Source organism: Natrinema gelatinilyticum, assembly GCF_024266705.1.
Taxonomy (GTDB): Archaea; Halobacteriota; Halobacteria; order Halobacteriales; family Natrialbaceae; genus Natrinema; species Natrinema gelatinilyticum.
The window spans coordinates 2,217,017-2,327,757 of the sequence record NZ_CP100756.1; the positions used below are offsets into that span (position 1 = coordinate 2,217,017).

Annotated in this window: 115 protein-coding genes, 3 tRNA genes and 2 pseudogenes (1 of these 120 cut by a window edge); 60 read left to right on the forward strand and 60 right to left on the reverse strand. The window is 62.0% G+C overall.

Going from position 1 to position 110,741, the window contains the following annotated elements; translation table 11 throughout:
- Positions 1 to 59: 59 nt before the first annotated feature.
- Entirely contained in the window at positions 60 to 1,409 is a 1,350-nt protein-coding gene (locus NJU76_RS10765; RefSeq protein ID WP_254528377.1) for an NAD(P)/FAD-dependent oxidoreductase, read from the forward strand.
- Positions 1,410 to 1,536: 127 nt separating this feature from the next.
- Here the strand turns inward: NJU76_RS10765 and NJU76_RS10770 are convergent, their stop codons facing one another.
- The 5 genes from NJU76_RS10770 to artA all read right to left on the reverse strand — a co-directional run bounded on the left by NJU76_RS10770 (position 1,537) and on the right by artA (position 5,856).
- Positions 1,537 to 2,730 (reverse strand): MFS transporter, encoded by a 1,194-nt coding sequence (locus NJU76_RS10770; RefSeq protein ID WP_254528379.1) that lies wholly within the window; start codon positions 2,728 to 2,730, stop codon positions 1,537 to 1,539.
- 103 nt (positions 2,731 to 2,833) lie between these two features.
- Entirely contained in the window at positions 2,834 to 3,022 is a 189-nt protein-coding gene (locus NJU76_RS10775; protein ID WP_254528381.1) for a hypothetical protein, read from the reverse strand.
- 82 nt (positions 3,023 to 3,104) lie between these two features.
- Positions 3,105 to 3,863, reverse strand: coding sequence for a helix-turn-helix domain-containing protein (locus NJU76_RS10780; RefSeq protein ID WP_254528383.1), 759 nt, complete (start codon positions 3,861 to 3,863; stop codon positions 3,105 to 3,107).
- A 185-nt stretch (positions 3,864 to 4,048) separates the two neighbouring features.
- Positions 4,049 to 4,762, reverse strand: a complete 714-nt coding sequence (locus NJU76_RS10785) for a metallophosphoesterase (RefSeq protein ID WP_254528385.1) — start codon at positions 4,760 to 4,762, stop codon at positions 4,049 to 4,051.
- A complete protein-coding gene (gene artA, locus NJU76_RS10790; RefSeq protein ID WP_254528393.1) occupies positions 4,759 to 5,856 on the reverse strand; it encodes an archaeosortase A in 1,098 nt (365 codons plus the stop codon). Before artA ends, NJU76_RS10785 begins: the two co-directional genes overlap by 4 nt.
- A gap of 126 nt (positions 5,857 to 5,982) precedes the next feature.
- On the opposite strand from artA, the gene NJU76_RS10795 reads away from it, so the two are divergent.
- A complete protein-coding gene (locus tag NJU76_RS10795) occupies positions 5,983 to 6,762 on the forward strand; it encodes a DUF7839 domain-containing protein (RefSeq protein ID WP_254528394.1) in 780 nt (259 codons plus the stop codon).
- 83 nt (positions 6,763 to 6,845) lie between these two features.
- Positions 6,846 to 7,208 carry a DUF7344 domain-containing protein gene (locus NJU76_RS10800; protein ID WP_254528395.1) on the forward strand — a complete coding sequence of 121 codons (363 nt, stop codon included), beginning with the start codon at positions 6,846 to 6,848 and terminating at the stop codon, positions 7,206 to 7,208.
- Positions 7,209 to 7,323: 115 nt separating this feature from the next.
- Here NJU76_RS10800 and NJU76_RS10805 read toward each other — a convergent pair whose 3' ends face one another.
- The 5 genes from NJU76_RS10805 to NJU76_RS10825 are packed head-to-tail and all read right to left on the reverse strand — an operon-like array spanning position 7,324 to position 9,541.
- On the reverse strand, positions 7,324 to 8,091 hold the full coding sequence (locus tag NJU76_RS10805; RefSeq protein ID WP_254528396.1) for a proteasome assembly chaperone family protein: 768 nt from the start codon (positions 8,089 to 8,091) through the stop codon (positions 7,324 to 7,326).
- Between the two features lie 6 nt (positions 8,092 to 8,097).
- Entirely contained in the window at positions 8,098 to 8,277 is a 180-nt protein-coding gene (locus NJU76_RS10810) for an RNA-protein complex protein Nop10 (protein WP_254528397.1), read from the reverse strand.
- Positions 8,278 to 8,283: 6 nt separating this feature from the next.
- Entirely contained in the window at positions 8,284 to 9,084 is an 801-nt protein-coding gene (locus NJU76_RS10815) for a translation initiation factor IF-2 subunit alpha (protein ID WP_254528398.1), read from the reverse strand.
- Positions 9,081 to 9,254, reverse strand: a complete 174-nt coding sequence (locus tag NJU76_RS10820) for a 30S ribosomal protein S27e (protein ID WP_254528400.1) — start codon at positions 9,252 to 9,254, stop codon at positions 9,081 to 9,083. The genes NJU76_RS10815 and NJU76_RS10820 overlap by 4 nt, the downstream gene beginning before the upstream one ends.
- A gap of 5 nt (positions 9,255 to 9,259) precedes the next feature.
- Entirely contained in the window at positions 9,260 to 9,541 is a 282-nt protein-coding gene (locus NJU76_RS10825) for a 50S ribosomal protein L44e (protein ID WP_254522528.1), read from the reverse strand.
- Positions 9,542 to 9,695: 154 nt separating this feature from the next.
- Here NJU76_RS10825 and NJU76_RS10830 point away from each other — a divergent pair, with 154 nt between their 5' ends.
- The 3 genes from NJU76_RS10830 (at position 9,696) to NJU76_RS10840 (ending at position 10,794) form a co-directional block, all read left to right on the forward strand.
- On the forward strand, positions 9,696 to 9,962 hold the full coding sequence (locus tag NJU76_RS10830) for an HAH_0734 family protein (protein ID WP_254528402.1): 267 nt from the start codon (positions 9,696 to 9,698) through the stop codon (positions 9,960 to 9,962).
- Positions 9,963 to 10,206: 244 nt separating this feature from the next.
- Positions 10,207 to 10,653, forward strand: coding sequence for a GtrA family protein (locus tag NJU76_RS10835; protein ID WP_254528404.1), 447 nt, complete (start codon positions 10,207 to 10,209; stop codon positions 10,651 to 10,653).
- A gap of 66 nt (positions 10,654 to 10,719) precedes the next feature.
- Positions 10,720 to 10,794 (forward strand) — tRNA-Met (locus NJU76_RS10840).
- A 304-nt stretch (positions 10,795 to 11,098) separates the two neighbouring features.
- Here NJU76_RS10840 and NJU76_RS10845 read toward each other — a convergent pair.
- The 11 genes from NJU76_RS10845 to NJU76_RS10895 form a co-directional block, all read right to left on the reverse strand.
- On the reverse strand, positions 11,099 to 11,629 hold the full coding sequence (locus NJU76_RS10845) for a DUF7974 family protein (protein ID WP_254528405.1): 531 nt from the start codon (positions 11,627 to 11,629) through the stop codon (positions 11,099 to 11,101).
- Positions 11,630 to 11,739: 110 nt separating this feature from the next.
- Complete coding sequence (locus NJU76_RS10850; protein ID WP_254528407.1) at positions 11,740 to 13,053, reverse strand: ABC transporter ATP-binding protein; 1,314 nt, start codon at positions 13,051 to 13,053, stop codon at positions 11,740 to 11,742.
- The gene (locus NJU76_RS10855; RefSeq protein ID WP_254528409.1) at positions 13,050 to 14,180 is read right to left on the reverse strand and encodes an ABC transporter ATP-binding protein; all 1,131 of its coding nucleotides are present in this window, start codon (positions 14,178 to 14,180) and stop codon (positions 13,050 to 13,052) included. The genes NJU76_RS10850 and NJU76_RS10855 overlap by 4 nt, the downstream gene beginning before the upstream one ends.
- Positions 14,180 to 15,298: an ABC transporter permease gene (locus tag NJU76_RS10860; RefSeq protein WP_254528411.1), complete on the reverse strand. Its 1,119-nt coding sequence runs from the start codon at positions 15,296 to 15,298 to the stop codon at positions 14,180 to 14,182. The genes NJU76_RS10855 and NJU76_RS10860 overlap by 1 nt, the downstream gene beginning before the upstream one ends.
- 3 nt (positions 15,299 to 15,301) lie before the next feature.
- On the reverse strand, positions 15,302 to 16,249 hold the full coding sequence (locus NJU76_RS10865) for an ABC transporter permease (RefSeq protein ID WP_254528413.1): 948 nt from the start codon (positions 16,247 to 16,249) through the stop codon (positions 15,302 to 15,304).
- A 21-nt stretch (positions 16,250 to 16,270) separates the two neighbouring features.
- Positions 16,271 to 17,917, reverse strand: coding sequence for an ABC transporter substrate-binding protein (locus tag NJU76_RS10870; RefSeq protein WP_254528415.1), 1,647 nt, complete (start codon positions 17,915 to 17,917; stop codon positions 16,271 to 16,273).
- A 184-nt stretch (positions 17,918 to 18,101) separates the two neighbouring features.
- Positions 18,102 to 18,671: a hypoxanthine/guanine phosphoribosyltransferase gene (gene hpt, locus NJU76_RS10875; protein ID WP_254528417.1), complete on the reverse strand. Its 570-nt coding sequence runs from the start codon at positions 18,669 to 18,671 to the stop codon at positions 18,102 to 18,104.
- A 131-nt stretch (positions 18,672 to 18,802) separates the two neighbouring features.
- Positions 18,803 to 19,975, reverse strand: coding sequence for a bifunctional phosphopantothenoylcysteine decarboxylase/phosphopantothenate--cysteine ligase CoaBC (gene coaBC, locus NJU76_RS10880; protein ID WP_254528419.1), 1,173 nt, complete (start codon positions 19,973 to 19,975; stop codon positions 18,803 to 18,805).
- A 124-nt stretch (positions 19,976 to 20,099) separates the two neighbouring features.
- Positions 20,100 to 20,834, reverse strand: a complete 735-nt coding sequence (locus tag NJU76_RS10885; RefSeq protein WP_254528420.1) for a competence/damage-inducible protein A — start codon at positions 20,832 to 20,834, stop codon at positions 20,100 to 20,102.
- Positions 20,835 to 20,844: 10 nt separating this feature from the next.
- Complete coding sequence (locus tag NJU76_RS10890; protein ID WP_254528421.1) at positions 20,845 to 21,582, reverse strand: NAD(P)/FAD-dependent oxidoreductase; 738 nt, start codon at positions 21,580 to 21,582, stop codon at positions 20,845 to 20,847.
- Positions 21,583 to 21,771: 189 nt separating this feature from the next.
- A complete protein-coding gene (locus NJU76_RS10895) occupies positions 21,772 to 22,524 on the reverse strand; it encodes a helix-turn-helix domain-containing protein (protein ID WP_254528422.1) in 753 nt (250 codons plus the stop codon).
- Between the two features lie 776 nt (positions 22,525 to 23,300).
- Here NJU76_RS10895 and NJU76_RS10900 point away from each other — a divergent pair.
- The 3 genes from NJU76_RS10900 (at position 23,301) to NJU76_RS10910 (ending at position 25,778) form a co-directional block, all read left to right on the forward strand.
- A complete protein-coding gene (locus NJU76_RS10900; RefSeq protein WP_254528423.1) occupies positions 23,301 to 23,765 on the forward strand; it encodes a plastocyanin/azurin family copper-binding protein in 465 nt (154 codons plus the stop codon).
- A 139-nt stretch (positions 23,766 to 23,904) separates the two neighbouring features.
- A complete protein-coding gene (locus NJU76_RS10905; protein WP_254528424.1) occupies positions 23,905 to 25,254 on the forward strand; it encodes a sulfite oxidase in 1,350 nt (449 codons plus the stop codon).
- Positions 25,255 to 25,256: 2 nt separating this feature from the next.
- Positions 25,257 to 25,778, forward strand: coding sequence for an FKBP-type peptidyl-prolyl cis-trans isomerase (locus tag NJU76_RS10910; protein WP_254528426.1), 522 nt, complete (start codon positions 25,257 to 25,259; stop codon positions 25,776 to 25,778).
- 365 nt (positions 25,779 to 26,143) lie between these two features.
- On the opposite strand, the gene NJU76_RS10915 is transcribed toward NJU76_RS10910, so the two are convergent.
- Together NJU76_RS10915 and NJU76_RS10920 are read right to left on the reverse strand one after the other, a co-directional pair.
- Positions 26,144 to 26,959 (reverse strand): CbtA family protein, encoded by an 816-nt coding sequence (locus NJU76_RS10915; protein WP_254528428.1) that lies wholly within the window; start codon positions 26,957 to 26,959, stop codon positions 26,144 to 26,146.
- Positions 26,960 to 26,961: 2 nt separating this feature from the next.
- The gene (locus NJU76_RS10920) at positions 26,962 to 27,150 is read right to left on the reverse strand and encodes a CbtB domain-containing protein (RefSeq protein WP_254528429.1); all 189 of its coding nucleotides are present in this window, start codon (positions 27,148 to 27,150) and stop codon (positions 26,962 to 26,964) included.
- A 244-nt stretch (positions 27,151 to 27,394) separates the two neighbouring features.
- Here NJU76_RS10920 and NJU76_RS10925 point away from each other — a divergent pair, with 244 nt between their 5' ends.
- From NJU76_RS10925 to trkA, 3 genes are all read left to right on the forward strand, one after another.
- Positions 27,395 to 27,595, forward strand: a complete 201-nt coding sequence (locus tag NJU76_RS10925) for a hypothetical protein (RefSeq protein WP_254528430.1) — start codon at positions 27,395 to 27,397, stop codon at positions 27,593 to 27,595.
- 243 nt (positions 27,596 to 27,838) lie between these two features.
- Positions 27,839 to 28,360 (forward strand): SRPBCC family protein, encoded by a 522-nt coding sequence (locus NJU76_RS10930; RefSeq protein ID WP_254528431.1) that lies wholly within the window; start codon positions 27,839 to 27,841, stop codon positions 28,358 to 28,360.
- 258 nt (positions 28,361 to 28,618) lie between these two features.
- Positions 28,619 to 29,956, forward strand: a complete 1,338-nt coding sequence (gene trkA, locus NJU76_RS10935) for a Trk system potassium transporter TrkA (protein WP_254528432.1) — start codon at positions 28,619 to 28,621, stop codon at positions 29,954 to 29,956.
- 127 nt (positions 29,957 to 30,083) lie between these two features.
- Here the strand turns inward: trkA and NJU76_RS10940 are convergent, their stop codons facing one another.
- Together NJU76_RS10940 and NJU76_RS10945 are read right to left on the reverse strand one after the other, a co-directional pair.
- Complete coding sequence (locus tag NJU76_RS10940; RefSeq protein ID WP_254528433.1) at positions 30,084 to 31,133, reverse strand: NAD(P)/FAD-dependent oxidoreductase; 1,050 nt, start codon at positions 31,131 to 31,133, stop codon at positions 30,084 to 30,086.
- Between the two features lie 99 nt (positions 31,134 to 31,232).
- Complete coding sequence (locus NJU76_RS10945) at positions 31,233 to 31,829, reverse strand: heme NO-binding domain-containing protein (RefSeq protein WP_254528435.1); 597 nt, start codon at positions 31,827 to 31,829, stop codon at positions 31,233 to 31,235.
- Positions 31,830 to 32,182: 353 nt separating this feature from the next.
- On the opposite strand from NJU76_RS10945, the gene NJU76_RS10950 reads away from it, so the two are divergent.
- The 7 genes from NJU76_RS10950 (at position 32,183) to NJU76_RS10975 (ending at position 40,293) form a co-directional block, all read left to right on the forward strand.
- Entirely contained in the window at positions 32,183 to 32,998 is an 816-nt protein-coding gene (locus NJU76_RS10950) for a prephenate dehydrogenase/arogenate dehydrogenase family protein (protein ID WP_254528437.1), read from the forward strand.
- A complete protein-coding gene (locus tag NJU76_RS10955; protein ID WP_254528438.1) occupies positions 32,995 to 34,569 on the forward strand; it encodes a small ribosomal subunit Rsm22 family protein in 1,575 nt (524 codons plus the stop codon). Before NJU76_RS10950 ends, NJU76_RS10955 begins: the two co-directional genes overlap by 4 nt.
- An 88-nt stretch (positions 34,570 to 34,657) precedes the next feature.
- Positions 34,658 to 35,464, forward strand: a complete 807-nt coding sequence (surE, locus tag NJU76_RS10960; protein WP_254528441.1) for a 5'/3'-nucleotidase SurE — start codon at positions 34,658 to 34,660, stop codon at positions 35,462 to 35,464.
- A 376-nt stretch (positions 35,465 to 35,840) separates the two neighbouring features.
- Positions 35,841 to 36,236 (forward strand): helix-turn-helix transcriptional regulator, encoded by a 396-nt coding sequence (locus NJU76_RS10965; protein WP_254528443.1) that lies wholly within the window; start codon positions 35,841 to 35,843, stop codon positions 36,234 to 36,236.
- A 206-nt stretch (positions 36,237 to 36,442) separates the two neighbouring features.
- On the forward strand, positions 36,443 to 36,571 hold the full coding sequence (locus NJU76_RS26550) for a hypothetical protein (protein WP_256566002.1): 129 nt from the start codon (positions 36,443 to 36,445) through the stop codon (positions 36,569 to 36,571).
- A 2,498-nt stretch (positions 36,572 to 39,069) separates the two neighbouring features.
- Complete coding sequence (locus NJU76_RS10970; RefSeq protein ID WP_254528445.1) at positions 39,070 to 39,537, forward strand: cupin domain-containing protein; 468 nt, start codon at positions 39,070 to 39,072, stop codon at positions 39,535 to 39,537.
- Positions 39,538 to 39,678: 141 nt separating this feature from the next.
- The gene (locus tag NJU76_RS10975; protein WP_256566003.1) at positions 39,679 to 40,293 is read left to right on the forward strand and encodes a cupredoxin domain-containing protein; all 615 of its coding nucleotides are present in this window, start codon (positions 39,679 to 39,681) and stop codon (positions 40,291 to 40,293) included.
- Between the two features lie 803 nt (positions 40,294 to 41,096).
- Here NJU76_RS10975 and NJU76_RS10980 read toward each other — a convergent pair.
- Positions 41,097 to 41,642 (reverse strand): hypothetical protein, encoded by a 546-nt coding sequence (locus tag NJU76_RS10980; RefSeq protein WP_254528449.1) that lies wholly within the window; start codon positions 41,640 to 41,642, stop codon positions 41,097 to 41,099.
- 513 nt (positions 41,643 to 42,155) lie between these two features.
- On the opposite strand from NJU76_RS10980, the gene NJU76_RS10985 reads away from it, so the two are divergent.
- Both NJU76_RS10985 and NJU76_RS10990 read left to right on the forward strand, forming a co-directional pair.
- Entirely contained in the window at positions 42,156 to 42,968 is an 813-nt protein-coding gene (locus NJU76_RS10985; RefSeq protein WP_254528451.1) for a helix-turn-helix transcriptional regulator, read from the forward strand.
- An 87-nt stretch (positions 42,969 to 43,055) separates the two neighbouring features.
- Positions 43,056 to 44,135: a flavin-containing monooxygenase gene (locus NJU76_RS10990; RefSeq protein ID WP_254528453.1), complete on the forward strand. Its 1,080-nt coding sequence runs from the start codon at positions 43,056 to 43,058 to the stop codon at positions 44,133 to 44,135.
- A gap of 34 nt (positions 44,136 to 44,169) precedes the next feature.
- Here NJU76_RS10990 and NJU76_RS10995 read toward each other — a convergent pair.
- Positions 44,170 to 44,373 (reverse strand): annotated as a pseudogene (locus NJU76_RS10995) (hypothetical protein); the annotation flags it as partial.
- A gap of 312 nt (positions 44,374 to 44,685) precedes the next feature.
- On the opposite strand from NJU76_RS10995, the gene NJU76_RS11000 reads away from it, so the two are divergent.
- The gene (locus NJU76_RS11000) at positions 44,686 to 45,126 is read left to right on the forward strand and encodes an ester cyclase (RefSeq protein WP_254528457.1); all 441 of its coding nucleotides are present in this window, start codon (positions 44,686 to 44,688) and stop codon (positions 45,124 to 45,126) included.
- 328 nt (positions 45,127 to 45,454) lie between these two features.
- On the forward strand, positions 45,455 to 46,546 hold the full coding sequence (locus NJU76_RS11005) for a molybdopterin-dependent oxidoreductase (protein ID WP_345781928.1): 1,092 nt from the start codon (positions 45,455 to 45,457) through the stop codon (positions 46,544 to 46,546).
- Between the two features lie 338 nt (positions 46,547 to 46,884).
- Here NJU76_RS11005 and NJU76_RS11010 read toward each other — a convergent pair whose 3' ends face one another.
- From NJU76_RS11010 to NJU76_RS11020, 3 genes are all read right to left on the reverse strand, one after another.
- Complete coding sequence (locus tag NJU76_RS11010; protein WP_254528461.1) at positions 46,885 to 47,514, reverse strand: class I SAM-dependent methyltransferase; 630 nt, start codon at positions 47,512 to 47,514, stop codon at positions 46,885 to 46,887.
- A 377-nt stretch (positions 47,515 to 47,891) separates the two neighbouring features.
- Entirely contained in the window at positions 47,892 to 48,110 is a 219-nt protein-coding gene (locus NJU76_RS11015) for a hypothetical protein (protein ID WP_254528463.1), read from the reverse strand.
- Positions 48,111 to 48,243: 133 nt separating this feature from the next.
- Positions 48,244 to 48,465, reverse strand: coding sequence for a hypothetical protein (locus tag NJU76_RS11020; protein WP_254528465.1), 222 nt, complete (start codon positions 48,463 to 48,465; stop codon positions 48,244 to 48,246).
- A gap of 363 nt (positions 48,466 to 48,828) precedes the next feature.
- Here NJU76_RS11020 and NJU76_RS11025 point away from each other — a divergent pair, with 363 nt between their 5' ends.
- The 6 genes and pseudogenes from NJU76_RS11025 to NJU76_RS11050 all read left to right on the forward strand — a co-directional run bounded on the left by NJU76_RS11025 (position 48,829) and on the right by NJU76_RS11050 (position 56,414).
- Complete coding sequence (locus NJU76_RS11025) at positions 48,829 to 50,205, forward strand: S8 family serine peptidase (protein ID WP_254528467.1); 1,377 nt, start codon at positions 48,829 to 48,831, stop codon at positions 50,203 to 50,205.
- A gap of 206 nt (positions 50,206 to 50,411) precedes the next feature.
- Entirely contained in the window at positions 50,412 to 51,374 is a 963-nt protein-coding gene (locus tag NJU76_RS11030) for a DUF7983 family protein (protein WP_254528468.1), read from the forward strand.
- 169 nt (positions 51,375 to 51,543) lie between these two features.
- Positions 51,544 to 51,966: pseudogene (locus tag NJU76_RS11035) on the forward strand (IS4 family transposase); the annotation flags it as partial.
- A gap of 75 nt (positions 51,967 to 52,041) precedes the next feature.
- On the forward strand, positions 52,042 to 53,001 hold the full coding sequence (locus NJU76_RS11040; protein WP_254532454.1) for a TAXI family TRAP transporter solute-binding subunit: 960 nt from the start codon (positions 52,042 to 52,044) through the stop codon (positions 52,999 to 53,001).
- Between the two features lie 171 nt (positions 53,002 to 53,172).
- Positions 53,173 to 53,670 carry a DUF1850 domain-containing protein gene (locus NJU76_RS11045; RefSeq protein WP_254528469.1) on the forward strand — a complete coding sequence of 166 codons (498 nt, stop codon included), beginning with the start codon at positions 53,173 to 53,175 and terminating at the stop codon, positions 53,668 to 53,670.
- Complete coding sequence (locus NJU76_RS11050) at positions 53,667 to 56,414, forward strand: TRAP transporter permease (RefSeq protein WP_254528470.1); 2,748 nt, start codon at positions 53,667 to 53,669, stop codon at positions 56,412 to 56,414. Before NJU76_RS11045 ends, NJU76_RS11050 begins: the two co-directional genes overlap by 4 nt.
- A gap of 72 nt (positions 56,415 to 56,486) precedes the next feature.
- Here NJU76_RS11050 and ggt read toward each other — a convergent pair whose 3' ends face one another.
- Positions 56,487 to 58,292 carry a gamma-glutamyltransferase gene (ggt, locus tag NJU76_RS11055; protein WP_254528471.1) on the reverse strand — a complete coding sequence of 602 codons (1,806 nt, stop codon included), beginning with the start codon at positions 58,290 to 58,292 and terminating at the stop codon, positions 56,487 to 56,489.
- Positions 58,293 to 58,747: 455 nt separating this feature from the next.
- Here ggt and NJU76_RS11060 point away from each other — a divergent pair, with 455 nt between their 5' ends.
- From NJU76_RS11060 to NJU76_RS11070, 3 genes are all read left to right on the forward strand, one after another.
- Entirely contained in the window at positions 58,748 to 59,872 is a 1,125-nt protein-coding gene (locus NJU76_RS11060; RefSeq protein ID WP_254528472.1) for a M14 family zinc carboxypeptidase, read from the forward strand.
- Between the two features lie 389 nt (positions 59,873 to 60,261).
- Positions 60,262 to 60,690: a hypothetical protein gene (locus NJU76_RS11065; RefSeq protein ID WP_254528474.1), complete on the forward strand. Its 429-nt coding sequence runs from the start codon at positions 60,262 to 60,264 to the stop codon at positions 60,688 to 60,690.
- Positions 60,691 to 60,841: 151 nt separating this feature from the next.
- Positions 60,842 to 62,911: an alkaline phosphatase PhoX gene (locus NJU76_RS11070; RefSeq protein ID WP_340681213.1), complete on the forward strand. Its 2,070-nt coding sequence runs from the start codon at positions 60,842 to 60,844 to the stop codon at positions 62,909 to 62,911.
- Positions 62,912 to 62,975: 64 nt separating this feature from the next.
- Here NJU76_RS11070 and NJU76_RS11075 read toward each other — a convergent pair whose 3' ends face one another.
- The 3 genes from NJU76_RS11075 to NJU76_RS11085 form a co-directional block, all read right to left on the reverse strand.
- Positions 62,976 to 64,994: a hypothetical protein gene (locus NJU76_RS11075; protein ID WP_254528476.1), complete on the reverse strand. Its 2,019-nt coding sequence runs from the start codon at positions 64,992 to 64,994 to the stop codon at positions 62,976 to 62,978.
- Positions 64,939 to 65,550 carry a hypothetical protein gene (locus NJU76_RS11080; protein ID WP_254528477.1) on the reverse strand — a complete coding sequence of 204 codons (612 nt, stop codon included), beginning with the start codon at positions 65,548 to 65,550 and terminating at the stop codon, positions 64,939 to 64,941. Before NJU76_RS11080 ends, NJU76_RS11075 begins: the two co-directional genes overlap by 56 nt.
- A 280-nt stretch (positions 65,551 to 65,830) precedes the next feature.
- Positions 65,831 to 65,902 (reverse strand) — tRNA-Ala (locus tag NJU76_RS11085).
- A gap of 428 nt (positions 65,903 to 66,330) precedes the next feature.
- Between NJU76_RS11085 and NJU76_RS11090 the strand changes: the two genes are divergently transcribed.
- The 3 genes from NJU76_RS11090 to NJU76_RS11100 all read left to right on the forward strand — a co-directional run bounded on the left by NJU76_RS11090 (position 66,331) and on the right by NJU76_RS11100 (position 67,653).
- Positions 66,331 to 66,546 carry a hypothetical protein gene (locus NJU76_RS11090; RefSeq protein WP_254528478.1) on the forward strand — a complete coding sequence of 72 codons (216 nt, stop codon included), beginning with the start codon at positions 66,331 to 66,333 and terminating at the stop codon, positions 66,544 to 66,546.
- 103 nt (positions 66,547 to 66,649) lie between these two features.
- Complete coding sequence (locus NJU76_RS11095) at positions 66,650 to 67,489, forward strand: class I SAM-dependent methyltransferase (protein WP_254528479.1); 840 nt, start codon at positions 66,650 to 66,652, stop codon at positions 67,487 to 67,489.
- Between the two features lie 93 nt (positions 67,490 to 67,582).
- Positions 67,583 to 67,653: transfer RNA gene (locus tag NJU76_RS11100), tRNA-Gly, on the forward strand.
- 220 nt (positions 67,654 to 67,873) lie between these two features.
- Here NJU76_RS11100 and NJU76_RS11105 read toward each other — a convergent pair.
- The 4 genes from NJU76_RS11105 to NJU76_RS11120 form a co-directional block, all read right to left on the reverse strand.
- On the reverse strand, positions 67,874 to 68,980 hold the full coding sequence (locus tag NJU76_RS11105; RefSeq protein WP_254528480.1) for an actin-like salactin: 1,107 nt from the start codon (positions 68,978 to 68,980) through the stop codon (positions 67,874 to 67,876).
- A 161-nt stretch (positions 68,981 to 69,141) separates the two neighbouring features.
- Entirely contained in the window at positions 69,142 to 69,636 is a 495-nt protein-coding gene (locus NJU76_RS11110; protein ID WP_254528482.1) for a FlaD/FlaE family flagellar protein, read from the reverse strand.
- A 669-nt stretch (positions 69,637 to 70,305) separates the two neighbouring features.
- Positions 70,306 to 70,452: a DUF7512 family protein gene (locus NJU76_RS11115; RefSeq protein ID WP_254528484.1), complete on the reverse strand. Its 147-nt coding sequence runs from the start codon at positions 70,450 to 70,452 to the stop codon at positions 70,306 to 70,308.
- Between the two features lie 23 nt (positions 70,453 to 70,475).
- Positions 70,476 to 71,651 (reverse strand): MBL fold metallo-hydrolase, encoded by a 1,176-nt coding sequence (locus tag NJU76_RS11120; RefSeq protein WP_254528486.1) that lies wholly within the window; start codon positions 71,649 to 71,651, stop codon positions 70,476 to 70,478.
- Positions 71,652 to 71,878: 227 nt separating this feature from the next.
- Here NJU76_RS11120 and NJU76_RS11125 point away from each other — a divergent pair, with 227 nt between their 5' ends.
- From NJU76_RS11125 to NJU76_RS11140, 4 genes are all read left to right on the forward strand, one after another.
- Complete coding sequence (locus NJU76_RS11125) at positions 71,879 to 72,967, forward strand: rhodanese-like domain-containing protein (RefSeq protein WP_254528488.1); 1,089 nt, start codon at positions 71,879 to 71,881, stop codon at positions 72,965 to 72,967.
- On the forward strand, positions 72,964 to 73,242 hold the full coding sequence (locus NJU76_RS11130; protein ID WP_254528490.1) for a hypothetical protein: 279 nt from the start codon (positions 72,964 to 72,966) through the stop codon (positions 73,240 to 73,242). Before NJU76_RS11125 ends, NJU76_RS11130 begins: the two co-directional genes overlap by 4 nt.
- 210 nt (positions 73,243 to 73,452) lie before the next feature.
- Complete coding sequence (locus NJU76_RS11135) at positions 73,453 to 74,631, forward strand: NAD(P)/FAD-dependent oxidoreductase (RefSeq protein WP_254528492.1); 1,179 nt, start codon at positions 73,453 to 73,455, stop codon at positions 74,629 to 74,631.
- Positions 74,632 to 74,633: 2 nt separating this feature from the next.
- On the forward strand, positions 74,634 to 75,479 hold the full coding sequence (locus NJU76_RS11140; RefSeq protein WP_254528494.1) for a helical membrane plugin domain-containing protein: 846 nt from the start codon (positions 74,634 to 74,636) through the stop codon (positions 75,477 to 75,479).
- A 532-nt stretch (positions 75,480 to 76,011) separates the two neighbouring features.
- Here NJU76_RS11140 and NJU76_RS11145 read toward each other — a convergent pair.
- Positions 76,012 to 76,809: an ABC transporter ATP-binding protein gene (locus NJU76_RS11145; protein ID WP_254528496.1), complete on the reverse strand. Its 798-nt coding sequence runs from the start codon at positions 76,807 to 76,809 to the stop codon at positions 76,012 to 76,014.
- A gap of 108 nt (positions 76,810 to 76,917) precedes the next feature.
- Positions 76,918 to 77,475, reverse strand: a complete 558-nt coding sequence (locus NJU76_RS11150; RefSeq protein ID WP_254528498.1) for a hypothetical protein — start codon at positions 77,473 to 77,475, stop codon at positions 76,918 to 76,920.
- A gap of 120 nt (positions 77,476 to 77,595) precedes the next feature.
- Here NJU76_RS11150 and NJU76_RS11155 point away from each other — a divergent pair, with 120 nt between their 5' ends.
- Together NJU76_RS11155 and NJU76_RS11160 are read left to right on the forward strand one after the other, a co-directional pair.
- On the forward strand, positions 77,596 to 78,153 hold the full coding sequence (locus NJU76_RS11155) for a GNAT family N-acetyltransferase (RefSeq protein WP_254528500.1): 558 nt from the start codon (positions 77,596 to 77,598) through the stop codon (positions 78,151 to 78,153).
- Positions 78,154 to 78,471: 318 nt separating this feature from the next.
- Complete coding sequence (locus tag NJU76_RS11160; RefSeq protein ID WP_254528502.1) at positions 78,472 to 80,229, forward strand: alkaline phosphatase D family protein; 1,758 nt, start codon at positions 78,472 to 78,474, stop codon at positions 80,227 to 80,229.
- A gap of 264 nt (positions 80,230 to 80,493) precedes the next feature.
- Here the strand turns inward: NJU76_RS11160 and NJU76_RS11165 are convergent, their stop codons facing one another.
- Positions 80,494 to 80,889 carry a winged helix-turn-helix domain-containing protein gene (locus NJU76_RS11165; protein WP_254528504.1) on the reverse strand — a complete coding sequence of 132 codons (396 nt, stop codon included), beginning with the start codon at positions 80,887 to 80,889 and terminating at the stop codon, positions 80,494 to 80,496.
- A gap of 243 nt (positions 80,890 to 81,132) precedes the next feature.
- On the opposite strand from NJU76_RS11165, the gene NJU76_RS11170 reads away from it, so the two are divergent.
- Positions 81,133 to 81,792, forward strand: a complete 660-nt coding sequence (locus NJU76_RS11170) for a helix-turn-helix domain-containing protein (protein ID WP_254528507.1) — start codon at positions 81,133 to 81,135, stop codon at positions 81,790 to 81,792.
- A gap of 149 nt (positions 81,793 to 81,941) precedes the next feature.
- Here the strand turns inward: NJU76_RS11170 and NJU76_RS11175 are convergent, their stop codons facing one another.
- A complete protein-coding gene (locus NJU76_RS11175) occupies positions 81,942 to 82,220 on the reverse strand; it encodes a hypothetical protein (RefSeq protein WP_254528509.1) in 279 nt (92 codons plus the stop codon).
- Between the two features lie 386 nt (positions 82,221 to 82,606).
- Between NJU76_RS11175 and NJU76_RS11180 the strand changes: the two genes are divergently transcribed.
- Positions 82,607 to 82,759, forward strand: a complete 153-nt coding sequence (locus tag NJU76_RS11180) for a DUF7560 family zinc ribbon protein (protein WP_254522458.1) — start codon at positions 82,607 to 82,609, stop codon at positions 82,757 to 82,759.
- Between the two features lie 38 nt (positions 82,760 to 82,797).
- Here the strand turns inward: NJU76_RS11180 and NJU76_RS11185 are convergent, their stop codons facing one another.
- From NJU76_RS11185 to NJU76_RS11210, 6 genes are all read right to left on the reverse strand, one after another.
- On the reverse strand, positions 82,798 to 83,250 hold the full coding sequence (locus tag NJU76_RS11185) for a pyridoxamine 5'-phosphate oxidase family protein (protein ID WP_254528511.1): 453 nt from the start codon (positions 83,248 to 83,250) through the stop codon (positions 82,798 to 82,800).
- 120 nt (positions 83,251 to 83,370) lie between these two features.
- Positions 83,371 to 83,748, reverse strand: a complete 378-nt coding sequence (locus tag NJU76_RS11190; RefSeq protein WP_254528513.1) for a DUF8048 family protein — start codon at positions 83,746 to 83,748, stop codon at positions 83,371 to 83,373.
- On the reverse strand, positions 83,749 to 84,009 hold the full coding sequence (locus tag NJU76_RS11195; protein ID WP_254528515.1) for a MoaD-like domain-containing protein: 261 nt from the start codon (positions 84,007 to 84,009) through the stop codon (positions 83,749 to 83,751).
- A 217-nt stretch (positions 84,010 to 84,226) separates the two neighbouring features.
- Positions 84,227 to 84,373 carry a hypothetical protein gene (locus NJU76_RS11200; RefSeq protein WP_254528517.1) on the reverse strand — a complete coding sequence of 49 codons (147 nt, stop codon included), beginning with the start codon at positions 84,371 to 84,373 and terminating at the stop codon, positions 84,227 to 84,229.
- 75 nt (positions 84,374 to 84,448) lie between these two features.
- Entirely contained in the window at positions 84,449 to 84,727 is a 279-nt protein-coding gene (locus NJU76_RS11205; RefSeq protein ID WP_254528519.1) for a ubiquitin-like small modifier protein 1, read from the reverse strand.
- 186 nt (positions 84,728 to 84,913) lie between these two features.
- Positions 84,914 to 85,264, reverse strand: coding sequence for a hypothetical protein (locus tag NJU76_RS11210; protein ID WP_254528521.1), 351 nt, complete (start codon positions 85,262 to 85,264; stop codon positions 84,914 to 84,916).
- 221 nt (positions 85,265 to 85,485) lie between these two features.
- Between NJU76_RS11210 and NJU76_RS26715 the strand changes: the two genes are divergently transcribed.
- Complete coding sequence (locus tag NJU76_RS26715; RefSeq protein ID WP_340681214.1) at positions 85,486 to 85,845, forward strand: hypothetical protein; 360 nt, start codon at positions 85,486 to 85,488, stop codon at positions 85,843 to 85,845.
- 175 nt (positions 85,846 to 86,020) lie between these two features.
- Here NJU76_RS26715 and NJU76_RS11220 read toward each other — a convergent pair whose 3' ends face one another.
- A complete protein-coding gene (locus NJU76_RS11220; protein ID WP_254528523.1) occupies positions 86,021 to 86,407 on the reverse strand; it encodes a DUF7971 family protein in 387 nt (128 codons plus the stop codon).
- A 238-nt stretch (positions 86,408 to 86,645) separates the two neighbouring features.
- On the reverse strand, positions 86,646 to 87,128 hold the full coding sequence (locus NJU76_RS11225) for a DUF6789 family protein (RefSeq protein WP_254528525.1): 483 nt from the start codon (positions 87,126 to 87,128) through the stop codon (positions 86,646 to 86,648).
- 1,891 nt (positions 87,129 to 89,019) lie between these two features.
- Here NJU76_RS11225 and NJU76_RS11230 point away from each other — a divergent pair.
- Positions 89,020 to 90,075, forward strand: coding sequence for a Cdc6/Cdc18 family protein (locus tag NJU76_RS11230; RefSeq protein WP_254528527.1), 1,056 nt, complete (start codon positions 89,020 to 89,022; stop codon positions 90,073 to 90,075).
- Positions 90,076 to 90,125: 50 nt separating this feature from the next.
- Here the strand turns inward: NJU76_RS11230 and NJU76_RS11235 are convergent, their stop codons facing one another.
- Positions 90,126 to 90,449, reverse strand: coding sequence for a hypothetical protein (locus NJU76_RS11235; protein WP_254528529.1), 324 nt, complete (start codon positions 90,447 to 90,449; stop codon positions 90,126 to 90,128).
- Positions 90,450 to 90,563: 114 nt separating this feature from the next.
- On the opposite strand from NJU76_RS11235, the gene NJU76_RS11240 reads away from it, so the two are divergent.
- The 5 genes from NJU76_RS11240 (at position 90,564) to NJU76_RS11260 (ending at position 96,379) form a co-directional block, all read left to right on the forward strand.
- A complete protein-coding gene (locus tag NJU76_RS11240) occupies positions 90,564 to 91,265 on the forward strand; it encodes a hypothetical protein (RefSeq protein ID WP_254528530.1) in 702 nt (233 codons plus the stop codon).
- On the forward strand, positions 91,265 to 91,600 hold the full coding sequence (locus NJU76_RS11245) for a DUF8156 family protein (RefSeq protein ID WP_254528532.1): 336 nt from the start codon (positions 91,265 to 91,267) through the stop codon (positions 91,598 to 91,600). Before NJU76_RS11240 ends, NJU76_RS11245 begins: the two co-directional genes overlap by 1 nt.
- A complete protein-coding gene (locus NJU76_RS11250; RefSeq protein ID WP_254528534.1) occupies positions 91,597 to 93,840 on the forward strand; it encodes a DNA polymerase domain-containing protein in 2,244 nt (747 codons plus the stop codon). Before NJU76_RS11245 ends, NJU76_RS11250 begins: the two co-directional genes overlap by 4 nt.
- 383 nt (positions 93,841 to 94,223) lie before the next feature.
- Positions 94,224 to 94,688, forward strand: a complete 465-nt coding sequence (locus NJU76_RS11255; RefSeq protein WP_254528536.1) for a response regulator — start codon at positions 94,224 to 94,226, stop codon at positions 94,686 to 94,688.
- A complete protein-coding gene (locus NJU76_RS11260; protein WP_254528538.1) occupies positions 94,685 to 96,379 on the forward strand; it encodes a bacterio-opsin activator domain-containing protein in 1,695 nt (564 codons plus the stop codon). The genes NJU76_RS11255 and NJU76_RS11260 overlap by 4 nt, the downstream gene beginning before the upstream one ends.
- A gap of 31 nt (positions 96,380 to 96,410) precedes the next feature.
- On the opposite strand, the gene NJU76_RS11265 is transcribed toward NJU76_RS11260, so the two are convergent.
- Both NJU76_RS11265 and NJU76_RS11270 read right to left on the reverse strand, forming a co-directional pair.
- Complete coding sequence (locus NJU76_RS11265) at positions 96,411 to 97,430, reverse strand: LLM class flavin-dependent oxidoreductase (protein ID WP_254528540.1); 1,020 nt, start codon at positions 97,428 to 97,430, stop codon at positions 96,411 to 96,413.
- Between the two features lie 128 nt (positions 97,431 to 97,558).
- Positions 97,559 to 98,158 (reverse strand): HdeD family acid-resistance protein, encoded by a 600-nt coding sequence (locus NJU76_RS11270; protein ID WP_254528542.1) that lies wholly within the window; start codon positions 98,156 to 98,158, stop codon positions 97,559 to 97,561.
- Positions 98,159 to 98,553: 395 nt separating this feature from the next.
- Here NJU76_RS11270 and NJU76_RS11275 point away from each other — a divergent pair, with 395 nt between their 5' ends.
- The 3 genes from NJU76_RS11275 (at position 98,554) to NJU76_RS11285 (ending at position 100,833) form a co-directional block, all read left to right on the forward strand.
- Entirely contained in the window at positions 98,554 to 98,889 is a 336-nt protein-coding gene (locus NJU76_RS11275) for a DUF7471 family protein (protein ID WP_425604269.1), read from the forward strand.
- 157 nt (positions 98,890 to 99,046) lie between these two features.
- Positions 99,047 to 100,300 carry a tRNA (N(6)-L-threonylcarbamoyladenosine(37)-C(2))-methylthiotransferase gene (locus NJU76_RS11280; RefSeq protein WP_254528546.1) on the forward strand — a complete coding sequence of 418 codons (1,254 nt, stop codon included), beginning with the start codon at positions 99,047 to 99,049 and terminating at the stop codon, positions 100,298 to 100,300.
- A gap of 167 nt (positions 100,301 to 100,467) precedes the next feature.
- Entirely contained in the window at positions 100,468 to 100,833 is a 366-nt protein-coding gene (locus NJU76_RS11285) for a helix-turn-helix domain-containing protein (protein WP_254528548.1), read from the forward strand.
- Between the two features lie 64 nt (positions 100,834 to 100,897).
- On the opposite strand, the gene NJU76_RS11290 is transcribed toward NJU76_RS11285, so the two are convergent.
- A complete protein-coding gene (locus NJU76_RS11290) occupies positions 100,898 to 101,377 on the reverse strand; it encodes a redoxin domain-containing protein (protein ID WP_254528550.1) in 480 nt (159 codons plus the stop codon).
- A gap of 120 nt (positions 101,378 to 101,497) precedes the next feature.
- On the reverse strand, positions 101,498 to 102,319 hold the full coding sequence (locus tag NJU76_RS11295; protein WP_254528552.1) for an IS5 family transposase: 822 nt from the start codon (positions 102,317 to 102,319) through the stop codon (positions 101,498 to 101,500).
- A gap of 644 nt (positions 102,320 to 102,963) precedes the next feature.
- Here NJU76_RS11295 and NJU76_RS11300 point away from each other — a divergent pair.
- On the forward strand, positions 102,964 to 103,200 hold the full coding sequence (locus NJU76_RS11300; RefSeq protein WP_254528554.1) for a glutaredoxin family protein: 237 nt from the start codon (positions 102,964 to 102,966) through the stop codon (positions 103,198 to 103,200).
- Positions 103,201 to 103,242: 42 nt separating this feature from the next.
- On the opposite strand, the gene NJU76_RS11305 is transcribed toward NJU76_RS11300, so the two are convergent.
- Positions 103,243 to 103,656: a cupin domain-containing protein gene (locus NJU76_RS11305; protein ID WP_254528556.1), complete on the reverse strand. Its 414-nt coding sequence runs from the start codon at positions 103,654 to 103,656 to the stop codon at positions 103,243 to 103,245.
- A 172-nt stretch (positions 103,657 to 103,828) separates the two neighbouring features.
- Positions 103,829 to 104,368, reverse strand: a complete 540-nt coding sequence (locus NJU76_RS11310; protein ID WP_254528558.1) for an HIT family protein — start codon at positions 104,366 to 104,368, stop codon at positions 103,829 to 103,831.
- Positions 104,369 to 104,620: 252 nt separating this feature from the next.
- Here NJU76_RS11310 and NJU76_RS11315 point away from each other — a divergent pair, with 252 nt between their 5' ends.
- A complete protein-coding gene (locus tag NJU76_RS11315) occupies positions 104,621 to 104,821 on the forward strand; it encodes a DUF7835 family putative zinc beta-ribbon protein (protein WP_254528560.1) in 201 nt (66 codons plus the stop codon).
- Positions 104,822 to 104,937: 116 nt separating this feature from the next.
- On the opposite strand, the gene map is transcribed toward NJU76_RS11315, so the two are convergent.
- On the reverse strand, positions 104,938 to 105,834 hold the full coding sequence (map, locus tag NJU76_RS11320) for a type II methionyl aminopeptidase (protein ID WP_254528562.1): 897 nt from the start codon (positions 105,832 to 105,834) through the stop codon (positions 104,938 to 104,940).
- Between the two features lie 820 nt (positions 105,835 to 106,654).
- Here map and icd point away from each other — a divergent pair.
- The 3 genes from icd (at position 106,655) to NJU76_RS11335 (ending at position 108,832) form a co-directional block, all read left to right on the forward strand.
- Positions 106,655 to 107,917 carry an isocitrate dehydrogenase (NADP(+)) gene (gene icd, locus NJU76_RS11325; RefSeq protein WP_254528564.1) on the forward strand — a complete coding sequence of 421 codons (1,263 nt, stop codon included), beginning with the start codon at positions 106,655 to 106,657 and terminating at the stop codon, positions 107,915 to 107,917.
- Positions 107,918 to 108,061: 144 nt separating this feature from the next.
- Complete coding sequence (locus NJU76_RS11330) at positions 108,062 to 108,499, forward strand: GNAT family N-acetyltransferase (protein WP_254528566.1); 438 nt, start codon at positions 108,062 to 108,064, stop codon at positions 108,497 to 108,499.
- 174 nt (positions 108,500 to 108,673) lie between these two features.
- The gene (locus NJU76_RS11335; protein WP_254528568.1) at positions 108,674 to 108,832 is read left to right on the forward strand and encodes a hypothetical protein; all 159 of its coding nucleotides are present in this window, start codon (positions 108,674 to 108,676) and stop codon (positions 108,830 to 108,832) included.
- An 87-nt stretch (positions 108,833 to 108,919) separates the two neighbouring features.
- On the opposite strand, the gene NJU76_RS11340 is transcribed toward NJU76_RS11335, so the two are convergent.
- Positions 108,920 to 109,261 (reverse strand): cupin domain-containing protein, encoded by a 342-nt coding sequence (locus NJU76_RS11340; RefSeq protein WP_254528570.1) that lies wholly within the window; start codon positions 109,259 to 109,261, stop codon positions 108,920 to 108,922.
- 252 nt (positions 109,262 to 109,513) lie between these two features.
- Here NJU76_RS11340 and NJU76_RS11345 point away from each other — a divergent pair, with 252 nt between their 5' ends.
- Both NJU76_RS11345 and NJU76_RS11350 read left to right on the forward strand, forming a co-directional pair.
- A complete protein-coding gene (locus tag NJU76_RS11345; protein ID WP_254528572.1) occupies positions 109,514 to 109,846 on the forward strand; it encodes a DMT family transporter in 333 nt (110 codons plus the stop codon).
- 110 nt (positions 109,847 to 109,956) lie between these two features.
- Positions 109,957 to 110,481, forward strand: a complete 525-nt coding sequence (locus NJU76_RS11350; protein WP_254528574.1) for a DUF5817 domain-containing protein — start codon at positions 109,957 to 109,959, stop codon at positions 110,479 to 110,481.
- 38 nt (positions 110,482 to 110,519) lie between these two features.
- Here the strand turns inward: NJU76_RS11350 and hmgA are convergent, their stop codons facing one another.
- Positions 110,520 to 110,741 carry the 3' portion of a hydroxymethylglutaryl-CoA reductase (NADPH) gene (gene hmgA, locus NJU76_RS11355; protein WP_254528576.1) on the reverse strand. Its footprint extends 1,005 nt past the window's final position, so only the last 222 of its 1,227 coding nucleotides appear in the window; its start codon lies off the right edge, out of view; it ends in the stop codon at positions 110,520 to 110,522.

The window sequence follows — 110,741 nt, forward strand, 5'->3', positions numbered from 1 at the left end:
CGGTCACGACCTGCATCGGTAGGTCCACGATTTTACTGGCGGTCGTCCGACAATTGCGTATGGTTCCGACCCCAGATGTAATCGTCGTCGGTGGTGGCCTCGCCGGGCTCGTCGCCGCGCGACACCTCGGCGGCGGTGGTGTCGATGCGACGCTCTACGAGCGTCGCGAAACGGTCGGTGGCCGCGTCCAAACCCGAGAGCGCGACGGCTACCGATTCGACCGCGGTTTCCAGGTACTCTTTACCGCCTACCCCGCAGTCCAGCGAGAACTCGACCTCGAGGCGCTCTCGTTGCGTCGGTTCGACCCGGGTGCCACCCTGGCCGGCCCGAACGGCCGCACGACGCTTGCGGACCCGCTTCGGGAGCCGGAAACGATCCCAGCGACGCTGTCCAATCCGTTCGTCTCCATCGGCGACGCATTTCGCGTTGCCCGTCTCTGGTGGGATCTTCGGCGAACCGAGCCGGACGCGATACTCGACGGCGCGTCCGAGACGACTATCGGGACGTACCTTCGCGAGCGTGGGTTTTCGGACCGATTCATCGAGGGATTCATTGCACCGTTCTACGGCGGAATCACTCTCGACCGGTCGCTTTCGACCTCGAGTCGCGTCTTCGAATACACCTTCCGGGCTCTCGCGACGGGCGATATTACCGTACCGGCCGGTGGAATGGGTGCGATCCCGGCCCAGCTCGCTGACCGCGTGCGTGAACTCGGCGGGACGATCGAAACCGACGTCACGGTCGAGTCGGTCTCCGCGGCTGTCGACGATTCGAACGGCGTCGATACTCGCGAATCGGCGGGGACCGTCACCGTCGATATCGGCGATCGGACTGCCGAAGCCGATGCGGTCGTCGTCGCGACGGATCCGCCGACCGCACGCGAACTGACGGCCGTGTCCTCGGTCCCCACCGACGCCCGCGCCTGCGTCACCCAGTACTACGCGCTGCCGGCCGACACCGATCTCGCGACCAGCCGACGGCTCCTGTTGAACGCGACAGAAGCGGGGCCGAACCACGTCGTCCCGCACAGCGCCATCGCACCGGAGTACGCCCCTGACGACGAGAGCCTCATCAGCGCGACCTACCTCGGCGAGCAGCGCGGGATCTCTACGACCACGAAGCACAACGGTGTCCAGACCGACGCGTCCCTCGCCGAGCGGACGCGGTCGACTCTCGAGTCGTGGTACCCGGACCGGCGATTCGACGGACTCGAACCGCTCCACACCGAACGTATCCCGTTCGCCCAGTTCGCCCAGCCACCAGGGTTCCGCGACCGCCTGCCGGACGTGCGCGAACCTGCCGGTCCTGTGTACCTCGCTGGTGACTACACGCGGTGGTCGTCGATTCAGGGTGCGATGGAAAGCGGCCGTCGGGCGGCGAAATCGGTGATCGACGATCTGTCTCGGTGACCAGTTTTGGGTCCGATTCGGCGCTCGACCTCGAGGGCCACGTCGGTACTCGGTCGTGTCGATCGGGTGGCCGAGTACCGACGGACGAATCGGTTTTCGTTTCCCGACGCGAACTCCGGGTTGGAATTCACGACCGATCGATCGACAGGAAGAACACGAAACAGACGGTCACACCCGCACACCCGGCCAGGAGGAAGAACGCCTCGTCGAATAGATTTCGGTCCGCCAGAAGTCCGATAACGGTCGGTGAAACCGCGGCCAACAGGAGGTACGTCGTCCGGAGGAACCCGAAGCCCGTTCCCTGTATCTCGGATGGAAGTGCCTCTGCGACCGCCGCCTGCGCGATCGGCCAGAAGCCCAGTTGCGTACTGATTAGCATCGAGATTACGAGTAACGTCCAAAAGCCGTTCGCTGCCGTGAGGAGTACTAACGCGACAGCGGTCAACCCCGTGAAGGAAATGAGGGTCGTTCGGTCGCTGAACGAGTCACCGATGGCGCCGCCGATCGGCTGAATCACGACCCCCGTTGCGAAGAAGACGCTATAGAGCGTGGCCGCCGACCCCTTCGAGAGGCCCTTCACGTCAATGAGGTACGTCGGGTAGAAACTCGTGAATCCCTGATAGATGAACGACATCAAGAACATCGACGTTATGAAGACGACGATCTGGCGCTGGCTGATCGCGCTCGAGAGGTCTCTGGCAGTTGCGAGGGAGAGTTCGTCGACAGCGCTCTCGTTTCCGGACGTTCGCGGTGGCACGATCAGCCAGAGCGAGAGGGCCGCGACCCCGACTATCGGCGTTACCGCCGCGAAGCCTGCCCACCAGCTGAATTCGGCTGCCAGGAACCCCATCGCGACCGGCAGCGTGACCGTCCCGACGTTTCCCGCCGCCGAACTGATTCCGATGGCCGTCGCCCCGCGGTCCGGAAAGATATCCGTGAGAATGGTGAACCTGGTCGTCGCAAAGAGACCGGTCGCGATTCCGATCAGTCCGATTCCGACGAAGAGGATCGCAATCGTCGGAGCGAGAATGGAGACTACGAGGCCGAGGATCACGAGCACGACACCGCCGGTGAGGATATTTCGTTCACCGATTCGGTCTCCGAGGATGCCCCCCGGGAGTTGAAATAAGGCGTAACAAACCCAGAGGACGCTCAATAGCATGCCGGCGGTCGTGAGGCCGATTTCGAAATCGCTGCGAATGTACGGTACCAACGCCGGCACCGCGAGTCGAATACCTAGCGCGAGAAACCAGCCGAACGCGACGGCACCGAGAATCTGGCCCCGTTTTTCTCCACCGAGTTCACCGAAGAGCGCTCGCACAGTTGCGGGTACAGTGACGATACCGAAAAGACCCATCACTGGGATATTGCGACGGGCAACCGCCTTACGTATTAGCCTCGAGGAAATCGACGGCGGCGGACAGTCACTCGTTTACGCCATCCAGAACGGTATCTTCTGACCGTTCGACGACCTGAAACTCGGTCGCTCCGCACTGACAGCCGTCTCTCGTTCCGATCGGCTGGATCGTCCCGTCGGGCCATTTTTCGGCGGCATAGGCGGACCCGCAGGAAATGCATTTCGCGATCGTTCGTTGCCCCTCCCCGTCAGGCATTCTCCATCGACGGCCCCTATTAGTCCTGTCTCAAAGAACTGAATCGTTGACCAGTAAACTCACTTAAATAGTACCGTCCAGATCAGCCGAAGTCCGTCACCGACGAGAGGAGCACCGTTTGCAGGATTTTCTCGTTTCCTCTCCGAATACGGGTCGAGAGCGCCTGGCGTGAGATGCCGAGCTCGGACGCGAGTTCGCTCAGATTAGCTTCGCTCGGCGTGGCGAAATAGCCTCTTCGGAGCGCCAACACGAGCGCTTCGCGTTGATCCTGAGAGAGACCGAACTGACGCCGCTGTCCGACCCGCTCACGGAGTGTGTACGTTCGTTCGATGTGGATCGTGATGTCTTGGTCCGTACAGTAGTTGTGGAACTGTGAGAGCGCATCGTGGTCGTTGAAGCGAAGGCGGAACAACCAGTTCTCGTTCCCCTCCGCTTCGAGGATGACCGCTTCCGACTCGGCGATACCGTGGACGAGGTCACGCTGTGGTTCCTCCCATTGGATCCGATACAATCCGCTATCGCCGACCTTGTCGAGAGCGAGGAGTTCCGTGACGATCGGACTGTTTCGCACCGACTCCTCGAACGCTTCGTGGGTATTCCCGGTCACCCACACGAACGGCAGCACCTCCCCTCCCGTCGGGACGATGCGTTCGATCTCGAGGTGCATACCGGGTACTCCCGAGAGGACAGCTCCGAGCGAAAACTCGTCGCTTCCGATCGTGAATTCTAAGATGACGCTCATGCGGACACGAATGCGTAACGCCAGCCACGACTGTAGGAGTTGGCCCTGACTCGCGTTCTGATCGAGAGGATGCTGTGCATCGTCGACGCTCCGTTCCACACTTCCCTCCCTCTCAGAGCGGACCTCCACGTCGTTCGGGCCCGAGAACGCGTCCGGCTGGTTCGAATAACAGCGCCAGCGTCGGACGATCCTCAGCAACGGCCATTTCCCACGGGCACCGACGATTACGGGGACCTCTCGCTGGCCTCGCAACCGTCAGCCGATCCCAGCGGCCGACGGGTCGCTCACAACAGTCGGCGGAGGTCCCCCAGCGGTGGGAACCAGAGCGTCTCGCCGCTCGAGCGGTCCCAGACCGCCGGATGGAACACGTCGGCGGTTTGGACCAGCGGCGACTGGAAGTCACTGCCGGACATCCCGTTGACGGTCGCCCCTGCGGCGAGGCGCGTAAACGCCGGGAGGACGAGGACGGCGGCTCCCTCGTACGCGTCGGGACCATAGAGAACGCAGGGGAGCTTGCGCCCGTCAACGGACAATGTCGGGTGATCGTGGCCAATGACGTACCGTTCGGCCGCCGCGTCGGGGCGGTCGTGACCGTGGCAGACGACGGTTTCCCCGTCCGCCAACCGATACTCCGCTGCCGTCTCGCCGTCGAAGGGTCCCTCAAGCATCGCGTCGTGGTTGCCGGGCGTGACGATGATGTCGGCACCGGCCGCGTCGACGGCGGCGACGAGTCGGTCGAGGTCGCGCTCGACGCCGCGTGGAATCCGCGAAAACGAGTGTAACAGGTCCCCCGCGACGACGACGGTGGCCGGTTCGGTCGCCTCGAGGAGGCCGCGGACACGCTCTATGGAATCGGACCCGTCGTCGATTGGCGCCTCGACGCTCGAGGCGGCCGCTTTGCCGAGGTGGACGTCCGCCAGGACGAGCGTTTCGGCGGCGGGAACGGAGACGGCGCGGTCGTGAACCGAAAACGGAACGTCGACGTCGACGGCGGTCATGACTCGGTCTCCGGCGCGGACGCAGGCCCGGAGTTATCGATCGGACCATCGTCGGCGTTCGTGTTCGATCCGGCCGATTCCGTCGCGGCCGTCCGCCCGCCGTTTGCCTGCACGTCCCGACCGAGCGCGTCCGTGAGGTCGTACTCGTCGCCGGTCAGGATGTAGAGGACGTCCTCGAGCGGCTCGAGGATCTCCGGGAGAATGCGGACGACGAGGGAGGTGATCCCCAGCAGGGCGACGATCGACAGCGATTGTGCGATGAAGTTGTGGGCGACGATGTAGGAGGTTCGGTCGGCGGGAGCACCCATGAACTCCGTGACGACGTAGACGAGGACATCCTGCTGGAACCAGCCCCACGGTGAGGCCAGGCCGATGAACACGTTTCTGACGAGGTTGAGGAACCAGATGACGCCGATCGCGAGCGCGAAGGCTGTGGCCTTCCGCTTGAGGGGCGCCTTCACCGCGGCGATGAGTCCGCCGAAGATGGCCATGCTGCCGATCCCAGTACAGGAGGTGATGATGTAGGTCGTCCGGCCGGTCACGGTCTCGTTGGGATCGAACGCGAACCGACTCTGGTACCCGTTCGCACCCTCTTCGATGCCGGGACTGTGGCCCAGCAACTCCATCCCGAAGTGGGTCTGTGTGGCAGTCGTTTCGATCAGCCAGGTCCGAACGAACGGAATCGTCTCGACCGGCAGGTAGATCAGACCCATGAACGCGATGGCCTTCGAGAGCAGGAGCAGCGATTCTCGGCCCTGGACGAGCAGATACCCGGTGTAGGCACACAGCGGCAGTGCGGCGAGTGTCAGCAGCGTCTGGATCGGGCTCTTGACCTCGAGGTAGTAGTGTGGTATCATCGTCACCCAGAAGAGGCCGAAGACGACCCAGGCGCCAGCGGCGAGATACCGGGCCGGATCGACGGCACCGCGCCACTCGAGGAGCATTGCCGCGACGAACGCGCCGATCGCGATCCACGCGAGCGAATCCGAAAGCGGGATCGATCCGACGCTCACGGCGGCGAGCGTCGCTGGTCCCGTCGTCACGAATTCGACGGCAGCACTGGCGACGACGGGCGCCGCTGGGAGGGCCGACATAGTCAGGCTAACCCGAAGGACTCTCTCGGCATCAACTTGACGCCTCGAGACAGTCGGCTCGCTCGCGACACGGCACGGTCGATCGATCGGGTACCTTTTTGCCACCCTGAGGAAAAGGGTAGCCGTATGGTCGACGTCCTCGATACCAAGCGGGCCGCGACGCGATTTCGCATTCTCGTCCAGATCGCCGAGCGCCAGCCTGCGGTCAGTCAGGGGGAAATCGCCGAGGAGGTTGGCGTGACGAGCCAGGCCGTCAGTGAGTACATTCGCGAACTCGTCGACGATGGTCTCGTCGAGATGGAGGGTCGATCGCGTTATCGAGTGACCCGCGAGGGCGTAGACTGGCTCTTCCGCACTGCCGACGACGTCCGTCGGTTCGCCGACCACGTCACGGGCGACGTGCTGGGCGCGATGAGCGAAGACGCCTACATCGCCACCGACGACATCGAGGAAGGCGACACGGTCACTCTGACGGTCGAAGACGGTCTCCTTCACGCGACTCCCGAAAGCGACGGGCCTGCGACCGGCATCGCGACCACCGACGCCGAGGCCGGCACCGACGTCGGCGTCACCAGCTTCGAAGGCGTCATGGAACTCGAACCAGGGTCCGTTACCGTCCTGCAGGTTCCCTCGATCCGCACTGGCGGGAGCCGCGCTATCGCGGACGAGACCGTCACCAACGCGTGCGACGAGGCGGACCTCGTCGCCGCCACCGGTGTCGAGGCCATCGTCGCCTGTCGGCAAGCAGGCACCGACCCGGCCGTCACGTTCGCCGTCGGCGAAGTCGTAGCGGACGCCGCCAATCACGGCCTCAGTGTCACCGCCGTCGCGACGACCGATGCCGTCGGTCGGGTCACCGACGCGCTGCGAGACGCAGACGTCTCCTACGAAGTACTCGAAGGGTAACCACGCCGACACGAACGGGTCGGCCCAAAGATTTTGGGTACAGATGCTTTGACGGTGAAGCTGTTTTAAACCCGTAGAGAGCCATGGACCAGTCGGACGCTTTCCGAGTACTTGCCAGCGCTGACCGGCAGTATCTCTTTCACGAACTCGTGGAACGCGGCGGAGCGAGCACAGTGGATACGTTATCACGGCAAATCTCCGTCCGACGACATCGAACCTCGCCTGAAAAGGTCACCGACGCTGAAATCGACCGCACTCGCGTCCGACTGATTCATATCCACCTCCCCCAGTTACTCGAACGAGACATCGTCGACGTCGACTGGACCGACGGGGAGATCAGATTCACCGAGGACGCCGACATCGACCTGTTGCTCGATGCCGCCGCGGAACTGAAGCAGTGGCCTCCGGAGCCGCGGATAGATCGCGTACACGCGTGCCGCCCGTGAGCCGGACACGCCGACCGAACGTCAGCAGTACCGACGCGAAAGCTTACGGCTTCGCCCGAAGAGGATGTCAACCGGCGATCGGCCGTTCGAAAAGCGCTCCCCGGATACGTCGGTGCTAGCCGATGTACCGCAGGTCGTCGTCGGTCGGGACATCCATCTGCTGTTGCTGTTCCATCTCTTGGATCTTGCCGATGACATCCTCCATCTCGTCGGCCCGCTCGTCCAGGGACTCGTAATCGAGTTCGAACCCAAGGACGGCCTCGAGCACCTCAAGCACCGCACGGGCGCTTTTCGGATCGACGAGATAGCCGCTGGTTTCGCCCATCAGACAGACGGCTTCGAAGCCGCGCCGTTCCCCCAGGCCGAGCAACAGCCCGGAGACGCCGACGATACCGCCGGCGGGTTCGTCCTCCCGGAATTCCACCCCCGCGTCCTCGTGCTCCGCGAGGAGCGATTCGTCGCTGACGGCGCCGACGACGGCGTATTCCTCGATCAGTTCGCCGGTCGGAACGCCGCCGAGTGCGTAGACCTCCGTCGCGCTGAACTCCTCGGCGATGTCGAGGAAGGCATCCGTGAGTACGTAGTGCCCCTCGTTCGTCTGGGCCTGGTGGTCGCCGGTCAACAAGAGCAGGTCGCGCCCATCGGGAACGGAAACGGCGTACAGTTCCGCACAGGTCAACTCCGAGACGCCATCCTCGACGCTCACCTGGGGCGGGAATTCCTGGGAATAAATCCGGCGTACGAGCGTGCTCTCGCCCTCGAGTTCCTCGAGCAGGTGTTCGACGGCGAGCGTGCCGACGTGTCCAACTCCCGGCAGCCCCTCGACGAGGACGGGATCGTCTAGTTCGACCTCGGCGATTGCGTCGATCTCGAGTTCGTCCATACCGTATCAGCGGCGGCGACGTTTAAGAGCGCGTCGGTACTCGCCGTACGGATCCTCGGGATTGAACGGTGCCGGTGCACTGTTTTCTGTCGCGGCTCCGCAGTCCGGACACGTGTCGGAAAGGGTATACACCGGGCGTTCGTGGGTCTCGCGCCACGCCGAACACACCCGGATATCGGATTTCATACGCGCTTATTCGTCGTCGGTCCGGCGTTCGCGGTGGTATTTGCCGCTACCGCCGTGGCCTTCGATCGCGGCGATCGCCCGCTTTGCGCTGTCTTCGAGGTGTGATTCGGCGGTCTTGTAGTTGGGTGCTTGTACTTTGATCCGGTACTCGGGAGCACCGACGTAGCTCACGTCGAGTTCGACTTCGTCGGGAATCTCTCCGTTGCCGCCCGCAGCGTGCAGGGCTTCGCGGATCCCATCGACGCCGGTCGCGGAGGGGTTCTCGAGGTCGACGTAGCCGGTGACGTTGACGTACGGCACCGAGACGTTCTCGCGCGCCGTCTCCACGATCGCGTCGATCTCGTCGTCGTCGAGGTCGGTATCCTCGAGGGCTTCCTCGCCGTGGATCGCCGCCTGCTTGAAGCCGTCGTAGAGGCTGCCGTGGATGGCGATCAGTTCGTTCGCGATCGACGTGTAGGCCTCGTCGTCGATCTCGTCGCCGAAGGCGAGTTCCATCCAGTTATCTGCCTTTTGCTCGTTTTTCCACTCCTGGATTTTGTCCGAGCGCTGGTGGTCGTTGACGTCCTTCAGCGAGAGGTCGATCTGCTGGGACCCCTCGTCGACGTCCAGGACCTTGCAGACGACAATTTGACCCTCGCGGACGTGATCGCGGACGTTCTTGATCCAGCCGCTCGCGACCTCCGAGATGTGAATCAGTCCGCGTTTGTCTTCGTACTCTTCGAGATCGACGAAAACGCCGAAGTCCTCGATTTCGTCGATCTTGCCGACGACGAGTTCGCCGGGATCGGGCCAGCCGCTGTACTTCATCGTGACTCGACGGTTTCGATTATTTCGTGATCGATCTCGGCTTTGCCGCCCGTCGGTCGAACGAGCGTCGTTCCACAGACGGCACAGGCGACTTCCGTCGCGGCTTTGCCGAAGACGATCTGTTCGTTCTCACAGTCACCGCATCGGACGCTGTAGAAATTTCCTGCCATCGAAATCACTCCTGGAACTCGAGTCGACCGGCGCGCCATCCCTCGCGGAGGTGAGCCTTGCCGCACTCGCTGCAGCGGTATTTGAGGTCGGTCTTCTTGGTGGGTTTTTCACCGCCGGGCACTTTCGAGAAGCGTCCAGAATTCCCGATCGAGGCGGTGTTTCGTCGGGTTCGGCGAGCGTCCCATTTCATCCCCGACGAGCGACCGGTTCGGGACTTTTCGACCTCGTGTTCGTGGTGTTCGTTACAGAACGGGCAGTAAGTATTGAATCGGCGTGGCATCTGCATGGTTATCTCACTTGCCGTGGGCTATGGCTGCGCCGTTTAAAACGCGTTTGGTTCGTCGATGCGCCGTGTCCGACTGCCGATCGGCTCTTCGTCGGATTCGGCCCCGTATCCGTCCTCCGAAGCGTTTAATCCGCTCTCCTGTGAATCAGCGACTATGAAGCAACTCATCATTCACGGTGATCCCGGCATCCGAAATGGGGCGATCATTCGGTACGATGGGGACGAAGTGGTTTGTTTCGGGATCAATCGGAACGGCGAGTACCACGGCCCCGACCGGGTTCAACTCTGGTGCACCGTCGGTGCCGAAGACGAGTACGAGGACTACGAAACGCGAAACTATACGCCCCACTTCCTCGACGTCGACCGGGTCGACGCCGAAGCAGTCGACGTCGTTCGGGCGAAAGGCGACCTCGCGGTATAACCCAGTTTCCGTGGACTGGATGGCGGCGTGGTCGATGCTGTACGGCGGACCGCTCCACGGCCTCCGTTCTGATCCCGATCGTCCGCCCTCTTGCAGGGCCCGTCCGTTTTCTCCGATGGATCGAGTTGCGGTATCAGGAGCGATGTCATTGATCTGACGCCCGACTGATAATTCCACTCGGCGACCGCAAAACGGAAATCTGTGCCGCCGACAGTGGTGGATAGGCTCGAGATCGAGTACGACGATGAGTGATTCCCTTTCAGAGGCGATCCGCATGCGGGTCCGTGCGCTGCTCTCGACGACCCGGTTCAGTCAGTTCGTCAGGGTCGGCTTCGTCGGCGCAGCCGTGGATAACGCCGTTCTCTTTTTACTGATCGAGGGAACGGGTCTCGGACTCCAGGGTGCGAAGCTCGTCTCGTGGGAACTCGGTATCGCGGTCATTTTCGTAATCAACGAGCAGTGGACGTTCGCGAGCCACGGCGATCTCGGACTCGGCGCACTGGGACGGCGATTCGTGCGCTCGAACGCGGTTCGAATCGGCGGATTGGTGGTCACACTGGCGGTGCTGACGGGGCTGGTTCGGTGGTTCGACGTCTGGTTCCTGGCAGCGAACGTGATCGGGATCGGCGCCGGATTCTTCGTCAACTATACCTGTGAGAGCCTCTACACGTGGAAGGTTCACAGGGAGTAGCGATAGAAATCCGCATACGGCAGTCGAATCACAACCCTTAACTAGCATACTCGGTTACGAGATGGTAGCGGGATGGGATAGCCAGGAGATTCCGGCGGGCTCATAACCCGCAGACCGGTAGTTCAAATCTACCTCCCGCTACTTTTGACGAATACGACGTCGGACGACGAACGACGAGTGTAGCGCGCAGCACGCAGCGAGTCCGGGGTTCGTCCGAGTACGACGAGTCGGTTGGACGGTAGCCACGAGCGACCACCGGGAGCGACGCGGACGTCATTCGAACCCGACCTCCCGCTGTACTGTTGCCGCGAGCACGTTCAGGGGCGGCGACCGTGGGCCGTGGACGTGCTGACGATCACCGTCTCATACGGACTACTGTACGTCATTGCCGGTGCAACCGCAGGACGGTCGCGGTTGCACCGGTACATCGGTACAGCAGACCGTCTCAGTCCATGATTTCGATTTCGGTCCGATCGACGAGTCCTCGATCAGTCGCATCCGATCGGGAAATCCTCGCCTCGAGCATGTAGGTTCCGGTATCGACGGGCGTCCACCGATCGTCGGCGACCTGGATCCGCTGGGGCCACCGCCGCCGAAAGCGTTTGCGCTCGCGCCGGTCGAACGAGAATACCGCGGGGCGATCGGGCACCGTTCGAGGCACCTGCGACGCCTCGCGGAGCCCGTCGACGGCCCACGTCCACCGGTTCGGCGAATCGGTCCGAATCCGGATCGGGAACGGGAGTCGGTTGCGAAACGTGACGGTTAGTTCGACCGGTTCGCCGAGATCGTATCGCCGGTCGTCAGTCGAAACGCTGACGCTGATCGCTCGGTGGCGAAGCCTCGTCGGCGTAAACGCGTGGCTGAACGCTGCCCAGTCGATCGCACGTCCGCCGTGTTCGGCGTCCACGCGGCGGCCCGGCACGAACGGGTCGTCGTCCGTACGATCGGACGGGCTCGATTCGTCGATTCGTTTCATCGTCGAACTCCTCGCGTACGGTGGTCGACGTACCCGGTCCAGATAGTGATGTCGGGTCCCGTTACCGGTGTGCAGTGATGGACCCGGGCATGTCGTCGATGTCGCGCTCGTTAGTCGTCGCTCGGCCCGCAGGAGGACTCTGGATCGCCTTCGAACTGGTCGTCGAACCGGTGGCACGCTATCGGATGAGCGGCTCGACCGGGTTCGAGCACTGGTTCGGTCGTTTCGCACGGCGTTTCGAACGCCGTCGCGAGGCCGTTCCGGGCAGCTTCGAGATCTCCAGCTTCGGCGGCCACGAGCGCGTCCTCGAGCGCGGTTTCGGCGGCGGGATCGGCAAGCTGCCGAGGGATCCCGTGTTCGTCACGAAGTGCTGTCGGAACGTCCACGTCGTCCCGGGATCCTGGGAGCAGCGCTTCGAGTTCCGTACCCCTCGACACCGCGTCCTCGAATCGGATTCGCAGCGCCATGATCGCCCGGAACGTGTTCGTCTCGAGGTCGTACTCGGCGGGTGGGATGACCTTCGGACAGCGTGTGTGGAACCGGCAACCGGGCGGCGGCGCCGTCGGAGCGGGGATGGGGCCCTCGAGGACGATCCGGTCCCCGTCCCAGCACGGGTCGGGTTCGGGGATCGCCGACAGGAGCGCTTCGGTGTAGGGGTGTGAGGGTTCGCGGAATACTTCGGCGGTGGACCCCGTTTCGACGAGTGTCCCGAGATACATTACGGCGACCCGGTCGGCGATGTGTTCGACGACCGAGAGGTCGTGGCTGATAAAGAGGTACGACAGATCGAACTGGTCCTGAAGGTCGGCGAGTAGGTTGAGGATTCCGGCCTGGACGGAGACGTCGAGCTCGGAGACGGGTTCGTCACAGACGACGAGTTCGGGTTCGACGGCAAGCGCCCGGGCGATACCGATCCGCTGGCGCTGGCCTCCCGAAAATGCTCGCGGATAGCGGGTCGCGTGCCTGGCCTGGAGTCCGACCGTCTCGAGCAACTCCCGAACCCGCTCGTCGCGCCGTGGTTCGGGAACGATGTCGTGAACCGCCAGGGCTTCACCGATGCTGTCCCCGACCGTCAACTGGGGATTCAGGCTGGTGACTGGGTCCTGAAAGACGTACTGAATATCGGCTCGCAGTTCCCGGAGTTCGGATCGGGGACAGTCGGTAATCTCCCTGCCGCGATAGGTGATCGAACCGGCGCTGGGCTCGAGTAGCCTGACGAGCGTCCGGCCGAGCGTCGTCTTGCCGCAGCCGCTTTCGCCGACCAGCCCGAGCGTTTCGCCGTCGCGAATCTCGAGGTCGACGCCGTCGACCGCCCGGACCGTTTCACTCCCGCCGAGGAGCCGGTCTACGAACCCCTCGGAGCTGGTGTAGTACTTCTCGATGCCCTCGGCCCGGAGGATCGCCTCGTCATCGGCCGCCGTCATTGCGACTCACCCCGTCGGCCGCGTTCCCGACGGCCGTCTCCGTCTCGTTCGGTCTCGTCACCGCCTCGGTCGCCTTTCTCGTTGCCGTCGCCATCCGCATCGTGGACGACTACCTCGTAGTCCAACCCGTCACTCAGGTCGCCGGTGTACTCGAGGCAGGCGGCGACGTGGGTCTCCGGATCGCTATCGTCGGTGGACCCGCCTTCGGTCTCCACGAGCGGTGGGTCGCGACGGGCGCAGACGTTCTCGGCGTACGGACAGCGTGGGTGGAACCGACAGCCGGTCGGCGGGTCGACGAGGTCGGGGGCCATCCCCGGGACGGTCGTGAGACGCTCGCGGTCGTCACCCAATCGGGGGGTCGAGGCCAGCAGCCCGACGGTGTAAGGGTGTCCGGGATCGTAGAATAACTCTTCGACCGGTGCCCGTTCGACGATCTGGCCGGCGTACTGGACCAGTACCCGGTCGCAGAGCTCCGCGACGACGCCGAGGTCGTGTGTGACGAGCTGAACCGCCGTTTCGGATTCTCGCGTGAGATCCGCAAGCAGTTCGATGAGCCCCGCCTGAATCGTGACGTCGAGACCGGTCGTCGGCTCGTCGCAGACGAGCAGGCTTGGGTCACACGACAGCGCCATTGCGATAACGGCCCGTTGTTGCATTCCTCCGGAGAGTTCGTGGGGATAATCGGAGTACCGCACGCCGGGATCCGGGATCCCGACCTGCTCGAGGAGGCCGATCGCCCGGTCGCGGGCGTCACCGTCGGTGACGGCTTCGTGGGCGCGGATCGTCTCCGCGATCTGTTCGCCGACGGTGTAGACAGGGTTAAGCGCCGCTCCGGCGTCCTGAAACACCATCGCGATCTCGTTTCCTCGAAGCGCCCTGAGTTCGTCGGCCGGCAGCTCGAGGAGATTCCGGCCCCGAAAGCGGATTTCGCCGCTGACGATTTCGCCGGCGTCTTCGAGCAATCGAAGTAGCGCGAGGCTGGCGACGCTCTTGCCGGCACCGCTCTCGCCGACCAGCCCGACCGTTTCGCCGTCGTGAATCTCGTAACTGATGTCGTCGACCGGGCGGACGACGCCGTCGTCGGTATAGAACTGGACGACGAGATCTTCGACCTCGAGCAGCGCCATCAGCGGAGTCGCCTCCGTTCGTCGGTGACGTCGCGGTGTGGATCGATCGCGTCGTTGATCCCATCACCGACGAGGTTGATCGCCAGGACGAACAGGAAAATCGCGAGTCCGGGGAAGACCGTCACGTGCCAGTCGCCCCTGATGAGTGAACTCCGACCCTCCGAGAGCATTGCCCCCCACTCCGCGCTGCCGGGCTCGAGACCCAGGCCGAGAAAGCCGAGCGCGGCCGCGGTGAGCACGACCGTTCCGACGTTGAGCGTCGCCTGAACGACGACGGGTGCGATCGCGTTCGGCACGACGTGTCTGGCGATGACGGTCCGATCGGGGACGCCGAGGCCCCTGGCCGCGGTGACGTACTCGCGTTCGCGGACCGAAAGCACCTCGCCGCGCAACAGCCTGGCGTAGCCGATCCAGCCGGTGACGACGAGGGCGAGTACGACCGTCCAGAATCCGCCGCCGAGAATCGGCAGCGGCTCGAGGATCGGAACGATCGCAATCGCCAGCACCAGAAACGGGAACGCGTACAGCACGTCGACGATTCGCATGATGGTTTCGTCGATCCAGCCGCCGAAATAGCCCGCGATCGCTCCGAGGGGAACGCCGACGCCGAGTGCCAGCACGACGGCAATAAAGCCAATGCTCAGCGTGTACCGTCCGCCGACGAGCACCCGCGAGAGTTGGTCGCGGCCCGCCCAGTCGGTCCCGAACGGATGCGCTGGGGACGGCGGCGCGTTTTGCGGCCCGACCAGCGTCGCGGACGGATCGTACGGGGCGAGGGAAAACGGCTGGAGCGAAATCGTTACCTCCGCCGTCGACACCTCGATCGGGCGGGCGAAGACCGCGAGCACCGCCATGACTACGATGATCCCGACACCGAACGTGGCCGACCGGTTCCGCCGGAAGCGCCGCCACGCGTCCTCGAGGCGACGTCCCGATCGCTCGGCCTCGACAGAGGCCTGCGTCTCCGTCGTCGGCACGTCGCTTGCTCGCGTCGCTGTCGCGTCGTCGACGGGCTCCTCGCCGCTCTCGTGACGGCGCCGCTGCCGATCCGAGACGGCATCGTCGAAGTCGACGATGCGAATTCGGCCGCGTTCGGCGGTGGAGTGTCGATCGCTCATCGTTCAGTATCGAATGCGTGGATCCAGCACCGCGTAGACGATATCGACGAGCAGATTCGCGAGAACGATCGCGACGCCGATACCGAGAACGGTCGCCTGGATGACGGGGTAGTCACGCTCGAGGATCGACCGAACCAGGAGTCGCCCCATGCCCGGCCAGGAGAAGATCTGTTCGACCACGACAGCGCCGTCCACCAGGAACGCGAGCTGAAGACCGGCGACGGTTACGACCGGGAGCAACGAGTTTCGAAGGACGTGTTTCAGGATCACCGTTCGCCCTCGAAGGCCTTTCGCGCGTGCGGTCCGGACGTACGCTTCGTCGAGTTCCCCGAGCATGGACGATCGGAGCAGCCGCGTGACGAGCGCGGCCGAGGCCGTGCCGAGCGTAATCGTCGGCAACACCATGAACTTCACCATCGCGAGGCTGGCGAGCGGTTCGTCCGGCGGAAGTACGCGAAACCACTCTAGCCGGACGCTGAAGACGAGCAGGAGGATGAGACCGAGCCAGAAGTTCGGCGTCGCGATCCCGGCGAGCGCGGCGAGTCGACTGAGTTCGTCGGCCGGCTCACCCCGTTTGACCGCGGCGATGATCCCCGCTGGCACCCCGATTGCGAGTGCGAGCAGCCACGCGGCACCACCGAGCGCGATCGTCGCCGGGAGTCTGTGGGCGATCGAGGTCGTCACGTCGCGACCGGTGACTGGCGACTGGCCGAAATCGAGGGTGACTGCGTCCCACAGCCACAGCAAGTACTGTTTCCACAGCGGTTGATCGAGGTGGTACTCGGATCGGATCGACGCCTTGACCGCGGGGCTGACGTCCCGAAAGCCACTGATCGCATCGACCGCATCGCCCGGCAACAGGTGGACGAACGAGAAGGTCAACGCGGTGACGCCGAGCAGGACTGGGCCCGTGACCAACAGCCGCTTGCAGGCGTATCGTCCGATCGACATTGTAGATTGTAGGAACCAGTGTTAGTTCGGGCGAACGTACTCGTCGGCGATCGCTTCCTGGAACGATTCGTCGGCGTAGTTCTCGAGTAGCGGCGAAATCGGTGTATAACCCAGTTGGCCTACGCCGTTGTAGACGGTTTCGAGTGTTTCCTCACGCGGGAGCAACATGTTGACGCCGCGTCGGACCGATCGCTCGGAGAACGGCGCCTGGTAGGCGGGATAGAGGATCATGTCGAACCCACCGCTTACGTGGCGACCGACGCCGTAGGCGTCGTCCTTTTCGAGCTCGGCGAGGCTCGCCGACGGAACGCCGGAACTGAAGTCGATATCTCCCCGTTCGAGCGCGCCCTGTCTGGCCGACCTTTCGGTGATTATCTCGAGGGTGACGGTTTCGATCGGTGCCGTCTCCGGGACCGTTTTGCTTCCCTCGAACCAGTGGTCGTCGAAGCGCCGCATCCGCCAGTGGTTGCCGCTGTCGTGTTCGACGAACCGGTAGGGGCCGGTCCCCATCGGTTCGGAGGCGAGTTCGTGGGTTCCGTCGATCGCCGCCTTCGGAACGATCGGCACGTTGAAGAGCGCGTTCTCGAAGGGACCGTACTCCCGCGAGCACTCGATGTCGATCGTGTGGTCGTCGACGATTTCGGAGTCCTCGTACCAGTCGTAGACGTCCCCTTCCCGAATCGCTCCCTCGTAGCGTTCGAACGAGCCCGAGACGTGTTCGGCCGTAAGCTCCTCGCCGTTGTGGAACTCGACGTCTTCGCGGAGCATAAACCGGTAGGTCGTGGCGTCGAGTTGCTCCCAGTCGGTGGCGAGCATCGGTCGAACGTCGCCATCGAAATCGACGCCGACGAGTTCCTCGTAGATGAGTGCCGTCGCCTGACTGGAGACGGTCCCGTTTATCGAGACGGGATCGTAGTTGTTGACGTCGCTGCCGAGGTCGCCGATGAACTCGCTACCATCCTCGAGGTCGGTGTACGCGTCGGCCCAGGGGGCGTACACTGCGTAGTACGCCCCTGTACGGAGCGGATACGTCTGCCAATCGGTAACGACGGCGTCGTCCCAGACGTGCGTCGTTTCGCGAAAGCGGAGGAACGACGCCGGCGAGTCCGCGACCAGTTCCTCCTGGAGACGTCGATAGATGTCGACCCGCTCGTCCGGATCGGTTTCCGTGAGGCCCGCGTCGATGTACTCGTCGACCGCCTCGCTCTCGTAGTGGCCGACGTTGAACCCGTTTGGCGTCCAGTTGTCCGAGTGAAATAACATGTCGACGTAGTCGCTGGGGTCCCACCCTCCGGTCCAGCTCGCGACGAACATGGCGTTTGCCTCCTTCTCGGCGGCGCTCAACATCAGATCAACTTGTGAGCCGAAGTCCCGCCGTTCGATCGAGATATCGAAAAATCCGGTGTCGTTGAGTTCGTCCCTGAGAAGTTGGGCGAACCGCTCTCGTTCCTCATCCTGTGTAATCGCGATCGCGGTCTGGAACGGCGGTTCGATACCCACGGCCTCGAACCCATCTTGGATCAGCTCTTCTGCCGGGCCGTCAGCTGTAACAGTGTTAAACCTGACACATCCTGCGAGTGCGACGACACCTGCAGTCCCCGTTCGCTTCAGGAATGAGCGCCGCCGCAACCGACTGCGCTCATCCGTCCCGACACTATTCCCGTCCATGATCAATTGGTTCATATCCTGACAACATATTCCTTGTGATGGGGGGCATAGACTGGCTTGGGACGCCAAATAATGGTGTTACGTGCATTCGAATGCTGGTTGTCTCGATCCTCGTTTGGCGTTGGTCCGGTGTTGGTTCGTGCGTTCGACCCGGCTTCAGCGAGACGGTTGCCGTACCGTTCGCCTACTGATCGCCTTCCTCGTCGACGATGACGACCTCGCCGTCGACGACGTCGACGTTGATCAACGTCTTGACGCTGTAGTTCGCATCCTCTACTTTGTTCTCTCCCCCGACCTTCTTGATAACTGCGACCGTGTCGACGACCTCCGCACCGATCTCGTCGAGCGCCGCGAGCACCGACGCGAGCGTGCCACCGGTGGAGAGGACGTCGTCGAGTACGAGTACACGGTCGCCTTCGCGCACGTCGTTGATATACATCTCGGTCTCCGAGTAGCCAGTTTGCTGTGAGATTTGGACTTCGCCTTCGAGGCCGTACTGACGCTTGCGAATGACCGTCAGCGGAATGTCCGTCATCAGCGAGACGGCCGTGGAGATGTGGATACCCATCGCCGCAGGCGTGACGATCTGATCGACGTCTTCGAGTTCAGCTTTCCGAATGATCCGGATGACGATCTCTCGAAGCAGCGTCGGATCGAGTTTCGGAACGCCATCGCTGATCGGGTGAACGAAGTAGTGATAGCCGTTTTTCTCGATGATCGGGGCCTCGAGGAGCGACCGCTTCAACTGATCCATGCCGTCGGTCGGACCGAAGCGGAGTAAAAGTTGACGATACGCTCGAGTGTTTCGCGGCCGACGACGAACGGGGGTGGGTGTGTCTGCTGGAGCGTCGTGGAGACTCGCTCTCGTTGCTCGGGCTCCCTCGATCAATCGGACCCCGAATCGTCGGTCAGCACCGTCGCGATCGATTCGGCGATCTCACTGCCCAGTTCCGCCTTCGTCCCCTCGTATCTGGCTGCGTCGGTCGCGTGGACCAGCAGGGCCGTCGTCGTCTCCGCGCCCATGACGCGTGCGTCGTTCGCAACGACGAACACGAGATCGGCACGTTCGAGGGTCTGACGGGCTTTTTCGATCATCGCCTCCTCGTCGCCGGAGGTTTCGGTCTTGAAGCCGACGATCGGGAGGTCGGGATACTCGTCGCGAACCTCGTCGATGAGCTTCGGCGTCTGCTCGAGTTCGAGCGTCAGTTCCCGACCCGACCGAATCTTCTCGTCTTCGCTCTCGACGGTGTAGTCGCCGATGGCGGCCGCCGAGACGAGCACGTCGGCGTTCTCGCAGGCCGCGGTCGTGGCCGCGAGCATCTCTTCGGCGCTCTCGACTCGACGAACCTCGGCGTACGGGACGTCTTCTCCGTCCTGAACGAGGGTCACGTCCGCACCGCGCACGTAACAGGCCTTCGCGACGGCTCGGCCCATCTTGCCCGACGAGCGGTTCGTGAGGAGACGGACCGGGTCGATCGGCTCGCTGGTCGCACCGCTGGTGATGACGACGTGCTCGCCCTCGAGCGGGTGATCACCCGCCGCGCGGGCGACGTCGCAGACGATCGCCTCCTCGCTCGCGATCTTTGCTTTCCCTTCCTCGATCCGCGGGGAGACGAAGTCGATACCCCACTCGGAAACGGTGTCGATCGCCTCGAGAACGCCGGGATGGTCGTACATCGGTTCGTGCATCGCGGGCGCGACGACGACCGGCATTCCGGCGCCGAGCGCGGTCGTCGCACACGTCGTTACGGGCGTGTCGTCCACCGCGCCGGCGATCTTTCCGACGGTGTTCGCCGTCGCGGGCGCGATCAGAAAGACGTCGGCCCACCCGTCGTAGCCACAGAGTTCGACGTGTTCGACGCGTCCGGTGATTTCGGTGACGACATCGTTCTCGGTGGCGAACTCGACGGCCCAGGGGTGGATGATCCCCCGTGAGCTGTCGGTCATCACCCCGCGAACCGCAGCACCCTGTCGTCGCAACTCGTGGGCCAGTTCGACCGTCTTGACGGCAGCGATCGACCCTGTTATCCCGAGCGCGACGTTGACTCCCTCGAGCATTCGTCTTGAGTTTCCACCGGGAGCGCTTCAAGCTTGCTGAGATGGGCGGACGCCGAGAGCGCGAACGCACGCCACGGCGTCCGCGAACCGAGGCTCTTCGGCCGCCGTTCGTCCCCGCGAGCGCTCACTCGTCCGTCTCGAGTTCGATTCGATCGGAGAGCCACGCGACCGCCGCGTCGACAGTTTCGGGGTCCGTCCCGGTCACTTTCAGCCTGTTTCGCCCCTTCGTGTCGGGATAGCTGCCGATCGTCACGTCGAAGCGGTCGCGCACGCCCGCGATCGCGTCGATCATCGATCCTTCCGGTTGCGGCGTATATACCGTTCGTGCGATCGCATCGCCGCGAAATTCCCCGGTGACGTCCTCGAACAACGCTCGCATCTCCGCGGGGACGCCCGGGAACGCGTAGACGTTCTCAAGGACGCAGCCTGGACAGAGTCCCTCGGGGTTCAGGAGCGGCCGACTGCCGGCCGGCAGCGCCGCCCACGCGTCCACGTCGATGTCGAGGTCGTGGGCCGTGACCTGTTCGGGGTTCGCGTCCCGGTACGCCGCCACAGTCTGGACGACGTCACGCCGAACCGAGTCGTAGACCACGAGGTCGCGGTCGAACGCGTCGGCGATCGCATCGACGGTGACGTCGTCGTGCGTCCCGCCGAGTCCGCCGGTGACGATCGCAGCATCGAACGCGTCCGTCCACGTTCGAACTTCCGTTTCGATGAGCTCTCGATCGTCCGGCACGGTGAGAATCCGGGCGACGGTCGCACCGCTGTCCGTCAATCGAGTCGCGAGCCACTGTGCGTTCGCGTTCGAGATATCACCGGCGAGCACCTCGTCGCCGACGGTCAGGATGGCTACCTCCATCGTCGTCGGCTCACTCCTCCGCGACGCTCGGGTGCATTGTCGGCACCTCGTCGAGCGGCTCCTCGAAAGCATCGAGTAGCCGCCCTCGAGCCCGATCGTCGCGTGCCTGCCGTTCCACGTCGTCGATCTCCTCGCAACACGGCGGCACCTCGCGGCCGCGGCCGGTGAAGTACCCCTCGGGGGCGACCCAGTCGTGGTAGAAGTTGGCGTCCGAATCGTGAATCACCGCGAGTCCGACTTTCGCCCCGTGACCGGCCGCGACGATCGCCTGGTGTGGTTCGTCCGCGAGCCGACCCGCGGCGTAGACACCGTCGACGGCCGTTCGACCCGCGTCGTCGACCGAGACGAAGTGCTTGCTCCCGCGCTGAATTCGGCCCACGTCCAGCGGGACCAGGTAGTCGCTATCGGACCACGAGGCCGCGATGACGCGTCGCGCCTCGAGCGGTTCGCCACCCTCTGTCTCGAGGACGAATCCGTCTTCGAGGATACGCTCGTTGACCGGCTCGGTGCTCGTCACACGAGCGAGTTCGAACTCGACGCCGGCGTTTTCGGCCTGTTCGCGACTCAGGCGCAGGTACCGTCGGGCGTCGATCCCGTCGGGGAAGCCGGGGTAGTTCTCGAGGCTGGCGTTGCGCGCGAGGATGGACTCGCCGCCGTCGACGACGAGCGTGTCCAGGCCCGCGCGAGCGGTGAAGATCGAAGCGGCGAGGCCGGAGACGCCCCCGCCGACGATACAGACGTCGTGCATGGTCCGCGGTTGTTCGGCCCGAGTATAGAAGATATCGTCTCCCACTGATACGGTCTGCTGTACCGATGTCCCGGTGCAACCGCAGGACGGTCGCGGTTGCACCGGCAATGACGTACAGTAGTCCGTATGAAGGTTCTCGAGTGGGAATCGAGGCCGCACCCACCGGACGGTCCGTGAATACGTCTCGGATTACGTGTGGTAGCTAACTTGCGTTTGGAACTTCTCGTCGGTCCGATGCAGGTATCCTTTCGCGAGTTGTGCTTCCGCCTGGCGGAGACGATAGGATACCGTCGACTGCGGAACGTCGAGGACTTCCGCGAGTTCACTGACCGTGATCTCTCGCGGCGTCTCGTAGTATCCGTGTTGGATGGCGGCCCGGATCGTGTTCCGCTGTTCTTGGGGTATCGAAACCGTTGCTAACGAATCGTAGTTCAATTGTTCGGCATCACAGAGTCGCCCGAGAGTAAATTGAATCCCCTCTTCGAGGCTTTTTTCCACCTGTTCGTGAAACACGTCGACGTTCTCGTCGGTCGGCATGAGCAAGCGCCACTTGTAGCAGTTGTCACGTCGCTGTGACTGGAATAGGCCACCGAGGTCGAGGTGACGGGCCGCAAGCGCCATCACGGAATCACAGGTGTGAAGCCGTTTTACAACTGAATAGAGCGCGAGCGTCGTCGGCGATCGCTCGAGTTTGTTGTGCTGGCGAACCGCTTTACAGTTCCTCTTCGTCATCTCTTCTCTCGGTGTCTCGTCGTTCAATCGGATGCGCTCGACGCTATCGAGTGCTGATGCTGACCCGAAGAACCGCTCGATAGACCATAACCGATCCCGTCGGACACAACTGGCGATAGACTCCGACGACAGCGTCGGATTCTCGATGAACGTGTCCATCAATGGATCGACACCGTCTTCGTACTCGAGTTTGAAAGTCAGCTCACGCATATGTTTGGTGTTAACAGTCAAGGTTTATAGACGTGCGTATACATAAATGTGCGTTATTAACACTTTGGGATAGCATATATTAAAATAGAAGTTACATGTCGGTACCTCTCGATTGGGCCCGAACAGCCTTTTAAATGTGATATCGTTGTTAGCTGTAATTGAGGGCGCTAAGCTCCCTTCTGCTCATGGCGACGCCGTTCGCATGGTCAGCGGGACCGACGGTCCCGCGCTATCCTCAGTGAGCGAAGCGAGCAGGGAGGGGATACAACGCCCGCACGTCTTGGTTTCGTGTGAATCGGCACCCTTATTATCTCTTTGGTCGAAGGTGAAAGTAAGATGCTCACCACGCTTTCGGCGTGGTTCACACGCGACAACAAGCGTGCATCGTCGGTTGTGGTCGAGTGTCCAACCGGTAGGAGTGGGACACTCCGAACCACCTGTAACGGGAAGTCGCCTGCGGAGTCTGGAACCGTCCGCAGAACGCCGTACGGCGTTCTGCCGGGCCGCACGAGACGCTCCGCGTCTTGTGGACGCTGTGGGATCTGTTCCTGCACGTTCCGACACAGAAACAGGACGCTCCGTCCGCACCAAGCGAGGGCCGGGGAGGCCCGAGCGCGGGAGGGCGGAGTAGTTCACCAAGCCGCCATTGATTCGCGGAGACGAATTGGTCTCGAAATCGTGTATGGTGAATGTCTTACTGGTATCAGAGTGTCGATCGGGTTGGTCTGTGCCAATTCAGGTTATTTGAACGCCGAAGACTTGCGATGGTGTGCAAGATGAACGAACGACGTACGTTCCTTCGGTCGGTCGGCGTAGTCACGATCGGGTCTGCCCTCGCTGGTTGTTCCGGGGGGCAAAACGACGGCCAACAGGATGACGAAGACGACTCAAACGGCGGTTCCGACGGCTCTTCCGGCAGCGGTGGTACGGAAATCGATGTCGGTCCAGAGGGCCGACTTCGGTTCGACCCCGAGGAAGTAGAAATCGCGACGGGCGATACAGTCAGGTGGATCGCGAAGAGCGAAGGTCACAACGTGACGAGTCACCCGGACGCATCGCCGAAGTGCAAAAACCCGGACGGTGCCGACCCCTTCACTTCGTACGAGGGCGACGATCACTTTGCCATCATGGAAGTCGATGAGACCTTCGAATACGAATTCACCGTCCCGGGTGAGTACGTCTACGTCTGTACTCCTCACGAGGGACAAGGAATGGTCGGAACGGTTATCGTTTCTGAATAACAGTTGGTGTACACCAGACGATGTTTGATATTGTCTACCACTCACAATAGAGAGCATGTCTGGCCAACAACCGGGCGATAAACACAGTTCTGACCGATGTTCGCTACGCGATCGATTCATCGAACGACGACGCTTCCTGATGGCAACGGGGTCCATGGCCGGAGTCGGCGTTCTCGCCGGCTGTGGAGCGAATTCCGACGGCAACGGAAATGGCGACGGAAGCGGAAACGGCGATGGCAACGGGAACGGCGATTCGCAACCCCCGCTCGCAGAACGGTATCCAGGGCTGCGAATTCTCTCGCCGGAACCCGAAAACGGGGAGGCCGCTGCCAGAGCGACGTACGCGGATTACATCACCCCGCGTGAAGAACACTACATTAGAAACCACTACCCGACTCCCGACATCGAAGAGTCCGAGTGGACCGTTTCGTTGACAGGCCTCGTCGACAGCGAAATCGATCTCTCGATGGAGGAGATAAAACACTCGTTCGGCACGGAGTCGGTTACCCACACGATGCAGTGTGCCGGCAACGGGCGGTCGTACTTCGACCCGCAGGTCGGCGGAAATCAGTGGAGTTTCGGTGCAGTCGGGAACACCGTCTGGACAGGAACCCCGGTCTCCGAAATCCTCGATGAGTACGGGGCAGAGACGAGTGACGGGTCCTTCCTCACCGTGATGGGTGGCGAACATCCGGAGGGTGAAGACGTTTTCTGTCGGTCGATTCCGATGGAGAAAGTGATGGACGACACCCTGTTGGCGTACAATATGAATGGCTCGCCGGTCTCCCCCGATCACGGATTCCCGGTGCGATTGCTCGTGCCCGGCTGGTTCGGCTGCAACAACGTCAAGTGGCTCAACCGGATGCACGTTATGGAGACGATGGTCATCGGCAACGAGTGGGAAGAAGAAGGTGCGCCAGAAGACGGACAGCGGACGTATACCCACTGGCAACAGTACTCATATCGTATCATCCCCGAAGAAGATTCGGGTGCAGAACACTACGAGGATATTCCTGTCTACGACACACGCGAACAGATGGAACAGACCGACGCGATCAACAACGCCTACATGTACGATCAAGTAGAGAAATCATTGATCGGGTATCCAGGGGATGGACAGACGGTATCCCCGTCACCTGCTGGAACGGTTGAAGTCATCGGCGTCGCGTGGGCCGGAGACGACGCTGTCCAGACAGTCGAAGTTTCCACGGACGGTGGCGACTCGTGGGGCGAAGCCGAATTCTTCGGTCCGGTCGACGGCGCCTCTGGCTGGCGGCAGTTCCGCTACGTCTGGGAGAATCCGTCTTCGGGTGATCACACGCTCGTCTCGCGAGCCACCGACGAACGCGGGTACACCCAGCCTGCGACGATTTCCGCCCCCGACGAACAACTCCGCTCTATCGCGGACGATACGTATCCGTGGAATCAGAAGGGGTACGGAAACAATGCATACATGCCCCATGCTGTTTCCTGCACCATCGAGGAGTGACCATGATCAGACCAGGCCAGATTGCAATCGTCCACCTGACCGGTCGTCTGATTGATGGCCCAGAGTCGGGACACGTGTTCGAGACGACCGACGTCGACATTGCGCTCGAGGAAGGCATCTATCACGATCACCGTGATTTCAAACCACTCGAGTTCCGCGTCGGGGAGGGCCACGTCCTCCCAGGAATCGACGACGCAATCCTGGGTATGACCGAAGGCGAAACGAAAACGTTCGTCCTCGAACCCGAAGCGGCCTACGGAACGGTAGATAAAAACGCGATCGTAACGGTCCCTCGAGACGAACTCGAGGATCGTAGCGATACGGTCGCCGAAGTCGACGAATTCGTCGAGAGCAAATCAGGTGACGTCGGCTGGATATCCGACGTCTCCGGCGACGAGGTGACTATCGATTTCAATCACGAACTCGCCGGTGAACGCGTGGAATTCGAAATCGACGTTCTGGAAACGCACGGGACTGATAGCGATCACGAAGGCGATCCCGTGGACGGCGTCGAAACCACCTGAACGTCGCCGTCTTCGACACCGTAGGCTTCGGAGAGCAGCGGCTCGGACTGACGACGGTCGAGGGGGTTATTCGGCTCAATCAATTTCTTCCCGCCGTTCGTAGCCTTCTACGGTGTATATCTCGACGTCTCGCTCGGCAGGCTCGATTTACACCTCGCAACTGCTCACAACGCGCCCGAAAACTGGCCGCTGTCGCCGTGCAAAAACCGCTCGCACCTCTCCGCTCTCGAGGATCGTTGGATCGGTCGTCCGTATTTGGCGGCCGCGGACCGGTCGGTGGGTAGTACCCGGCGTCCCGGCCGCGCGTACAGCCCAGTTCGGTACCGGTGAGCTCGGTTTCGCGGACCAGCTCGATTCGGGCCACGTCAGTCCCCCACGACGGCCGAATCGGGATTCGAGGTCGCGAACTCGGCGCTCGAGTCGTCCGCCGATCGGAATTGCGCGTGTGTCGTCGCGAGCACCAGCCACACCAGTACCTGTCCGAACACGAACAGCCCGGTCAGACCGGCCCGCAGGTCCGGTGACAGCGCGCCCTCCACGGCGTTCGTCGGCGCCAGGACGGTCGGAATCGCGAGCAGCGCGAACGGGACCGCTGCGCCGACGGCGGCGATTGTACCGCCGTTCGATTCGCGCAATCGATTGTAGACGCCGCCAGCGAGCAGACAGGTGAGACCGCCGGCCACGATCATCCCGCCGTACAGCAGGAGACGGGTCTCTGTCGGTAACGACTGCTGGGCACCCGGTGATACCGGCGGAAGCACAAGCCACGGTGCACCTGAGGTGGTGACGAAACCGGCGATCCCCAGCACGTAGCTCTTGGTCGCTCCGGTACCCGGTATCGCCGGCTCGAGGAAATAGAACCCGATGCCGAACACGATTCCGCCGAGCAGGACGGCCCACAGGCCACCGGAGACGACGCTCACCGTCTTGTTTACTCCCATCGAAACGGCGGTATTCTGGTGGTTCGCTTCCCCGCTGCCGTCGTGAGTATCGTGCCCGTGACCGTGTTCAGCGTTCTGTTCGGAGCTGTGGCTGGTGTCGAGTCCGTCTTCTGTGGCGGCGTGATTCAGCTCGTCGGCGTAGGCGACGAGCGGGTTGGCGACGATCGCCATGAACAGGCCGAACACGAGACCGGCGACGAGCCCCGCTTTCACTCCTCGCGTGAGGTACTCGGCGAGCATGTTCAGTGACAGGTGATGCCAGCAGCGTGTCGGAAATTGTGCAGCGAGTCGTGGACCAGTGGTTCCTGTACGAACAGGAGCGTAAAGCCCAGTGCGGCGACCAGAAGGAAGCCGGCGGCCAATTGCGCCGGAGTGAGATGCGTCTGTGCGTATTCGATTCGCCCGTGAACGGTATCGGATGCCGTGGCCATACTCAATCTGAATTGTACAAGATCAATATTGGTTGTAAAAGTTTCGAAGAACAGTCGCCAGACCGACCGGTGACTACGCGGTCCCGCGAGATTCCGAGACGACGGCAGGGTATTGCACTTCGATCCTCGGGACGATGGGGTCGGCGATCATTCCGGACCACGGTGGACAGTAATCAGCAATCGGGCCGATCGATCGACGCGAACAGTCCCAATCGCTAAACGGTCGGATTCCGAGTTCGGCCGTATGGACGAACCGAACGGAGACGTCTCGAGTCGACGGAAGTGGCTCAAACTCGGGCTGGTCATCGCGTTCCTTCACTACGTCTCTCTTCTCCTCGTGATACTCCTCCTGCAGTTCAACGTGGCCCTCGCAGTGATCGTCGCCGTCAGTATAAGCATTGTCGGCGGCATCGCGCTCGTCGTGTTCGTCTTGTACATCTACTGATGGACTGGTGTTCTATTGCGTGTCTTACGTCGCGAGACGGGCTTGCTCTCCAGCCTCGCGACCCACCACCTGCCGATAGCGAATCGCATCGAGTCGGCGGCCCGACGCTCGAGGGTGTGTGCTGGCCCGTTCGAGTAGCATCGACGATTCCCCACGTGACGGTATGCGCCGTCGATCCGGACCCGAGTCGATGGCGATCGGCCGGAGAGTAATCCTTACGTTCGAACCCGCCCTACGACGGCCGTGGACAGAATTCTTCTCAGCACGCTCGCCCATCGGTCGCCCGAGGAGGTCTTTCCCTACGTGCGATCCTTTGCCGACTATACGCGATATACGGATCACCTGACGGACGTTCGGGTTCGTGGAAACGGCACAGTTGGCTCCGTGTACGACCTCGAACTTTCCTGGTGGAAACTCAGCTACACCGCTCGCTCGAAGGTGATCGACGTGTCCGCGCCGGAGTCGCTCGAATGGCGACTCGTCAGGGACATCGACGCCCACGGGGAGTGGCGAGTCGAACCGGAACCGGAGTCGGCACCGCCGACCGAAGAAACGGCCAGTCGGATCTACTTCGAGGCCCGTTACGATCCGCACTCGGCGAATAAAAACGCGATTTCGCTGCCGCGGTTCGTCTCCCTGGACTGGGTCGTCAAAAAAGTCGAGCCGAAACTCCTCACCGAGGCCGAGCAGGTCGTACAACGGCTGGTCGCAGACATCGAGGGCCGTCCGCGCGAAGTCGAGTTGACGGTTCACGAAATGCCGTAGCCGATGACGGCTGACGAAACGCCCTCGACAGGAGCACGGTTCTCCGCTCGAGTGCCCTCCCTCGTCACCATTTCACGACAATCGCGTCGATAACACTCCCGAACCACAGTCGTGATCGGTGAGCGGACGAACGAGAACTCCTGCGGTGCCTGCGGGGTGCGACTCATGGCTAACCGACTTACCGCTCGGAGTACTCCACGCTAGTATGGGTCGAATCTTCGCCGACTCGAGTTCGCGACATTCGCGGGTGAGACGCCGGTGCGCGTGATCGTCGTCGGCGCTGGACAGGTCGGCTCGAATATCGCCGAGAGCCTGGACGACGAACACGACGTCGTCGTGATCGACACCAACCCCGAGAAGGTGGAGTCGATCACCTACTCTCACGACGTACTGGCAATCGAAGGCGACGGGACGTCGATCGAGACGCTCGAGCAGGCCGGAATCGAGAACGCCGGCCTGGTCATCGCGAGTACCGACGTCGACGAGACGAACGTCGTCATCTGCGGCGCGGCCAAAGCCGTCGGCACGCCGTTTACGATCGCTCGGGTAAAGAAGACGAACCTCCTGCGGACCTGGGAACACTCGTCGGGGGCGTTCGGCGTCGATTTCATGGTCTGTACGAATCTCCAGACCGCAGAGACGATCGTCCGTATCGCGGGCTTGCCCGGCGCCCACGACGTCGATACATTCGCCAGGGGACTCGTCAGTATGGCCGAGTTCGAGGTCGCGACGGGGAGCCCGATCGCCGGCGAAACGGTCTCGGAGGCCGACCGCTACGCGTCGCTGACGTTCGCCGCCCTCTTGCGCGGTGACGACGTCATCGTCCCGACGGGCGATACGGTTATCGATGAAGGTGACGCCGTCGTCGTGATCGGATCCGAGGAGAGCGTCCGCGCGTTCGCGGACTCTCTAACGCCGGAACCGTCTCTCGAGGACGTCAACGAGATCGTCATCGTCGGCGGTGGTGAGATCGGTTACCAGACGGCCCGTCTCTTCGAAGAAGAGCGGCTCAAACTACGTCTCGTCGAACGCGATCCCGAACGAGCGCGCAAGTTAGCCGAGATGCTGCCGGAGACGCTGGTCTTGCAGAGCGATGCCACGGACATCGACTTTCTCGTTCGAGAGCACGTGGACGAGTCAGATCTCGTCGTCGCCACCCTCGAGAGCGACGAGAAGAACCTGCTCGTTTCGTTGCTCGCCAAGCAGATCGGCGCCGAGCGCACTATCGGTGTCGTCGAGGCCGGCGAGTACGTCGATCTCTTCGAGACGGTCGGGATCGACGTCGGGGTCAATCCGCGGCTCGTGACCGCCGAGGAGATCACTCGCTTCACTCGCGAGCAACAGACCGAAAACGTCGCCATGCTCGAGTCCGACCGCGCGGAGGTCCTCGAGATCGAGGTCGACCGCGACAGTCTATTGTTCGAGCGTCGGATCGACGACGTGATGGCCCAACTCCCGAGCGGAATCGTCATCGGGGCGATCACCCGAGACGAAGAACTGATCACGCCGCGGGGCGAGACTGTCGTCGAACTCGGGGATCACGTCGTCCTGTTCGTCGATACCAACGTGCTCAACGAGGTTACCGCGTCGCTGTGAACCGCCTCGGCCTGTTAGCTTACAGCCGCCCGTCGATTGCGCTACTGCAGCCCCCCATCTCTCGTGATCGCTACTCCACGCCCGTTTCCTCGTGATCGCCACCAGGCTATCTACTCTGCTAGTCTCACTACCCGGCTAGCGGACCGACGACACGCCGGCCGACCTCGAGGCCGTTGCGGAGCGCCGCGTGGACGCGTGCCTGACCGGCAACCCAGTCGCCGAGACAGTACAGCCCCTCACGTTCGGCGCGCCGGACGGGGTCGCCGTCGACGCCGTCGTCGGGTAACGCGTACCGCCAGCCCTGGTGATCGGTCCAGTCGGGGTCGCGTAGTCGCCGGTCGTCCAGCAGATCGGCGGTCAGTTTCGCGAGGCGCTTCTCGTTCGCCGTCGCCGGTTCGTCGTAGTGGTCGGCCGACCACTCGGGGTTGGCCTGGACGACTAGCAGCGACTCGCCGTCTGGGACGTGTCCGGGCTTACATTCTTCACGGCTGACCCAACCAACCTCGTGGTCCCTGTCCGTGTTGACGAGGGCGTAGTACGGCCGCTCGAGCGCGAACGGGTAGTGGAAGATTCCGCTCCAGATCGTGCGGTAGGGGACCCGCTCCGCGGCAGCCGCGAGCGAGTCGCGAGTTTCTGACTTCCAGTCGGCCGACCGGAGCAATTCGGCGGTCTGCGGTGCCGGCGGGTTCAGAAGGAGACGGTCAAACGGACCCCACGACCGTCCATCGTCGTCCTCGAGTCGCCAGCGTTCGGTTTCCGGCTCCCTGAGCAGGCCCGTAACCCGCGTCTCGCGGTGGACGGTCGCGTCGGTGCGAGCGAACAGTCGCTTCGCGATCTGGGTCAGTCCGCGACGGTACGTCCACTTGTGGTCGTCGCGGCCGTCTCCCTCCGAAATATCGCCGGCGCTGTCGAACGTCCAGACCGGTTCGGTGACGTCGACCAATCCGTCTGTGTCGAGCGTCTCCGTCAGTAGCGCTGTGACCTGCTCGTCGTCGGATTTGACGTAGTTCGCCCCGTAATCGTAGACGACACCGTCGCGACGCCTGGTCGCGGCCCGCCCGGAGAGTCCACGCGATTTCTCGAGAACCGTGAGTTCCGTCTCGGTCGCTGCGATCTCGAGCGCATAGGTTGCCGCTGCGGCCGCCGCTCCCGCGCCGACGATTCCGATTCGGATCATGGTCGTGGTTCGAACGCGAACGGGAAAGTACCCGTGCCAAACGGTGGACGACCGTCTATCCGTGGGCCAGTGTAACGTTTTCGAGACCCGCAGACGCCCTCACGTCGCCTCGAGGTGATCGTGGACCAGCCTGTTCGCCTGCAACGGATTCGTACCGTCGCCAACGGCGACGAGTTCGCACGACGATGCGCCCTCGTGGCGACAGCGGTGCTCGAAGACCTCGAGCGGTTCGTCGTAGTAGTCGCCGATTCCTTCGAGCAGTCCCAACGCGACCGCACAGAGGCCCCGTCGCGATCCGTACGTGACGAGGACGATGTCCGTGTCGACCCGCGTCGCCGAAATCTCCGGCGGCTCGTACTTGAGGGAGTCGCTGTTTCGGAGTACGTGGTGGATCGCACCTTCGACGTTTTCGATGAGGTCCAGCCCGGTCCACGCGTCGTCGATGAAGATGCCGTACATATCCACGAGCGTTGGGACGACGTAGCGACCGAACGTTCGGAGGAGTTCCGACTGTTCGATGCCGGTGTGATCGACGGCGACTTCGACGAGCGCGACCAGTTCTTCGTCTGGGTACGCGGAAACTGGGACGTACCGTCTCCCTCCGACTCCGGCGGCTTCCTGGAGTTGTCGCCAGGTCGCTCGGTCGTACGTCTCGACGACGAAATCTTTCAATCCCTTGAATAGTATACCGTGCATGTGTGGTCTTCTCGGTCAGAACCCGTTGTATCGCGGTTCGGCGCCGCGAGTCGTCCCCCCTTCCCGAGAAGCGCCTCTTGTCCCCCTCGCCGACAGGTCTCGTCGTAAATCGAGCATGTTTACGCCCTCCCACTCATCTCATATAATTATTTCCGTTAGATACCAAATCTTGCCGCAACCTCCCGGCACCGTCGTCAATCGGTGTCCGATCCGCGTCGCACCTCGAGTGGTCTCCCGATCGGGAGGCCCGTTCGCCTGACCGAACGGGTGACTGCGTTCTCCGTACATCTCGAACACTCACGCGAGCCGATCGATCGAACGGCTTTTGCAACGTCGGAAGGTAGAGTCGGCCGATGGAAGTACTGATCGTCGGCGCGGGGTCGATGGGAACGTGGTTCGGGGAAGCGGTAGACGCCCGGATCGCATTCGCCGACGTCGACGAGGCCACCGCGACCGCCGCGGCCGAGGCGGTCGGCGGCGAGGTCGCCGCCCTCAAGGGCGATGAGACGTACGACGTCGTCTGTCTCGCCGTGCCGATGACACACGTCACCGAGTCGATCCGCCAGCAGGCGGGACGAGCACGGCAGGCGGTCGTCGACGTCTCGGGCGTGATGGAGCCCGCGCTCGTGGCGATGGCAAATCACGCTCCCGACCTGGAACGTGTGAGTCTGCACCCCCTCTTTGCGCCCGCTCGCGCCCCCGGCTCGATTGCCGTCGTTCGCGACCGATCGGGTCCGGCGACCGACGAGGTCCTCGCCGCCCTCGAAGGGCGCGGGAACGTCTTACTCGAGACGACGGCGGCGGACCACGATCGGGCCATGGGGACCGTCCAGGCGGCGACCCACGCGGCGGTCCTCTCGTTCGCACTCGCCGCGGAAACGGTTCCGGACGGATTCGAAACGCCAATATACGAGGACCTTCGGCGACTCGCCCGGCAGGTGACCGCGGGAACGCCGCGCGTCTACGCCGACATTCAGGACACGTTCGACGGAGCGGGCGCGGTCGCCGACGCCGCCGCTGCGATCGCCGACGCTGACTCGGACGAACTCGAGTCGCTGTACCGAGAGGCGGCCACTCGATGGCACGACGGGAACGATGGCGAGGCAGACGAGATCAACGGTGAATCAGACGCCGGCAGACGCGGCGGTGGCCGCGGTGGTGACGGGTGACCGACCAACGTGAGGCCATCCGATCGAACGCGAAATACCTGCGAAATGTCCGGCCGATCGATCCTGACGAGATCTGTGAATACGTCGAGGGGACCCCCCACCCGGCTGTCGTCCGACAACACCTCCGAGAGGACGCGGCCGCCCTCGGCATCATCGAGCGCGAGGACGGCACCTTCGTTCCGGTCGGCGACGCCCCGGTTCGGCCCCGTCGAGAACCAGTGACGCGCGTCCCTGCCGAATACGAACGTCAGCTCGAGGAGGTGCTGGTCGACCGCTATGGGCCGAACTGGTACGATGGGGCGTCCGGGGACCTGCTGCGGTCGACGATCCGCCGGTTCAAGGCCGACTACCTCGACGGCCGCGCGGTCGAGTACGACGAAGACGTCGCGGCAGGATACGCGATTTACCACCTGCCGGGTTACTACGCGGCGGTCCAGTACGCGCTCGACGACCTCGCCGATCGGAGTCTGCTGGGTCGGAACCTCCGGGTGCTGGACGTCGGTGCGGGCATCGGCGGCCCCGCACTCGGACTCTGTGACTACTTGCCGGACGACGCCTTGCTCGAGTACCACGCGATCGAACCGAGCGCCGCGGCGGACGTCCTCGAAGACATGTTCGCGTCGACGAGTCGAAACGTCCACGCGACGATTCACCGGACGACGGCGGAAGCGTTCGATCCGAGCGCGACCGTCGGCGGCGCTGACGGGTCGGGCGATGGATTCGATCCCGCGGCGCCCGACGACGGCTTCGACCTCGTCCTCGCCTGTAACGTCCTGAGCGAACTCGACGATCCTGTGGCGGTCACGCGGTCCGTCCTCGAGACGCTCGCGCCGGATGGGACGCTGCTGGCGATGTCACCCGCCGACAAGAACACCAGTATCGGGCTGCGAGCGGTGGAACGCGAACTCGAGGGCGAACGGATCTGGGACCCCGCGGAGAGCGGTGTTGACGTCGACTGCGATACCGTCGACGGGTCGGCCACCCACCGTCTCGGCGCGGTGACCGTCTACGGCCCCACGGTTAGGCTCTGGCCCGGTGAAACCCCCTCGGACCGCGGCTGGTCGTTCGACGTTCGGCCGGACGTGGACGTCCCGAGGTTCCAGCGGCGACTCGATGACGCCGCATCGGCCGACGAGGACCACGCGCCCGGCGAATTCGTCAACGTGGACGTTCAGTTTTCCTACTCGCTGCTCCGACTCGATGGCCGACGCCGGATCGATATGGCGCTCGAGACGGCCAAGTGGGCGAAGATGGCCGAGATGGGCCACCACGTCCCCAATCGGATCGATCTCGTCGCGGCCAAACTCAGCCGGTCACTGAGCGGAACCGACGGCCGCGGTCGTGACGCCACCCGCGGCAGATCGAACCCGCTGTTCAAGATCAGCGACGGGAGCGAGGCACTCGAACACTACGCCGTTCTCACGAACGAGACCTCGCTGAACCGGCCGCTACTCGAGGCCGATTACGGCGAGGTCTGCTCGTTCGAAGGTGCCCTGGCACTCTGGAACGACGACGAGGAAGCCTACAACCTGGTCGTCGACGAGGAAACGATAGTCGACCGGATCGCCTGATCAACGAGGCGATGGTCGACTGGACCGCCTCGAACCGCAGACTGACAAAAACGGTGGGCTTTTCGCATTGCCGTTCGACCGACGTGATATGAGCGACGACCTCGAGATCCTGTTGACCAACGACGACGGGATCGGAAGCACCGGTATCAGGGCGCTGTACGATGCCCTCTCCGAATACGCCAACGTGACCGTCGTCGCCCCCGCCGGAGATCGAAGCGCAAGTGGTCGATCGCTCTCGCACGAGGTCGAAGTCGACGACCACGAACTGGGCTACGCAGTCTACGGGACACCCGCGGACTGCGTCGTTGCCGGCCTCGCCGAACTCGGCCCCTTTCCGGACCTCGTCGTCGCCGGCTGTAACAGGGGTGCAAACCTCGGCGAGTACGTCCTCGGCCGGTCCGGAACGATCAGTGCCGCCGTCGAAGCGGCGTTCTTCGATGTCCCTTCGATCGCGACGTCGTTGTACGTGCCGGTCGACGACACGCCGTTCACAGCGGTCGACGTGACGGCCGACGACTACACCGAAGCGACCCGGGTGACGACCTACCTCGCGGATCGCGCACTCGAGGCTGGCGTGTTCGATCACGCCGCGTATCTCAACGTCAACGTGCCGCTACCGGACAGCGAACCCGCGCCTATCGAGATCACGCGTCCCTCGAAACGCTACGATATGGACGCCGAACGCGATGGCGGCCACGTCTCGCTCCACGATCGGGTCTGGGACGATATGGATCCGGATTCGATTCCCGACCCGGTCGGCACCGACCGCCGGGCTATCGTCGAAGGTCGCATCAGCGTTTCGCCGTTGACGGCCCCCCATTCGACGAACCACCACGAAGCGCTCGACTCGCTCGCGGAAACCTACCGGGAATTCGTCGGGGCGACCGGCAGATGACGGCCGTGACGATCGGACAGCATGCACCGAACGATACGTTCGGTATCAGACGCGTCGATCGCGACCCCCGGTCGTCGCCGCTCGAACGCTCGCGAGCGGCCTCGGTGAACCCGATCGACGGAAGGCGGTGGCCCCTGTCGATTACAGACCGAGGGGGCGTCGGGCCGACCGTTCGCGATCGCGTCAGTCTGCGAGCCTGTCGGTCGCCGAAAGTGATAACTAACTTGCGACCTGCAAGGACGGTTCTAATCGCCGGCGGAACCGTCAAAATAGTCGCAACGTAACCAAGGGAAACTAAGTGTATAATATATGGATCACAAAATCAAGGTAGGTGGGCGTTCAAGCTGTGGTAGTTCCAACGGAGCGTGATACACGAATGGTATTCAGTGCACTCTGGGCGCGCCTCTCGTCTTTCTGGAGCAGTTCGACTGACGAATCCACATCGAACGAGTCTGCGACATCGTCGACCGAGGACCAGGATGTTGACGACGAGGACGAAACGTTAAGCTATGCAGAACAGATCGAATACGGTGTCGACGAACGCGAACTACCCGACGAAGATAAAATTCTCAGGCTACTTGTCAAACGCGGCGGACGGGTCGATCAAACCACGATCCGTGACGAAACCGAGTGGTCACAAGACCGACTCGAGGCCGTCATCGATCGGATGGAGGACGACAACCAGATCAGCGCAATTACGGTCGGCCGCAAGCGCGTGATCTGCCGGCGTGGCTTCGAGCCGAAGGGGTACCGGGGCCACCTCAACGAATAGCATTGCGCACCCGTACACGAGTCCCGCAAAGACATCCACTGCTCAGGAGTACGCTCTGGCTCGAACGACGGCCGTACCTGCGACGTGCCGCAGACGCTCTACTCGAAGCGCCGACGTCTTCACGTCGTGGATCGGTAGCGACCCCTGCGACGCGGACCACGTCCGCTGACCAATACGTTTAAGCGAACCGCTCGAGACCATCGGGCATGGTCTCGGACGAGTTCCTCGACGGAGAATCGCTTACCGGCCGGCAAGCAGCGCTCGTCTTCGCCGGCTTCCTCAGCCTCATAATCCTCTCCGGAGTTCTACTGGTGCTTCTGCGAGGCGTGTTCTGACGGCGCTACAAGTTCCCGCGTTTTTGGAGTACGGCTCTCGACCCGGCTCGACCGGCTGGATCCGTCGGTAGAGCGCTCGTCGAATAGATGACGATTCCGAGGGCGATGCCACCGAGAGGCCCGACGGCGGACTCGACGGTCCCATCTCGAGTTCGCCACGTCTACCACGACGGAAGTGGCCCACCTCGAGGGCCCGTCGTTCGACCGACCAAAGACCACGGCCGACTATCGAAACCACCACTTCCGCCGCTTCTGCGGGAGTCGTTCCATCGGCCGAGACTGACTGATGGCCGATCTTCAAGCCGTGCGAACTGAACCAGCAACAGGAGATTCAATATACTTATTAATAATTCTAATAACTACGCGCCCGTAAGATACACACGGAGGGAGTGACCGATGGGTGCATTCAAAGTACTGCGAAAGAGAACCTGCAGAACGGGGTCAGCTCGCATCACGGCGCTTCACGAGTGTCGAAACTGCGGCAAAAAGCTCTCGCCGGACGTCGACACGTGTTCCACCTGTGGATCACAGGAGATTGCACATTACGAATTCTGAACGGCCAACCCGGCCAGTTCGGGAGAGTGTCCGTCCGCGCCCTCGCCGCCGTGATCGTCCTTTTGAGTGTTCGCCTTCTCGAGCGGACTCGGACTGTGAGTCCGCTCGGTGAAGCGCTCGTCGAATACTACGCCACCTGTCGGGGGCTATCGGTAGTACCCCTCTTCTGCCAGGACTCGAGTGCGAGGCGTCGCTGGAGACCCCTCCGAATCTGACGACTCGATTTCGCCCGACGACCTCCCCGCGTTTCCACTGGAGGACTGCTCTTACGCCGCTCGTTGTCGCGGATCGAATAAGGCGCAGTTGGGACACCACACGGACCCGTCGGTCCGCACGATCCGTTTGCCACTACAGTTGGCACAGCGCTCTTCGGCATAATCTGCCATACTGCCGGGGATGAGGGATTGATCATTATGGGTATTTCGGTAATCCCGGATTCGGTGTCGTCTGACCGTCTCGCGTTCCGATACGTCTCATACGGACTACTGTAAGTCATTGCCGGTGCAACCGCGACCGTCCTGTGGGTGCACCGGTACATCGGTACAGCAGACCGTATCAGACATCGTCCGTCTCCTGCTCCGGTTCCCGGTGGTACCTCCCCGACGGACGCCAATCTCGGTCGGTCGGCGGCATTCACAGCCGCGAACGCGATTCGAATACTCGCAGACAGGACCGTGATGATACCGTTGGTATCTGATTCCAACCGGCAGAGATACTGGACGGGGTTGATATCGTCTACGTCGAAATACGCAGTCGTCGCGCGGCCCGCTGCGCGACGCTGGCTAAATCGTTGAAGGCTCGTGAGGTGCGACTCCGTCGATTCGTCGGCACCCGATTCCAACTGATTGGGAATCGGGGTGGCGTTGATATCACTCGATCCGAAACACACGGTTGTCGCGTGACATGCGACGCGCGACAGTGACCCAACATCGCACACCTACCCACCCACCTGCACACCAGTCTCCCCACCAATCCACCACTTTCCCCGCTTTCTTCCCGTCTCCCACTGTTCGTCATCCGTCTTTGAACCCGGCGTTCGCCTCCTCCCATGGGTTTTCGACCGCGCCTTCGACTGCGGATTATAGAGATACGAGGAGAATATCCGCGCGTTTAGGCGCGGGATGAATTCGACAACTCGGGCGGAATCCACGCTTCGATGACCAGTCCGAGATTTCTTTTCCATACATTGAAGTGGGAAGCAACCCTCTGAGAGCGGAGGAATCAGGCAGGGAATAGAGTGATTCCCGCCAGTCCGACGATGGCGGCCTGGCCGCCCCAAGCAATCAGACAATAATCGGAACCAGTCGATGACCGCCCATCCCTCACAGGGGTGACGCGGAGTTGACTGCTGGAAGCACCACGGAAGTAACTCCGAGTCTGTCGAAGCCCACTCGAGCCTCGCCGGGCACAACCAACCACGAGGGTCGAACACGGCCGAGGATAGGAGTACCGGGGGCTTGGCACTCCCAGCAGTCCCACCCGCCACAGTCCGTGACCCCCGCACGGATTCCCACCGTGTCGGGGGTCGGTGGAACTGCACACCTGAAATCTCCACCGCTCAGGATTCCTCCGCGTGAACGCGGAGGAGGATGTCAACCGTGCCTCTCTCGAGACCGATAGCAATTAGCACTCGCGCTGGTTGAGAGGGAGACGACGAGAACGATGCCGCCGATCACGTTCACGAGGGTTTCGGGTCGCCACTCACAACGGTTGTAGATTCCGATTTTCGGACGGACGTTCTCGAGTCGAAACTGCGAGTGACGAATCTTCGAAACGACGGAACCCTGTCTACGAATCCCATCTTCGAGAACGATTCGACGAAGACGGACATTTACAAGCGGTCGAGGCGAATGCCACGGGGCTTGACCCCGAGGCATTTCACCGATACACTTCGTCGATTCCCAGCCGACAGTTTATTTATCTCCACTGAACGATCGCTGCGTATGGAGCAGGTGACCCTCGACGAGGTCGATCGGTGGATGAGTCCGGCACGGAGCAAACGTTCGCTCTCGAACGCACTCGGAGCCGAGCACCTCGCAGTGAACCACTACGTGCTCGAGCCCGGCGAGAGCTTCGGATTCGGGTATCACCGCCACCCCAATCAGGAAGAACTCTTCTACGTGCTCGAGGGGACGGCAACGTTCGAAACGGAGGACGGCGACGTGACCGTCAGCGCGGAGGGCGCGATCCGTTTTGCGCCCGGCGAATGGCAACTCGGCCGCAACGAAACTGACGAGCGGGTCGTGGCGCTCGCACTCGGCGCACCCGCCGACGCCGACGATGCGGACATTCTCCGGACGTGTCCCGACTGTGGCGAGCGCCGGCCGGTCCGCATCGAACCGACCGCTGACCGCGATGCCCTCGTTGCCATCTGTGAAGAGTGCGGTGCAGAGACGGTGCGCCACTCCTAACGGTCACTCTCGTACCCCTGTGTCCGCGAACCCTGTATCCTCGCGGACATCCAGTTTGCGGTACGTACAGGCACCGACCGTGACAGTCGGGTAAATGGATAGCTCCGAATAGCTATTGCAAGCGCCAGCTATCTTACTCGTATGAAGCGTCGAACATTCCTTGCGACCGTAGGGAGCACGTCGACGCTGGTAGTGACGGGGTGTGCGGGCAGTGGCAATTCGGCCGTCGAAGAAACCGCCGATGTCGTGATGAGCGATTCCCAGTTCGATCCGCGGAATATCCACGCTGACGCAGGCTCAACGGTCACCTGGACGAACGAGGACGAGACCCGCCATACAGTCACAGCAGCCTCGGATAACTGGACCAAAGACAGCGATGTCGACGGTGGTGAGGAGACGACGCACACGTTCGAGGAAAGCGGCGTGTACGACGTGTACTGCACCGTCCACGGCGACGCCGACCTTTCGGGAATGAGTATGAAGGTGGGCATCGGTGACGCCACCATCGGAAGTCCGCTCGGAAGCGACTCCGACGAAGATGGCTATTACTGGGGAACGGCAGGTCCACTCCCGAGGCTTCTTTTCCCCTCCGTAGCATGCACTGCGATGAAGCTAGTGGCTGCGAATTGCGGGAGAGTTGGACGGGCAACCGAGAGCAGTGTTCCTCCTACGGAGCGACCAGCAGCCAGTGAGAAACGAGATATTTATTCACTATCGTTCCCTTTTGAAAGATTCACACCGTTCAACGTGATCTGATCGATTGGATCGGACGCATCCTCGTCGTGGCGGTACTCGTCTCCGTAACCACAGTCGCTATTGGATTCCTGCTGAATGTATTCCGGATGGCTCTGCATCCAGTACTTACGGTGCTCCTCGGCGAGGTCATCGTCTGCGGACGTTTGGGTATGCTACTATCGTCATACGGAGGAATCCTTCCGGCAACAGCGATAGGAGCACGCTCATTTCTTCGAAGTCACTCGTGGAATCATCGTTCAGTTCACATCAGTACGTATCGTCGTGTCCGAGAACCGGTCCTCGAGGCCGTTTTCACTTGGACAGCGACTGGTCTGTCTGTGGACTGTCCGATCGTTCGTGTTCTGTAGCGTCGAAACTGCGACTCGAGGACACTCGATTCGGTACGTACAGGTGATGTACGTATCGCTCATGCACGGACTGTCGTCGACGCGACCGAGTTGGACACCACGTCACGAGAGTCGTTTCGACAGAAAGCGACACGTCGGGTCATCGCCGCCCGATTTCAGGGAGGTTGGGAAACGGCCCTGTCTTTGTAAGTACTATAGCCATAGCTGTTGACGACGTACGCCTTCCGCCGGGGCACAATGGCAACCCGCTGCCACCATCGTCTCGTGTCGTCATAGCCTGCCCCGGCCCTGTTGACGGCACCGGCGATCCAGTACCACAGCGCTCACCGGCAACTGGTATCACGGCCTCGCCGTCGGGAGTAACGGGTTCCACTCGCACGGAGGCGAACGCGATAAACGGTTCTCCTGTTGCACCTTCACCGCGACAACCGCCAAAATCTGTCGAAATAGCGGTCGTTAGCCGGTCATGTTCCCGCCGGTCTGATTGCCAGTCTCGTTTCCGCCGGTCTCGTTTCCGCCGGTCTCGTTTCCGCCGCCACCGCCGCCGCCTCCGACCTGAATATCGCCAACCATCGTCGTCGGGTGGACCTGGCAGATGTACGTGGTCATCTCGCTGCTGGCCTCGAACTCGAGCCACTGGTCTTCGGGTTCGGTGACGACTTCCGTCGCGAGGTCGTCGACGACCTCGTCGTTTTCGCCGCGGATTTCGATGTTGTGCCGGGCGCCGTCGCCGGTCGTCCAGCCGATCTCGTAGGTTTCTCCCTCCTGGAGGATGAGCGTCGGGTTCTCCGCGTCCGCGATCGAGTCGGGTGCGATCCCGAGCCAGCCGGATGTCTGCCCGTCGAACTCGATCTGCGTGCCGGGTTCGATCTCCACGCCGCCGGCACCACCGTTACCGCCGTTGCCGCCGTTGCCGCCGTTGCCGCCGTTGCCGTTACCGCCGCCGCCACCGCAGCCAGCGACTAACGCCGTCGACGTCGCGACACCTGTTAGCTTGAGCATTCGCCGTCGAGATACGGACTCATCGTGTGCCATCATTCCTGTTTAGAACGCAACACGAATAGTCAGATACCCGTCTATTGCATGGGTATCAAGTTCGAACCGGTAGTTACCTCGCTGAGCTTGACCGATATCCGATCGCAATTTTAGATCTAGAGATGCTGTCCAGTGCGCGTCTGTACGTAGCGTGCGTTCCATGTCCAAGAATTCGATGAGAGTCGGACGGAATCGCCCTGATTTTCCCCTCGAGCACCACCGACAGAACGAGATTTCCGGCGGTTCGTGTCCGGGATGCAGGCAACCCTGCCGTCCTCAATTTGAAACGGCACGAGCACCGAGACGACGTGATGTCTGCCTGAGTCAGGTCGACGGAGAACAGATGCTCGAGGCTTCCGAACCCGATGCTATGGCAGCGCGCTACTACCAGTTTCTTCTCGTTCGCTCAAACGGTCCGTCCACCAACTCGACCGCCGCTCTCTGTAGAAGGACTAAGCTGGTTGCCACCCTAGCTAGCACATGGCACCCGGGATCGAAACCATCGAGTTCGTGGCCCGATCGCCCCACCGGGTCGGTGTTCTCGAATCGCTACACGACGGACCGACCGACCGAGGGAGCCTTCGCGAGGCGACCGGCGCCTCCTCCCCCACCGTCGGGCGCATCCTCGGTGATTTTCTAGACCGCCGGTGGGTAGAGCGGGACGGCGCGGTCTATGCGTTGACGCCCCTCGGTGAGTTCGTCGCTGATCGGTTTCTCGCGCTTCGCGACGCGATGGAGACCGAGGCGAAGCTCCGGGACGTTTGGCGGTGGCTGCCGCTCGACATGCCCGGATTCAGCGTCGACTTGTTCACCGATGCGGTGGTCTCCTACCCGGGGCCAGCGTATCCCTATGAACCCGTCGAACGGCTCAGCCACCTCATCGAATCGACGTCGACGATGCGCGGCTTCGACCGCATCGTGTACAAATCGTCCAACCTCGAGACGGCCTGCGGGGCGGTCCTCGACGGAATGACGTTCGAGTACGTGTTCACGCCTGAATCGCTCCGAGGGACGTTCGCCTGGGATCCCGAACGGATACGCGAAGTCACCGCCTGCGACCACGCGAGCGTCTTCGTTCACGATCACCTCCCCGGCAGCGACCGGTGTGGCCTCGGGATCGTCGACGACCGGGCTGGCATCTGCTGTCACGATCCCGAGACCGGCGCACTGGTGGCCGTCGTCGATACCGACGCACCCGAAGCCCGCGATTGGGCCGTCTCGACCTTCGAGGAGGTGAAAGCGGAGGCGACGCCGGTTGACCCCTCCATCGTCGACACGTTCCGGACGCCGTAATTGCATCGCGCGGTTTCACGACGTGAAATTCTGCACGCGACATCACGACGGTCCCAGCGGGCCTCCGTTCAGGTGAGGGCCGAGACTATGACCGAGTGTTACGACACCGTCGTCATCGGCGGCGGTCAGGCCGGTCTCGTGACCGGGTACTACCTTCGACAGCACGAGCAGGACTTCGTCATTCTCGACGCCGGCGAACGGATCGGCGACGTGTGGCGGAATCGATGGGACTCGCTCCGCGTGTTCACGCCCGCTCGCTATAGCAGTCTGCCAGGAATGGCGTACCCGACGTCGCCGTATCACTTCCCCGGGAAAGACGAGGTCGCCGACTATCTCGAGACGTACGCTGACCGGTTCGACCTTCCCGTCGACTTCGGCGTCCGCGTCAGGAAGCTCGAACGAGACGGCGATAGGTACCGAATCACTGCGGACGACCGCCGGATCGAAGCCGCGAACGTCGTGGTAGCGATGTCGAGCTACCAGGTCCCGGTCGTGCCCGACTTCGCCGACGAACTCGCCGACGACATCGTCCAGGTACACGCAAACGACTATCGCAACCCCGAGCAGCTCCAGGACGGCGGTGTCCTCGTCGTCGGGGCGGGGAACTCGGGGGCGGAAATTGCCCTCGAGGTCGCCGATAGCCACCAGACGTGGGTGTCGGGTTCGGACGTCGGTCACGTTCCGTTCCACATCGACTCCTGGTTCGGCAGACATCTCGGGGGGCCGTTCGTCATGCGTGTGCTCTTCCACCGGATACTTACGACGGGCACGCCCATCGGACGGCGGCTTCGGCCGAAAGTCCTCTCCCGGGGCGGTCCGCTCGTCCGGGCCAAGCCGGAGGACCTGTCCGTGACGGGAATCGACCGCGTGGCCCGGACGACCGCGGTTCGGAACGGCCAGCCCGTGGTCGGCGCTGATCGGGTCTTGGACGTCGCGAACGTCGTCTGGTGTACGGGCTTTCGGCCCGACTTCTCCTGGATCGACCTCCCGGTCTTCGACGGTCAGAACCAGCCCAAAGAGCCCGTTCACGATCGCGGTGTCGTTCCCGACGCACCCGGACTCTACTTCGTCGGCCTATTCTTTCTCTATTCGATGACCTCCTCGCTTTTCACCGGCGTCGATCGTGACGCAAGATATGTCGTGGACCACCTCACGACGCGAACCTAGATCGACGGGCCGGTATTCGATACCGACAGTTGCGTCACGAAGCATCCAGCGTCGCTTCCGACTGAGCGTCGGTGAAATACTCGACATCCGCGTACTCGAGGAGCCACGTCACGTAGGAATCGGCCACGGATTCCCACTCGTGCTCTCGGATACGGTCGACCACCGACCGGAACGCGTCGTCGTTCTCGAAGTACGCCCCCTCGATCGTTTCCTCAATGACCGCCTGTTCGGCGTCGGAGCGGTTGCACCTCTGTCGGTCATCTGCTCCATTCAACCTGAGGGGCTGGCAAGGAGTGTGGAGGCAGCTAGGAAAGAAACGGTCTGTTCGACGAGGTTCACGCTGGGGCTGGCAGAAGTGACGGCCTATTCGGATTCGTTTGTCTCTGTCGTTCGTCAGCCTTCGGACTGCGCGGGCTGTTAGCTCTCGAGGAGGGATACGGCGTGCGGCCGGTGTCTGCTCGTTATATCTCGCTTACCAACTGCGAGTCGGGATAGCGACGTCATTACAATACCACAGCGAAACGACCTATTGACGTCCAGGTGTCGATCAATGGATTCGCCCGACGAACTGAAATCACAGGTCGAAGAGACGAACGAACGGATTTTCAACCGAGGTGATATCGACTATGTCGACGAAGTCTATGCGGAAGACATGGTGATGCACAACGTCGCTCACGGCGAGGACTACGAGGGACGAGAAGCGTTCAAAGAGTGGATCACGGACCTTCGGGATACCTTTCCGGACTTCGAGGTCGAGATCCTGGACACCATCGTCGAAGACGACACGGTCGTTACCAGATACCTCGCCCGGGGCACACACGAGGGGCCACTTCCCCCGTTCAACGGTGAGCCGACGAACGAGAAAGTTGAGTTCGAGGGAGTCACGATTCACGCGATGGACGGCACGAAGGCGACGGAGGCGTGGTGGTACTACGATCAGCTCACCACCCTCACCCAACTCGGTATCGTCCCCGAGACGCCGCCGATGTAGCCGCCCGTCGCAGTCCTCGCACGGAGACGGGAAAGCCCGTCCAACGTTTCTGAACGATCGCTCCGCCGGATGAGGCTATCTCTGCTTCCACGATCCCCGATGGACCTGTGCTACCGCGCTGGCTTCTGCAGACGTTGATCCGGTCCTGGTTGGTATCGGGGTGTATGGAACGACCTCGAGTACGATCGCGGCAGATACAGCCCTGAATAGTTTGAGGGTCACAGAGCACCTGGTATAGCTTATATCTTGTACTATACGCCTGCGAATCGTTCAATATGGGTGTGAAGAGACGCAATACTTCTTGCTATGCAAATCCATAGCATACGACATGAGTTACAGGCCGATGGCTCTCGTTCGAAATGGCCTCACTGCTCTCAAGCCGCCACCTCGACTCGTCGATTGGTCGATTTTCGGAATCGTCATGTTCGAAGCCGTATCGGGGGTCGCTTCGTTTACTCTCGCAACACCACGAGGGTGGCCGGTATTCTGGGCCCACCGGATCGCCGGATTGGCTCTCATCGGACTGTTATGTTTCAAACTCGCTCGGGTCCGATATCGGCTCATCCAAAGCGAGCAGTGGCAAGCTTCTACACTCCTATCGATACTAACCATAACTGCGGCAGTGGGGGCGCTCACAACGGGAATTGCTTGGGTGTTCGGACTGGACGTCCGGCTCTACTACTGGACGCTCCTGAGTGTTCATGTCGGATTCGGGCTCGTACTCGTTCCGTTGATGGTGTGGCACCTCACGACCCGCTTTCGTCTCCCGAGTCGACGTGACTTCGACCGTCGCCGGACGACGCTCAGGTACACGGCACTACTGCTCGGTGGTGCAGTAACCTACTGGGGGCAGGAACGTGCGAATCGAATCCTCGACACACACGGCGCTGACCGGCGGTTCACGGGGTCTCAGCCGCGACACGGACACGGCAACCAGGGGTTTCCGGTCACCTCGTGGGTTGCAGACGACCCCGATCCAGTCGACCGATCCGATTGGACGCTGACGGTCCGCGGCGACGTCGAGACGCCCCTCGAGTACGCATACGTCACGTTAGAACACGGTAACGAAGCAGAAGCGCTCTTGGACTGCACGAGCGGCTGGTACACCGTTCAACGGTGGCGTGGGATTCGTGTTGGCGACTTGCTCGACGCAGCCGAGGTCCGCGACGAGGCGCGATTCGTCCGGTTCGTGTCGGTAACCGGCTACCGCTGGTCACTGCCGATCGAAGAGGCACGGCAGGCGCTTCTCGCGACGCACGTCGGTGATGAGCCGCTTAGCCACGGCCACGGTGCACCGATGCGTCTCGTGGCGCCCGGCCGCCGAGGATTTCAATGGGTGAAGTGGATCGACCGAGTGGACGTCCGCCGACGCGGCGACCCTGCCCAGTGGCTCGTGACGTTACTCAGTGGCTTCGATTGAGGAACGGGAAACGGGGTAGCTGGCCTTTCGGAACGCGGCTGGTGGAATAGCAGTACCTGCTGAATACATATCCTCCGTCCGATACGGCTTCCTCCCATCACCGGTAGCTGATACAACTACCGGCGTCGGGTTCACACGCTTATTTTCCTCTCCGAATCCAGGTACCGACGACAATTTGCGCTGACCGCGACCTTACATCGCGAAATTACGAACTCGCCGGGGCTCGCTCGATGCGGGTGCCTGCCGAGGCTCGAGTAAGACGCGTTTCACTTACGACGTATCGGTTCTCCAGGGAGAATAGGGCGAGTGCCTCAGGGTGACCCGAGGCGGTTCACCATCTATCGGATCTGTTGATCGTCGGTGGTAGTCCAATGCGTCTCTGGATACGATTGAGTTCCGCCGTGACTCTTACGAGCGACGATTTCGACGGTCGCTGATAGTTTCCCCTCGCGTTGCTCGCTCGACTCCTCGTAGTACAGAATTGTTAGATCGAGACAGGCGCGGAGAAGTTCGTTCGAGCGAAACCGATACCGGTCCGTACTCGGACCGACCTCTGCTGGCGGCTCTGAACGGAGGTGGTGCTGATAGAACAATAGCCCGCCCGGTTTCAGAGCGTCCTTGAGGTCGCTCAGCCGATCGAGAGTTCGGAAAAAACTGATAGTCACGACGTCGTAGCGATTCTCCGGATACTCGAATTGCGTTGCGTCGGCCTGGATCAGATTAATGCGGTCACCGACACCTCGCTCCGCTGCATTTTGCCGAGTGATTCGGAGGCCCTCGACGGATTGGTCGAGAGCGTCGACTTCACACCCCTGTTTGGCGAGAAAGATCGCGTTGCGTCCCGTGCCACAGGCGACATCGAGCGCTCTTCCGGTCGTCGGCTCGTCGACGTATTCTCGAAGTACCGGCGATGGGTCCAGTTCTGATGGATACGCACCGGTGCGAAACCGTTCATCCCACGTGGTCATACATCCGATACGGCGTCGCGGCCCTTGTCAGTACCTCTGAGACGCCGTCGTCGACACCACTTTCTCGGTTACTCACGTGAGAACGGCCTACACTATCTGCTGGGGGTGTTACGCAGGAGTGACCTCCTCTCCGTCGGTTACGACGGAGCTTCCCACGAGTCTCCCCGCTGATTTGGGGATGTACGTTTGCATACCGACGGGATGCTGGCGGGGCCACGCCGCCGTTACTCCTATCCGGCAGTGGGGTCACGGTTCTGCCCTGTTGACTCGGCGGTATCTTGCTTGTTTTTCGTCGGTCAGCATCCGGTACGACCACAGACCACGTAACTCAGTCGTGCGGCGAGTCACGCCCGGCCTGAAGGCCGCGATTCTCTCGCCTACAGAAGATAGATGTCTTCCTCTACCCTACTGACATGGAGCACATCGACTTCCTCGAGGAACGAGCGCGAAACGTCTCTTCCAGCGGCGACCGAAATGAGGGGAAGATGGTGAGCCAACCAGATCAACTGGACGTTGACGACTTCGAGGAGACGGTCCCCGCCGAGGTTCGCGAACGGATGTTCCGGTTCATCGTCGAGCGGGGTCTGGACCGTCATAGGGAAATCTACAGGCGGAGCAAGCCGAGTGCCCCGGGCTTGACCCCGAGGCGGTTCGCGGCGCATTGGCCGCCGAGGCTCGGAACTCGGCATCAGGATCGTACCGAACACGAATTATCCTCGGAAGTCGCGTTCACGTCATTTCCCACAGGAGTCCGACGGAGGTCGCCTCCTGTAAATCGATGCTCTGATATCGGTAGTCGTTCTCCGGTGAGACCCGCTGTTTGAAGTGGTCGAACGGTATCTCCGATTCCGCTGCGATTGTCGGTGCCAGCGACAATCGTAGTCCGCGCTGCTCTTCGTTTAGAGCCGCCGTCTGCCAGCAGAGCGCCGAGACGCATTTATACGGCAACATCCATCGACGGTTGGTAGTAGTCGCTGAACGTATCGTATCGCTCGAACGCTTCCTCCGCTATCGATACTGTGTGTTGGAGAGGCTGTTCCGCGGAAACCTCGCCACATCTCGCCCCGGCGATGCCGAGCGAATGGCTCACCATCAGTGGAGACACGTTGGAGTGCTTATGTAGGTTCAATTTGATATTTGATTGAAAAAAGCCAAACATGAGCCCTACACGATCGGAGTAGACAGAATTGGGTACACCCCTCTCGACGAGGTATCCTTGCCACTCTTTCCCATCCTCATAAACTATAATTTCAGTCACTGCGAAAGTAACATACTGATAATAATAATAGCAGAGTTACTAATAGACTTCGCTGTATGTCAGATAAACCACGGCGTACGTTCCTCAAGGTGAGTGGCAGTCTACTGGGTGGAGTTGCGGTGGGAAGTACGGTCATTGCAGCAACAGCAACTGACCGGTTCATTGTTGATACTAGAACAACTCAACGAGAAAGGGTTACAGCAGCTGACCTGACTGTCGTACACGACCTGAGCGAAATCGACCTCCTGGTCGTAGAGGCGACTGAGTCCGAACTCGAGTCGCTAAACGCGCAGTACGCTCCGGATAGTAGATACTCACTGAACCGTCCCCTCAGTGACCAGACGCCTCTCACAGCCGGGGCAACGTCCGAGCCAGGATACACATATCAGTGGGATAAGCAGGCCCAGAATATCCCAGAAGCACACGAGGTTACTCGTGGGGAAGGGACTCGCGTAACCATTATCGACACAGGGGTCGCCGCTGGTCATCCTGACCTTGAGCATGCAGTGAACACGGACCTGTCTCGGAACTTTACTGACGACGACTATGGTGCTGGTGGTCCATACGGTGGGTACCACGGCACCCACGTCGCCGGTATTATCGCCGCAAACGACCAGAACGATGAAGGCGCCGTCGGTACTGCGCCTGCGACAGATGTTGTCGACTGCCGAGTGTTCTCACCGGGTGAACTGGCCTCGTTCGCAGATATTCTTGCGGCTATCGTCTACAGCGTCCGCATCGATGCCGACGCCGCCAACATGAGCATCGGGGCGTACCCAGTCTCGCGCGAGGGATATGGTCAATTCTACGGCGAGGCACTCAACCGAGTCACGACCTATGCCAACAATCAGGGGACGTTGCTCATCGCAGCTGCAGGTAACGACAGCGCTGACCTCCAGCGTGACGGGCGTATTTGCGGCGACTTCGACGACGACGGCACGGAGGAGTGCATCTCCGCAGTCAGTCTTCCCAACGAGGCAGCGAACGTCATGTCCGTCAGCGCCACCGGACCAGTTGGCTACCGTTGGGGGGACACGGGGCTCGAAGAGGAGACCTATAGTCCGGCGTTCTACACCAATTATGGGACTAACGCCATCAACATTGCTGCGCCCGGCGGAGACGCCGATCTCGCGGCTATCGGTACAGGTGTCGACTGGTGGCTTGACCTCGTTTTCAACACCATCGCAGTACCCGAGTACGCTGACGATGGTACCTATACGGGGGCCACCTATGGCTACGATTGGCTTGCTGGAACGTCGATGGCGTGTCCACAGGTGGTGGGGGCAGCTGCGCTCGTGAAGAGCCAGAATCCTGATTTCACCGCGTACCAAGTGCGCACGACGTTAGAGAGTACTGCTGAGACAGTTGACGAGTACGACAAGGCGTACTACGGGTCTGGCTTCTTGAATCCAGCAGCAGCCATCGACCAGTAAAGGAGGAACCGGGTTCGGTCCATCTATTTTCGACAGAGATTCGAAGCGAGTGCCTCGAGGTCGTTCGGAAGACCTTCGGTCTCGCAGACCCCGCGGAGCTTCGCTCTCTCGAACGACCCCGGCGTAAGCGCCGCGGAGGAGGTCACAAGCGCTCAGTCGTGCCGCGAACGGTTTTACCGTTCCAAGACCAAATGCATGTGTCATCCATGACCTTCGCGTCTACGTGGAGTAATTTGCTCTCCGAGTGTGAGGCGCTCAAGGACGACGCGACACTCATCACGCCGTTGTCCGAGCAGCGGTTTCGAATTACGGACGTCCAGGAGCATCGTATCATCGTCGAGTTCGTCGACTCAGAGGAGTCGCGCCCACTCCAGCGAGAGCAGTTCGAAACGCTCGTCGGCCGGGTTCGGGACGGTATAGCCGAATTCGAACTCGAGCGTCTCCCTCCAGAAGCCGACCCGTATCCGGCGGTGTTGAGTCTTCACCCGCGTTTCGAAATCGACAAGCATACCGGAACGCTCCACGAAACCGACGACCAAACGCCGTCCCGACTCGTTCAGGGCGGCTCGTCCACCGGTGGCGAAGAACGAACTGAGCCCGGCGTTGCGATCTACTCGGATGCGCTGTTACTGGTCGATGCACTCGAGCGCTACGACGTCTCCGAACTCGGTGATCTGGAGACCTCCTCACTGGTCAACCTCTATACGCTGCTCTCGGACGTCCAACGAGATGCTGACGATCTCCGTGGGAACGTTGGGGACGTCCTCCTCGATCGCGTCCATCACGATCAGCCCGTCTACGGGGAGTTCGGCTCCGTCCAGCGGACCGGTCGGACGTATCGGTCACTGCGGGACGAAGACGAGGTTCTCGAGCGTCTCGAAGACGCTGGCATTCCTCGTGAGCGGGTCACTAGCGTCGACTCGACGAAAGTCGACGACGCGCTCGAGGTAACCGAACTGGTACCATCGGACGTCTACGAGATCGAAGACCGCGAGTACGTCCGCAAAGCCGAGGTCGACGAGGAGGTAAAGGAGACGCGGCTACAGGGTCTCAAAGACCGACTAGCTTCGACAGAGGGCGACGAGGCTGCGGAGCTACGAGACGAGATCGAAGAGTTGGAGCAGCGCATCAACGACCTCACGAGCTTCCAATCCGGTGCGGAGGTGTGAGACGATTATCTCTCAATTCCGCATCGAGCTCGAGTACGATTCGACCGTACTGTGACGTGATATCGTTATTGGGGTGGACCGAACGCTCGAGGAGTTTCAGGCGGTCATCAACGAGTCGATGGGACTCGACCAGGACCACCTCTTGTTCTCGGCACTGGGCAAGATTCAATACCTTACGAACCTCTCGAAGAGAGTTTCGCTCGGCTGATCTAGCGACGATTTACCGGTACCGGTAGGGGGTGGAGGTGCTGTTCCGGGAACTCGAAACGCAGTACGAACTGAATGCGTTCGATACGACGAAGAACTATATCGGAGAGATCCTGCTGTACGCAGCGTTGTTATCCTTGGTGGTAAGTCGTGATTTGCTCGGTTTGGTCATAGAGCACGCTGAGGATGGGGTTGTGTTGCTGCCAGAACGCTGGACGCGCGACCGAAAGGTCGCCACCCAGCTCGTCCTCCACGAACTGATGGGATATTTCCGCTGCTCGCCGCCACCGCTACTGGTATGGCTGATCGAAAACGCTCAGAAGATCCACGAGGAACGACCGATCGTTCAAAACGGCTCGCTACCACTATCCAGCCGACTACTGAGGCTTTGTTAAAGATTACTGGCATCAATATTCCAGTAGTTAGAAATATAACTTTGTATGATATAGTAGGGGTAGGTATGACATACTACAGGGGCCGACGACGATTCATCGAAGCAGTTGGCGCCGCCGGTGTTGCCGCACTTGCCGGCTGTATCGGCGGTAACGGCGGTAACGGTGGCGGCGGAAACCGTCTCAGCTGGCATGCTGGCGGCACTGGCGGAACGTACTACCCGCTCTCGAACGAGTTCAAAACCGTTGTCGAGGACAATACCGACTTCTCGCTGAACGTCCAGTCGACGGGCGCAAGCGTCGAGAACGTCGGTAGTCTCGCGGACGGATCAGCCGATTTCGCGCTCATCCAGAACGACATCGCGTCCTTCGCGAAGGAGGGCACTGGAATCGACGCCTTCCAGGATAACTCGATCGACACCCTGCAGGGCGTTGCGACGCTATACCCGGAGACGATCACACTTGTTACACTCGCCGGAAACGACATCTCGTCGCTCGAGGATTTAAGCGGTGCGACAATCAACACTGGCGATCTCGGATCGGGAACGCAGGTCAACGCTCTCCAGATCCTCGAGTCGGTCGGGATATCCGATTTCGAGGAGCAGAACGCCGGCTTCTCGCAGGCGTCCGAACAACTCGCCAACGGTGACATCGACGCGGCCTTCGTCGTCGGCGGCTGGCCGGTTGGCGCGATAGAGGATCTCGCCAACACGAACGACATCGTGATCGTTCCGATTGAGGGCGAGAACCGCGAGACGGTCAAAGAGAACGCCTCTTGGTTTTCCGATGACACCATCCCCGGTGGCACCTACAGCGGTGTCGAAGAGGACGTCGATACCGTCGCAGTGCAGGCGATGATCGCCACACACGCCGACGTGGCGGCCGATACCGTCGAGACGGTTACTGCGGCGGTCTTCGACAACCTCGGTGAACTCTCGATCAAGACCGACTTCATCACGGTCGACAGCGCACAGGATGGGATGTCCATCGAACTCCACGAAGGTGCGGCGTCCTACTTCGACGCCTGATCCGATTCCAGCGAGGTGGAACCGGGATGGCGTGTGCCGACACGTGGTCGATTTGCCATGCATCGGTCCACCGAACCGATCGACGAACATGAACGATATCGATCTCCTGGACCGTGATCGTCTTTATCAGCGCTTGAAATATCACGGTATGACACTAAACCACAAGTGAGAATGCGTCGCGTCTTCCGTTCAAACATCTTCGCCGCGTACCTCGTAGCAGCAGTACTAGTCCTCGTCGCTGTTGCCGCGACGGTCCCAATCGAGGCGGTGCTCGTCGTCGAGGACGCCGAGACCGGCGAACGATACCTCACCGAACCAGTTTCCGACGGGAGTACCGTAGGCCTCGAGTATATGCATAGTGTGGAGAAATCCCGGGTATACGATGAGTACCGCGTAGACGATCAAACCCTGGTGAACACCCGGATGGAGTTCGAGTCCTACGGCTGGGGGCTGCCCGCCCGGGTTAACGTCACGACCGTCGACGGGATGCTCGTATACGAGCCATCCGAGCCGATCACAGAAATCCAACGCCTTTCGGTTTCACCCGGACGGACCGCCGGTCATACGCTGATCGTCGACGGTCGACGGTACGATCTGGTTGCAGCGACGAATGCGAGTGATGTTCACATCCGTATCAAACAACGATCGCTAATCGAGAGAATCCTATGAACACGAACGATCCATCGGACAGTGGTTCCGACGGGCCTGACGACGATCAGGACGGAACGAACGACGAACTGACTGAAGAGGTTTCCCCCGAGGAGGCCGAGGAGTTGATCGATGAAATCGAACGGCGGCGGTCGCTACAGGGAGTTGCCGCGGTGGCCGTCGCGACGATCGGCATCCTGTTTTCGGTCTTCCAGCTGTTTCTAGCCGCACGCAGCTTCTCCTTTACGATCTGGTTGCCAATTGTCGACAATTGGCAGATCTCGCTCCAACTACTGCAGGCGAACGCGGTCCACGTCTCGTTCGCGCTCGTGCTCACGTTTCTGCTGTTCCCGGCGAGTATGGGAGATGGGATCGTTACACGAAACCTGGGTCGGACCGTCCCTGCCGCATCCCGTAGACTCGGTGATCGAAACCCTCTCACGCGCCTTCTTGCGCGCGTTCGGGCCACGTTTCGATGGGCGTTCCTCGATCCTGACCGCGAACGGGTGACGCCGTTCGACCTCGTGTGTATCGTCGCTTCGATACTCTCGGCAGTCTACTTCTTGACGGAGTTCTCCGAAATTCAGGACATGCGGGTGTTCGGGCTCACGTTTGGGCGGCCGATCACCGAGGTGTACACGTTCCTCCAGCCCGTCTTTGGGGGCGTTCCGTTTATCAGCGAGTACTCCTACGCGATGGCACTCGGCGTGATCGGTGTCCTGTTGGTGCTCGAGGCCACCCGCCGGACACTCGGCTTGCCGCTTATGATCATCGTCGCGACGTTCATCCTCTACGCGCGCTGGGGCTACCTCATTAGCGGCGAGACACCCCTTATCGGCCTGCTCGCGGTCAACGAGTTGACCTGGCCGAGCATCGTTCAGAACCTTTGGTACAACACCGAAAACGGGGTCTTCGGCATCCCGGTGACAGTGTCGGTGAACTTTATTTATATCTTCATCCTCTTCGGTGCGTTCTTGGAGATGAGCGGCGCCGGCCAGTGGTTCATCGACCTCGCATATGCGGCTACTGGAACTCGCAAGGGCGGCCCAGCGAAGGCGAGCATCCTCGCAAGTGGCTTCATGGGGACGATCTCTGGTTCGTCGATCGCCAACACGGTCACTACCGGCGCGTTTACGATCCCACTGATGAAGCGCTCGGGGTACTCGTCTGAGTTCTCCGGTGCAGTCGAGTCCTCGGCATCCTCTGGCGGACAGATCCTACCGCCAGTGATGGGTGCCGCCGCGTTCCTGATGGTCCAGTATACGGCAACGCCGTTCGCGGATATCATCATTCTTTCGACAATTCCAGCGATCGTCTTTTTCTTTGGCGTCTGGGTAATGGTCCATCTCAAGGCGGTCGAAGAGGGAATCGGTGGCGTCGCGGACGTCGACACCGTCTCGCTCGGGGCACACCTCAAACGCGGGTGGTTCTACCTCGTCCCGATCGGGTTACTACTGTACTACCTCATTATCGAACGGTTGTCCGTCTCGCGGTCGGCATGGTTCACGCTCGTTGCACTCGTCGCGCTTATCTCGCTCGTTTCGGCGTACAGTGAGGAAACGCGCGGGCGGCTCCTCGGAATTTTCGCTGCCATTGTTGGCATCGAACTAGCGAGTTACGCCTTTGCCGGCATCCCGGTTACTGGACTCGTCACGGGTGCCGGCGGGGCTGGATTGCCTGTCGGGGAGGCGGCCGACCGTATCGTCTCTCGGATTGGCTGGTACGCGATGCTGGCTGGCGTGTTGACGATGGTGTCCCGCCCGAACATCGACGCACCACTGCTCGCCCTCAATCCCGCGGTCCAGACGACTGCTGACTCGATCGGCAATCGAACCGGCCGAGATCTTGGTAATACCCAACTGTTCCGCCTCGGTACGTTCGTTGTCAAGTCGATGGACGAAGGTGCGCGAACGGCCGTTCCGGTCGTGATCGCCGTCGCAGCCGCCGGTATCATTCCGGGCGTCATCAGCGTCACTGGACTCGGACCGAACCTCACGTCGCTGTTGCTCGCGCTGTCGGGTGGGTCGATCGTGATTATGTTGCTCGTGACGGCCGTGTCCAGCATCATCCTTGGAATGGGGATGCCGACGACGGTGACCTACATCATCCTCATCTCGATGCTCGCCACGCCGCTCGTCGAGTTCGGGATTCCGCTGCTCGCAGCGCACCTGTTCATCCTCTACTTCGGCGTTGTCGCTGACATCACTCCCCCAGTCGCCGTCGCCGCCTATGCTGCAAGCGGAGTCGCCAAGTCTGATCCGTTCGAGACGGGCGTAAAAGCGTTCTCGCTGTCGCTGAACAAGGCGATCGTTCCCTTCGCATTCGTCCTCGCACCTGGAATCGTGTTGCTTCGTGAGAAGGCCAACGCCGACGAGTTACCGATCCGCGAGCAATATCGTGTCGTCGGCTTCAGCGACCTCGCGGAGCTGTCGTACTCCGTTCCGGAGATCGTGGTTCCCGTAATCGGGGTCTTCCTCGGGGTAGTCGCCTTGGGTGCGACCGTCATCGGAACACTGTATACGACCGTCAATCGCGCCGAGCGCGCCGGCTTCGCGCTCGGTTCGTTGCTGCTTATGGCACCGCGGCTGCTCTCAGCATCGGTGTTCGGTCTCCTCGGATTCGCCGGCGTGACCGTCTCGGTCGATGCGCTCCTGCTCGATCTCACGCTTCGTGGCATCGGATTCGCGCTGTTCGTCGCCCTCGTAGCGAAAAACCGCCGCGAGGCGACGAACGTACATGAGACGGGACAGGCTACCGTAGGATGACTCGGAACAGGCGATACCCCCTCACGTTTCCGAACGACCTCGAGGCGATCCAGGATCGGGTTGTTGTCTCCATCACGACGGCGACCCGGCTGAACCGTCCCTGCGGCGGTCGGCAACACCGACGTAGCCACCGTCGTCGTTAACGAGGACGGATTGGGCGTTACCGATGGAATCCACGACGGAGACATCGTGACCGGCGGTGTTCAGTTCGTTGACGACATCGTCGGGTACACCGTCTTCGGCCTGGACCCACGTCCCGGTCGCAGAGTACACACGTGGTTCCGCGACAGCGTCGCCGATGTCCATGCCGAACTCGGCGACGTTGAGGAGAATCTGGGCGACGGTGTGGATGATCGACCAGCCGCCGGGGGAACCGACCGTCAGGAAGGGGTCTCCGTCACGCGTAACGATCGTCGGACTCGTGCTGCTGAGCGGGCGTTTCTCCGGCTGGACCTCGTTCGGTCCTCCGGGGGTGGAGTCGAAGTCGGTAAGCTCGTTGTTCAGCATGAACCCCCGTCCGGGAACCATGATTCCCGATCCGAACAACTGTTCGATGGTGCTGGTCCAGGAGACCATATTCCCCTCGGCGTCGGCCGTCGTGAAGTGTGTCGTCTGTCCGGGATGGGTCACGGCACTGTTCGTGTGGGGCTTGTTGCGTTCTCCGTTCCGTGCGCCCGATGCGTTACTGCCGCGTTTGGCCTGCTCGAGGTCCCTGGGGCTGGTGTAGTACTGTCCGCCGGGCTGGTACGCGAAGGGGTCTCCGGGTTCGCGAGTCGCGTCCGTCGCTTTCTCCGGGTCGATTATCTGTCGGCGAGCGTCGACGTACTCTTCGTCGAGCATCCCCTGCCACGGGATGTCGACGAACTCCTCGTCGCCGAGGTACGCGTTACGGTCGGCAAACGCGAGCTGGAACGCTTCGATCAACCGGTGGTAAACGTCGAACGACCGCCGATCGTACTGTGCCAGATCGAACGACTCGAGGAGGGAGAGGATCTGTGCGATGACGTAGCCACCAGAGGTCGGCGAACGCATCGTCCGGACGGTGATCTCGTGTGCGTCACCGTCGTAGGTCTCGTAGGTTGGCCTGGTGATGGCAACGTTGTATCGGCCGAGGTCATCGACGGTCATGCTCCCACCAGTCTTTCGGTAGCGTGCTGCACCCTGGACTGTCTCGGCGATGTCCGCCGCAATCGCTCCCGTATAGAACGGGCCGATGCCGTCGTCGCGGATGGTACGGAGAGTGTCGGCGAGGTCCGACTGGACGAGTTCGTCGCCCACCTCAAGGGGCTCGCCATCTGGAGCGAACACTTCTTGGGCAGTCGGAGTGAGTGCCCCGTCTTCGACGTTGTCCGCGATCGAACTCGCCAGGAACTCGTCGACAGTAACCGTTCGTCCGTCGGATGCGGCCAGTTCGATCGCCGGTTGAATGAGTTCGCTGAGCTCCGTCCGGCCGAACCGTTTGACGGCTACGTCAGCAGCTTTCAGCGTTCCCGGGACGCCGACTGCCTTGCCGTTCGTGTGGCGCGCTAAGAATGGGACCTCCTCACCGTGGTTGTCCAGAAACATGTCGGGTTGGGCTCCGAGGGGCGCTCGCTCCCGGTTATCGATCGCGATGATCTCATTCTCTTCGGCGCTATAGACGAGCATGAACCCACCACCACCGATCCCCGACGAGTGGGGCTGAACGACGTTGAGCGCGAACTGGACGGCGACCGCCGCGTCGATTGCATTCCCTCCGCTCTCGAGGATCTCTACGCCGGCTTTCGTCGCCTGCGGGTGGACGCTCGAGACCATCCCGCTGTTCGATTCTGCGACGGCAGTGGAGTCAGCCGTGATCGACGATTTCTCGAACGCGCTACTGGCCCCGACTGGAACCATGCTGGCACCCAGTGTGACGCTCGTACCCTGGAGGAACGTCCGCTTTGTTGTCGTAACGCGTCCTGTGGAATCTTCTGCCGAGTCATTCGACTCTCCGGGAGGTCTACGCTGTCCCATACGCAATTGCTTCCAGCAATTATGATGAACATTCACACTATCTTCAGTAGCTGAAAATCTTATACTCTGTCCTGTGTGAGCCGATGAATTTGGTGCCAAACAGCCAGATTCGGCCTGACGACGAAAACAATAACTCTCTCGATATTATGTTCTTCTGTCCGGTGCCGTCTGACTCGCTCGCTGAACGTGCCGAGAAGACATCCATCGTGACCCGCTCGAGGAATGACTACATCGACATTCGCCGTCAGTAGTCGACTGCAGGCTAGAGCAAACCCTTCTCAATACGTGAAAATACTGTTCATATTCATATAATTATTGGGATGAATATGTATTCGCAGATGAACGGAGATGGCTTTAAATCGACTCGCCGGATAGTACTGAAAACCCTTAGTGGAGCGGTCACCATCGGGGCCGTCAGCGGTACTGCCTCGGCCGGTCACGATGACGACCACATCGTCCCGAACGGGCCGTGGCTGACAGGAGAGCAGGAAGTTCGCTATAACGGATTTTACGACTATGAAGAGTTAGTCAGGCGGCTCGAACAGATCGAACGAAGCACACAGGGCCGGGTCTCGGTCGATGCGATTGGCCAGTCGAGCCAAGGGCGAGATATTTTTCGCGCGATGGTTGGCGATGGAGCCGAGGACGTCTTTGTTATCACACAACAACACGGGAACGAACCGACTGGAACGGAGGCCGTCCTTACCAACCTCCTGAGCCTCCTTGGGAGCAACGGAACGATTGCGCAAGACATCCTCAACGAACTTACGGTTCACGTGGTCCCCCGCGTGAACGTCGACGGTGCCGAGATCCCACAGCGCTATAATATTGATTCGGACGCGCCCGCACGCGATACCAGCGAGGGGTTCTTCACAGCGGGATCTGAGGGTGTCGGGTGGGATATCAATCGATATCACGATCCGGACTGGGAGGAGAGTCGACTGTATCAGAACCACCCCGACGAATATCCCGAGAATCCGGTTCCGGAAGCGGTCGCGGTGCATGAAACCGTCGAAGCAGTCGACCCGCTCTGGATCGCCGACGTCCACAATCAAGGAACGTACAAAGACGACGACGGGGACATGATAATGAGTTCCATCTTCTGGCCGATCAACGAGCGCGTCGCAGAGGGGCCACAGAACCTCTCGAAGCAGCTGTGCCGCGTGATCTACGATCACGTCCAGCCGTTCGGCTACGCCAATATTACGCAATATCCCGGCGGTACGTATCCAGGAATCGCGCGGAACGGGTACGGCCTCCGCGGACTCGGCAGTATCCTAATTGAGCACCGGGCTGGCGTCGGACAGAAATCGCAGGGATACCGCAATCGATTGGCGCTCGAACAGCTCATGAGTATATTCGAGGCGACCGCTGACGGGTCCCTGTACGATGTCGATCCCACTGCCGCCGAGGACATTCCCGAACGCGGCGACTGGCACTACAAGTCACTTCCACCGGAATAACGCTCGGCAAACGTGCTTCGCCAACGCATGATACTGTTGGCTGAATCTTTTTCAAGTGATTAGTGGCGGGTGATCGACACCGATCAGGCGACGAATTACGCACACCACCACGATTCCCTCAGAAAACCGCCAACAGGCCCATCCGCGTACGATTTTCTGTTGAACTCTCTTCTGAGAGGGAGTAATTGTCAGCCCAAAGTGGTGAATCCGGCCGCATCAGGGTCCGTACCTTTCGGTGTCGAACCCTGACCACGGCGGAAAATTTCGAGTGGACTCGCGTGGAGAATGTCAATATCAGCAATGCTTATATGTGCAGCCGACGGCCACTCGGATCACGACGATTCGCGGCGGTCGTCCGCTCGACCGCCGTCGATTCGCGTCGACGACCAATGCCCGAATCATCGCCCCAGTCACCGACCGACGGCGTGGAATCGGTCTACAGAGAGTATATCCTGGACGTTCGGATCGTCGAGTGTACGCCGTCGGACGGCGGCGAACCACGGTACCGGTTCGAGGCTCCCCAGCACATCCCGGTCACGTTCGAGGACCCGACGACCGCGACGCTGTACGCCGACGTCTACTTCGACACGAACGGCTTCCAGGAGGAGGGGACCGGCCACCGCGGCGTTCCGCCGGAGGTCGTCCAGGCGGGACGCGACACGCTCGCGGCCTACTTCCTCACCATGCCCGGCACAGATCTGAACTGGGTGGCGTCGTTCTACGGGAAGAAGCCCTCGAAGATCGAGCGGTACGTCGCCTCCGTCCGTCAGCGCGCCGCGGAGATCCGGACGAACGCGGCCGAGCAGGGAATGGAGTAGCTACTCGCTCCGTACCGATTCGTATCGACGTACGACGAACGCCGGCGTAGCGGTTCGACTCTCTAGATAGATCCCCGAATGTACATATTAACGCTTAGTAATTACATAGAAATCCTAAAGTAGCCATGTGTTATGTTCACGTTTCGAACCGATGGTCGACTTAACCCGACGTAACCTGGTGGAGGCCTCGATCGCCGCGTCGCTCGGCGCGAGCGTCGCCGGCGTCGCGAGCGCCGACGAACCGGACGACCCCGACACTCCTCACGCACCCCACGTGAAGGGGGAACTGAAGCGATTCTCGTCGACCGCGCTCGGCGCGGAGGTCACCGGGCCGTTCGTGTTCGAGAACGGGACGCTGCTGTACAGCCTCCAGCACCCGAGTCGCGACAACCTCGCGCCGTACGACGAGGCCGCGATCGGCTACTTCAGCGGCTTCCGGTTCGAACTCGACGGCACCAACGACGACTTCGACGAACTGTCGACGCCGCAGACGAACGAGGAGCGGGGGATGGTCCGCGGCGCAGACAGCGAGTTCACGGTCCTCGCGCAGGCACACGAGACGATAAACGGGGGCACCGAGGAACTCGGCGTCGTTCAGACGCCCGATGGCGAGAACATCACGACGGAGGCGTTCGCTGGCACGCAGTACGGCGACGCCGCGTACAACCCCGACTGTAACCAGTTTATCGCGACGGACGACGAGGGAACCGAGGGCTACCTGTTCACGAACTGGGAGAACAGTCCCGGGAACATCTCCCGGATCCCGGTCAGTCGAACCGACGACGGCGAGTGGGAGGCCGACCTGGAGAACGCGATCAACCTCGCCAACACCGAGCAGTTCCGCGAACTCGGCGGGACGCGGATCAACTGCTATGGCGACCTGAGCCCGTGGAACACGATGATCTCCTCCGAGGAGAACTACTCCCACTCGCGGGTCTCGCTGGCCGCGACGGTGGGCGACATCGTCGAGGCGGGGACGGGCGAGGGGCGCCGCGGTGCCCACGCGTTCTGGAACCGGCCGAACCCCTCGGAGATTCAGAGCGTCGTCGACGACTACTACGGCGACGACGCCTGGGAGGTCCAGGGCTACTGGTCGCTGACGGGCGTCGAGTTCCTCGCATACTACCTCGGCGCCGACCCGGTCGACCAGGGCCCCGACGGCAACACAACGGAGCCGATCGGCGACGTCTACCCCAACCCGTATCGCTACGGCTACCACGTCGATTTCCGCGAACCGACGGCCGATCCGCCACAGCCGGCCAAGTACTACGTGATGGGGCGGGCCGCCTGGGAATCGCCGGACGTCCAGTCCGACCGGAAAACGGTCTACGGCTGCTCCGACGGCGACAGCAAGGGGATCTACAAGTTCGTCGCCGACGAGCCAATCGATGGCGACGACGATCCCATGGACGTCGCCGGCACCCTCTACGCCCCGAAGGTGACCAATGAGACGGCCGCCCGCGAACTCCCGCCGGCCGTGGTCGACCTCGAGGTCGAGTGGCTGGCGATGGGCCACGCCACGAACCGCGAGGCCGAGGCGTGGATCGCCGAGTACGACGACGTCACCCAGGTCGACTACCTCGAGACCCACGCCGAGACCGACTGGGAGGACGACCTCGACGCTGCCCTCGAGGAGGCCGACAGGGAGGTCGTCGAGAACGGTAACCGGAACTACGTCACCGACGACGAGGTCGTCCGCTGGGCCGAGCAGTGGGAGAGCGAGGGTCCGGACGGGGTCGATCCGGAGCTCCGTCGCGTGCCGTTCCTCGAGACGCGCGCTGCCGCCAAGGAGATCGGCGCCTCCATCGAGTTCAATAAAGCCGAGGGCGTCGACAGCGTCGACGGCGCCGGCCCGGGCGATTACGTCTACTTCGCCGTCTCCGAACTCAACGACGACATGTCGAACGAGGAGGGATACGAGGACGTCGGCGACATCCAGCTCGACCGGGTCGACGGCGGCGTCGTCTACCGGGCGGAACTCGAGGACGACTTCGACGTCTCGACGCTCGAACCGGTCATCGTCGGCCCGGACGCCAGCGACCCGGCCGACGTCGCGGACGACGCGCTGATCAACGTAGACAACGTCTACGTGATGGACGACGGCCGGGTCCTCTGCTGCGAGGACGCCGCCCAGCTCGGCCGGTCGTACAGCAACGACTGCCTCTACGTGTACGAACCGCCCGAGAACGGCTTCCCCGGCGGGGATCGGTTGGGCGACTGACCGTTCCGGCCTCGATGCGTCGCGGCCGAGATCATAGTCACGGCCGTGTTTCCGCCGCGAGCGGTCACAGCCGCTTCTCCATGTGCCACCCTATCTGGCCATCTCGCAAGTGGTTCTGGCGGGAACTATCCTCGTCTGGCGTGGTTCTGGTATCCATTGACGATGTATCTGTCTCCGTGGCTCGGGGGCCACCGGATTCGGCGGCGCAAATCGTAAGGACCCACCTATTAGAGTCCGATAGGGGGTCGTTTGCGATTTCATCGAGATCACAGACGCCGCTACGAGGAATTCCAGAATCGCTATACAGTGTTGCTCCGTGCGGTCCTGCGTTCTCGATACACTGCACAGCTGGCGTTCTGTCTCCATCGTTCTCGGCAAGGCGCTCGAGCGTTTCGTAGACGTGCTGTTTAGAGCACCCGACAGACTCGGCGATTTCCTTGGCCGTTTTCGACCGTCGGCTCGAGCGGAGTTCTTCGACAACAGCGCGCTGGGTTTCGGTGAACACCCACTCAGCGCCGGCGACCTGGACGTCGGCGAATCCCGGTGGAATCGCGTCGGTCCGAACGAAGACGGTCGCACTCGACGAGGGATCGTCGGCGTTGCGAGCGTAGCGCCCGGCTGCCTGTGCGATGTGGTTTTCGTGAACGCTTGCGAGGATTTCATCGGCAGAGTCTGCGTCCTCACCGACGAATCCTCGGCCTCGGGCTCGATAGGCCTCGCCGTCATCGTCGATCGTCGTCTCGGCTCCTGCCTCGAGATCGAGTTCGGCGAGCAGATTCAGGACATAGTCGTCACCAGGGTCCATGCACCCATTGACGAGCCCGACTCGCTCGTTCGCGAAGTCGTCCCGACTCTTTTCTTCGCCGAAGTGCATCAGTTCGGGGCGGTGGCATCCAGCCTCGTTCATGAGCTCCTCGAGGCGGTCCTCGACCTGCGCGGTAGTGATTGCTGTCCGGAACTGGGTGCCGTACTCGTCGACGAGGTGGTCGAATAGCACCTCGAGTTGTCCTTCGTTGAGCCACTCGAGCGCTTTATCCCCCGACAGCGGACGGGTGGCGTCGTCGACCTGGACGACACGAAGTCCACGTTCGTAGCGTCGCCAGAGTTTGCGCTCGTCCGGACTCTCGAAGACTCGTTTGGTCCTGATCCATGGGAGAGTATTTGCTACCCAGAGGGGCTGCGATGGGTGAGCATCCAGACCGACGACTGATCGTGCGGCGCTAAAGTCCGGCGTAACACGAACCGTCTGGATGTCGTTGGCTTCATCGAGGACGACGGTCACCCATTCCCGGTTCCAGTCGTCAGCATCCCGGGCACGAGCCTCGAGACGCGGCGGTTCGTGCATGTCTTTACCGACCCTCCTCCCGTTAGAGCGCTCCTCGGCGTTGAAGATCGAGCGAGCGAGGGCGGGGGCAAGGGTATGTGCGTCGGGGTTCTCGAAGTACCACTCCCGACCAGGGTCGTTTCGGAGTGCTGCCTCGAGTGCTTCGCGCTCCTTCGCTGCGTCGCTACTGTGCCCTTCGTTCCGGGAAAGCTGAATGAACGATTCCCACGTCGTCACTGGCGCGCCGACCTCGCGGAGGTAGGCACTGACAGCGCTCCGGACACGGTCGGTCGTGAGTTCGGCTCTGAAATCCGGTTGCTCGTCGATGACGATGTTATTCGACTGGCGGAGTCCAGGCGCGAATGCGAAGTTGTGCGTCGCGATGACGAGCGGCCAGTGGTCGAGACTACTGTCTGGCCCCTCCCGGTACGTCTTCCACTGCTCGACGGCCGGGCACTCGCTCGCCTCACAGCACGGGAGCTTGACTCCCTGATCGTTGTGTTCTTCGAGGTGGCGGTGCGCGGTCGAGAAAGGCATCCCTTTCCCGTTCTGGTTGCACTGATGATCGATCCATTCGCTAGCGGCTTCACCAGCGAGCGTGATCTCGTCGTCGTACTCTCCGCCGGCGACAGGGCAGGCTTCTGCCCGTCCTCGGAGAACGTGGAAGGTTCCACCGTTCTCCTCAGCGGCTTCGATAGTCTCGTCACGGGCGTCTGTCGTCTCGAGGAGGTGGCCCCGGCCTCCCGCCAGTGATGTCATCTCGAGCTCCCCAGCGCGTCGAGGCGGTCGTGTAGGACTTACCGAGAGCGGTCGGTGCGTCGACGACGCGGTCGTCCTCTTGCTGGATGAAAACGCGGCCATCGACCGTCTCCCGGAATTTCGGATCTTCGATCAACATCTCGAGTTCCTCGGCAGTGACGTAGTGGTCGCTGTAGCCCCACTTCCACCGGGCGTCACAGTCACATTTGTCAGCCGTCGTGTGGCCAGCCCTCGAACACTCGACGGGGGCGTTCTCGTCACCCCACGGTGCGAACGGCTGTTTTCCGCTTTTGTCGGCACGTCCCATCCACTGCTCGCGCTCGAGCAGTTCGTCGGGGTAGATGTCGTGTCCCGGGTTCGCGAAGTCCGCGTTACTCCACTCGCCGGCAAACTCAGCGTGATCCGCGTCACTATCGCTATTCTTGTCATCTTCGATGTCTTTCCCGTTACGAATCGCTTCGAGGTGATTGTCACAAACCGGGACGCTGTCTGTTGGGTCCGTGGCTTCACGGTCGCACCCGCCATGCGTACACTGCTGGGCAGCGGGGACCGTCATGGTTGACACCACCCCTCCTCGAGGGCCGGCCAGCGCTTTCCTGGTTCGTCGATCTCACACCCGAAGAACTCGCATATCGGCGGATGCAGTCGATCGATGACGCTCACATCAACCACCTCTGTTCCCTAAAAAAACCGAAAGCGGGCGTCGACTCGCGTCTGAAAAATTGATGAACTCCCTTCGGTGAGGGAGCGTTCTCTAACCCAAAAGTGGCGAATCCAGCCGCATCAGGGTCCGTACCTTTCGGTGTAGAACCCTGGCCACGGCGGAAAATTTCGAGTGGACTCGCCGGGATTTGAACCCGGGGCCTCTCCCATGCCAAGGGAGTGATCTACCTCTGATCTACGAGCCCTCGAGCGCAACCATCACTTCCCCTCGGGCATAGATAAACCCCTCGAATTCCTCGAGACTACGTCACGGCACCTCATTCTCGGCGGTCGAACTGATCGATCCTGATTCATTCGAACCATCGTTCGCCCCTTTCCTTCAGGGACGACCTCGTTCGTACAAGTCGAATTCCAACAATTATAAGGTATCCGACGAACAGCTTCTGAATAGAAGTTACGCTTCCAGATACGGGGGCGTACGTGAAATGCCCCGGGTGCTGAGACACCCGAAGCGTGGCTTCCAAGCCTACCCGGCTTTGCAAGCCATGTTCCACTTGCTTCTACCGAGACATAAACGTCTCGCACGACGGGAGTATTGCCACACACAACAGGATCACCGCCGCAATCAGCGATTCCAGCGGCGCGACACCTACACAGACGCCGGAGGCTCGAGATGACCGCCGACGAACTCGACTCGAGTCCGGACCCGAGCGACGTCGAGACTCGGGACGCCATCCTCGAGCAGGTCGACCTCAATCCGCCCACGAGACTCTCGTGGTGTCCGAACTGCGGCGAGGCGGTCGGGTCGGTCACGTCTCGAGGGCTGCTGGATCACACCGCGGGGCCGTGTGGCTGCAGTCTCACGCCCGGACAAGTAAAGCGGCTCTGAGCTCCATCGCAGTCCATCCGTCTCGCTTCTGACACGGTCGCGTACGACCCCGCGGCGACGGGGTTGCGAACGCTTTTTGCGCGTTCCCCGAGGAGACCCGACGATGGCCGAGGACCAGGGTCCTGAACGGGATCGGAATCGGAACCGGAACCACGATCACGATCGGAATCGGGCTCGAGAGCCAGATCCAGATCCGGAGCGGGAGCCGGATCGAGACCGAACCGCGGATCGGGACGACGAACCCGCAGACGGTGAGCGCGAAGACGAGTACGCTGACCGCGCCGAGATCCGCGACACGTACGACCGGATCGCGACCCACTTCGCGTCCACGCGAGAGTACGCCTGGCCCGAGGTCGAGTCCTTCGTGAAGACGCACGCGGCCGATCCCGAAACCGCGAAACCCGACGGCGTCGGCCTCGACCTCGGCTGTGGCAACTGTCGCCACGCCGAACTCCTCGCGCCCCGCCTCGAGTCCGTCGTCGGCCTGGACGTCAGCCGCGGGTTGCTCGAGACCGGTCGAACGCGAGCGACGGAGCGCGAGTTCGAGGTCGAACTGGTGCAGGGCGATGCGGCGGCCCTCCCGCTCGCGACCGACTCGGTCGACGTGGCGGTCTACGTCGCCACGCTGCACCACCTGCCGACGCGACGAACCCGCCGAGACTCGCTCGACGAACTCGCTCGGGTGCTCGCCCCCGACGGCCGGGCACTGGTCAGCGCGTGGTCGACCGCCCACGATCGGTTCGACGAAACCGAGGGCTTCGATACGACGGTCGAGTGGACCCTCCCCGGCGGCGAGCCGGTCGACCGATTCTACCACATCTACGCCCCCGACGAGTTCGAAGCTGACCTCGCCGACAGCGCGCTCGACCTCCTCGAGTGGGAGCTCTCGAGCGGAAACTGTTACGCGACGGTGGCGGGGGCACGAGGGCTCGAGTCGGGCTGACTCGCGCTCGAGTGCGCCAATCGCCAGCAGGGACCGCAGTGGGACGGCGCGAAACGGAAGCGCCTTAAACGTGGAACGAAAATCCGAGAGTGCGCGCGGATGGTCTAGTGGTAGGACCTGAGCCTTCCAAGCTCATGGCCCGGGTTCAAATCCCGGTCCGCGCATTTCTGCGGCGAACAACACCGTGAGCCGCAGAAATCGTACGAGGGATTTGAAGGACGGAAGTCGCAGCGCGTGAGCGAAGCGAACGCGACCGTCTTCAGGTGGTCTGCGGCATCGGCCTGCTGGGATGGATCCCTGGTCTCGCAGTGCCGCTACTGGGCTGTCTGTGACTACGTTCGCTGGGGATGCACGTCCGCTCCATTGCCCTGGTACCTGGCAGCGTCATTGCGCGAGGTACGACTGGTTCTCGACAAACGACTCGGCGATGCGCTGGGCACCGCGAGCGGCAGCCGTAACGGGCGTATCGGGTGTCGTCACCGAGACGTCGCGTTGGAGTTCCTGGCTCAGGCGAGCCTCGAACTCGTCGGTCAATCCGGGAATGCACGCCATCCCCCCTGTGAGGACGATGTCCTCGTCGAGTGCCTGCTTGTAGAGTTTGATGTGGTTGTTGGCGAGCTGGGGCAGGAACGCGTTAGCGAGTTCGTCGACGGCCTCGTCGACGTACTCATCGAGCGCATCCATCACGCTGGTTTCGATAGTGAACTCGTGGGTGCCGCCGCCGGGCTGTTGGATGATGTCCGTGAACGGCTCGAAGTTCTCGAAGTCGCCGTGGGTCTCCTTGTACTCGCGGGCGGTCTGTGTGTCGACGTTGACCCGACCCTGGGTTTCCTCTTCGATGTAATTGGTAATGCGGCGGTCTGTCTCGTTCCCCGTGACCGAACCGGTCGCAAACCGCGCCAGCTGCTGCCCCCGACGGTATGCACACGCCTCGAGGTTGGTCGAACCCATGTTGATCCCGATGAAGATGCGCCTGGTGGCGTCGATACCGGTACCGAGCGCGTCGATGGCGCCACAGAGCGACTCCGGATAGCTCCGGATGAGCTGGGTGCCGACGTCGCTGCTCTCGATAACGCTCGCGAGATTATTGAGCCCCCGCTCGTTGTCGATGGTCGGAATCGCATACACGACGACGCTATCCTGGGGAATGTCGTTAGCCCGAATAAATTCCTGGAAAAAGCGTTTCGCGAGTTCCGTGTCCTCGTCGTTTTCCGGCAGTCCCGATCGGAACATGTACTGCACTCCGTCGGGGTACTCCCGGGCCGCCTCCTCGCCGTAGAGCACGTGCTCCTCGCCGGTCAGCACGTCCTCGTAGGTCGCCAGACAGGTGAGCGTCTCCTCGGTTTGTACTGCGCCTCCCTGTGGCGTCGCAATGACGGTGCGCGTGCTTCCGAGCTTCACACCCACTGGAACCGGCTGTCCTCCATCCGCAATCGACTGTCCGTTTGATTCGTCGTCGGTTGCCCCGTGGTGGTCGTCCGCGTCGTTCATACACCAGCGGGAAGGAACACCAGGTATATAATAGTATCATGTCCGCTGTCACGTCGGGGGGTGCGAATCGAGCGAGAACTCGTACGGACCGTTGTCCGTCAGTGCCAGCGAACCCGCAGCCGTGTCACGGTTTCGTCGGGAGTTCGGCACCGCAGACCGTCTTACGCCAGCGTGACGAGTTTGACCACGTACGCGAAACTCAACAGGTGATCGGCGGTGTCGAGTGCTTCGTAGCCGTCGCCGTCGCGCCATCTGACACCCAGCATGTGATCGCGCAGGTCCTGTTCCACCGCGGGCGTGACCCAACCGATCTCCCGGTATCGACTGAGCGCGTCGATCGCTCCCCACGAGCCAGCCGTTTCTGCGAGAAATTCGAGCCAGTCGAGTACGAGCCCGCGAGCAGATTCACCTTCCGGGATCGCTTGCAGGTACGGCTTCGATTCTACCGTCGATCGATCGGCACCGTCCAGCAGTTTAAGCAGCCATTTGTGTTGCTCCGCTGTCGGATCCTCGATACCCAGCGCCCAGTGCTGGGACTTCGACGGCCAGAGGAAGCCATCTTCCTCGGTATGTGCCTCAAGCCGCCCGGCGGGAGAGTCTCCACCGAAGAGCTCGCGGAGTTCGTCCACGTCGTAGTTGACGGGATCGATCTCCATGCAGCGCTACATGCAGGCCGCTGGACGAGGAACAGGGTCGTTCCCCGAGTTCGTCTGCCCAGCCGTCGTCGCTGACGAGTACGCGGATCGAGGTAGGCACCGACCGACCGTTCCGGGTCCGTTGAACACCGAGATCAGCGTCTCATCCACAGGGGTTCGATGAGAAGTGACCGACCGTCGCGTCGCATTTCGTACCGTCTTAGAATGCGGCCGGCGTGCTCTCGGATCGAACGAGATCTCCGCGACGGTCGTCCCCCGCGCGTTCTTTCGGCTTGTCGCTGTGTTACCAGTGAGAAGCCGGTTGTGGTCGTTCATTTGCGAGTAGTGGAGATTCTATATTACATCACCATAATGGCGATGGTCGATCGCTCTCGTGTAACGTCGAGACCGATCCTGATAGGGACCGCTGTCGGTCAGTGCCCGCGAACCCGCGGACGTATTGCGGTTTCGTCGGGAACTCGGTACTGCAGACCGTACGACGCCACTGGTTGCTCGAGCCTGTCCGGCGTGCATCGGCCAGCTTGGAAAGACGCGTCGAATACGGAGATACCCGCGCAACGATGATTTCCGTTCAATCTCAACGAACTCGCACGGGATTCCGGTGAGCAGGCTGAACCCAGTGAGCGACCCGATGAGGAGCACGCATACCCCGAACAGGTCTGTCGCTACTCACCTCGTAACCAGGCCCACGACGTGTTCACCGATGGCCTGCTCGAGTCCGCCGTACCCGACGTAGAGGATGATCGCCTCGAAGAAGACGGCACCGACGAGTGCAGCGGCTTGGACGCTTCCGGAGAGGGAATCGATTGCGAACATGATGGAGAAAAGCGAGCGTGGTATTAGTCGTCGGCGACGGCGCTATCCGACGTGGCGGCACAGCGGTTCGGCCCGAGTTCGAGTTCGGTCTCTTCGTCTTCGTCTGCGGGTTCGTACTCGCCGGCGTTGGTCGCGATGACCTGCTCGTAGTTTGGTGGCTTCGACGGGAGGTTCTCGAACATGTGTTCGACGAAGTCGTCTTCTGCCATGCGGATGATCTCGTTGTTCTCCCAGAGGTAGCCGACGGTCGAAACCATCGGCTGCCCGGGCGTCACGTCGATGTACTCGCCGTCGTTGGTGACCGAAAAGTGCCCCGGCAGGATCTTCACGTCATTGGGCTCGGTCATGATGGTTTTGTGGAGCGTCTCGTACTGGACGCGGGCACCGTCGCGAGCGTCTTTATCCGCGAACTGGAGTTCGGTCCGGCCGATTGATTCGACGAACAGCGTGTCACCGGTGAGCAGTGCCTCGTTGTCGACGAGATAGGAGGTCATTCCCGTGGTATGGCCGGGCGTGTGGACCGCTTTGATCTCGACGTCGCCGAGTTCGACCGTGTCGTTCGGCTCGATGGGGTCGAACTCGAACTGCGGGTCCCGCGACTCGGCGGGTGCACCGAGGTGGTAGGGGACGCCGAGTCTGTCGGCGAGCTGTCGGCCCCGCGAGATGTGGTCGGCGTGGATGTGGGTATCCAGAACGTGTGTCACCTTCAGCCCGCGTTCACGTGCGGCCTCGAGGAACACGTCGGTGGCGCGAGTGACGTCGATGAGGGCCGCTTCGCCGGCACGCTTCGAACCGACGAGATAGCCGAGACAGCCCTTCGACCGGCGCTGGAGCTGCACGACGACGAGATCGTCGGTTTCCGTAGCGATTGGAACGACATCGTAGACCATGCTCCAGGCCTCCATGCCATCCTCAACGGTTTTGACCTCGTCTACGTACCCGTTCGACTCGAGGTATGCCGCGAAACTGTTCGCGGAGGCGCCCGTCGCACAGATCGTGACGACGGTGTCGTCCGCGTCGAGGTCGTTGCCGTCGAACTCGCCGACGAGTTCGTCATTGTCGCCGGAATATTCTACATTTCTGGCGCCGGCGATATGCCAATCCTCGAAACTGTCGGGTGATCTGGTATCGAAGAGGACGAACTCCTCGTCGGCGTCGATCATATCTCGGAGCGTTTCAGCTGTGATTGTCTCGACCATCGTCACCGTATTGTACGGAGAGACCACCTAAAACGGTTTGAGCGGGGAGAATAATTTCCCGCAAATCTCGACGCGGCGGGGAAACGGGCGAAAGTACCCGACAAAATTTCTGTAACATTGTCTGATAGTCGGCGGTCACAGCTCGAAATCGAGCCGAAAGGTGACACGAGAGACGAACGTACCAATAGCGTCTTTACGCGAAAGCCACTACTGGTATTGCAGGTACAATGCAAACCTCAGCCATCGAGGAGGCGCTGATGGATCTCCCGCCGAGCTCGAAGTTCGTTTATAAGACACTGTCACGGGAGGGGTCGATGACGCTCAAGCAGATCACGGAGGAGACACTTCTCTCTTCGCGGACGGCGCGATACGGACTCTCCCAGCTCGAGGATAATCAGCTGGTCGAGTCCGCGCCGGCGCTCCACGACGGGCGACAAACCTGTTACAGTATCAGCCACCGATCGATCGGTGACGACCGGACCGGCTATCCGGAGCAGGTCCTCGTCAAGCCGGACAGCGCGCGAAAACGGCTGGACGCGTTCGAAGCGGACGATCCCGATCTTCGGCTGGTCGAAATCTCGACCGAGTACGACGAGGGGCACGTCCCGGGGGCCGTCGAACTCGACCCGCGGGCCGATTTCTTCGATGCCGGCACGCGGACGATCCCCGGCGCCGACCGACTCGAGAAGATCCTGGGCGAGCGCGGGATCACGCCCGATAGCACGGTCGTCCTCTACAGTGACGGCTACAACGAGTTCGCGGCGTTCGTCTACTGGACGCTCAAGTACTACCGCCACCGGGATGTCCGATTGCTAAACGGGGGCAAGTACTACTGGACCGAGAATCAGTACCCGATGTCAGAGACGGCCCCGACTGTTACTCCCGTCGAGTACGAGATGCAACCGCCGAACGACCACATCCGTGCGTACCGTCAGGACGTCCAGAGCGCGCTCTCGGCGGATGTCTCCATCATCGACGTTCGATCGCCCGAGGAGTACCGTGGCGAGGCCGATGCGAATGCGCGTGCGAACGGACACATTCCTCGGACCGTAAACATCGAGTGGAAGAGCGTCGTTCGCGAATGTGGCCGATTCGAACACCGGCAGGCCATAGAGCAGCCGTTCGCCGACGCTGGGATCACCGAAGACGACGAGATCCTCGTCTATTGTAACGTCGGCGAGCGATCCGCACTGGTCTGGTTTGCGCTCTCGGAGTTGCTCGGCTATCCGAACGTCGCGAACTACGACGGCTCCTGGACCGAGTGGGGAAACCTCGTCGACGCTCCGGTCGAGACCTGCGACTCGCGCGACCAATGAGACTTGCCCCGACGGCCGGCCATCAGCCAATCCCGCCGATCCGACTTGGCACGCGGAACGAATCGGAATCGCCGCAGAGAATTGCACCTGCCGACCATGATTGTCTCCTGCGGCCCTCGGGGCTGACCGGACTCGGATCGGTGGTACTCGCACTGATCGTTCCCCACCACATTGTCGCGTTCGAGTCGTATGTGGGCGTGTTACCGACGTTTCAGTCGGTTTTCGGTGCGTCGTTAGAGGACGACGTCGGCAGCGGCGACGAGACGGCGCAATAATTACGGGTTATCCGTCGAGTGTCACACGACGGGTCACTCGAGCAGGAACGGGGCGGTGTCGGTACGTCTCGGCAGTGGGGGCCACGGTCGGGGTACGACTGGTCACCTTCCAGCAATTTTTTCTGCAAATATAGGTCTCACGACGAACTTCACAACATTATCTCGGCTACCTCTGCGTTCAGATAGTGTCCCTCCCAAGGCTATATGACTATGGACCAGATAGTCGTGCTTGGTGCCGGCGTCGGCGGCACGATGACCGCCAACATGCTCCGCCGTCGATTGGACCGATCGGACGCGGAGCTCAGCATCGTGGACAAGAGTACAGAACACGCGTATCAGCCCTCGTTCTATCTGCTGCCGTTCGGATATATGGAACCCGAGGATCAGTTTCGGGACATCCGCGGACTCCTCCGGGACGGCATCGAATTCGTGCAGTCGGCGGTAACCGGTGTTGATCCCGATTCGAAGACCGTCGAACTCGCGGACGGCAAGCTGTCGTACGACTATCTCGTCGTCGCACTGGGCCACCGCCTCGCACCTGAGGCGACGCCCGGCATGCTCGAGGGCTGGGAGGAGACTGACTCCATCTACCCCTTCTATCACTTCGATGCCGCGATGGGGCTGCGGGACGCGCTCGACGACTTCGACGGCGGTACCTTCGTCGTCTCGGTTCCCGACACGTCTATCAAGTGCGGAGGTGCGCCGCTGAAGATGACTATGCTCGCGGAGGACTACTTCCGGCGACAGGGCATCCGCGACGACGTCGACGTCGTCATGACCAAAGGGGGCGACGCCGTCTTCGGCGTCGCACCCTACCGCGAGAAACTCGAGGAAATCTGGGCCGACCGCGACATCGAAGCCAACCTGAACTTCACGGTCGACGAAATTGACCACGAACAGCAGGTCATCCACTCCGAGGATGGAGACACCCAGGAGTACGACCTCTACGCTCCCGTGCCCCCGCAGTATGGGCAGCCGGCGCTCACCGACAATTCGCCGCTGACCGAGGGCGACGAAGAACACGGCGGCGAGTACGTCACGGTCGACGAACACACCCTGCAGCACACCGAGTACGAGGACGTCTTCGCGCTCGGCGACGGCTGTAACACGCCCAACGCCAAGACGGCCGCGGCGGCACGCAAGCAGGCCCACGTCGTCCTCGACAACCTCACCGCCCACATGGCGGGCCGACGGCAGACCGCGAAATACAAGGGCTACGCTGCCTGTCCGCTGCTGACGAAGAAGGGCAAGGCCATGGTCGCCGAGTTCGACTACGAGGAGAGCATCTCCGCCCCAGTCGAGAGTCGGATGAACTGGATCATGGACATCAACATCCTGCCCAGTTTCTACTGGGACTCCTGGCTTCGCGGCTACGACCCACTTCCATAACGATGGTCCGCAACGAACGAACCCTCGACGCCGACAACTCGATCACCGACGAAACCGAACTGGCACGCGCGATCGAGGAAAACGAAGCGGAGCTGGCGGAACTGCTCCAGCTACTCACGGCCGCGGAGGAACTCGCTGCGGACCTGACCCCGGAACTCCGTGAGACCGTCCGTGAGAACCGCGAGCCCATCCGCGAGCTGCGCATGGCCTTCGAACGCGAGGAGACGCTGATCCTCCTGCAGAAGGTCGGCGAAGAGTCGGACACGCTCGTCGAACTGCTGGACATCCTGGCGGCCTCGAAGGACCTCTCGGACGATCTCGTCCCGGAACTGCGCGTCGCAATTCGCGAGAACCGCGAGGTCATCGAACGGGTCCGACTCGCCGTCGAGCGCGACGAAACGCTCGTGCTCATCGAGAAATTGGGCGACAACGTCGACACGCTTGCGGAGTTGCTGGACTTGCTCGATGCGACCTACGATCTGGCCATGGATCTGACCCCGGAACTGCGAGACGTCGCCCGGGACAACCGGAACGTCATCCGTGAACTCCGGATGGCCGCGGCAGGGTTCGCAGACGCCCACGACGACGCCGACGTCGACATGTACGAACTCGGACGGAACGCGGGCAACATGGTCGCGCTCGTCGAGACCATGGGTAATCCGACGTTCACCGACGCCGTCGACGCCACGATCGACGGCTTCACGCGGGATCCCGAGCCGGTCGGGCCCGTCGGGCTCGTCACAGCGCTGTTCGACGCCGACGTCCGGCGTGCGCTCGGTCGCCTCCTCGCGGCAGCGCGCGCACTCGGGAGCGCCTCACTCGAGGAGTCGGATCGCCGAGACCGGTAGCGTCTCCCGTCGCATTGAACGGGTCACGCAGCTGATCGCCTAGCTGTCGTGACCACGACCCTCGATTTTCGCAGTTCAGAACGACGGCGCACGGATACAGCACCGTCGGCACACCGTCCCGATCGAACTATCGGAAAATCCGGTCCGTCTCCGGTAGCGGTTTTCTCAAAAGAGAAAATTCGTCGTGCTCTATTTCTCCTTCAGTGGCCCCGTGGACGACGAGACGTCCTATGCGTAGGCTCGCCGCGTCCGTTTACACATCGATTGTACCTAAACGGTCGTCGGCGACGAGTCGGACACCGCGCGCTCGAGTGGTCGCTGACCGTCGGTCGACGGAGCGAATCGTCTGTTTCGCATGGGACGGGAACCGAATCCGACGGGTCCGAACGCGACGATCCGTGTCGCGGAGCCAGAGCCCGTAGATCGCCTGGCCGTCGACGGGGATCACGATCGGTCCTCCGTGGCGATCGAACTCGAGTGGCCGTCCGTTCCCGCGTCGGAGTTCAACCTCGAGTCAGTCTCGGAGTCAGCCCTACCCTTGAGCCGAGTCAGCACCCGAGTCGCGTTCGTCGCTCCCGTTCGACCGGTCAGATAGATCGAGGAACGCGTTCTCGAGGGTCGGTTCGCGGAGATCCACGGACGAGATCCGACCGTCCGTTTCGTCGGCGAGCCCAACGAGGTCGGCGATCCGCGCATCGCCGTCGTCGATGATCGCCACACGGTCACAGAGGTGGTCGGCTTCGTCGATGTAGTGGGTCGTCAATACGACCGAGACGCCCGCATCGTCGTTCAATCGCTCGATGTACTCCCAGGTGTCCCGTCGGGTGCGCGCATCCAGTCCGACGGTCGGCTCGTCGAGGAAGCGGACCGCCGGTTCGTGCAGGAGGCCGCGTCCGATCTCGAGACGCCGCTTCATACCGCCGGAGTAGGTCCGGACGGGGTCGTCACGCTCGGCGACGAGGCCGACCATCTCTAGCACCTCGTCGATTCGATGGGTCCGTTCGGCCCGGTCTTGTCCGTACAGCCGCGAGTGAAACGCCAGGTTCTCTGCGCCCGTGAGTTCCTCGTCGAGTGCGGGTTCCTGAAAGACGATGCCCAGACTCGATCGAACTGCCCCCGTTTCGGATCGGACATCGTAGCCGTTGACGGTTGCAGTGCCCGAACTTGGCGGCAGAAGCGTCACGAGCATATTGATCAGCGTAGACTTGCCGGCTCCGTTCGGGCCGAGCAAGCCGAACAACTCACCGCGCTCGACCGCGAACGTGAGGTCGTCGACCGCGGTGACGCCGTCGAACTCCTTCGTGACACCATCGACCTGTATTGCATCCATGGAGGGTCGTCGTGGTAACCTGACTTACCGGTCGGCGGTAAACGCTCGTCGGTTCCAGCGGTCGTCTGACTCGGCATTTCCTTCTCTGACGATGCTCGAGACGCTCGATCACCGTCTCTCCGACAGTACCGTATCGCTCGTATAGGCACGGAGGTCGACCGTCGCGGCAAAGACGGCGCCGAGGACGGTGCCGAACAGGAGGTGGCCGAGGAGGCTCGTCGCAGTGGTCGCCGGGAAGGTCTGGCTTCCGCCGGTGCTGACGGTGTCGACCCAAACTGGGAGCACGAGCAGTGGGAGGATTGCCCAGACCGTCAGGCCGAAGATGAATCCCGCGGCGATCGTCCGTACGATGATGCCCGTTCGGGAGATGACGTCCGTTTCGACGTCCCTCCGAAGCGCGCCGAGGATCGGCTTCCGGGTGACGATCAGGCCGAAGACGACTCCGAGGGCGATCCCGTGAGCGACGTGGATCGACCAGCCGATGGGATCGACGGGTTGGAGGCCGTAGATCGCGGGGATAGCGGACGAGACGACGCCGGGCTCGAACAGCACCATGACGATCCCGAACGCGATCGCGCCGAGCGCCCCGCCGAGTGCCCCACCGACGATCCATCCGGCGCTGTTGCTCAGCCCGAAGGCGGCCGCTGTGTTGGATTCCCCCTCCATCGGTGCGATGGTACGACGAACGCGTCCAAAAGTGTTATTCAGGTAGCAATTCGGCAGTCTCACGTCGGACGACCCGTCCGAATACCGCACATTGTTGTGGATCGGGCGCCAAGCGATCCCGTGGAATACGAACTGCTCGGCTGGCCATCCGATGGGCCGAGGCTCCGACTCGACCACGAGCGGTTCAGCTACGCCGGGAAGTTCGTCATGACGAACACGGGCAAAGCGGTGGCTCGAGCCGACGACGGAACGATCGTCGCAGCGGTCGCCTTCAACCCGGATCGCACCGACGACGAGACGTTGTGGCTGCGCTACGTGACCGTCGCCCGCGACCGCCGCGGTGAAGGGATCGGCCCTGCGCTCCTCCGGCGGGTCCGTGATCGGGCCACAGAGCGGGGGTACGATCGGCTTCGGATCGCCGTCAACAACCCTTACGCCTACGAAGCACTCTACCGGACCGGATTCGCCTACACCGGCGACACGACAGGCATCGCCGAACTCGTCCTCGAGTATCCCGCGCCGGCGGTAGATGCAGACCAGGAAACCCAGGACGAACGCGACCGCTACCAGGCGGGTCTCGACGAATTCCGCGAGCGCGACCTCTCCGACGACGAAAACGCGTTTCTCGAATCGCGTCGCGACAGTGGGCCACCGGACCTCGAGTCGATGGATCGGTGACCCGCGATGTGGGCTGCGATCCGAGTCGGCTGCGATCGCGTGTGAGCCGCGATCGGATCGTTCGCTCGGGTGCGATTCCCTGCAGGCGTGCGCTCGACATGTGGTCGACACAGTCGGCACGCGGTTGGCATGTGCGAGGCGGTGGGCGTTTTCGGCGCACGCAGGTCGGGTGGCGGAGCACACGCTCATCCTCGAGTCTCGTGCTGCGTGCAGATGGGTCCGAGCCTTCGCCGTCTGCACCCCCTCGCTCTGAACCCTGAGCGGGCCGTACTCCCGTACCCATAGAGCTACAATCCCACATTTTCCAACAGGTGGTGTATGGCGGACGACATCGATCTGGATGGGCGCGACGAGCCGGTACGCGGCGCAAACGATCACGCCGAACTCCTGTCCGAACTGGACTCGCACGACCTCGCTGTCGCGACCGATTTCGATCCCGACGCGGACACCGGCCGATTCGAGTACGACCCGGACGCGGATCCGGACGCGGTGTTTCCCCAGTCGGTCGCCAGCGGCGGGCCGACCCCGTCCGGCGTCATCCTCTGGACGCGTCTATCGCCCGCCGTCTTCGACGCGGACGAGCCACTGGCCGTGCGAGTGGCCCGTGACCCTGACTTCGACGACGTCGTCTACGAGGGCGAGGTCACCGATGCCGAGCAGATCCGAGCCCACGACTACACCGTGAAAGTCGACCTCGACGGCCACCTCGATTCGGACTGCGAGTACCACTACCGGTTCTACTACTGCGGCACGGCCTCGCGGGCCGGGCGGTGCCAGACGCTTCCCGCGCCCGACGCGTCGCTCGAGCGCGTCCGGTTCGCGGTGCTCGCCTGTCAGAACTTTCTCAACGGGTATTATCCGGCGTACCACTACGTCGCCCGCGAGGACGTCGATTTCCTGGTCCACGTCGGCGACTTCATCTACGAGTCCGACGACGGCGACTTCAAGGGCCTCGGGTCGTACGACTACCCCGATCGCGAGAAGGAGTTGCCCAGCGGAAACGGTCGCGTGTGGGGACTCGAGGACTACCGATACCTGTATCGGACGTATCGAAGCGATCGGTTCCTCCAGGAGGCGTTGGAAGCGCACACGCTGATCGCTGGGTGGGACGATCACGAACTGGTCAACGACCTGTACTGGGACAGGCGGACGGATGCCCCCGCCGGTGACCACCCACGAGGTGACGACCCTGCGTTCATGACGGACCTCATCGCCGACGCGATGCACGCGTGGTGGGAGTATATGCCCGCTCGCGTCCACTACGACCCGAGCGGCGACAACCTCCAGGACCGGTTCCGACTCTGGCGCGACCTCGAGTTCGGTGACCTCGTGACGCTCGTGATGACCGACGAACGCCTGTTCCGCGATCCGCCTCGAGAAGCGATCTCGACGCCCGACAACGTCGGTCCACACCGCGAACCGCCTGGACGGACGATGCTCGGTGAAGACCAGCGCGAGTGGCTCATCGATTCGATCACCGGCTCGGAACGGACGTGGACGGTGTGGGCCGACGAGGTCCTGACCGTTCCGCTTCGCGTCGGTTCCGGACCGCTCTCGATCTATCCCGTTCAGGGCGGGTGGGATGGGTACACGAGAGAGCGAATGCAAATCACCGAGGCGATCGCGGAGGCGGACGTCGACAACTTCGTGACTCTGACCGGTGACATGCACTGTTATATCGCCGCGTACTCACAGTCGTCGTATCCCGGGCGAGTCACGGGCGGCGAGGGCGTCGCGCAAGGTGAGCGAATCGGCGTCGAGTTCATGACACCCGCCATCACCTCGCTCAACGTCGCGGAGGCCTTGCATCTGACTCGCGGCTGGCGCCGGACGTTCACCGAGCCGCTGCTGTCGTGGCTGGTGCCGGCGATGAATCCGCACATCGAGTTCTTCGACAGCCATCACTGGGGATATTCGGTGGTCGAATTCACCGACGACGCGTGTACGTACATCGGCTACGCCGTCGACAAAACGACGAACAGGCCGGATGCCGATCGTTCAGTCGTGGCTGCATACTGCGTTCCGGAGGGTGAGGTCTCGCTTACGGACGTGACCGAGCAGTATCGGACGCAGTAGTGCGATCCGGACGGACCGCTATGCACGTTTGGCGCAGGGGCAGGGGCATCGAACCGAACAGCGATCACGTCTCCGACGGTGAACGTCCCCGACCGCGTTCACCTGCGTGTCGGGTCGTGGGGAGAGTCACCGTGTGACGAGAGAAGATGGACGGCACGACGAGTGGCAATGCGACCGGGGCGCAGTAACTGACTCGAGACGAATCCACCGCAGTGATACCCGAGCTGTTCGACGGGGTCGCGGACACCGGAGATGCGTCCCGACTCAATCGCTTGCGATGGCGGGCTTCGATGCCGAGCCGGATTCGGCGTCCGGCTTCGTCATTTCGATTTCGATCTCCCCGTCGGTGACGGAGACGAGGACGTCGTCGAAGTTCTTGCGATACTCGGTCGCGTGCTTACCGGAGGTGTTGATACGAACCTGCTCCGTGACCAGATCGGCCTCGGTCAGCATCTCGACCTTTCGGTAGGCAGTCGACATTGGGATATCACACCGCTCTGAAACTTCTGTCGCCGTCAACGACTCCTCGTTCGTCGCCTCGAGGATGGATCGGCACGCGTCGTCGTCCAGCGCGGCGAGCACTGCCTGCGGGGTGACCGGATCGGTGGCGTGCCATCCTCGTGTGGAGCCGTCTCGTGCGTCGGGGTACATCGTGGACATTTGTTACGGCTTCTACTACCGACCAGGCACCCTCCAATTGAGTCCCCATAAATACAGGGTACTTTATAACGGGTCGATCGGATCCCCCGGGCTAACCGGTCTCGCATGCGTTCGGTTCGAGCCGGATAACGAGCACACCCCGATCCGCGTAGTCGTTCGAGGGCGATTCCCAACTCGTATGGGTTGTCGAACGTCCGAACGTGGACGCAGGGTTTAGGAGGGTGGACTTACCATTGATTGATAATGGCAACGGGGATTCGCGCGGAGGTGAAAATCGACGACCCGTCCGACTGCATCGTCGCACAGGCGTCGGCCGAGACGTGCGGCCGGATTCACTCCGTCTCGAAAAGCACCAACCCGTCGGCGGCAGAGCGCGTGACAGTGGAGTTCATACTTGAGGCCGACCAGTATCCCGACGAGTTCGACGTCGACACTGACCTGTCACCGATCTTTTCGTACGGCTCGAGTACGGTCTATCGGTTCCAGCGCGAACTCGGGTGTAGCTGTCCCTGCGAGTTCATCGAGAAGTTCGACTGCCCCGTCGTCGACATCCGCACGCAGGGCTCGGCGCTGTACCTGACCTTTCACGCGCCGGACATGCACCGACTTCAGGCGGTCATCGGCGAATTGCGCGATCGCTACGCGAACCTCGACGTCCAGCGGCTACTTCAATCCCAGCAAGATCACGACGAACAGAATCTCGTCTTCGTCGATCGAAGCAGGTTGACCGCCCGTCAGATCGAAGTCCTCGAGACTGCCCATCGAATGGGGTACTTCGAGCACCCGAAGCGAGCCAACGCTGGCGAGGTCGCCGACGAACTCGGCATCACCAGTACGACGCTGACCGAACATCTCGCAGCAGCCCAGTCGAAACTGTTAGGAACGATTCTCGACCGCGAGTAGACCGTCGAATCCGGCGGTCGGACCGACGGACCGCGGGTCGATGCTCGGTTCGGGATTCGTTCGAACCGGTATTCGATACTCGCTTGAGCCGTTGGTCGCTCGAACGATTTTTCCAGGTGGCATCGACACACCTCGTCGCGTCTCGATAGTCATTGGTCCTCGGTGGGAAGGGTGACCCGCAGTTCACCGTTGACCTCGTAGAAGTACCCTCGTTCGAGCAATCGGGTAATCGCGTAGTCGGCGTCCCCCGGTTCGAGTTCCAGTTCGGCGGTCGTCCGCAGGACGTCAACCGCGCGTTCACGCCGGATCGCCGGGACGTGGTCGATGCTCTCGCCGGAATCCGAATCTCGTATCCGATCTGAAAGAACGGTGTAGGCATTGGTGATCCACTCAGGGAGCGATGGCCGAGGATCGTCGGTCGAGGGCATCTATCAGCTCACCAGTATGTGATCGTTCACGGGCATCCCGCTTAACTGTATCCCGCGTGAGACGTGGATTTTCGGACTCGCCACGAGCGATACGTCCCACGGTGAGACCGGGCGCCCCGTCGCCACTCGAGAGTACACGTCCCGCCTCGAGCGCGATGCCGTAAGTCGCCGGCTGAATTCCGCCGTCGACCGTCGGGGTATCGTTCGGGCTGTAAGTCGTCATCCTGTCGGGGATACTCGCCCCGCCTTGCGGAGTGAACGCCGCGGGTGGACTCGAGCCCTAAGTACGTATCGGGATCTACAGACGACCGGTACCGAACCGCAATCATATATATACTGGACGCACAGCTATGACGTACGCAATCGAGGATGCACACCGCTCCGCCATGAGTAGATACCAGTTCACGTGCCCGGAATGCGGGCAGGAAATCGAAGTCAACGAATCGATGCGGGAAGCCACGCTTTCACACGGCTGTCCAGTCTGTACGGCGTCGGTGTCCCAATCCGACTTCGTGGCGGAGCAACAGACCGAGAATTGAGTTCGCCCCACCCCCGTTTCTCCCGACGGATCCCCGTGTTACCCGTCTCGGTCGACGTCGGTCCGCCGACCGTTGAGCATCGTCGGTTCGAGGCGATAGAGTTCGATATTCAGTGATTTCTTGCCTTCGGTCCAGATCTCGAATAGCGGTCGCTTCGCTCGGCCGTACTGGGCGATTTCTCCAGGTGTGAGATCTGCCGGTTCGATGCTCTCGAGTTCCCCCGTCGCGATGACGCTCCGGTACGTCGACGCCGCCTCGTCGTAGACGACGAGTCGAGCCCGCGGTGAGGACTCGAGGAACTGGCGCTTTTCGCTGTCGGGTGTCGACACCAGCCGCATGTAGAACTCCCGCTCGTCGTCGTCGTAGCCGTACGAGATCGGGATCGCGTAGGGCTCGTCCGTCCGCGCCAGCGCCAGCACCCCTGTCTCGCGACGACTGAGAAAGTCGTCGATCTCCGCGTCGGTCATCTCGGTCTCCTGATCGATGGCCATCGTCTCAGTAGTTTGCCAATGGTGAAACACTATCTTTATAGTTGCCATCGACTGCCAGACGTGCTGTCAGCGGACTGCACTCCCACGGTGTCGTGGCCGGTGACTCAGCCGGTCTCAGTCTCACGACTCGGGTTCCGTCCCGCCGCGTCCGATGACAACCGGTTCGCGGACCTCGAGTGCCGTCTCGAATTCGGATTCGCGACCCGTCCGCCGGCCGATTCGGAGCAGTTGTTCTTCGTGTGCGCGCCGGATGGCCGCCCGTTCGCGGTCGGTACTGTCGAGCGCTTCGCCGAGTTCGTCCCAGTGGCTCCTGGGGACGAGAAACAGTTCGCGGTTTCCGTCCGTACACAGGAGTTCGTACTCACGGCGGTATCGATCGATTTCGGGTCCCAGCAGCTCCTGTGCGCGCTCGACCAGATTAGGGAGCGCGGCCGCCGGCACGCTCGCCTTGGCAGCCGTCAGCAGGAGTACTTGTCCCTCGATCGGTCCGCCCGCCATTTATCCACCCGCGCGCATCGCCTTCTGTGCGAACCGTTCGACGAGCGGCTTGAGGGTGTCTTCGTCGCCCTCGAAGACGACCGTCACTTCGGTTAGCGAAAGTGTTGGCCCGATGCCAACCGTTTCTGCGGAGAGCGTCGCCGTCCAGTCGTCGCCCTCGACGGTGTCTTCGTCGACTTGCCGGCCGCCCAGATTCGTTAAATACCGGATCGCGAGTCGTTCGGAGATGCCGCGAAAGGAGCGCTCGAGACGTGTTGTCATACCCATCGTTCGACGGCCGGACGCATATACTGCCTGGCAACGACTCGAGGACGGACGTCGAGACGTCGAACGAACGGGATCGTGGATTGAAACGGGAACGTGCTCACGAAATCGATTGGCGTCGACGAGATTTCCGACCGACGTGTACGCACGATCGACGCACGGTCACACACGTACTCGAGCAGTACGACACCGACGAGTCCCGCAGCGACGCCATTCAATGGATCGCCAGGCCGGTCGCGAGCAATACGGATACGGTGCCGACGAACAGACAGACCCGCTGTCCCGTCGATCGATTTTCGTTGCGATCGAGGATCCACCCGACTCCGAGATCGACTACCAGTTCGACGACCGCATCGAGCATGGCTGCCGACATCGTGTCAGATATTAAATATTCGTGGGAGCGTTCCCGGCGGACGACTGCGGACTTCGGCTCGCGCTATCCCCCGGCGACCGGCGGGAACACCGAGACGACGTCACCCGGTTCGAGCGTCGTGTCGACGTCTGCCATGTGAACCACGTTGCGGCCGTTTTTCAGGACGCTCAGCTGCGGGCGAATCCCCCCACTCTCGAGCAATCGCCCCTCGAGGCCATCGTACTCGGCCTCGAGTTCGGCGAGGACGTCGCCGACGGTGGCATCGTCCGCGACTGTTCTCGGGTGCTCCTTTTCCCCAACGGCTTCTCGGAAGGTGGCGAAGAACCGGAGATTGATTTCCATACTCGAACGACGTGAGCGGCCGACTTGACCTCTTCCCCGCCCCGACGGGTGAAGGTCCCGAACGGCGGGGCGGGTCCGCGGGATGGGGTCCCCAATCGACCTATCTTTCCCGTACGGACCGCTCCGAGGGTTATTCTGGAGACCCGTCACTATTCCCGAACGGCTACCAACCCCCACTGGCCGCGTTCAGACTGCCGAGGTCGATGGCGGTGAGGTAAACGAAATGGCGTCGATACCGGCTCGCTCGAGCGCGTCGTCGATACTGCGCGCACCGCGTTCCGCCGCCTCGTCCGCGTCGTCGGCCTCGACCGTGACCGTCACCGTGAACGCGAGCGTGATCGTGTACGGGTCGAACGGTGCGGTCGGGTGTTCGTATACTTCCGCGTCGGAAACGTCCCAGTCGGTGATCGTCCCATCGGCCGCGAGCCGCTCGAAGCTGTCTGCGAGTTCCGCCGTCGCGTCGTCGCAAGCGGTCGTATCGGATCCCCCGTGAAGCGTAACGAGCGTCGTCCCATCGCGGGACACAGCGAACTCCATACGACTTCTAGCGAGGCCGAGAATTTGAACGCTTGGACTGAATCTGACGGCGGAGTCTCGAATCTGGTATGGAAAACTCGTTCCAACAGCGATCCGCTATTCGATAGAGAATGGTATTTCGTATTCCGATAGCAGCGACCGCATTCGTTCGACGCCGCCGTGTGCGTCCAGCCCTCGCGCGTGTAATGTCTGTACGGATGGCGAAGCCACGAGTACTCTCGATGGGCGAATACTTCGATGGCTCCCCCACCGGTCCGAAACAGCGCGACGTGCAGTTGCCACGTCGCCATCGACGACTCGCGTCGAACCCAGCTTCCGGTCGAGAGCCTGCTGTCGTCGTGGACCTTCAGGGAGGCGATCGGCTCCCGCTCGAAGGACAGCCCCTCGAGCGTCGATTGGATTTCCTCGAGGTCGCGTTCGACAGTGCCAACGTACTCGTCCGGGTGCTGTCTGCAGATCGCGTACCCACCGAGCGGTTCCTTGATTCGATGGAGCGCGGGAAGCACTCGACGCCGAACGCGCGTCGTCAGGTCCACCACGTTGGCCCCGTCCGCGGTGATGTCAGTAGTCGCCACGGGTAGCGGTCTCGAGTGAGACTACAAATTCGTTATTACTCTGAATCTGTCATTTGACGTCGGCCGGTCCACGAAAGCGCCAGTACGGGCCGTTTGAACACCTCAAACACGTTTGTGAATATATTACACTGGTGGTATTACTCGTCGGGGAAGACCGATGACCGCCAGTCGACGGCGGCCGTCACAGGTCGCGCAGTCGGATCCCGTCTTCTACCAACCGCGCGTTTCGTTCCCGATCGAGTCGATCGCCGAGGTCCTCGTGCTCGTAGAGTTGGGCGATCACGTCCGCGTATAGCGTCCGCCACGCGATTGCGTAGATCGGTGACTGCCCCCAGGCCCGTAGTTCGGGAACCAGTTCGTCGTAGGTCTCGTACCGTTCCTCGAAGCGATCGATCGCTTCGAGGAGTCGACCGACGGCTTCCCGCTCGTCGTCGGCCTCTTCGAGTATCCGATTGAGTCGCTTTTCCCATCCCGCGACCGCTTCTTGCATGTCCGCCGCCGCGCTCTCGTCGTCTGCAGGCAGTTGCTCGAGGATCGGTTTCGGAACGCCGAGTGTGATCTCCTCCATGCATCCCGATATGCGATCGACTATCAAGAAAATGGTTCCTTCGGACGGCGGCCGGCGATCGACGGGTCACGTGTCGTCGATCGATTTCGTCGGATCGGTGGTCATACCGATGCCTTCACCGACCTTCGACATTAATAGGGACTCACTCTTATATTGATCTCACGTCCGCGACGCACCGTATCGAAGTCCCTCGTTGCGCTCGGGCCCGAACCGTTTTCGAGAGCGCGTTGTCTCGGTTTCACACGGCTCCGCCGCCAAAAACGGTCCTGTGACTCGCGAGATAGTCGTATACGATGCCCAGAACCAGTCCGTAGACGAGGTACGCGACCAACGTGATAACCGATAGCGAAAGGGTTTCGATGTCCGTCCGTTCAGGGATATCGATTCCGTAGAGGACGACGACGTATCCGGTCCACAGAACGAAGCCGAAGACTGCTCCGTGAGCGGTACCCGTGTCGCCGGGAATCGCCCAGGTGAATCCACCGAAGAGGAGCGGCCATGCGAGGGCGAAGAGGCCGCCGTACGAAACGAACCGCAGCGCTGCTGCCGCCGGAGTGCCTCCCGCACAGTACGGCGGTCCGCCGATCGCACAGAAACTCGTGAACGTAAAGAATACGAAGAGGTCGGAACCACGCAGCAGTACGTCTGCCCCGAGTAAAACTATTGTGAGGACGACCGTGGCAGCCACGCCGCCACCGATACTACTTCTCACGGGCCCCATATCACAAGATTGCGCCACCGACGACCATAAAACAATAGCGAACTGATACGTTTTCGTCACACACAGAAAACCCGGGATGACTGGAACTGCATAATATCCAGCCAGTACAGCAGTATCAGCGCTCGGACTGGTACGACTCGAGGGCGCTCGTGTTGACGTCGTGCGATTTCGCTCGGCGAGTCGAGGAACTGCCCGACGGCACGTCCCATCGGACAGCCGGTGATGAGTGGCCAGCGGCGAATCACCGGGATTGAGCGCGGTGACGTCGCGGGTACGGACGACCGAGCTCGACGGTGGTGGCGAACCGGGAGCGTGAGCGTCCCGGCACGAATTTAATATAGCGATACCTGATTTATCACTGGTATCCGGCTGGCAGACAGCGTCCGCTTCCGTCAGTTCCGGGCGGTCGGCGCGGTGACCGGCAAGCGGCGACTGCAGTGGCCGATTTGCGGCCGTTCGGACCGAACCGGCACCGTTCGAGGGGTCCCGTCAGCTGTTCAGCGGTCGCGACCGGGAGCGACTGGGTCCTCCGGGTCGATCTCCCCCCTGTGACCAGTGGGACGGAACCGATCTGTCGGGAATGGAATGCGACTCGACGGTGTCGAAAGTACCTCGCCTCGACCGTCGGTCCCGAATGATACCGTTTGGCGCCTGCCCGTTCCGGTGCTGATGTGTGTTACGAGTCGTAGCTGACATTCTCGAGTTGTGGTCGACCAGGTCGTCTCTCGAACAGTAGCCGATCACCCACGTTCGACCGTCGTTCTCGAGTCGCGATCGATTCTCCAGTACCGGGTTGCAGTCGCACCGTCCCCTTTTGGGGCGGCGAACCCCGATGTGAGCGCGTTATCGACCGTACTTCCATCGAATCCCTCGCAGATTGACCGACGCGTCCGTCGATTCGACTGTCTCTTCGGTTCCGTCTCTCGTGTAAGTGCTCCGTCTTGTCCACTCGGCAAGGGTGGTTCGTTACCACACGTCGTGTGAATCTCGACGATGGCGGTCTCCACTGATCTGTCGCGAGTGTGGAACTCGGGGTAGCGATGGTCTCGCTCGCCCTGCGGCGAGTGCGCCGACACCCCTGGCGGGTGCCGATACAGGTTCGCCCGGAACGGTCGGGGGGTGAGAAGCGTATCGATTCCAGCGCACACGCCCGACTGTTCACGAGGCACACGTCGATTCCGTACGCGAACTCGAGACGGATATTCGATCGCTGCATCCCCGTGACCGTCTCGCTAATCGGAGTGCAACTTTCCGATCGCTCCCTGATATAAAACGCGATCCCCGAATCAGCGCCGATGAAGTGTATGATGATATATCGAATCTGCTGCCTGGTGGGTAAGGGTTGGACCCTCGCTGCCCGGGTTCGACTCAGTCCACCTCGCCGATCCACCGTTTCCGGGGGACGTGTCGATCATCGTGGGTTCGATGCCCCACGCACGAACCGTGGACTCGAGCAACGCTTGGACCAGACTGATCCGTTTTCGTGAAGTGACCACGTCCAACCCTGGCTCAGCCATTCGGTTCCGAGTCGTCTTCCGGGGGCTACATCGGCATTCGTCGGTTCGAACTCCACGCTGCGTCCGTCCAGCAGACGTGGCGTCGACGCGTCGTCGATCTCCGTCGGAACGGGACGGCCGGTCTCTCGCGGCCGTTCGTGGGTCGGTGGCTCACGCTGCGGTCGTCGAGGATGCTCTCGATTGAGGGCATCGATCGCGGCGTTCGACGGCCCTCCCGTAACTCGCCCGCGGACGCGGCGCGGTCCGTCACTTCCGATGGATGTCTGGACGACGATGAACGCCCTCGCACCGCGACGCCATCTCCGCGTCCGGTATCGGAAATTTCGGAACCAGCCCGGCGTCGTTTAAGTTACTCGAGGCCGAACCGGTCCGGTGTGATCGTCGACGGCCGCGTCCTGCGCGAGGACTTCGTGCCTAGCGAGGTGGTCCACCGCCACGACGAGGTAAACCTCCTCTCGGAGGCCCTCGAACCGCTGCTGTACGACGGGCGACCGGACCCCGCCTTCCTGTTCGGGCCGACAGGCGTCGGCAAGACCTGTATCGCTCGCTACACGCTCGCGCAGTTGCGCGAACAGGAGCCGACGGTGCGGGTCGTGTACGTCAACTGCTGGCAGGAGTACACGCGCTTTCGGGTACTGTACAGCATCCTCGAGTCGGTCGACCGCGCGGTCGACGTCCACCGATCCACACCGAAAGACGAACTGTTCGACCGGCTCTCCCGAGCGGACGGTGGGTCGATCGTCGTTATTCTGGACGAGGTCGATCAACTGGAGGAGACGAGCGCGCTGTACGACCTCCATCGCTTGCCCCACGTTTCGCCCGTGTTGATCGCCAACCGTGAGGAAGAACTGTTCGCGAGCTTCGACGATCGGGTGCGCTCGCGGTTCCACGCCGGAACGCGCGTTCGGTTCGACCGCTACGGGACCGACGAACTCACGGCTATCCTCGCGAAACGGGCCGAAAAGGCCCTCGAGCCGGGTGTCGTGACCGACACACAGCTTCGAACGATCGCCGACGCGGCGTCAGGTGATGCCCGCGTCGGCATCGGCATCCTCCGGTCGGCCGCCTACTGCGCGGAGCGCCGGGGGCTAGGGTCGATCACCGCCGAGACGCTCGAGGTGGCGATCCCGGACGCTCGGACGGCGATCCGCCGGAAGACCGTCGAGGGGCTGATCGAACACCAGCGGGTACTGTACGACGTGATCGCGGAGGCGGGCGAGATCGAACCGGGAGACCTCTACGAGGTGTACGAGCGGCGGGTCGAGGAGCCGAAAACGAACAGGACGCTGCGAAATTACCTGACGAAGATGGTCCACTACGACCTGATCGAAGCCGTCGGCGAGCGCCGCGGGCGGACGTATCGTCTCGTCGACGAGGACGACGGAGACGGTGTCGATATCGACGCCGATGGGACGAACGGAAGTCAGTAACGCGTTCGGTTGCGGTCATTGGTCACTGAGTACTGGTCAGCAGTCACCGGTCAGTGGTCATCGGTCACTGACCACAGATCACAGCCCGTTCGGCCGGAATCGACGAACCGATCCGTCCCGACCGACTCCGCCTGTCGGCCGCCCCGTTTCGGTTCGAGTCGCTTCGTTTTAGTTCGAGTCGCCTCGGGGATCGAGTCGCTCGTCCCGACCATGGCGGCGGTCGGTGTGGAACGAAGCCGACCGGTCGACGGCGGTGTGACGGTCTCCGAAATGGAACCGAACTCGCCTTCGAGGTTGCAGGTCTCGACGAAATCGCCGTTCGGATTCGACCGGTCGCATGATGATCCTGCGGGTTTCGGAAACGAAATTGGCAATTCGAAATCGGCCTCGAGAAGCGCTCCGACCGCCCGTTTCGACGATTAACCGAGTTTCGGAAATGTCGGAAACCGGGTTCCGCCGCTTATGCGTGTCCGCGCCAGCCATCACGTATGCACCGACTCGAACTCGAGCCCGGAATGACGCTGCTAAACGTTCCGTCGCCGCAGTCGGGAATCGTCCACCGGTTGGTCTGCGATCGGCTCGCCGACTGCGATGGTGGAGTGGCCTACTGGATCGACGCGCGGAACGCGGCCTCGACCCACGTCCTGTACGATTGTGCTTCGAGTCCGCGCGTCCTCGAGGATCTGCGGGTTGCGCGGGCGTTTACCGCCTATCAACATCACTCGCTAGTACGAACGGTTGCCCGACGGGCCGGGCCGACGACGTCTGTGCTCGTCGCGCCGAACGTCGACAGCCTCTACCGTGACGACGACCTCGCGGCGTGGGAGCGCGATGAGCTGTTAACCGCGAGCCTCGAGATTCTGTCCGAACTGGGGCAGATACTCGACTGTCCGGTGGTGCTTTCGAGCGCCGGACGCAGCGGCCAGATCGGCAGCGATCGTGACGACGCCGCGTCCAGTGCGGTCGTCGACTACGCGGATACGACGATCGATTGTACCCGCACGCGAGAGGGGCTCAGACTCGAGGCCACGGGCGAGAACGCGGAGTTGGCGAGCGCGACGGCGGGATACTGGCACGGAACCGTCTGGCAGACGACGATCCCGTACTGGGTCGAGCTCTGCGGCGCCGTCGACGCGGTCGATTCCGTCGTCGCCGCCCACGATCGGGGGCTACTCGAGGTGAGCGGCTAATGGGACGCACGAACCCGACCTACCGCGACGCCCTCCGACGCCTCGAGTCGGAGTGGGAGCCGATGCGCCGAGCGCTGCGCCGGGAGTACCAGGACGACTTCGACCGGCTGTTCGACCGGGCTCGAGCGTTCGCCGACGCGGCAGGGTACGCCAATCCGCCACGGCCCGAGCGGGCGCTCGTGCTGTCGCTGTTGCTCGCTCACGAGGTCGAACTGCGCCGGCTGCGCGCGGAGCGCACTCGGCGCGAGGAAGTCGGTAACTGTATCGACTCCACCGAGGGTGCAGACGAGCCCGCTGGCAGGAAAGGCGGGTCCCCCGGAGACGGCACCGAATGAGCCCCTTCACGTTCGAGTTCGAGGATGGGACCGTGCGGGAGTGGGCCCTGACCGAAGAGGGGGCCGAGCTGACGACCGTCGCAGACTACGCACCGTCGCTGTTCGTCGCCGGTCCCGACGGTGCACTCGCCGACCTCCGGGATCGACTCGAGGTCGATCCAAAAGTCGTCGCGACTCGAACCGAACGGTGGGCGACGACCCTCCACGAAGCCCACGCGGGCGAGCGAAGCCGTGTCCTCCGAGTCGATCTCGAGCGCATCGACGAGATCCGGACGCTGGCTCGAGAAATTCGGGGCGTCTACGAGCACGAGACGCACGCTCCCGGCACGTTCCGGCTGTTCGACGTAGACCTCGCGCCGGCGTTTCGATACTGCCTCGACCGAGGCGTCGATCCGACGCCGGACCGGGAGCTGCGGATGCTCCGGCTCGCCCTCGACGAGGCCGCGCTGGCCGACGGAGACGTCTCGGCACTGGAACTCGACGGCGAGTCCGTCGAGGGCGACGAACCGCACGTCCTCCGAACGCTCCGGCACCACCTCGAGCGACGGGATCCGGACGTCCTCGTCGTGAGCCACGCCGAACTGGTACCGGCGCTCGATCGGCGGGCCGAAATGCTGGGCCTCGAGTTCCGCCTCGGCCGCCTGCCGGGACTGACAAAACTGGCGAGTGAGAACACGTACGCGAGCTACGGGCGGGTGGGCCACTCGCCCGCGCGGTACCGCGTCCCGGGTCGGGCGATTATCGACATCTCGAACAGTTTCCTCTGGCACCAGTCGGGACTGACAGGGATTCTCTACATGGTCGAGCGAACGGGCCGACCGCTGCAGGAAGCCGCCTGGGGGAGCATCGGCACGTTGTTGACCTCGAGACAGATCCGGCTCGCCCGTCGACGAGAGGCGGTCCTCGCCGCGTGGAACAAGTGGGAACCGGAGCGGTTCACCGACGTCGAGACGCTGCACGCGGCCGACCGCGGCGGGTTCACCTTCTCGCCCGAGGTCGGCTTCCACGAGGACGTCTACGAAATCGACTTCGCCTCGCTGTATCCCCGGATCATCTGTGCGCACAACGTGAGTCCGGAGACGGTCGGCTGCGACTGCGGTGCCGACGATATCGACCACGCCGGGACGAATACCGTCCCCGACCTCGGCTACGAGGTCTGCGAGGCCGACGGCTTTCTTCCCGCGGTCCTCGAGCCGCTGATCACGGATCGAGCCGCGATCAAGCGACGACTCGACGACGAGCCTCCCGATGACGAAGCCGCTCGACTTCGCGCCGAATCGGGCGCGATCAAGTGGGTCCTCGTCTCCTGTTTCGGCTATCAGGGGTACCGAAACGCCACGTTCGGTCGGATCGAGTGCCACGAGACGATCAACGCGTACGCCCGAGAAATCGCCCTGACGGCCAAACGGCGGCTCGAGGAGGCAGGCTGGCGGATCATCCACGGCATCGTCGACAGCCTCTGGGTGACGCCGCGAGTCGACGAGCCGGAGCCGCTCGAGGCCGTGACTGCCAACATCTCCACGACGGTGGGGATTCCACTCGAGCACGACGGCAGCTACGAGTGGGTGTGTTTCGTTCCGGTACGCGACTCGATCAGGGGCAGTAGTTCGGTCGGACGCGGTGGTTCCGGCGGACGCACTGGACGGAGCGGGAGCCGCAGTTCCAGCGCCGGTCGTGCCGGCCGGGGCGCGTCGGTGGGTGCGCTCACCAGGTATTTCGGCAAGCGCTCGAGTGGCGAGTACAAGTTTCGGGGTATCGAGGTTCGCCAGCGGAGCACGCCGCCGTTCGTGGCGGACAGCCAGCGCGCGTTCGTCGACGCGCTCGACTGCGAGCCCGATCCTGAGGCCGTCTGTGACGTCCTCGGCCGACGGCTGCGCGAGCTTCGAGTCGGCGATGTCGACCCGGCCGCTCTCACGGTTACGAAACGCGTCTCACGGCGCCTCGCCGATTACAGTCAGCGGACCCACACCGTCGCGGCGCTCCAGCGGTACGAGCGTCGTGGGATCGACCGTCGTCCCGGCCAATCGGTCGAGTACGTCGTCGCAGACGACGACGCCCGCGGCCCAGAGCGCGTCCGGCTCGCGCTCGAGGAGCCTCGCGCATACGACGCAGACTACTACGCGACGCTGCTCGTGCGAGCCTGCGAGAGCGTCGTCTCGCCGTTCGGTTGGGACCGTTCCCGGATTCGACGTTCGTTGCGCGACGGCCGGACGGTCCGGCTGTCGACGTTTACCGACTGACGGTCGGAACCGATCGTCTTGCAATCGCGATTGTCACGCCGAACTGACGGTCAGAACCGACTGAAGATCAGCGCCAGGTTTACACGGCTCGCCGGCTTTTTCAACCGTACGATGACACCTTCGGATTTGTCAGGTCCGCTCCGTTCTCCCGGCCGACGTCGGACGGCCGCTGCGGCATTCGGACGACGGACGCTCGAGCCGTCCGACCGCAAGGCGGGGACCGCGGAGACCGACGCCGGAGCCGCGCGAGGGCGCACTGGCGTCGAACCGTTTGGATTGGGTTTCCTGACCGTTCGACCGACGCCACTGCCACGACGCCGACCCCGCACCACCGGTGCTGACGTTTCGAGGCCGTACCGACCGAGACGGGGACTCGACGACCAATGACTGACTCGAAACCCTTTCAACCCGAACCGGCACAGATCCTGTTAGTCGAGGATAACCCCGGCGACGTCCGCCTGACGAAGGAAGCGTTCAAACAGGGCCGTATCGAGAACGATCTGCACGTCGTTTCCAACGGTGCCGATGCGCTCGACTTTCTCTCCGGGCGCAACGACTACCGCGACGCGCCGCGACCGGATCTCGTCCTGTTGGATCTCAACCTCCCGGTCAAGAACGGCGAAGACGTCCTCGAGGAACTCAAAGACGATCCGGCGCTTCGCCCGATCCCCGTGATCGTCCTGACGAGTTCGCGAGCGGAAGAAGACGTCGTCAAGTCCTACGAACTCCACGCCAACGCCTACCTCACGAAGCCGGTCGATCCTGACGAGTTCATCGAGACCGTTCGTGCCTTCGAGAAGTTCTGGTTTTCGGTCGTTCGGCTCCCGCCGGAGGTCGATAATTCATGAGCGAGACCGACACGCAACCGGCCGAGGAAAAGGACGCGACACCGGCCGACGCGCTTCGGATCCTCCTGATCGAAGACAATCCCGGCGACGCTCGGCTGATCCAAGAGATGCTTCGGGATACCGACGAACTCGTCCAACGCGTCCGTCCCGCAGAAGACGTGAGCCAGCCGCCGGAAACATTTCGCGAAAATCGCCTCGAGGACGGACTCGCGGCGGCCAAATCCGAGTCGGTCGACATCATCCTCCTCGATCTGAACCTCCCCGATAGCGAGGGGCTCAAAACCCTCGAGACGGTCAACGCGGAAACGGCGGAGACGCCAATCGTCGTCCTGACCGGCGTCCGTGATCAGCAAGTCGGCGTCAAGGCGCTTCAGCGCGGTGCCCAGGACTTCCTCGTCAAAGACGAGGTAACGAGTGAACTGCTGGTGCGGACGATCCACCACGCCATCGAACGCGCCAACCAGCAGCGCGAGCGACGCCAGCAGCGCGAGCAACTCGAGGCGCTCAACCGGCTCAACCGGATCGGCCACGACATCACGCACGCGATGATCACGACCGAAACGCGGACGGAGCTCGAACAGCAGGTCTGCGATCGGCTCGCCGAATCCGACGCCTACCGATTTGCCTGGATCGGCGAGGTCAACCCTGGCAGCGACAGCGTCGTTCCGAAGGTGGCGGCCGGCGTCGAGGAGGGGTACCTCGACGAAATCCAAATCACCGTCGACGAGAACCACGACAGCGGTCGGGGACCGGGTGGAACGGCGATCCGGACCGGTCAGGTTCAGGTCATGAACGACGTCGAAACCGCTCCCGAATTCGAACCGTGGCGGGAGGCGGCACGCGCCCGCGACTATCAGTCGTTAGCTGCGATTCCGATCAGCCACGAAGACCTCATTTACGGCGTGTTGGGCGTGTATTCGTCGTCGCCACGGGCGTTCGCAGGGCCGGAAACCGACATTCTTGCCCGCATCGGCGACGTCGTCGCCCACGCGATCACGGCAATCGAACGCAAAGACGCCCTGGTCAGCGACGCCGTCATCGAACTCGAGTTTCGCGTCGATGCGATGGCAGAACCGCTGGTCGACCTTTCGGCAGCCGAGTCGTGTACGATCGAATTCGAGCAACTGGTCGGCGGCGACGAAACGCTGCTGGCCTACGGATCGGCACGCGGCGTCTCACAGGACGCATTTCGCGAGGTCGTCGATCGGACCGACGGCCTCGATGATCTTCGATTCCTCGCGTCGCGACGCGACGACTTCAAATTCGAACTCGTGGCACCCGCGGCCGTCTCGCTGTTCGAGACGATCGCCACCCACGGCGGTCGCGTCGCGTCGGCGACGATCGACGAGGGTGAGTTCCGATTCGTCGTTGAACTCCCGCGCGGTCGGGACACTCGCCGGATGATCGAGTTGATCAAAGCCAGACGTGACGACGTCACCTACCTCGCCCAGCGCACGACCGAGCGGCGCGAGCGCGGCGACTCCGGTTCGCCGTCCGTTCTCGAGGAAGAACTGACAGAGAAGCAGCGGGCAGCCCTCGAGACGGCCTACTTCGCAGGGTACTTCGACTGGCCCCGCGGGAGTACGGGCGAGGAAATCGCCGACCGGCTCGGCATCGCGCCGGCGACGTTCAACCAGCACCTCCGGACGGCCGAACGGAAGTTCTTCGATTCGGTGTTCGAGGAACGGTAGTCGGATCGACTTCTCGGGACCACGAACCGTTTCAGCGGTCGAACCCGTTGGCGATGAGCTCGTGAGACCGAAGCACGTCGTCGTGATCGGCGATGATATTCTGGACGATCACGTCGTCGACGCCGACCCGATCGGTCAACTGCTCGAGCAGGTCCGTCGTCGTCGCCGGACTCCCGGAAATCGAGCGCGGCCAGTCACCGTCCGGAAGTGGATTCGGCGTCGGTTCCGGAACGCCGCCGAATTCGTTGATCGCGTCCTCGACGGTCGGGGTTCGGCCGACGTCGCCGCGTCGCATCCGCTCGTAGGTCGCTTCCGCGGTCGCCCGAAGTCGCGCAGCTTCGCCGTCTGTCTCGGCGCAGGCAACGTTCATCGCGAGCATTCCGTCCGGTTCGTCTGGTCCTGCGCCGACTGACGAGGGCTCGAAGGAGCCTCGGTACGTCTCGAACGCACGTTCGGCGAGATTCGGCCGGATGAACCCGGCAAAACAGTACCGGAGGCCGAGCGAACCGGCGATTTCGGCGCTCGAGGGGCTCGAGCCGAGGACCCACACCTCGGGGACGTCGTCGGCGGAGCGCGGGAGTTGCAACTCGGCGTACGGGTGGTCGTCCGGAAACCCGTCGTAGAGGTGGCTGACCGTTGCGTCGATCTTCTCGGCGTGGTCTTCGTCGGGGTTCCGTTTCTGTCGTCTGGTCCCCAGGGCACGGTCCACTGCCGGAATCCCGGTTGCCCGGCCGAGTCCGAGGTCGACGCGACCTGGTGCCAGCGCATCGAGGGTGGCGAACGTTTCCGCCACCTTGAACGGCTGGTAGTGGTTGAGCAGGACCGTCCCGGAACCGATCCGGATCTCGTCGATTGCGGACGCGAGATACGCGATCAGGGTCTCCGGGGTCGTACTCGCGATCGAATCTGCCATCCCGTGGTGCTCGGCCACCCAGAACCTCGAGTACCCGAGTTTCTCGGCCGTTCGCGCGAGTTCGACCGTGTTTTCGTACGCCTCAGTCGCGGTCCCACCGTCGGGAACCGGCGCGAGATCGACGATCGAGAGGTTCACACCTGCCGTTCAAGGCGATGCGTTGAATAACCGCCCGGTCTCTCCGTCCATCACCATCGAAACCGTGTTGCGTCGATCGGTCCGGCCGCTCGAGCGCGGACCGCATTCCGGCGTGTGCTAAAAAGGAACTACGCGCTGCGAGGTTCGGTCGCGGGCGGGGTCGTCGCGTCGTCGGACCGGCTGGTGACGGCGACGGTGATCATCGCGAGGCCGATCACGAGGAGGTTGACTCCCACGAGCAGGCCGATCGCCCAGGCTGCGGTGGCCGGGAAGCCGACCCAGAGGAGGCCGGCGAGGACGAACGAGATGATGCCGCTGAAAGCGATAGCGGTTCGCCCCGACGAGCTTTCCATCCGCATCGCGGTCGCCAGTTCCGCCACGCCGTCGACGGCGAAGTAAGCGACGAGCGCCAGCGTCAGGGTGAGGAGCGCGACGGTAGGTGCCGCGAGGACGGCGAGGCCGGCGACCACCGAGACGATCGCGAGAGCCGCTTGCCAGGCAGATCCGCGCCAGCCGCGGACGGTGAACGCGTGGACGCCGTGTACGATCCCGCCGACGACGAGCAACGCGCCGATCGCGAGCGATACGGACAGTCCCGTCACGAAGGGGAAGGCCATCGCGAGGATCCCGATAAGACCGATAACTGCTCCCGAAAGAGCGAGGGGACGCCATTCGTTCTCGAGGGAGTAGCCTCCGACAGACCTCATGCTTGTTGTAATTCTACTCATTGGATTCACCGATACTACGTACGTCGTATATGGATATAAAACAAATATACGATTTGACAGTACGTCCCGGTTCCGGACTGGTTCGAAAATAGGACGAACGGCATCTCTGACCGCCCTCGAGTAACAATTCGACGCTCTACGACCCGGTCGCCGTCGAAACGTGGCGGTATCGTCCTCGTGTTGATAACACGACACGTGACCGACGAGACCGACGAGACGCACGGTAATGCAGACGAGAGACGGCTCGAGTGCGATCTTGCGGGGAACGGGTTCCAGCGGCAATCTACCGGCGGCTGCTGATTCGACCGACGACCGTGCTCTTCGAACGCGGGAAACACCGAAGCGAATAGGTGCGTGTCGGTCCGAATGGGTGTATCGATCCCATGGTGGTCGCAATGTCGGTCGCCGGAGAGTGGCTTGACCCACAACTCGCTCCCGTCCTCGTCGCAGTGATCGCGCTCGCTGTTCTCGGCACGACGGTCCTGTTCGTCGTCGGACTCGCTGCGTACGGCCGGCGGCGGACGACCCGGTACTGCCTGATCGTGGTCGTGCTCGGCCTTCTCGTCGTTCGGTCGCTCACCGGACTGGGAACCGTCCTCGGACTCGTCCCGATGACAGTTCACCACCTGGTCGAACACGGCTTCGACTTCCTGATCGCCGTACTGGTCCTCTATCTGGTCTTCCGAAGCGGAGCCGCCTCAGACGGCGTTACTGCCGGACTCGACGACTGAGTCGCCAGTAGTCGTTCGTGGCTGGACGGCCGCTCGAGCTCCCAGTACAAGCGTGACTCTGCCCGCGCGAGCCGAGAGCGGCGCAACTGATCGATGATCGAGTACGACTTCGATCGTCGTGCTTTTGATTCGCGAGACCCGAGAGAGTTCCAAGTGGATGGCCCGGTATCACATCGAGACGTACGGTTGTACGTCGAACCGCGGAGAGAGCCGCGAGATAGAGCAGCGGCTCCGCGATGCGGGCCACTACCGGGTCGACGGCGTCGACGAAGCGGACGTGGCCATTCTCAACACCTGTACCGTCGTCGAGAAGACCGAGCGAAACATGCTCCGGCGGGCTGAGGAACTGGCCGACGAGACGGCCGACCTCTTCATCACTGGCTGTATGGCGCTTGCCCAGGGCGACGAATTCGCACAGGCGGGCATCGACGGGCAGGTCCTCCACTGGGACGAGGTTCCCGAGGCGGTCACCAACGGGGAGTGTCCGACGACGACGCCCGACGCCGAACCCGTCCTCGACGGCGTCGTCGGCATCCTTCCGATCGCCCGGGGGTGCATGTCCGACTGCTCGTACTGTATCACCAAACACGCGACCGGCAAGATCGATTCTCCGCCGATCGAAGAAAACGTCGCGAAGGCCCGCGCGCTGATCCACGCCGGCGCGAAGGAGATTCGCATCACCGGTCAGGACACCGGCGTCTATGGCTGGGACGACGGCGAACGCAAACTGCACCGACTGCTCGAGCGCATCTGTGAGATCGACGGCGAGTTTCGGGTTCGAGTGGGGATGGCGAACCCCAAAGGCGTCCACGGCATCCGTGAGGAACTCGCCGACGTCTTCGCGGCGAACGACGAACTCTACGACTTCTTGCACGCACCCGTTCAATCCGGGTCGGACGACGTCCTCGGCGACATGCGCCGTCAGCATCAGGTCGCGGAGTATCTCGAGGTGGTCGAGACCTTCGACGAGATGCTCGAGTACTGGACGCTTTCAACGGACTTCATCGTCGGCTTCCCAACCGAGACCGACCACGACCACGAGCAGTCGATGGCGCTGCTCCGCGAGACGCGTCCGGAGAAGATCAACGTCACTCGCTTTTCCAAGCGACCGGGCACCGACGCCGCCGATCTGAAGGGTCTCGGTGGGACGACCAAGAAAGCGCGTTCGAAGGCGATGAGCGAACTCAAACGCGACATCGTCGCCGACGCCTACGCGGACATGGTTGGCGAGCGTCGCGAGGACGTGCTGGTCGTCGAAGCGGGCACCGGCGATTCCGTCAAGTGCCGCGACTCGGCCTACCGCCAGCTCATCGTTCAGAACGCGAGCGAGTACGGCATCGAACCCGGCGACTTCGTCGATCTCGAGGTCACGGCCCACGAGACGATGTACGCGTTCGGAACGCCGGTGTAGGATCTAATCGGAGCCGGTACGAGAGATCGAACGGCAGCGACAGTGCCGTTCTCGACGATACCGGCCCGCGTCGCGTCGGCACCATCGAAACACGTGAGGAATGCGGTCGGTGCCAGTCTGCGGGAATTGGAGGCACACGTAAGCCAGCCCGGGAGAAATCGAGTAATATGAGCGACACAGTCGAGGAACCGATCCGGTGTCCGCGGGCCGAACGGGACGGAGAACTCGGGTGTGAGCCCCGATTGATCATGGATCTGCTCAACGACGACGACGCTCGAGCCGTGTATCTGTTCGTCGAGGAGCCGACGACGGTTCCAGAGATTGCCGATGCGCTCGACCTTCCCAAGTCGACGGCCTACAGGAAGGTAGAGAGCCTCCGTGACGCCGGGCTGATACGACAGCTCAATCGGCGGTCGCAGGGTGGATTGCCCGCGCATTACGTTCAGGCGATCGACCACGTCTCGGTAACCTACGACGATCCGCTTCGGATCGAGTGCGCACAGCACGGCAAAACGCTCTACTGCGAACCCTGACTGTGGGACGTTCTACCGCGAGCCCCGAGCGTTCGACCCACCACGAAACTGGTCGGGGGTCCCACTATAGCTCCGCGACAGCGGTTTCGATTTCCTCGCGGGGAAGCGGCGAGATCCAGTCGTCGGCGACGAAGGCGTACGTGACCTCCCGGTCGGAATCGAGGACGAACGCGGCCCGCCACGGCGTCGAAACGCCGGCCATGTGCGACCGGTCGACAAGCAGGTCGAGCGAGTCGCTGACTGCACCGTTTACGTCCGCGAAGAATTGGAAGTCTGGTCGATCCAACCACCGGAGGAACTCGTTTTGTGCGTAGGGTCCGTCGCGGCTCACACCGAGTACTGGAACGTCCTCGAACTCGTCCCAGCCGGCACGAACGAACCGTTTCCACCAGTTCTGGGCGACCGCGCTGAACGCGAAGCCGGTACAGACGACGACGCCCCCTCGAGCGCCGAGCGCGTCGGAGAGTGCCGTCGATCGGAACGTCTCGCCGTCACAGAGAAGCGCGTCGAAGTCCGCAACGGTCTCGCCCTCGGTCGGTGACATATTCGAGGACTCTCGCGCGACTACAAAAAACTCTGCTTCGTAGGATCGCTAGACGAAGCTTGATTTCGGCGTTTTCACTAATGCCACCGCCGGTCGAAAACCGATACACTGCGGTTGATTCTACGGATATCTAACTGTTCGACGAAGATTGTAGACGGCACATTTGAGCACCATCTCGCGGAATTCGAGGTGCCAGCTTCGCGCACGCACGGCGGAGCCGAGCGTGCGCTTGATCGACGAAAAGACAGTCTCAACCATCCAGCGGCGATTGTACCAGCAGCTGCTCATCCGGGCGTTGTGTGCCCGGTCGAGCGAGGAGTAGATCCGGTGTTTGATCAACGGTCGGATGCGATCAAGATGAAGATCGTCTCGGAATGGCTTTCCATCGTAAGCACGGTCAGCGGCCAATGACCGCAGGTCCTCGGCGTTTCGCCGAGCGACCTGCGGACCAATCTTCGCATCATGTTTTTTCGTGGTCGTACAGTGAACATCGTAGACGTACAGCGTTTTCACGTCCACGAGGGCAGTGACTTTGAGCGAGCGAACGCGGTAGTGTTTTCGCGTCGCGTAGTACCGCGAGGGCTGGTCGCGGTCGAAACCAGTCGAGTCGATCGCGGCATGGCCAGTGCGTTTCTCGGCTGATTCGCCGAGAAACGCACGATAGGTCTCCATCGAGATAGTCTCAAACCAGTCACGCAGGACGGTAAAATGCGGAAGCCGCGTGAGGCCGATTTCGTCGAGAATGCCGGGCATTTCGCTCAACAGATCGATTGTCTGGCGGTAGGATTTCCCGAGTTCGATCCGCAGTGCTTGCAACGTGAGCATCGCCCATTCGGCGAACCCGCCACCCCCTACGGGGTCGGCGGGTTCGTCCGGATTCTCGACAACGTTTTTAGCTTTCGCAACGATTTCTCGGGTGAGGAGACGGAATTCGGATACCAAAGTAATCCGTCTCTTCGCTTTCTACGAAGATAACGAGATTGAGGCGACGCCGTCTAGCGATCCTACAGAGCAAAAAACTCGGTATCGCGGTGACGAGTGCCCGTGGGACGACGGATCGGTGCGGGAATACTCGGGGGGCGAGAACGAATCACGGGTGGTGACTCACCGGACCAGGACGGTCGAGTGCTGTGCGACGGCCACATCCGAGACGTCCTCGCTCGCTGGACGGCGGCAACTAGCGCGTCGGTCTCGATCGTTCGACGGCAGTACGTTGCCTCGAGCGGGCAGTCCAGTCCTGGCTGGATCAGGTCGTAGTTCTCCTGACCTGAACGATCGTCCGGGTTCCGTCCCGATTCGGGTGAGACCGCCGATCGGAGGGTCGAAATATTCCGTTCCACCCTCGAGAGCGTGCGCAATCTGCGCTTCGACACCGCGGTTCGTCTCGATGAATGTATCGTCCAACGCCTCGCGATACGAGCACCCGTCCATCGGTCGCGGCCTGGAACGACGAATCGGATGTATCATACAAACAGTGACACGTCCGAGGTCAGTCCAAGCGGCGACGCTGCGGGATTGCTGCGGTTCGGTTCGACGCGACTCGGGTGGCACCCATCCTTTTGGCGCTCTGCGCCGTAGGATCGTCCATGGTCACGCTCTATCGGTTAGAAGGATGCCCGTTCTGTGAACACGTCGTGGATCGCCTCGACGAACTCGACGTCGACTACGAAAGTATCTGGGTCGAGGGGCTTCACTCGAAGCGCAACGAGGTCAAACGCGTGTCGGGCCAGCGGCAGGTACCCGTCGTCGTCGACGACGGACACGGCGTGACGATGGCAGAATCCGAACGCATCCTCGATTACCTCGAGACATCGTACGCCTGACGTCACTTCGAGAGGTTACACGCTGCGCTTCGTCGTCACCCGCTATTCGTCGTCACCGTCGTCCAAGCGATGTGGATCGAGCCCGGGGTCTTCGACTGCCGGTGCACCGAGCGCCAGAATGACCCCCTCCTCGTCGCCCACGTTTCGATGACCGTGACCGATTTCGGGTTTCGCGATCCAGAACGTCCCCGGGCCGGCGTCGACGTACTCCTCCTCGCCTGAGCGGCCGAGTTTCAGCGAGAACTGTCCCTCCAGAACGTAGAACAGTTCCTCCTGTTCGCTGTGTGCGTGATACCGGATCTCTTCGCCGGGTTCGAAGTACCAGAGCTTGATATTGAGCGAGTCGGTATCGAAGACCTCGTCGAGCGCCCGGATGCGTAGATCCGGCGGGATCTCATCCTCGTCGGAAAGGTCGGTGATCGGTACGTCCTCGGTGTGGACCACTTCGTAATCCATGCTACAAACACACACGGCAACGGATAACAAAAGTGTCCGGTTGTCCGGCCCAGTTTGCTGATTACGGAAGTGTGAGGAGAACGTCCGCCTTCGAGGCAGAGACGACGTGGTCGTGACGGAACACGATACGCGTTATTGGCATCGACTGCGAGCGCAAATCGACGCTGATCCGTCAATCGAACGTGACGGCACCGCGCTCGTCGGAGACGGTTGCACCGTCTTGAGCGCCAAAGGACTCGTGGAGGTGATCGTACGTCTCCACGAGCGCTTCGACGATCACCGTCGTGTCGCTGATGACGGGCATGAAGTTGGTGTCGCCCTGCCAGCGCGGGACGACGTGGGTGTGCAGATGATCGTCTATCGAACCGCCGGCCCCGTCGCCGAGATTCACGCCGGCATTGAATCCGTCCGGGTCGAACGCCTCCTCGAGCGCGTCGAACGTTCGTTGTTTCAGGCGCGCGTGATCGAGGAGCACGTCCTCTTCAAGGGCGGCGTACTCGCCGGTATGGGTGTGGGGAACAACCATCGCGTGGCCCGGATTGTACGGATAATTGTTCAGCATGACGAACGCGTTTTCGGTGCGTGCAACGATCCTATTTTCCCGGTCGCGTTCCTGTTCGGGGAGTTCACAGAAGACACACTCGTCGACGGTCGGGTTTTTCTCGTCGCGCTTGATCCACTCGATCCGCCACGGTGCGAAGACCTGTTCCATACTCCTTCTCACTCCAGGGTATCCTAAAGCATTACAGTCCGTCCGTTCCAGCCGAGGGCGGCGACAAGCGACTCTCGAAAAGTTTCTGTAAGAGGCGTATATGTCGGAAAAACCACATGTACGGCCGGATAAGCGGTATTAAATTCTCTCAGGCCCTTTTAATAACATGCTGATTTGCTGTGTTTGATTTCGACACTCAGTTTCCAAAATGAAGAATGGGTTTAAGAGGTGTCTATAACAAGTAATCTATTAATGGCAACGACCGACAACTCATTCAACGGGTTGACCGAATACTGCACGGAATGCGACCTGGAAACCCTCCACGAAGTCTCGGTCCAGATACGGACGGAGAGTCTGAAGACGGAGAACGCACAGTTCTCACGTGAGCCCTACCGCGTAGCCGAATGCCAGCGGTGTGGGAGTCGCACGAGCCAGCGGATGAACAATGCCTGATTGGCCGGCGACGCCCGAACGACGAACCGCACTGAATATTCGGCCCCGCCCATCTTCTCAATTCGACGAGGACGTCTCGATCGATCTCTTTATTACCGATTCGAATTTCCACAGAGTTACGCAGTCGTTACCTCACACCCGTCCTCGGTGACGATAATCGTATGTTCTTTCTGGCTGACCAGGAAGCCGTCGTCTTCTTTGAGGACCGGATAGCCGTGAACGATATCGTTGCGTTTGAGTCTGCGTAGCGCCATTTCCGGCCGGTCGGTCTCGAGCCAGCGCGTCGCGAACGGCAGAGTGCGAAACTCCTCGGTGATTTGTTCTAACGCGTCACGAGCCTGTCTGTTGCGCACGGTGCCTTCGTGCTCGAGCGAGAAGATTTCCTCGCTGCCGCCTTCGGTGACCTTTCCGCCACCGTCGGTTGCGAACGGCTCGATCGCGACGACGTCGCCAACCTCGAGTGTCGTCCCCTGTGAGACGGCGCGATTGGGGATGTTCGGGCTGGTATGTTGCTCCCAGTGACCCAGTCCGTGGCCGGTCAGGTTGACGACGGGGTTGTAGCCGTACCCGTCGATGACGTCTTCGATCTCCGCGCCAATGTCCCCGGTGTCGACGCCCGGTTCGATCACCTCGAGGGCCGCCTCGAGCGCCTGTTCGGACGCCTCGGCGAGTTCCGGGTTGCCGGAGAGGTCGACAGTGATCGCGGTGTCTGCCAGCCAGCCATCGACGTGGACGCCGATATCGAGGTTGATCATCTCTTCGCCGAAGGTCGTCTCGTCGTCGATCGACGGCGTCGCGTGGGCCGCCTCCTCGTCGACGGAGATATTGACGGGAAAGGCGGGTTCCCCACCGAGTTCGCGGATCCTGTCTTCGGCCCACTCGGCGATTTCGAGGTGGCTTACGCCGACTTCGACGCGTTCGGCCGTTTCATCGCGTACCTGTGCGAGGATCGCTCCCGCTTCGCGGTGTTTCTCGTATTGCTCGGACTCGAGGTCCACCTCGGATTCGGTCATGCACTCGGGTTGGACCGATCGACAAAAAGAGGTTCCGCCTCTCGTCGAACGACGATCGCAGCCACTCGAAGTGGCGGTAATCCCTAACAGTTTCACCAGTACCGCATCGTGGTAAGAGCGCGCACGTGAGCACGCCGCGTCCACGAAGCAGTGCGCACTCGATTCACCGTCGATTGGACTCGTATTCCGTTCGCCGACACTCGATCGTACCGTTCCACGTACCGCTCCATCACGAGCCACCTCAATTGTACCATTTCACCGCGGGTCACCTCGACGGTATCACCCTTCCACAGCACTGCCAGTACCGTCCGGTACGGGATACCCGTCGAGACCCGGTTGAATCCGAGTGGACAATTCCCGGAGTTGATCGTTCACAGAAGAAACGGCGGATATCGGCCCCCGGTTCCGTGAAACGGTCGCCACGGGTTATACCGCATGACCGTCTCGGATCGAGTGGCGTGAGAGACGCCAGCGGTCCGATTCGCACGTAATCGGCCTCTTACCACTCGATTCGTCCGCTCGAGAGATAGCACGAGCGGTCACCCGTTTTCTCCGAGTAACGAGCACGGTCACGGACCGGACGCGGTCTGCGGCCCACGACACTCTCCCGGTTGCGAAGTGCTGATTGTGCGCCGCTCTCATCCGTTCTCTCGAGAAAAGCGCCGTCGCCGTCAGCACGTATCGGCGCATGTGAGACCGTTCAACGGCCTGATTCCGACGGTAACGACGTGTTTGACGCGAACGGCTGAGATTCAATTTTTGCCGGTCCGAGACGGAAATGGTAGACCTTTTACCCCCGTCGGAGAACCGTGTAGACGAAATGAGCTACGACAAGATCGAGGAACCAGAAGAGGGGGAGAAGATCACGTTGAAAGAGGGGACCGAAACCGAACTCGAGGTGCCTGACAACCCGATTATTCCGATTATCTACGGCGACGGTGTGGGAAGCGACGTCGGTCCCGCCGCACAGAAAGTGCTCGAGGCTGCCGCGGAGGCGACCGGCCGCGAGATCAACTGGATGCGTGTCTACGCCGGCGAATCCGCCCGCGAGAAGTACGACGAGAACCTTCCACAGGAGACCGTCGACGCCATCAAAGAACACCGCGTCGCGATCAAGGGCCCGCTGACGACGCCAGTGGGCGCCGGGTTCCGGTCGCTGAACGTCGGTCTTCGCAAACTGCTCGACCTCTACGCGAACGTTCGCCCGACCTACCATCTCGAGGGCGTTCCGTCTCCCGTCTCGGAACCCGAGAAGATGGACATGGTCACCTTCCGTGAGAACACGGAAGACGTCTACGCGGGCATCGAGTGGGAAGCCGGCTCCGACGAGGTCGAGCAGGTCAAGGAGTTCGTCGAAGACGAGATGGGCGCTTCCGGCGTCATTCACGACGGCCCCGTCGGCATCGGGATCAAGCCGATCACGGAGTTCGGGACGAAACGTCTCGTCCGCCGCGCCATCGACTACGCCCTCGAGCACGACCGAGATTCAGTCACCCTGGTTCACAAGGGTAACATCATGAAGTTCACCGAGGGCCAGTTCCGCGACTGGGGCTACGAGGTCGCTGAAGAGGAATACGGCGACGAAGTCATCACCGAGGACACCCTCTGGGAGGAGCGCGACGGCGAACAGCCCGAGGACGCGGTCGTCGTCAACGACCGCATCGCCGACAACATGCTCCAGCAGCTGCTGACCCGAACCGACCAGTACGACGTCATCGCGACGATGAACCTGAACGGGGATTACCTGTCCGACGCCGCCGGCGCACAGATCGGCGGCCTCGGTATCGCCCCCGGTTCGAACTTCGGCGACGGGCTCTTGCTCGCCGAACCGGTCCACGGCTCCGCACCCAAGTACGAGGGCCAGGACAAGGTCAACCCGACCGCTATGATCCTCTCGGGTCGCATGATGCTCGAGTACATGGGCTGGCAGGACGCCGCCGACCTCGTCCGCGACGCCGTCGAGGAAACGATTTCGTCCGGAAAGGTCACCTACGACCTTGAGCGCCAGCTCGACGACGCCGAGAAACTCGCCACCAGCGAGTACGCCGCGGAAGTCGTCGCCAACATCGAGAAACTTTCGTAGAGTGCGTCACCGGCGGCTACAGTAATCTTCTGTATTTTCTTTCGGCCCACTGTTCTCGAACAGTCTCCGCTGTGTCGGTTCGCCAGTTGTCCCGCGGTACCGAAAGGACAAGATTCTCGCTCCCGGCACGTGTATGCACCACCGATGGACGATCTCGAGGTTCGCATTGCCGAGTCCGAACGGGACCGCGAAGCCGCCTTCGCGGTCCGTCACGAGGTATTCGTCGACGAACAGGGCGTCGACGAGGAACTGGAGTGCGACGAGCACGACGAGACGGCCGTTCACGTCGTCGCGTACGACGATGACGATCCGATCGGTGCTGCACGGCTCCGCGAGTACGAGGACGGTGTCGGCAAAATCGAACGCGTCGCGGTCCGCGAGTCGCGACGCGAGATGGGCATCGGCCGCGCGTTGATGGCAGCGCTCGAGCAGCAGGCCGAGACGATGGGCTTTGCGACGGTGACGCTCCACTCACAGACCCGGGTCGCGGAATTCTACCGTGGACTCGACTACGAGCGACGCGGTGAGGAGTTCGTGGAGGCCGAGATTCCTCACGTCGAGATGCGAAAGTCGCTCGAGTGAGCGGGCGGGAGACCGTATCGGACGGCTGGAGCGCCAGATAGCGGACGCCGCTCTGTCGCGGCGCTCACACGTCGCACGTTCCGATCGCTGGGTCTCGAGGCCCGAGCATCGCGCGGCCGGTGTCTTTCGAGCGTCTGACTGACTTTCAAGGGCCAATCTGTGGGCTTCGATACTATGGAACAGGAACTGCAGGGCCCCGGGAACGCGGTCGAATCCACGGCCAATACGCTCCTAACGGTGAGTCGAATGCTGCTCCCGCTGGCGATTACGGTCACCATCACCGGTGGTGGACTACTCGTTTTCTTCACGTTGGTCACGGCCGTCGTGTTGTAGCGGTTTCATACGGACTACTGTACGTCATTGCCGGTGCAACCGCGACCGTCCTGCGGATGCACCGGTACATCGGTACAGCAGACCGTATCAGTCGTCGCGCCAGTTCGGATTCTCCCGTGGCGGGCTGAAAATATCGATACCACGGACAGTAACGTCGCCGCGGTTCTCCGCGGCATGGGCCTGATCGCCCGGTATTCCGTAGGAGTCCCTGGGTCCGCAGACGAACTCCTCTCCGTCGACGATGAAGGTCAATTCGCCGTCGACGATGTATCCCGTTTGCTCGTGGGGGTGGCTGTGTTCGTCGACGACTGCGCCGGGTTCGATTTCGAAGTGCTGAACGTTCATCGATTCGGTCCCAGCCATTAGCGCCAGGTGGACGCCCGCTGCGGCCTCCGTGGACTCGAGGTCGGTCAGGGAAACGTGCTCCATACATGGCTCGTATCGACGCCATAGCACATAATTTCGCGGATTCAGCGGCTCCGCCGTCTCCCATGATTCCCGTGATGTCTACGGATCCGGCCGTGCCCACGGACTAGCTGCTCCGCTGGTTCCAACTGTGCCCGCGGAACTCGCTGCCTTACCGGAGCAGGCCGGCCCGCCGATTGCGACGACGTCGTCTCGTCGGTCGATTTCGGCCCGAGTTCCGGAATACATATAAAACCGATGTCAGTATCGGAGCGTATGAACCCGTACGCGGCACTCGTCGGAGCGATCGTGTCGGAACTGTTCGGAACGACGGCGCTCAAACTATCCGAGGGATTCTCACGGCCGTTCGCGAGTCTCGGCGTGGTGGTCGGCTACGGCGCCGCGTTCTATCTGCTCTCTCTGACCCTCGAGGAGTTACCGGTCGGCGTCGTGTACGCGACGTGGGCCGCACTCGGTATCGTCGGCATGGCGTCGATTGGCGTCGTCGTGTTCGACGAACGACTCGATGCAGCGGCCGTCGCGGGCGTCGGGCTCATCCTCGCCGGCGTGTACTGCCTCACCATCGTCTCCGACGTCTCGGCGCACTGAACGGCCGGTCGTCGTTCCGGACGACCGGCTATCGTCCCGAGCGACGGACCCCGGACTACTTCCGCCTCGCTTGCCGAAGCTTGAACTACGCGGACGGCCCACCTTGAGCCATGTACGCTGTCGTCGGCTGTAGCGGGTGTTCGAACCTCTGGATCATCGAGGGGCGCTCGGAGACGACCCAGTGCCCTCGCTGTGGTTCGCGCAAGGCCTACGAGAAGCGCAAGAAGTTCGTCGAAACCGAAGACGCCGCCCACGCTCGCGACGTCCGGGCTTCGATGCTCGCGAATCGCCAAGGTGAGGGCGACGCCTTCGCGAGACTCGATTCCTTCGCGGATCTCGAGGCTGACGTCGCTGACGGCGTCGTCGACGAGACGGAGTATCTCGAGGAATCGGGTCTCGACGTCGAGGAGGTGGAGGCAGCGGGGGAACGCGATCCGCGATGCCCAGTCCACGATGGGAGCAAAAAGGAAATCGTCGAGGGATCGATCGAGGCCCTCGACCGGCCGACGGAGGACGAAGTCGTCGCGTACGCCGGAGAACGCGGTGTGTCAGCCGAGTACGTCAGAAATGCGCTCGAGAAACTCGTGCGACGCGGGGTCGTCAGTGAGAGCCGTGGCCGGTATCGATTACTGTGATTCGCGGACGCGGGGGGTGGTGCTGTCGACCGCGACTGTCAGCGACCGAGGTCCTCGTGTGCGCTCGCGAGGTGTCTCGAGGAGAGCGCGCCGAGTAACGAGAGTTCGCCGGCGAGCGCACCGACGGCGATGATTTCGGCGAGTGCGTCGGCGTTCGATCCTGGCGGGTCACCGCCGCCCCGAAGACCGAGGATATCGAGCGCCTCGGCCTGCGTCGGCAGTTTGGTCCCGCCGCCGACGGTGCCGACCTCGAGCGAGGC

What these genes read in the sequence shown, in the direction of transcription:
- NJU76_RS10765 (WP_254528377.1), top strand. Translation starts at nt 60, where the DNA reads ATGGTTCCGACCCCAGATGTAATCGTCGTCGGTGGTGGCCTCGCCGGG.
- NJU76_RS10775 (WP_254528381.1), bottom strand. Translation starts at nt 3,022, where the DNA reads ATGCCTGACGGGGAGGGGCAACGAACGATCGCGAAATGCATTTCCTGC.
- NJU76_RS10785 (WP_254528385.1), bottom strand. Translation starts at nt 4,762, where the DNA reads ATGACCGCCGTCGACGTCGACGTTCCGTTTTCGGTTCACGACCGCGCC.
- artA (WP_254528393.1), bottom strand. Translation starts at nt 5,856, where the DNA reads ATGTCGGCCCTCCCAGCGGCGCCCGTCGTCGCCAGTGCTGCCGTCGAA.
- NJU76_RS10795 (WP_254528394.1), top strand. Translation starts at nt 5,983, where the DNA reads ATGGTCGACGTCCTCGATACCAAGCGGGCCGCGACGCGATTTCGCATT.
- NJU76_RS10800 (WP_254528395.1), top strand. Translation starts at nt 6,846, where the DNA reads ATGGACCAGTCGGACGCTTTCCGAGTACTTGCCAGCGCTGACCGGCAG.
- NJU76_RS10805 (WP_254528396.1), bottom strand. Translation starts at nt 8,091, where the DNA reads ATGGACGAACTCGAGATCGACGCAATCGCCGAGGTCGAACTAGACGAT.
- NJU76_RS10810 (WP_254528397.1), bottom strand. Translation starts at nt 8,277, where the DNA reads ATGAAATCCGATATCCGGGTGTGTTCGGCGTGGCGCGAGACCCACGAA.
- NJU76_RS10815 (WP_254528398.1), bottom strand. Translation starts at nt 9,084, where the DNA reads ATGAAGTACAGCGGCTGGCCCGATCCCGGCGAACTCGTCGTCGGCAAG.
- NJU76_RS10820 (WP_254528400.1), bottom strand. Translation starts at nt 9,254, where the DNA reads ATGGCAGGAAATTTCTACAGCGTCCGATGCGGTGACTGTGAGAACGAA.
- NJU76_RS10825 (WP_254522528.1), bottom strand. Translation starts at nt 9,541, where the DNA reads ATGCAGATGCCACGCCGATTCAATACTTACTGCCCGTTCTGTAACGAA.
- NJU76_RS10830 (WP_254528402.1), top strand. Translation starts at nt 9,696, where the DNA reads ATGAAGCAACTCATCATTCACGGTGATCCCGGCATCCGAAATGGGGCG.
- NJU76_RS10835 (WP_254528404.1), top strand. Translation starts at nt 10,207, where the DNA reads ATGAGTGATTCCCTTTCAGAGGCGATCCGCATGCGGGTCCGTGCGCTG.
- NJU76_RS10845 (WP_254528405.1), bottom strand. Translation starts at nt 11,629, where the DNA reads ATGAAACGAATCGACGAATCGAGCCCGTCCGATCGTACGGACGACGAC.
- NJU76_RS10850 (WP_254528407.1), bottom strand. Translation starts at nt 13,053, where the DNA reads ATGACGGCGGCCGATGACGAGGCGATCCTCCGGGCCGAGGGCATCGAG.
- NJU76_RS10855 (WP_254528409.1), bottom strand. Translation starts at nt 14,180, where the DNA reads ATGGCGCTGCTCGAGGTCGAAGATCTCGTCGTCCAGTTCTATACCGAC.
- NJU76_RS10860 (WP_254528411.1), bottom strand. Translation starts at nt 15,298, where the DNA reads ATGAGCGATCGACACTCCACCGCCGAACGCGGCCGAATTCGCATCGTC.
- NJU76_RS10865 (WP_254528413.1), bottom strand. Translation starts at nt 16,249, where the DNA reads ATGTCGATCGGACGATACGCCTGCAAGCGGCTGTTGGTCACGGGCCCA.
- NJU76_RS10870 (WP_254528415.1), bottom strand. Translation starts at nt 17,917, where the DNA reads ATGGACGGGAATAGTGTCGGGACGGATGAGCGCAGTCGGTTGCGGCGG.
- hpt (WP_254528417.1), bottom strand. Translation starts at nt 18,671, where the DNA reads ATGGATCAGTTGAAGCGGTCGCTCCTCGAGGCCCCGATCATCGAGAAA.
- coaBC (WP_254528419.1), bottom strand. Translation starts at nt 19,975, where the DNA reads ATGCTCGAGGGAGTCAACGTCGCGCTCGGGATAACAGGGTCGATCGCT.
- NJU76_RS10885 (WP_254528420.1), bottom strand. Translation starts at nt 20,834, where the DNA reads ATGGAGGTAGCCATCCTGACCGTCGGCGACGAGGTGCTCGCCGGTGAT.
- NJU76_RS10890 (WP_254528421.1), bottom strand. Translation starts at nt 21,582, where the DNA reads ATGCACGACGTCTGTATCGTCGGCGGGGGCGTCTCCGGCCTCGCCGCT.
- NJU76_RS10895 (WP_254528422.1), bottom strand. Translation starts at nt 22,524, where the DNA reads ATGCGTGAGCTGACTTTCAAACTCGAGTACGAAGACGGTGTCGATCCA.
- NJU76_RS10900 (WP_254528423.1), top strand. Translation starts at nt 23,301, where the DNA reads ATGAACGAACGACGTACGTTCCTTCGGTCGGTCGGCGTAGTCACGATC.
- NJU76_RS10905 (WP_254528424.1), top strand. Translation starts at nt 23,905, where the DNA reads ATGGCAACGGGGTCCATGGCCGGAGTCGGCGTTCTCGCCGGCTGTGGA.
- NJU76_RS10910 (WP_254528426.1), top strand. Translation starts at nt 25,257, where the DNA reads ATGATCAGACCAGGCCAGATTGCAATCGTCCACCTGACCGGTCGTCTG.
- NJU76_RS10915 (WP_254528428.1), bottom strand. Translation starts at nt 26,959, where the DNA reads ATGCTCGCCGAGTACCTCACGCGAGGAGTGAAAGCGGGGCTCGTCGCC.
- NJU76_RS10920 (WP_254528429.1), bottom strand. Translation starts at nt 27,150, where the DNA reads ATGGCCACGGCATCCGATACCGTTCACGGGCGAATCGAATACGCACAG.
- NJU76_RS10925 (WP_254528430.1), top strand. Translation starts at nt 27,395, where the DNA reads ATGGACGAACCGAACGGAGACGTCTCGAGTCGACGGAAGTGGCTCAAA.
- NJU76_RS10940 (WP_254528433.1), bottom strand. Translation starts at nt 31,133, where the DNA reads ATGATCCGAATCGGAATCGTCGGCGCGGGAGCGGCGGCCGCAGCGGCA.
- NJU76_RS10945 (WP_254528435.1), bottom strand. Translation starts at nt 31,829, where the DNA reads ATGCACGGTATACTATTCAAGGGATTGAAAGATTTCGTCGTCGAGACG.
- NJU76_RS10950 (WP_254528437.1), top strand. Translation starts at nt 32,183, where the DNA reads ATGGAAGTACTGATCGTCGGCGCGGGGTCGATGGGAACGTGGTTCGGG.
- surE (WP_254528441.1), top strand. Translation starts at nt 34,658, where the DNA reads ATGAGCGACGACCTCGAGATCCTGTTGACCAACGACGACGGGATCGGA.
- NJU76_RS10965 (WP_254528443.1), top strand. Translation starts at nt 35,841, where the DNA reads ATGGTATTCAGTGCACTCTGGGCGCGCCTCTCGTCTTTCTGGAGCAGT.
- NJU76_RS26550 (WP_256566002.1), top strand. Translation starts at nt 36,443, where the DNA reads ATGGTCTCGGACGAGTTCCTCGACGGAGAATCGCTTACCGGCCGGCAA.
- NJU76_RS10970 (WP_254528445.1), top strand. Translation starts at nt 39,070, where the DNA reads ATGGAGCAGGTGACCCTCGACGAGGTCGATCGGTGGATGAGTCCGGCA.
- NJU76_RS10975 (WP_256566003.1), top strand. Translation starts at nt 39,679, where the DNA reads ATGAAGCGTCGAACATTCCTTGCGACCGTAGGGAGCACGTCGACGCTG.
- NJU76_RS10980 (WP_254528449.1), bottom strand. Translation starts at nt 41,642, where the DNA reads ATGCTCAAGCTAACAGGTGTCGCGACGTCGACGGCGTTAGTCGCTGGC.
- NJU76_RS10985 (WP_254528451.1), top strand. Translation starts at nt 42,156, where the DNA reads ATGGCACCCGGGATCGAAACCATCGAGTTCGTGGCCCGATCGCCCCAC.
- NJU76_RS10990 (WP_254528453.1), top strand. Translation starts at nt 43,056, where the DNA reads ATGACCGAGTGTTACGACACCGTCGTCATCGGCGGCGGTCAGGCCGGT.
- NJU76_RS11000 (WP_254528457.1), top strand. Translation starts at nt 44,686, where the DNA reads ATGGATTCGCCCGACGAACTGAAATCACAGGTCGAAGAGACGAACGAA.
- NJU76_RS11005 (WP_345781928.1), top strand. Translation starts at nt 45,455, where the DNA reads ATGAGTTACAGGCCGATGGCTCTCGTTCGAAATGGCCTCACTGCTCTC.
- NJU76_RS11010 (WP_254528461.1), bottom strand. Translation starts at nt 47,514, where the DNA reads ATGACCACGTGGGATGAACGGTTTCGCACCGGTGCGTATCCATCAGAA.
- NJU76_RS11015 (WP_254528463.1), bottom strand. Translation starts at nt 48,110, where the DNA reads ATGACGGTCCAGACCCCGCTCGACGATGAACCGGAACATCCGTTCGCG.
- NJU76_RS11020 (WP_254528465.1), bottom strand. Translation starts at nt 48,465, where the DNA reads ATGTTGCCGTATAAATGCGTCTCGGCGCTCTGCTGGCAGACGGCGGCT.
- NJU76_RS11025 (WP_254528467.1), top strand. Translation starts at nt 48,829, where the DNA reads ATGTCAGATAAACCACGGCGTACGTTCCTCAAGGTGAGTGGCAGTCTA.
- NJU76_RS11030 (WP_254528468.1), top strand. Translation starts at nt 50,412, where the DNA reads ATGACCTTCGCGTCTACGTGGAGTAATTTGCTCTCCGAGTGTGAGGCG.
- NJU76_RS11040 (WP_254532454.1), top strand. Translation starts at nt 52,042, where the DNA reads ATGACATACTACAGGGGCCGACGACGATTCATCGAAGCAGTTGGCGCC.
- NJU76_RS11045 (WP_254528469.1), top strand. Translation starts at nt 53,173, where the DNA reads ATGCGTCGCGTCTTCCGTTCAAACATCTTCGCCGCGTACCTCGTAGCA.
- NJU76_RS11050 (WP_254528470.1), top strand. Translation starts at nt 53,667, where the DNA reads ATGAACACGAACGATCCATCGGACAGTGGTTCCGACGGGCCTGACGAC.
- ggt (WP_254528471.1), bottom strand. Translation starts at nt 58,292, where the DNA reads ATGGTTCCAGTCGGGGCCAGTAGCGCGTTCGAGAAATCGTCGATCACG.
- NJU76_RS11060 (WP_254528472.1), top strand. Translation starts at nt 58,748, where the DNA reads ATGAACGGAGATGGCTTTAAATCGACTCGCCGGATAGTACTGAAAACC.
- NJU76_RS11065 (WP_254528474.1), top strand. Translation starts at nt 60,262, where the DNA reads ATGCCCGAATCATCGCCCCAGTCACCGACCGACGGCGTGGAATCGGTC.
- NJU76_RS11070 (WP_340681213.1), top strand. Translation starts at nt 60,842, where the DNA reads ATGGTCGACTTAACCCGACGTAACCTGGTGGAGGCCTCGATCGCCGCG.
- NJU76_RS11075 (WP_254528476.1), bottom strand. Translation starts at nt 64,994, where the DNA reads ATGACATCACTGGCGGGAGGCCGGGGCCACCTCCTCGAGACGACAGAC.
- NJU76_RS11080 (WP_254528477.1), bottom strand. Translation starts at nt 65,550, where the DNA reads ATGACGGTCCCCGCTGCCCAGCAGTGTACGCATGGCGGGTGCGACCGT.
- NJU76_RS11090 (WP_254528478.1), top strand. Translation starts at nt 66,331, where the DNA reads ATGACCGCCGACGAACTCGACTCGAGTCCGGACCCGAGCGACGTCGAG.
- NJU76_RS11095 (WP_254528479.1), top strand. Translation starts at nt 66,650, where the DNA reads ATGGCCGAGGACCAGGGTCCTGAACGGGATCGGAATCGGAACCGGAAC.
- NJU76_RS11105 (WP_254528480.1), bottom strand. Translation starts at nt 68,980, where the DNA reads ATGAACGACGCGGACGACCACCACGGGGCAACCGACGACGAATCAAAC.
- NJU76_RS11110 (WP_254528482.1), bottom strand. Translation starts at nt 69,636, where the DNA reads ATGGAGATCGATCCCGTCAACTACGACGTGGACGAACTCCGCGAGCTC.
- NJU76_RS11115 (WP_254528484.1), bottom strand. Translation starts at nt 70,452, where the DNA reads ATGTTCGCAATCGATTCCCTCTCCGGAAGCGTCCAAGCCGCTGCACTC.
- NJU76_RS11120 (WP_254528486.1), bottom strand. Translation starts at nt 71,651, where the DNA reads ATGGTCGAGACAATCACAGCTGAAACGCTCCGAGATATGATCGACGCC.
- NJU76_RS11125 (WP_254528488.1), top strand. Translation starts at nt 71,879, where the DNA reads ATGCAAACCTCAGCCATCGAGGAGGCGCTGATGGATCTCCCGCCGAGC.
- NJU76_RS11130 (WP_254528490.1), top strand. Translation starts at nt 72,964, where the DNA reads ATGAGACTTGCCCCGACGGCCGGCCATCAGCCAATCCCGCCGATCCGA.
- NJU76_RS11135 (WP_254528492.1), top strand. Translation starts at nt 73,453, where the DNA reads ATGGACCAGATAGTCGTGCTTGGTGCCGGCGTCGGCGGCACGATGACC.
- NJU76_RS11140 (WP_254528494.1), top strand. Translation starts at nt 74,634, where the DNA reads ATGGTCCGCAACGAACGAACCCTCGACGCCGACAACTCGATCACCGAC.
- NJU76_RS11145 (WP_254528496.1), bottom strand. Translation starts at nt 76,809, where the DNA reads ATGGATGCAATACAGGTCGATGGTGTCACGAAGGAGTTCGACGGCGTC.
- NJU76_RS11150 (WP_254528498.1), bottom strand. Translation starts at nt 77,475, where the DNA reads ATGGAGGGGGAATCCAACACAGCGGCCGCCTTCGGGCTGAGCAACAGC.
- NJU76_RS11160 (WP_254528502.1), top strand. Translation starts at nt 78,472, where the DNA reads ATGGCGGACGACATCGATCTGGATGGGCGCGACGAGCCGGTACGCGGC.
- NJU76_RS11165 (WP_254528504.1), bottom strand. Translation starts at nt 80,889, where the DNA reads ATGTCCACGATGTACCCCGACGCACGAGACGGCTCCACACGAGGATGG.
- NJU76_RS11170 (WP_254528507.1), top strand. Translation starts at nt 81,133, where the DNA reads ATGGCAACGGGGATTCGCGCGGAGGTGAAAATCGACGACCCGTCCGAC.
- NJU76_RS11175 (WP_254528509.1), bottom strand. Translation starts at nt 82,220, where the DNA reads ATGCCCTCGACCGACGATCCTCGGCCATCGCTCCCTGAGTGGATCACC.
- NJU76_RS11180 (WP_254522458.1), top strand. Translation starts at nt 82,607, where the DNA reads ATGAGTAGATACCAGTTCACGTGCCCGGAATGCGGGCAGGAAATCGAA.
- NJU76_RS11185 (WP_254528511.1), bottom strand. Translation starts at nt 83,250, where the DNA reads ATGGCCATCGATCAGGAGACCGAGATGACCGACGCGGAGATCGACGAC.
- NJU76_RS11190 (WP_254528513.1), bottom strand. Translation starts at nt 83,748, where the DNA reads ATGGCGGGCGGACCGATCGAGGGACAAGTACTCCTGCTGACGGCTGCC.
- NJU76_RS11195 (WP_254528515.1), bottom strand. Translation starts at nt 84,009, where the DNA reads ATGACAACACGTCTCGAGCGCTCCTTTCGCGGCATCTCCGAACGACTC.
- NJU76_RS11200 (WP_254528517.1), bottom strand. Translation starts at nt 84,373, where the DNA reads ATGCTCGATGCGGTCGTCGAACTGGTAGTCGATCTCGGAGTCGGGTGG.
- NJU76_RS11205 (WP_254528519.1), bottom strand. Translation starts at nt 84,727, where the DNA reads ATGGAAATCAATCTCCGGTTCTTCGCCACCTTCCGAGAAGCCGTTGGG.
- NJU76_RS11210 (WP_254528521.1), bottom strand. Translation starts at nt 85,264, where the DNA reads ATGGAGTTCGCTGTGTCCCGCGATGGGACGACGCTCGTTACGCTTCAC.
- NJU76_RS26715 (WP_340681214.1), top strand. Translation starts at nt 85,486, where the DNA reads ATGGGCGAATACTTCGATGGCTCCCCCACCGGTCCGAAACAGCGCGAC.
- NJU76_RS11220 (WP_254528523.1), bottom strand. Translation starts at nt 86,407, where the DNA reads ATGGAGGAGATCACACTCGGCGTTCCGAAACCGATCCTCGAGCAACTG.
- NJU76_RS11225 (WP_254528525.1), bottom strand. Translation starts at nt 87,128, where the DNA reads ATGGGGCCCGTGAGAAGTAGTATCGGTGGCGGCGTGGCTGCCACGGTC.
- NJU76_RS11240 (WP_254528530.1), top strand. Translation starts at nt 90,564, where the DNA reads ATGCACCGACTCGAACTCGAGCCCGGAATGACGCTGCTAAACGTTCCG.
- NJU76_RS11245 (WP_254528532.1), top strand. Translation starts at nt 91,265, where the DNA reads ATGGGACGCACGAACCCGACCTACCGCGACGCCCTCCGACGCCTCGAG.
- NJU76_RS11250 (WP_254528534.1), top strand. Translation starts at nt 91,597, where the DNA reads ATGAGCCCCTTCACGTTCGAGTTCGAGGATGGGACCGTGCGGGAGTGG.
- NJU76_RS11255 (WP_254528536.1), top strand. Translation starts at nt 94,224, where the DNA reads ATGACTGACTCGAAACCCTTTCAACCCGAACCGGCACAGATCCTGTTA.
- NJU76_RS11260 (WP_254528538.1), top strand. Translation starts at nt 94,685, where the DNA reads ATGAGCGAGACCGACACGCAACCGGCCGAGGAAAAGGACGCGACACCG.
- NJU76_RS11270 (WP_254528542.1), bottom strand. Translation starts at nt 98,158, where the DNA reads ATGAGTAGAATTACAACAAGCATGAGGTCTGTCGGAGGCTACTCCCTC.
- NJU76_RS11275 (WP_425604269.1), top strand. Translation starts at nt 98,554, where the DNA reads ATGTCGGTCGCCGGAGAGTGGCTTGACCCACAACTCGCTCCCGTCCTC.
- NJU76_RS11280 (WP_254528546.1), top strand. Translation starts at nt 99,047, where the DNA reads ATGGCCCGGTATCACATCGAGACGTACGGTTGTACGTCGAACCGCGGA.
- NJU76_RS11285 (WP_254528548.1), top strand. Translation starts at nt 100,468, where the DNA reads ATGAGCGACACAGTCGAGGAACCGATCCGGTGTCCGCGGGCCGAACGG.
- NJU76_RS11290 (WP_254528550.1), bottom strand. Translation starts at nt 101,377, where the DNA reads ATGTCACCGACCGAGGGCGAGACCGTTGCGGACTTCGACGCGCTTCTC.
- NJU76_RS11300 (WP_254528554.1), top strand. Translation starts at nt 102,964, where the DNA reads ATGGTCACGCTCTATCGGTTAGAAGGATGCCCGTTCTGTGAACACGTC.
- NJU76_RS11305 (WP_254528556.1), bottom strand. Translation starts at nt 103,656, where the DNA reads ATGGATTACGAAGTGGTCCACACCGAGGACGTACCGATCACCGACCTT.
- NJU76_RS11310 (WP_254528558.1), bottom strand. Translation starts at nt 104,368, where the DNA reads ATGGAACAGGTCTTCGCACCGTGGCGGATCGAGTGGATCAAGCGCGAC.
- NJU76_RS11315 (WP_254528560.1), top strand. Translation starts at nt 104,621, where the DNA reads ATGGCAACGACCGACAACTCATTCAACGGGTTGACCGAATACTGCACG.
- map (WP_254528562.1), bottom strand. Translation starts at nt 105,834, where the DNA reads ATGACCGAATCCGAGGTGGACCTCGAGTCCGAGCAATACGAGAAACAC.
- icd (WP_254528564.1), top strand. Translation starts at nt 106,655, where the DNA reads ATGAGCTACGACAAGATCGAGGAACCAGAAGAGGGGGAGAAGATCACG.
- NJU76_RS11330 (WP_254528566.1), top strand. Translation starts at nt 108,062, where the DNA reads ATGGACGATCTCGAGGTTCGCATTGCCGAGTCCGAACGGGACCGCGAA.
- NJU76_RS11335 (WP_254528568.1), top strand. Translation starts at nt 108,674, where the DNA reads ATGGAACAGGAACTGCAGGGCCCCGGGAACGCGGTCGAATCCACGGCC.
- NJU76_RS11340 (WP_254528570.1), bottom strand. Translation starts at nt 109,261, where the DNA reads ATGGAGCACGTTTCCCTGACCGACCTCGAGTCCACGGAGGCCGCAGCG.
- NJU76_RS11345 (WP_254528572.1), top strand. Translation starts at nt 109,514, where the DNA reads ATGAACCCGTACGCGGCACTCGTCGGAGCGATCGTGTCGGAACTGTTC.
- NJU76_RS11350 (WP_254528574.1), top strand. Translation starts at nt 109,957, where the DNA reads ATGTACGCTGTCGTCGGCTGTAGCGGGTGTTCGAACCTCTGGATCATC.